The organism is Nocardia sp. NPDC059236, assembly GCF_042754085.1.
GTDB lineage: Bacteria > Actinomycetota > Actinomycetes > Mycobacteriales > Mycobacteriaceae > Nocardia.
This window is the reverse complement of the sequence record NZ_JBHZAF010000003.1, coordinates 165,013-276,508: the sequence shown is the minus strand read 5'-3', so window position 1 is coordinate 276,508 and position 111,496 is coordinate 165,013. Positions and strand designations below refer to the sequence as shown.

The 111,496-nt window shown below is 67.9% G+C and carries 109 protein-coding genes, 1 tRNA gene and 1 pseudogene (2 of these 111 running past the window's edge); 60 read left to right on the top strand and 51 right to left on the bottom strand.

Features of this window, described 5'->3' with window-relative positions; genetic code table 11:
* Positions 1-1,151: the 3' portion of a carboxylesterase/lipase family protein gene (locus ACFXIV_RS10505; protein ID WP_379397295.1), read on the top strand. Its footprint begins 463 nt before the window's first position; the window shows 1,151 of its 1,614 coding nt (coding positions 464-1,614); its start codon lies off the left edge, out of view; the stop codon is at positions 1,149-1,151.
* A gap of 7 nt (positions 1,152-1,158) precedes the next feature.
* Here the strand turns inward: ACFXIV_RS10505 and ACFXIV_RS10500 are convergent, their stop codons facing one another.
* Both ACFXIV_RS10500 and ACFXIV_RS10495 read right to left on the bottom strand, forming a co-directional pair.
* On the bottom strand, positions 1,159-2,418 hold the full coding sequence (locus ACFXIV_RS10500) for a hypothetical protein (protein WP_379397297.1): 1,260 nt from the start codon (positions 2,416-2,418) through the stop codon (positions 1,159-1,161).
* A gap of 86 nt (positions 2,419-2,504) precedes the next feature.
* Positions 2,505-3,266, bottom strand: a complete 762-nt coding sequence (locus ACFXIV_RS10495) for a crotonase/enoyl-CoA hydratase family protein (RefSeq protein ID WP_379397299.1) — start codon at positions 3,264-3,266, stop codon at positions 2,505-2,507.
* A 65-nt stretch (positions 3,267-3,331) separates the two neighbouring features.
* Here ACFXIV_RS10495 and ACFXIV_RS10490 point away from each other — a divergent pair, with 65 nt between their 5' ends.
* The 6 genes from ACFXIV_RS10490 to ACFXIV_RS10465 all read left to right on the top strand — a co-directional run bounded on the left by ACFXIV_RS10490 (position 3,332) and on the right by ACFXIV_RS10465 (position 9,732).
* Positions 3,332-3,982: a TetR/AcrR family transcriptional regulator gene (locus ACFXIV_RS10490; protein ID WP_379397301.1), complete on the top strand. Its 651-nt coding sequence runs from the start codon at positions 3,332-3,334 to the stop codon at positions 3,980-3,982.
* A 12-nt stretch (positions 3,983-3,994) separates the two neighbouring features.
* Positions 3,995-5,617, top strand: coding sequence for an acyl-CoA dehydrogenase family protein (locus tag ACFXIV_RS10485; RefSeq protein ID WP_379397303.1), 1,623 nt, complete (start codon positions 3,995-3,997; stop codon positions 5,615-5,617).
* Positions 5,618-5,870: 253 nt separating this feature from the next.
* The gene (locus tag ACFXIV_RS10480; RefSeq protein ID WP_364614348.1) at positions 5,871-6,347 is read left to right on the top strand and encodes a hypothetical protein; all 477 of its coding nucleotides are present in this window, start codon (positions 5,871-5,873) and stop codon (positions 6,345-6,347) included.
* Positions 6,348-6,427: 80 nt separating this feature from the next.
* Entirely contained in the window at positions 6,428-7,810 is a 1,383-nt protein-coding gene (locus tag ACFXIV_RS10475; protein WP_379397305.1) for a DUF1731 domain-containing protein, read from the top strand.
* Positions 7,811-7,891: 81 nt separating this feature from the next.
* Positions 7,892-9,496 (top strand): cytochrome bc complex cytochrome b subunit, encoded by a 1,605-nt coding sequence (locus ACFXIV_RS10470; RefSeq protein ID WP_379397728.1) that lies wholly within the window; start codon positions 7,892-7,894, stop codon positions 9,494-9,496.
* Positions 9,493-9,732: a hypothetical protein gene (locus ACFXIV_RS10465; RefSeq protein WP_379397307.1), complete on the top strand. Its 240-nt coding sequence runs from the start codon at positions 9,493-9,495 to the stop codon at positions 9,730-9,732. The genes ACFXIV_RS10470 and ACFXIV_RS10465 overlap by 4 nt, the downstream gene beginning before the upstream one ends.
* On the opposite strand, the gene pcrA is transcribed toward ACFXIV_RS10465, so the two are convergent.
* Positions 9,733-12,177, bottom strand: coding sequence for a DNA helicase PcrA (gene pcrA / locus ACFXIV_RS10460; protein ID WP_379397309.1), 2,445 nt, complete (start codon positions 12,175-12,177; stop codon positions 9,733-9,735).
* A 343-nt stretch (positions 12,178-12,520) separates the two neighbouring features.
* Here pcrA and ACFXIV_RS10455 point away from each other — a divergent pair, with 343 nt between their 5' ends.
* Positions 12,521-12,826 carry a chorismate mutase gene (locus tag ACFXIV_RS10455; RefSeq protein WP_354836317.1) on the top strand — a complete coding sequence of 102 codons (306 nt, stop codon included), beginning with the start codon at positions 12,521-12,523 and terminating at the stop codon, positions 12,824-12,826.
* Between the two features lie 217 nt (positions 12,827-13,043).
* Here the strand turns inward: ACFXIV_RS10455 and ACFXIV_RS10450 are convergent, their stop codons facing one another.
* Positions 13,044-14,495: an NAD-dependent succinate-semialdehyde dehydrogenase gene (locus ACFXIV_RS10450; protein ID WP_379397311.1), complete on the bottom strand. Its 1,452-nt coding sequence runs from the start codon at positions 14,493-14,495 to the stop codon at positions 13,044-13,046.
* Positions 14,496-14,649: 154 nt separating this feature from the next.
* On the opposite strand from ACFXIV_RS10450, the gene pgi reads away from it, so the two are divergent.
* Entirely contained in the window at positions 14,650-16,290 is a 1,641-nt protein-coding gene (gene pgi / locus ACFXIV_RS10445; RefSeq protein ID WP_379397313.1) for a glucose-6-phosphate isomerase, read from the top strand.
* A 382-nt stretch (positions 16,291-16,672) separates the two neighbouring features.
* Here the strand turns inward: pgi and ACFXIV_RS10440 are convergent, their stop codons facing one another.
* On the bottom strand, positions 16,673-17,950 hold the full coding sequence (locus ACFXIV_RS10440; RefSeq protein ID WP_379397315.1) for a M23 family metallopeptidase: 1,278 nt from the start codon (positions 17,948-17,950) through the stop codon (positions 16,673-16,675).
* Positions 17,951-18,460: 510 nt separating this feature from the next.
* On the opposite strand from ACFXIV_RS10440, the gene sucC reads away from it, so the two are divergent.
* From sucC to purH, 6 genes are all read left to right on the top strand, one after another.
* A complete protein-coding gene (sucC, locus tag ACFXIV_RS10435) occupies positions 18,461-19,627 on the top strand; it encodes an ADP-forming succinate--CoA ligase subunit beta (protein WP_379387302.1) in 1,167 nt (388 codons plus the stop codon).
* A 14-nt stretch (positions 19,628-19,641) separates the two neighbouring features.
* Positions 19,642-20,556, top strand: a complete 915-nt coding sequence (sucD, locus tag ACFXIV_RS10430; RefSeq protein ID WP_379387303.1) for a succinate--CoA ligase subunit alpha — start codon at positions 19,642-19,644, stop codon at positions 20,554-20,556.
* Between the two features lie 290 nt (positions 20,557-20,846).
* A complete protein-coding gene (locus ACFXIV_RS10425; RefSeq protein ID WP_379397317.1) occupies positions 20,847-21,842 on the top strand; it encodes a DUF5336 domain-containing protein in 996 nt (331 codons plus the stop codon).
* Positions 21,843-21,965: 123 nt separating this feature from the next.
* Positions 21,966-23,537 carry a DUF6350 family protein gene (locus ACFXIV_RS10420; protein ID WP_379397319.1) on the top strand — a complete coding sequence of 524 codons (1,572 nt, stop codon included), beginning with the start codon at positions 21,966-21,968 and terminating at the stop codon, positions 23,535-23,537.
* A 105-nt stretch (positions 23,538-23,642) separates the two neighbouring features.
* Positions 23,643-24,275, top strand: coding sequence for a phosphoribosylglycinamide formyltransferase (purN, locus tag ACFXIV_RS10415; RefSeq protein WP_379397730.1), 633 nt, complete (start codon positions 23,643-23,645; stop codon positions 24,273-24,275).
* Positions 24,272-25,846, top strand: a complete 1,575-nt coding sequence (gene purH / locus ACFXIV_RS10410) for a bifunctional phosphoribosylaminoimidazolecarboxamide formyltransferase/IMP cyclohydrolase (protein WP_379397321.1) — start codon at positions 24,272-24,274, stop codon at positions 25,844-25,846. The genes purN and purH overlap by 4 nt, the downstream gene beginning before the upstream one ends.
* 122 nt (positions 25,847-25,968) lie before the next feature.
* On the opposite strand, the gene ACFXIV_RS10405 is transcribed toward purH, so the two are convergent.
* Positions 25,969-26,430 carry a hypothetical protein gene (locus ACFXIV_RS10405; protein WP_379397323.1) on the bottom strand — a complete coding sequence of 154 codons (462 nt, stop codon included), beginning with the start codon at positions 26,428-26,430 and terminating at the stop codon, positions 25,969-25,971.
* A 215-nt stretch (positions 26,431-26,645) separates the two neighbouring features.
* On the opposite strand from ACFXIV_RS10405, the gene ACFXIV_RS10400 reads away from it, so the two are divergent.
* Entirely contained in the window at positions 26,646-27,206 is a 561-nt protein-coding gene (locus ACFXIV_RS10400; protein WP_379397325.1) for a LysM peptidoglycan-binding domain-containing protein, read from the top strand.
* A 220-nt stretch (positions 27,207-27,426) separates the two neighbouring features.
* Here ACFXIV_RS10400 and rpsR read toward each other — a convergent pair whose 3' ends face one another.
* From rpsR to rpmB, 4 genes are read right to left on the bottom strand one after another with little or no spacing between them, the layout of a single operon-like run.
* Positions 27,427-27,681 carry a 30S ribosomal protein S18 gene (gene rpsR / locus ACFXIV_RS10395; RefSeq protein WP_011211513.1) on the bottom strand — a complete coding sequence of 85 codons (255 nt, stop codon included), beginning with the start codon at positions 27,679-27,681 and terminating at the stop codon, positions 27,427-27,429.
* 33 nt (positions 27,682-27,714) lie between these two features.
* Positions 27,715-28,020: a 30S ribosomal protein S14 gene (rpsN, locus tag ACFXIV_RS10390; RefSeq protein ID WP_379397327.1), complete on the bottom strand. Its 306-nt coding sequence runs from the start codon at positions 28,018-28,020 to the stop codon at positions 27,715-27,717.
* Position 28,021: 1 nt separating this feature from the next.
* On the bottom strand, positions 28,022-28,192 hold the full coding sequence (gene rpmG, locus ACFXIV_RS10385) for a 50S ribosomal protein L33 (protein ID WP_354836290.1): 171 nt from the start codon (positions 28,190-28,192) through the stop codon (positions 28,022-28,024).
* An 11-nt stretch (positions 28,193-28,203) separates the two neighbouring features.
* Positions 28,204-28,440, bottom strand: coding sequence for a 50S ribosomal protein L28 (gene rpmB / locus ACFXIV_RS10380; RefSeq protein WP_354836567.1), 237 nt, complete (start codon positions 28,438-28,440; stop codon positions 28,204-28,206).
* Positions 28,441-28,551: 111 nt separating this feature from the next.
* Between rpmB and mrf the strand changes: the two genes are divergently transcribed.
* Genes mrf through rpmF form a run of 3 tightly spaced genes read left to right on the top strand, consistent with a single transcriptional unit; the run spans position 28,552 to position 30,306 of the window.
* Positions 28,552-29,841, top strand: a complete 1,290-nt coding sequence (gene mrf, locus ACFXIV_RS10375; RefSeq protein WP_379397329.1) for a ribosome hibernation factor-recruiting GTPase MRF — start codon at positions 28,552-28,554, stop codon at positions 29,839-29,841.
* A gap of 4 nt (positions 29,842-29,845) precedes the next feature.
* Entirely contained in the window at positions 29,846-30,130 is a 285-nt protein-coding gene (locus ACFXIV_RS10370) for a type B 50S ribosomal protein L31 (RefSeq protein WP_379397331.1), read from the top strand.
* A 2-nt stretch (positions 30,131-30,132) separates the two neighbouring features.
* Complete coding sequence (rpmF, locus tag ACFXIV_RS10365; protein ID WP_379397333.1) at positions 30,133-30,306, top strand: 50S ribosomal protein L32; 174 nt, start codon at positions 30,133-30,135, stop codon at positions 30,304-30,306.
* A 326-nt stretch (positions 30,307-30,632) separates the two neighbouring features.
* Here rpmF and ACFXIV_RS10360 read toward each other — a convergent pair whose 3' ends face one another.
* On the bottom strand, positions 30,633-31,652 hold the full coding sequence (locus tag ACFXIV_RS10360) for a DUF1906 domain-containing protein (RefSeq protein ID WP_379387312.1): 1,020 nt from the start codon (positions 31,650-31,652) through the stop codon (positions 30,633-30,635).
* Positions 31,653-31,869: 217 nt separating this feature from the next.
* Here ACFXIV_RS10360 and ACFXIV_RS10355 point away from each other — a divergent pair, with 217 nt between their 5' ends.
* Positions 31,870-32,670, top strand: coding sequence for a VOC family protein (locus ACFXIV_RS10355; protein WP_379397335.1), 801 nt, complete (start codon positions 31,870-31,872; stop codon positions 32,668-32,670).
* A 103-nt stretch (positions 32,671-32,773) separates the two neighbouring features.
* Here ACFXIV_RS10355 and ACFXIV_RS10350 read toward each other — a convergent pair whose 3' ends face one another.
* From ACFXIV_RS10350 to ACFXIV_RS10330, 5 genes are all read right to left on the bottom strand, one after another.
* Positions 32,774-33,607, bottom strand: coding sequence for a hypothetical protein (locus ACFXIV_RS10350; RefSeq protein WP_379397337.1), 834 nt, complete (start codon positions 33,605-33,607; stop codon positions 32,774-32,776).
* A gap of 47 nt (positions 33,608-33,654) precedes the next feature.
* Positions 33,655-34,266: an ATP/GTP-binding protein gene (locus ACFXIV_RS10345; RefSeq protein WP_379397732.1), complete on the bottom strand. Its 612-nt coding sequence runs from the start codon at positions 34,264-34,266 to the stop codon at positions 33,655-33,657.
* 64 nt (positions 34,267-34,330) lie between these two features.
* Complete coding sequence (locus ACFXIV_RS10340; RefSeq protein ID WP_040812792.1) at positions 34,331-34,708, bottom strand: DUF742 domain-containing protein; 378 nt, start codon at positions 34,706-34,708, stop codon at positions 34,331-34,333.
* A gap of 11 nt (positions 34,709-34,719) precedes the next feature.
* Positions 34,720-35,127 carry a roadblock/LC7 domain-containing protein gene (locus ACFXIV_RS10335; RefSeq protein WP_154789962.1) on the bottom strand — a complete coding sequence of 136 codons (408 nt, stop codon included), beginning with the start codon at positions 35,125-35,127 and terminating at the stop codon, positions 34,720-34,722.
* Positions 35,124-38,093, bottom strand: coding sequence for an ATP-binding protein (locus ACFXIV_RS10330; RefSeq protein ID WP_379397339.1), 2,970 nt, complete (start codon positions 38,091-38,093; stop codon positions 35,124-35,126). Before ACFXIV_RS10330 ends, ACFXIV_RS10335 begins: the two co-directional genes overlap by 4 nt.
* Before the next feature lie 330 nt (positions 38,094-38,423).
* Here ACFXIV_RS10330 and ACFXIV_RS10325 point away from each other — a divergent pair, with 330 nt between their 5' ends.
* The 8 genes from ACFXIV_RS10325 to ACFXIV_RS10290 all read left to right on the top strand — a co-directional run bounded on the left by ACFXIV_RS10325 (position 38,424) and on the right by ACFXIV_RS10290 (position 45,934).
* Entirely contained in the window at positions 38,424-39,113 is a 690-nt protein-coding gene (locus tag ACFXIV_RS10325) for a response regulator transcription factor (protein WP_379397341.1), read from the top strand.
* Between the two features lie 89 nt (positions 39,114-39,202).
* Positions 39,203-40,588, top strand: a complete 1,386-nt coding sequence (locus ACFXIV_RS10320; protein ID WP_379387503.1) for an ATP-binding protein — start codon at positions 39,203-39,205, stop codon at positions 40,586-40,588.
* 461 nt (positions 40,589-41,049) lie between these two features.
* Positions 41,050-42,504, top strand: coding sequence for a S1C family serine protease (locus tag ACFXIV_RS10315; RefSeq protein WP_379397734.1), 1,455 nt, complete (start codon positions 41,050-41,052; stop codon positions 42,502-42,504).
* Between the two features lie 98 nt (positions 42,505-42,602).
* The gene (locus ACFXIV_RS10310; RefSeq protein ID WP_354836561.1) at positions 42,603-43,097 is read left to right on the top strand and encodes a MogA/MoaB family molybdenum cofactor biosynthesis protein; all 495 of its coding nucleotides are present in this window, start codon (positions 42,603-42,605) and stop codon (positions 43,095-43,097) included.
* A gap of 98 nt (positions 43,098-43,195) precedes the next feature.
* Positions 43,196-43,342: a hypothetical protein gene (locus tag ACFXIV_RS10305; protein WP_379397343.1), complete on the top strand. Its 147-nt coding sequence runs from the start codon at positions 43,196-43,198 to the stop codon at positions 43,340-43,342.
* A 395-nt stretch (positions 43,343-43,737) separates the two neighbouring features.
* Positions 43,738-44,211 carry an MspA family porin gene (locus ACFXIV_RS10300; RefSeq protein ID WP_379397345.1) on the top strand — a complete coding sequence of 158 codons (474 nt, stop codon included), beginning with the start codon at positions 43,738-43,740 and terminating at the stop codon, positions 44,209-44,211.
* 300 nt (positions 44,212-44,511) lie between these two features.
* Positions 44,512-45,189 (top strand): MspA family porin, encoded by a 678-nt coding sequence (locus tag ACFXIV_RS10295; protein WP_379397347.1) that lies wholly within the window; start codon positions 44,512-44,514, stop codon positions 45,187-45,189.
* 64 nt (positions 45,190-45,253) lie between these two features.
* A complete protein-coding gene (locus ACFXIV_RS10290; protein ID WP_379397349.1) occupies positions 45,254-45,934 on the top strand; it encodes an MspA family porin in 681 nt (226 codons plus the stop codon).
* Between the two features lie 89 nt (positions 45,935-46,023).
* On the opposite strand, the gene mscL is transcribed toward ACFXIV_RS10290, so the two are convergent.
* The 5 genes from mscL to ACFXIV_RS10265 form a co-directional block, all read right to left on the bottom strand.
* Positions 46,024-46,422 carry a large conductance mechanosensitive channel protein MscL gene (mscL, locus tag ACFXIV_RS10285; protein ID WP_379397351.1) on the bottom strand — a complete coding sequence of 133 codons (399 nt, stop codon included), beginning with the start codon at positions 46,420-46,422 and terminating at the stop codon, positions 46,024-46,026.
* A gap of 78 nt (positions 46,423-46,500) precedes the next feature.
* Positions 46,501-47,148 carry an SAF domain-containing protein gene (locus ACFXIV_RS10280; protein WP_379397353.1) on the bottom strand — a complete coding sequence of 216 codons (648 nt, stop codon included), beginning with the start codon at positions 47,146-47,148 and terminating at the stop codon, positions 46,501-46,503.
* A gap of 87 nt (positions 47,149-47,235) precedes the next feature.
* Positions 47,236-47,535 (bottom strand): FmdB family zinc ribbon protein, encoded by a 300-nt coding sequence (locus tag ACFXIV_RS10275; protein ID WP_354836259.1) that lies wholly within the window; start codon positions 47,533-47,535, stop codon positions 47,236-47,238.
* A gap of 70 nt (positions 47,536-47,605) precedes the next feature.
* Positions 47,606-48,190 carry a 5-formyltetrahydrofolate cyclo-ligase gene (locus tag ACFXIV_RS10270; protein WP_379397355.1) on the bottom strand — a complete coding sequence of 195 codons (585 nt, stop codon included), beginning with the start codon at positions 48,188-48,190 and terminating at the stop codon, positions 47,606-47,608.
* Between the two features lie 23 nt (positions 48,191-48,213).
* Positions 48,214-49,869 (bottom strand): fibronectin type III domain-containing protein, encoded by a 1,656-nt coding sequence (locus ACFXIV_RS10265; RefSeq protein WP_379397357.1) that lies wholly within the window; start codon positions 49,867-49,869, stop codon positions 48,214-48,216.
* Positions 49,870-50,068: 199 nt separating this feature from the next.
* Between ACFXIV_RS10265 and ACFXIV_RS10260 the strand changes: the two genes are divergently transcribed.
* The 4 genes from ACFXIV_RS10260 (at position 50,069) to glpR (ending at position 54,492) form a co-directional block, all read left to right on the top strand.
* Positions 50,069-51,031 (top strand): UTP--glucose-1-phosphate uridylyltransferase, encoded by a 963-nt coding sequence (locus ACFXIV_RS10260; RefSeq protein WP_364614446.1) that lies wholly within the window; start codon positions 50,069-50,071, stop codon positions 51,029-51,031.
* A 97-nt stretch (positions 51,032-51,128) separates the two neighbouring features.
* The gene (glp, locus tag ACFXIV_RS10255; RefSeq protein ID WP_364614449.1) at positions 51,129-52,388 is read left to right on the top strand and encodes a gephyrin-like molybdotransferase Glp; all 1,260 of its coding nucleotides are present in this window, start codon (positions 51,129-51,131) and stop codon (positions 52,386-52,388) included.
* 64 nt (positions 52,389-52,452) lie between these two features.
* Positions 52,453-53,121: a GNAT family N-acetyltransferase gene (locus tag ACFXIV_RS10250; protein ID WP_379397358.1), complete on the top strand. Its 669-nt coding sequence runs from the start codon at positions 52,453-52,455 to the stop codon at positions 53,119-53,121.
* Between the two features lie 273 nt (positions 53,122-53,394).
* On the top strand, positions 53,395-54,492 hold the full coding sequence (gene glpR, locus ACFXIV_RS10245) for a gephyrin-like molybdotransferase receptor GlpR (protein ID WP_379397360.1): 1,098 nt from the start codon (positions 53,395-53,397) through the stop codon (positions 54,490-54,492).
* Positions 54,493-54,719: 227 nt separating this feature from the next.
* Here glpR and ACFXIV_RS10240 read toward each other — a convergent pair whose 3' ends face one another.
* A complete protein-coding gene (locus tag ACFXIV_RS10240; protein ID WP_379397362.1) occupies positions 54,720-55,772 on the bottom strand; it encodes a hypothetical protein in 1,053 nt (350 codons plus the stop codon).
* Positions 55,772-56,518 carry a ParA family protein gene (locus ACFXIV_RS10235; protein ID WP_379397364.1) on the bottom strand — a complete coding sequence of 249 codons (747 nt, stop codon included), beginning with the start codon at positions 56,516-56,518 and terminating at the stop codon, positions 55,772-55,774. Before ACFXIV_RS10235 ends, ACFXIV_RS10240 begins: the two co-directional genes overlap by 1 nt.
* 299 nt (positions 56,519-56,817) lie before the next feature.
* Between ACFXIV_RS10235 and ACFXIV_RS10230 the strand changes: the two genes are divergently transcribed.
* Positions 56,818-57,729, top strand: coding sequence for an NlpC/P60 family protein (locus tag ACFXIV_RS10230; RefSeq protein ID WP_379397366.1), 912 nt, complete (start codon positions 56,818-56,820; stop codon positions 57,727-57,729).
* Here ACFXIV_RS10230 and ACFXIV_RS10225 read toward each other — a convergent pair whose 3' ends face one another.
* Complete coding sequence (locus ACFXIV_RS10225; protein ID WP_379397368.1) at positions 57,730-59,316, bottom strand: family 20 glycosylhydrolase; 1,587 nt, start codon at positions 59,314-59,316, stop codon at positions 57,730-57,732. It abuts the gene before it with no gap.
* 78 nt (positions 59,317-59,394) lie between these two features.
* Here ACFXIV_RS10225 and ACFXIV_RS10220 point away from each other — a divergent pair, with 78 nt between their 5' ends.
* On the top strand, positions 59,395-60,345 hold the full coding sequence (locus ACFXIV_RS10220) for an SMP-30/gluconolactonase/LRE family protein (RefSeq protein ID WP_379397370.1): 951 nt from the start codon (positions 59,395-59,397) through the stop codon (positions 60,343-60,345).
* Here the strand turns inward: ACFXIV_RS10220 and ACFXIV_RS10215 are convergent.
* On the bottom strand, positions 60,294-60,947 hold the full coding sequence (locus ACFXIV_RS10215; protein ID WP_379397372.1) for a TetR family transcriptional regulator: 654 nt from the start codon (positions 60,945-60,947) through the stop codon (positions 60,294-60,296). The two genes, ACFXIV_RS10220 and ACFXIV_RS10215, sit on opposite strands and share 52 nt — an antisense overlap.
* A 132-nt stretch (positions 60,948-61,079) precedes the next feature.
* Between ACFXIV_RS10215 and ACFXIV_RS10210 the strand changes: the two genes are divergently transcribed.
* Positions 61,080-62,162 (top strand): substrate-binding domain-containing protein, encoded by a 1,083-nt coding sequence (locus tag ACFXIV_RS10210; RefSeq protein ID WP_379397374.1) that lies wholly within the window; start codon positions 61,080-61,082, stop codon positions 62,160-62,162.
* A gap of 236 nt (positions 62,163-62,398) precedes the next feature.
* A complete protein-coding gene (locus tag ACFXIV_RS10205) occupies positions 62,399-63,109 on the top strand; it encodes a helix-turn-helix domain-containing protein (RefSeq protein ID WP_379397376.1) in 711 nt (236 codons plus the stop codon).
* 55 nt (positions 63,110-63,164) lie between these two features.
* Here ACFXIV_RS10205 and ACFXIV_RS10200 read toward each other — a convergent pair whose 3' ends face one another.
* Positions 63,165-63,428 carry a hypothetical protein gene (locus ACFXIV_RS10200; RefSeq protein WP_379397378.1) on the bottom strand — a complete coding sequence of 88 codons (264 nt, stop codon included), beginning with the start codon at positions 63,426-63,428 and terminating at the stop codon, positions 63,165-63,167.
* 53 nt (positions 63,429-63,481) lie between these two features.
* Positions 63,482-64,357, bottom strand: a complete 876-nt coding sequence (locus tag ACFXIV_RS10195; protein WP_379397380.1) for an alpha/beta fold hydrolase — start codon at positions 64,355-64,357, stop codon at positions 63,482-63,484.
* Positions 64,358-64,544: 187 nt separating this feature from the next.
* Between ACFXIV_RS10195 and ACFXIV_RS10190 the strand changes: the two genes are divergently transcribed.
* A complete protein-coding gene (locus ACFXIV_RS10190) occupies positions 64,545-65,501 on the top strand; it encodes an undecaprenyl-diphosphate phosphatase (RefSeq protein ID WP_379421245.1) in 957 nt (318 codons plus the stop codon).
* Positions 65,502-65,589: 88 nt separating this feature from the next.
* Here ACFXIV_RS10190 and ACFXIV_RS10185 read toward each other — a convergent pair whose 3' ends face one another.
* The 3 genes from ACFXIV_RS10185 to ACFXIV_RS10175 form a co-directional block, all read right to left on the bottom strand.
* The gene (locus ACFXIV_RS10185; protein WP_379397382.1) at positions 65,590-67,245 is read right to left on the bottom strand and encodes a cutinase family protein; all 1,656 of its coding nucleotides are present in this window, start codon (positions 67,243-67,245) and stop codon (positions 65,590-65,592) included.
* 246 nt (positions 67,246-67,491) lie between these two features.
* Positions 67,492-68,592: a hypothetical protein gene (locus tag ACFXIV_RS10180; RefSeq protein WP_379397384.1), complete on the bottom strand. Its 1,101-nt coding sequence runs from the start codon at positions 68,590-68,592 to the stop codon at positions 67,492-67,494.
* Positions 68,593-68,707: 115 nt separating this feature from the next.
* Positions 68,708-70,111, bottom strand: a complete 1,404-nt coding sequence (locus ACFXIV_RS10175; RefSeq protein ID WP_379397386.1) for a lipase family protein — start codon at positions 70,109-70,111, stop codon at positions 68,708-68,710.
* Between the two features lie 184 nt (positions 70,112-70,295).
* Between ACFXIV_RS10175 and ACFXIV_RS10170 the strand changes: the two genes are divergently transcribed.
* The gene (locus tag ACFXIV_RS10170; protein WP_379397388.1) at positions 70,296-71,114 is read left to right on the top strand and encodes an SDR family oxidoreductase; all 819 of its coding nucleotides are present in this window, start codon (positions 70,296-70,298) and stop codon (positions 71,112-71,114) included.
* Positions 71,115-71,280: 166 nt separating this feature from the next.
* Positions 71,281-71,820 carry a DUF4822 domain-containing protein gene (locus ACFXIV_RS10165; RefSeq protein ID WP_379397390.1) on the top strand — a complete coding sequence of 180 codons (540 nt, stop codon included), beginning with the start codon at positions 71,281-71,283 and terminating at the stop codon, positions 71,818-71,820.
* Positions 71,821-71,990: 170 nt separating this feature from the next.
* On the opposite strand, the pseudogene ACFXIV_RS10160 reads toward ACFXIV_RS10165, so the two are convergent.
* The 4 genes and pseudogenes from ACFXIV_RS10160 to ACFXIV_RS10145 form a co-directional block, all read right to left on the bottom strand.
* A pseudogene (locus ACFXIV_RS10160) lies at positions 71,991-72,355 on the bottom strand (alpha/beta fold hydrolase); the annotation flags it as partial.
* Positions 72,356-72,363: 8 nt separating this feature from the next.
* A complete protein-coding gene (locus ACFXIV_RS10155; protein WP_379397392.1) occupies positions 72,364-72,816 on the bottom strand; it encodes a MaoC family dehydratase in 453 nt (150 codons plus the stop codon).
* A 10-nt stretch (positions 72,817-72,826) separates the two neighbouring features.
* The gene (locus tag ACFXIV_RS10150) at positions 72,827-74,536 is read right to left on the bottom strand and encodes a PHA/PHB synthase family protein (RefSeq protein ID WP_379397394.1); all 1,710 of its coding nucleotides are present in this window, start codon (positions 74,534-74,536) and stop codon (positions 72,827-72,829) included.
* Positions 74,537-74,667: 131 nt separating this feature from the next.
* A complete protein-coding gene (locus ACFXIV_RS10145) occupies positions 74,668-75,942 on the bottom strand; it encodes a PucR family transcriptional regulator (RefSeq protein ID WP_379397396.1) in 1,275 nt (424 codons plus the stop codon).
* 167 nt (positions 75,943-76,109) lie between these two features.
* On the opposite strand from ACFXIV_RS10145, the gene ACFXIV_RS10140 reads away from it, so the two are divergent.
* From ACFXIV_RS10140 to ACFXIV_RS10130, 3 genes are read left to right on the top strand one after another with little or no spacing between them, the layout of a single operon-like run.
* Entirely contained in the window at positions 76,110-77,567 is a 1,458-nt protein-coding gene (locus tag ACFXIV_RS10140; RefSeq protein WP_379397398.1) for a class I adenylate-forming enzyme family protein, read from the top strand.
* A 31-nt stretch (positions 77,568-77,598) separates the two neighbouring features.
* Complete coding sequence (locus tag ACFXIV_RS10135; protein WP_379397400.1) at positions 77,599-79,419, top strand: DUF3556 domain-containing protein; 1,821 nt, start codon at positions 77,599-77,601, stop codon at positions 79,417-79,419.
* Positions 79,416-80,834 (top strand): phytoene desaturase family protein, encoded by a 1,419-nt coding sequence (locus ACFXIV_RS10130; RefSeq protein WP_379397402.1) that lies wholly within the window; start codon positions 79,416-79,418, stop codon positions 80,832-80,834. The genes ACFXIV_RS10135 and ACFXIV_RS10130 overlap by 4 nt, the downstream gene beginning before the upstream one ends.
* Before the next feature lie 18 nt (positions 80,835-80,852).
* Here ACFXIV_RS10130 and ACFXIV_RS10125 read toward each other — a convergent pair whose 3' ends face one another.
* Positions 80,853-81,548 carry a TetR/AcrR family transcriptional regulator gene (locus tag ACFXIV_RS10125; RefSeq protein ID WP_379397404.1) on the bottom strand — a complete coding sequence of 232 codons (696 nt, stop codon included), beginning with the start codon at positions 81,546-81,548 and terminating at the stop codon, positions 80,853-80,855.
* Positions 81,549-81,642: 94 nt separating this feature from the next.
* Between ACFXIV_RS10125 and ACFXIV_RS10120 the strand changes: the two genes are divergently transcribed.
* Complete coding sequence (locus ACFXIV_RS10120; protein WP_379397406.1) at positions 81,643-82,122, top strand: hypothetical protein; 480 nt, start codon at positions 81,643-81,645, stop codon at positions 82,120-82,122.
* Positions 82,123-82,290: 168 nt separating this feature from the next.
* Positions 82,291-83,484, top strand: coding sequence for an MFS transporter (locus ACFXIV_RS10115; protein WP_379397408.1), 1,194 nt, complete (start codon positions 82,291-82,293; stop codon positions 83,482-83,484).
* Here the strand turns inward: ACFXIV_RS10115 and ACFXIV_RS10110 are convergent.
* The 4 genes from ACFXIV_RS10110 to ACFXIV_RS10095 all read right to left on the bottom strand — a co-directional run bounded on the left by ACFXIV_RS10110 (position 83,453) and on the right by ACFXIV_RS10095 (position 85,514).
* Entirely contained in the window at positions 83,453-83,764 is a 312-nt protein-coding gene (locus tag ACFXIV_RS10110) for a hypothetical protein (RefSeq protein WP_379397410.1), read from the bottom strand. The two genes, ACFXIV_RS10115 and ACFXIV_RS10110, sit on opposite strands and share 32 nt — an antisense overlap.
* Positions 83,761-84,318 (bottom strand): RNA polymerase sigma factor, encoded by a 558-nt coding sequence (locus ACFXIV_RS10105; protein WP_379397412.1) that lies wholly within the window; start codon positions 84,316-84,318, stop codon positions 83,761-83,763. Before ACFXIV_RS10105 ends, ACFXIV_RS10110 begins: the two co-directional genes overlap by 4 nt.
* A 525-nt stretch (positions 84,319-84,843) precedes the next feature.
* A complete protein-coding gene (locus ACFXIV_RS10100; RefSeq protein WP_379397414.1) occupies positions 84,844-85,287 on the bottom strand; it encodes a PIN domain-containing protein in 444 nt (147 codons plus the stop codon).
* Entirely contained in the window at positions 85,284-85,514 is a 231-nt protein-coding gene (locus ACFXIV_RS10095; protein WP_379397416.1) for a ribbon-helix-helix domain-containing protein, read from the bottom strand. The genes ACFXIV_RS10100 and ACFXIV_RS10095 overlap by 4 nt, the downstream gene beginning before the upstream one ends.
* A 431-nt stretch (positions 85,515-85,945) precedes the next feature.
* Between ACFXIV_RS10095 and ACFXIV_RS10090 the strand changes: the two genes are divergently transcribed.
* The 3 genes from ACFXIV_RS10090 to ACFXIV_RS10080 all read left to right on the top strand — a co-directional run bounded on the left by ACFXIV_RS10090 (position 85,946) and on the right by ACFXIV_RS10080 (position 89,645).
* Positions 85,946-86,764, top strand: a complete 819-nt coding sequence (locus ACFXIV_RS10090) for an SDR family NAD(P)-dependent oxidoreductase (RefSeq protein WP_379397418.1) — start codon at positions 85,946-85,948, stop codon at positions 86,762-86,764.
* Positions 86,765-87,099: 335 nt separating this feature from the next.
* Positions 87,100-87,516: a hypothetical protein gene (locus tag ACFXIV_RS10085; RefSeq protein WP_379397420.1), complete on the top strand. Its 417-nt coding sequence runs from the start codon at positions 87,100-87,102 to the stop codon at positions 87,514-87,516.
* Positions 87,517-87,740: 224 nt separating this feature from the next.
* Positions 87,741-89,645: a potassium transporter Kup gene (locus tag ACFXIV_RS10080; protein ID WP_379397737.1), complete on the top strand. Its 1,905-nt coding sequence runs from the start codon at positions 87,741-87,743 to the stop codon at positions 89,643-89,645.
* A gap of 15 nt (positions 89,646-89,660) precedes the next feature.
* On the opposite strand, the gene ACFXIV_RS10075 is transcribed toward ACFXIV_RS10080, so the two are convergent.
* The 7 genes from ACFXIV_RS10075 to ACFXIV_RS10045 form a co-directional block, all read right to left on the bottom strand.
* Entirely contained in the window at positions 89,661-89,867 is a 207-nt protein-coding gene (locus ACFXIV_RS10075; RefSeq protein ID WP_379397422.1) for a hypothetical protein, read from the bottom strand.
* A gap of 141 nt (positions 89,868-90,008) precedes the next feature.
* Positions 90,009-90,572: a dihydrofolate reductase family protein gene (locus ACFXIV_RS10070; protein ID WP_379397424.1), complete on the bottom strand. Its 564-nt coding sequence runs from the start codon at positions 90,570-90,572 to the stop codon at positions 90,009-90,011.
* Positions 90,573-90,601: 29 nt separating this feature from the next.
* A complete protein-coding gene (locus ACFXIV_RS10065; protein WP_379397426.1) occupies positions 90,602-90,964 on the bottom strand; it encodes a DUF1048 domain-containing protein in 363 nt (120 codons plus the stop codon).
* A gap of 2 nt (positions 90,965-90,966) precedes the next feature.
* Positions 90,967-91,296 carry a PadR family transcriptional regulator gene (locus ACFXIV_RS10060; protein ID WP_379387362.1) on the bottom strand — a complete coding sequence of 110 codons (330 nt, stop codon included), beginning with the start codon at positions 91,294-91,296 and terminating at the stop codon, positions 90,967-90,969.
* Positions 91,297-91,615: 319 nt separating this feature from the next.
* Positions 91,616-92,503, bottom strand: a complete 888-nt coding sequence (locus ACFXIV_RS10055) for an LLM class flavin-dependent oxidoreductase (RefSeq protein WP_379397428.1) — start codon at positions 92,501-92,503, stop codon at positions 91,616-91,618.
* Positions 92,504-92,664: 161 nt separating this feature from the next.
* Positions 92,665-92,973, bottom strand: coding sequence for a hypothetical protein (locus ACFXIV_RS10050; protein WP_379397430.1), 309 nt, complete (start codon positions 92,971-92,973; stop codon positions 92,665-92,667).
* A 269-nt stretch (positions 92,974-93,242) separates the two neighbouring features.
* On the bottom strand, positions 93,243-94,139 hold the full coding sequence (locus ACFXIV_RS10045; protein ID WP_379397432.1) for a LysR family transcriptional regulator: 897 nt from the start codon (positions 94,137-94,139) through the stop codon (positions 93,243-93,245).
* 48 nt (positions 94,140-94,187) lie between these two features.
* Between ACFXIV_RS10045 and ACFXIV_RS10040 the strand changes: the two genes are divergently transcribed.
* From ACFXIV_RS10040 to ACFXIV_RS10020, 5 genes are all read left to right on the top strand, one after another.
* On the top strand, positions 94,188-94,913 hold the full coding sequence (locus ACFXIV_RS10040) for an SDR family oxidoreductase (protein WP_379397434.1): 726 nt from the start codon (positions 94,188-94,190) through the stop codon (positions 94,911-94,913).
* 72 nt (positions 94,914-94,985) lie between these two features.
* On the top strand, positions 94,986-95,909 hold the full coding sequence (locus ACFXIV_RS10035; RefSeq protein WP_379397436.1) for an NADP-dependent oxidoreductase: 924 nt from the start codon (positions 94,986-94,988) through the stop codon (positions 95,907-95,909).
* 57 nt (positions 95,910-95,966) lie between these two features.
* On the top strand, positions 95,967-96,293 hold the full coding sequence (locus ACFXIV_RS10030; protein ID WP_379397438.1) for a hypothetical protein: 327 nt from the start codon (positions 95,967-95,969) through the stop codon (positions 96,291-96,293).
* A gap of 321 nt (positions 96,294-96,614) precedes the next feature.
* Positions 96,615-97,949 carry a hypothetical protein gene (locus ACFXIV_RS10025; protein WP_379397440.1) on the top strand — a complete coding sequence of 445 codons (1,335 nt, stop codon included), beginning with the start codon at positions 96,615-96,617 and terminating at the stop codon, positions 97,947-97,949.
* Positions 97,950-100,110: 2,161 nt separating this feature from the next.
* Positions 100,111-100,647, top strand: coding sequence for an FG-GAP repeat domain-containing protein (locus ACFXIV_RS10020; protein ID WP_379421238.1), 537 nt, complete (start codon positions 100,111-100,113; stop codon positions 100,645-100,647).
* Positions 100,648-101,500: 853 nt separating this feature from the next.
* On the opposite strand, the gene ACFXIV_RS10015 is transcribed toward ACFXIV_RS10020, so the two are convergent.
* Entirely contained in the window at positions 101,501-102,331 is an 831-nt protein-coding gene (locus ACFXIV_RS10015) for a hypothetical protein (RefSeq protein WP_379397444.1), read from the bottom strand.
* Complete coding sequence (locus ACFXIV_RS10010) at positions 102,328-103,164, bottom strand: sigma-70 family RNA polymerase sigma factor (RefSeq protein WP_379397738.1); 837 nt, start codon at positions 103,162-103,164, stop codon at positions 102,328-102,330. The genes ACFXIV_RS10015 and ACFXIV_RS10010 overlap by 4 nt, the downstream gene beginning before the upstream one ends.
* Before the next feature lie 325 nt (positions 103,165-103,489).
* Between ACFXIV_RS10010 and ACFXIV_RS10005 the strand changes: the two genes are divergently transcribed.
* From ACFXIV_RS10005 to ACFXIV_RS09980, 6 genes are all read left to right on the top strand, one after another.
* Complete coding sequence (locus tag ACFXIV_RS10005; RefSeq protein ID WP_379397446.1) at positions 103,490-104,173, top strand: hypothetical protein; 684 nt, start codon at positions 103,490-103,492, stop codon at positions 104,171-104,173.
* On the top strand, positions 104,170-104,808 hold the full coding sequence (locus tag ACFXIV_RS10000) for a hypothetical protein (protein ID WP_379397447.1): 639 nt from the start codon (positions 104,170-104,172) through the stop codon (positions 104,806-104,808). Before ACFXIV_RS10005 ends, ACFXIV_RS10000 begins: the two co-directional genes overlap by 4 nt.
* Before the next feature lie 167 nt (positions 104,809-104,975).
* Positions 104,976-106,022: a hypothetical protein gene (locus tag ACFXIV_RS09995; RefSeq protein WP_379397449.1), complete on the top strand. Its 1,047-nt coding sequence runs from the start codon at positions 104,976-104,978 to the stop codon at positions 106,020-106,022.
* Positions 106,019-106,753 carry a hypothetical protein gene (locus ACFXIV_RS09990; protein WP_379397451.1) on the top strand — a complete coding sequence of 245 codons (735 nt, stop codon included), beginning with the start codon at positions 106,019-106,021 and terminating at the stop codon, positions 106,751-106,753. Before ACFXIV_RS09995 ends, ACFXIV_RS09990 begins: the two co-directional genes overlap by 4 nt.
* Before the next feature lie 167 nt (positions 106,754-106,920).
* Positions 106,921-107,121 (top strand): helix-turn-helix transcriptional regulator, encoded by a 201-nt coding sequence (locus ACFXIV_RS09985; protein WP_379397453.1) that lies wholly within the window; start codon positions 106,921-106,923, stop codon positions 107,119-107,121.
* 1 nt (position 107,122) lies between these two features.
* Complete coding sequence (locus ACFXIV_RS09980) at positions 107,123-108,460, top strand: tyrosine-type recombinase/integrase (protein ID WP_379397455.1); 1,338 nt, start codon at positions 107,123-107,125, stop codon at positions 108,458-108,460.
* 59 nt (positions 108,461-108,519) lie between these two features.
* Here ACFXIV_RS09980 and ACFXIV_RS09975 read toward each other — a convergent pair.
* The 3 genes from ACFXIV_RS09975 to ACFXIV_RS09965 all read right to left on the bottom strand — a co-directional run bounded on the left by ACFXIV_RS09975 (position 108,520) and on the right by ACFXIV_RS09965 (position 110,391).
* Positions 108,520-108,592, bottom strand: a tRNA-Ala gene (locus ACFXIV_RS09975).
* Between the two features lie 163 nt (positions 108,593-108,755).
* On the bottom strand, positions 108,756-109,349 hold the full coding sequence (locus ACFXIV_RS09970) for a TetR/AcrR family transcriptional regulator (protein WP_379397739.1): 594 nt from the start codon (positions 109,347-109,349) through the stop codon (positions 108,756-108,758).
* A 319-nt stretch (positions 109,350-109,668) separates the two neighbouring features.
* On the bottom strand, positions 109,669-110,391 hold the full coding sequence (locus tag ACFXIV_RS09965; protein WP_379397457.1) for a uracil-DNA glycosylase: 723 nt from the start codon (positions 110,389-110,391) through the stop codon (positions 109,669-109,671).
* A 116-nt stretch (positions 110,392-110,507) separates the two neighbouring features.
* Between ACFXIV_RS09965 and ACFXIV_RS09960 the strand changes: the two genes are divergently transcribed.
* Both ACFXIV_RS09960 and ACFXIV_RS09955 read left to right on the top strand, forming a co-directional pair.
* Positions 110,508-111,167, top strand: coding sequence for a trimeric intracellular cation channel family protein (locus ACFXIV_RS09960; protein WP_379397459.1), 660 nt, complete (start codon positions 110,508-110,510; stop codon positions 111,165-111,167).
* 129 nt (positions 111,168-111,296) lie between these two features.
* Positions 111,297-111,496 carry the 5' portion of a GyrI-like domain-containing protein gene (locus tag ACFXIV_RS09955; protein WP_379387401.1) on the top strand. It continues 244 nt past the right edge of the window, so only the first 200 of its 444 coding nucleotides appear in the window; the start codon lies at positions 111,297-111,299; its stop codon lies off the right edge, out of view.

The following is a 111,496-nucleotide window of genomic DNA, read 5'->3' as shown; positions in this document are numbered from 1 at the left end:
AAAGCCGATTCGACTCCAACCTGGGCCTGCGCGATCAGGTCGCGGCACTGGAATGGGTGCAGCGCAATATCGCCGCGTTCGGCGGCGACCCGAACAATGTCACCATCTTCGGCGAATCGGCCGGGGCGCACGCGGTGCTGGCCCTCATGGCCACCCCCGCCGCGGCCGGGCTGTTCCACCGCGGCATCGCCCAGAGCGCGCCCGCGGACTGGGCCCCGAGTCAGGCCGAAGCCCGGCTCTTCGCCCGCCGCTGCCTCGACGACCTCGGCATCGCCCCCGGAGACGCCGCCAAGGCGCTGCGCACCGCCGGTGCGAACGACATCCGCAAGGCCGTCGATCACGCGGTCGCCCGGATCATGCACCAGCAGCCGGGCCTGTTCCCGCTGGCCCCGGTGGTGGACGGCGAATTCCTGCCCGCCGCACCGCTGGCCGCGTTCGCCGATGGCACCGCGCACCGGGTGCCGCTCATCATCGGGACCAACCGGGACGAGGCCACCCTGTTCGTGCGCTTCGACGACACCCTGCCCACCACCCCCGATCGCATGCGCTGGCTGCTGCGCCATGTGGACCAGGCCCTGGGCGAGGGCGGCGACAGCCCCATCTTCACCAAACTCGGCCAGTCCATGCCGACCTCGCAGGAGCGCCTGCACGAGACGCTGTCCGAGTTCGGCGCGGCCGTCGAATCCCGGGTCACCGCGGCCTATCCCGGTTTTCCGGGCAAGCGGGCCTCCGTCCGCATGGGCGGCGACTTCACCTTCTGGCGGCCCTCCGTCCGCGTCATGGAGGCGCACAGCCGATACGCGCCGACCTACGCGTACCGCTACGACTTCGCCCCGCGCGCAATCCATTTGAGCGGTTTCGGCGCCACGCACGCCCTGGATCTGATCCCCGTCTTCGGCGCGGTCGATTCGTCCTTCGGCCGTGCCATGACCGCGCTCGGCGGCCACCGCCGCTTCCGTGAGGTGTCGAGCCAGTTCCAGGACAACTGGCTGGCCTTCGCCCGCACCGGAACTCCGCTGCCGGCCTGGCCCGCCTACACCGAGGAGCAGCGCGCGACGCTGATCATCGATTCGCCCGGCCGCGTCGAACTCGACCCGGACCGCACCAAACGCCTGGCGTGGCAGGGGGTTCGGATCCCCGCCCTCACCTGAGCGGCGGTCACCAGGCCGTGCAGGACAGGCCGAGCGCGGACAGTTCCGTCTCGGCCAGCGCGGTGAGCGCGGCGGAGGTCGGGATGGCGTTCGGATCCAGGCCTATCAGCGACAGCGTGTAGGTGTCGGCGATCCGGGTCAGGTACCCCGAGAGCCGGGTCCGCGGCAGGGCGTCGGGCCGGAGCCCGGGGTGGATGGCGCGGGCCGCCACCCCGGTGCACGAGTGCGGGCCCAGCGCCAGCAGCGACTCGGGCAGGTTGCCGATATTGGAGCACAGGACATCTCGCTCGCCCGCGCCCCGCGCCAGCCGATACGCCCACCGGTCGGGCATGACCTGGAGGATCTCCTCTGGGATGCCGCCCGGGCTGGTCATGCGGTGCTCGTAGGCCGCACGGGCCTTGCGGCGCAGGGTCGCCGGGGTGTCGTCGCGGGTGATGGCGACCTCGGTCATGGACATGTCGTTGTCCACGCGCGGCTCGTCGCGGGTGTCGACCGGGAGACTGGCGGCAATGGTGTCGGCGGGAAAACCGCTGGACCACAGCATCTTCGCGATCAGATGGACGAACAGGCTGTTGGCGGTGCCCGCGTGCGCGACCGCGACGCGGTTCCAGTCCCGGGCCGGGATCTCGAGCACAGTCCCGCAGGTGGTGGCGGGTCCGGTGAGTGCCAGGGCATTCGCGGTGCCCGGCATCGCCTTTCGCGCCTCGGGTGCGGCCGGGCGTGCGGGAATGCCGCGCCGCAGCGCGCGAGCGGTCCCTCCCAGGACCGTGGCCCACATGCGCCGGGCGTCGGCCCAATCCGAATGTCCCGCAAGGGGTGCCGCGAGGGGGATGCCGGACAGCGCGTTGTCGATGGCCAGGGTCAGCGCGCGGCCGTCGGCCAGCGCGTGCGAACAGGTCAGCGCGACCAGGCAGCCGCCGTCGTCGAGGCGTGCCGCCGACAGCCGCCAGCCCGGCCCAGCCTCGGGATCGAGGTCCGCGCCCTGGCGGTCGGCCCAATCCAGGACGGCCGCACGCGGAATCGGCTCCGGCGTCATGGTGAACGGGTGCGCGGTCTCGTTCGGTTGCCAGCGTGGCCGTGCCCCGGGCACCCGCGAGCGCACCACCCGGCGGCCGAGCGGCCCGGTGCGCAGATCGCGGTGCACCCGCCAGAGCAGGGCCGGATGAACCGGTTCGGCGGTACGCCAGAGTCCCTGCAGGACGATCGGGGTGCCCATGCCCCGATGCGACCGCAGGAAGATCTCGTCCAGCACGCTCAGCCGATCCATCGAACGGCTAGCGTACCGATCGGTTCCATGGCGTGCTGCCGCGCGTATTCGGGGCTTTCGCGCGACCGGTCGAACCGGAGCCCGAATCAGGCCGGGCGGCCGTGGCGGCCCTCGCCCGAGGCGAAGCGCTGCGCCCCGTCCAGCGCGCCGTCCGTCAGGGCCTTCATGCCGTGGCGCAGCTCGTTGGCGATGGCCTCGGACTCCTCCAGGCCGTTCTGCTCCAGCACCGACATGCGGTCCGAGCGCAGGCAGGTCTGCGGCAGCGTGGCGAGCTCGAGCGCGAGTTCCTCGGCGGCGCGGCGGGATTCGCCGTTCGGCACCACCCGGTTGACCAGTCCGATCTGCAGCGCCTCGGTGGCGCCGACGGCCCGGCCGGTGAGAATCAGGTCCATGGCGCGGCCCTCGCCGATGATGCGGGGCAGCCGCACGGTGCCGCCGTCGATGAGCGGCACGCCCCAGCGGCGGCAGAACACGCCGAAGGTGCTGTCCTGCTCCGCGATTCGCAGATCGCACCAGAGCGCCAGCTCGATGCCGCCCGCGACCGCGTACCCGGAGACCGCGGCGATGACGGGCTTGGACAGCTTCATGCGGGTCGGGCCCATGGGTCCGTCGCCGTTCTCGGTGACCTGGTTGGAGCGTTCGGTGCCGAGGGCCTTGAGGTCGGCGCCGGCGCAGAAGGTGCCGCCGTCGCCCCACAGCACGGCGACCGCGGCGGTGGGGTCGGCGTCGAAGTCACGGAAGGCGTCGGCCAGGGCTTTCGCGGTGGGGCCGTCGACCGCGTTGCGGGCTTCGGGGCGGTGCAGGATCACGGTGTAGACGGGTCCGTTGCGCTCCACTCGTACTGTCACGACGCCGACAGTACGCCGTAAACCGGGGCTTGCGTCAAGAAATGAATCAGTGGTTCACTTCTTGTATGGCCTATCGCAGAACCCCCGCTGTCCAGGCCCGGCTGGATGCTCAGGCGGGGTCGATCGTGCGGGCCGCCATGACCGTGCTGTCCCGGGACGGGTTCGCCGGACTGTCCATGGCGGCGGTCGCTGCCGAGGCCGGAGTCGCCACCGGGACGGTGTACAAGAACTTCAGCGGCAAGGCCGAACTCGTCACCGCCGTCTTCCGCGAGGTCGTCACCCGCGAGGTCGACGCGGTCGCCGCGGCCGGAGCTGCGGGGGAGGGGCGCACCGCCCCGGAGCGGGTCACCGCCGCCGTCGAGACCTTCGCCGGCCGCGCCCTCAAGAACCCCAAACTCGCCTACGTGCTGCTCGCCGAACCGGTGGACGCCGCCGTCGACGCCGAACGCCTGCGCTTCCGCCGGGCCTTCGCCGAGACCTACGTGTCCGCCATCTCCGACGGCATCGCCACCGGTCAACTGCCGCCGCAGGATCCGCGCACCTCCGCGACCGCGCTGGTCGGGGCCATCGGCGAGGTGCTCGTCGGCCCGCTCTCCGAACAACTCCAGAGCGAATCGGTGCTGCCGGAACTGGTCGCCTTCGCCCTGCGCGCCCTCGGTGTCCAGCCGGACGCCCCCGGCGACCACCTCGAATCACGCGGCGTCCCACACGAATAGGAGTCACCCGCAATGCACACGCACGACGTCTTCAACCAGGTGCCGCCCATCGTCCCCTTCGACAATTCGCGCAATCCCGCGCTGCTCGAGGGCCTGCACCGGGAAGGCGCGGGCTGGGCCGAGGCCGAGGTGCGGGAGCTGGGCGTGCTCGCGGGCGGCGCGGCCGCGCAGGAGTGGGGCCGGCTGGCCAACGAGAACCCGCCGATCCTGCACACCCACGACCGCTACGGCAACCGCATCGACGAGGTGGAGTTCCACCCGTACTGGCACAACCTCATGGACACCGCGGTGTCGCACGGCCTGCACGGTTCGCCCTGGCAGGATGACCGGTCCGGCGCGCACGTGGCCCGCGCCGCCAAGTTCTTCACCTGGGGCCTGGCCGACGCCGGGCACATGTGCCCGATCTCCATGACCTACGCCGTGGTGCCCGCGCTGCGTCACAATCCCGAACTGGCCGCGAAGTTCGAGCCGCTGCTGGCCTCCCGCGTCTACGACTTCGGCCTGCGCGAGCCGTCCGGCAAGGCCGGTCTCATCGCGGGCATGTCCATGACCGAGAAGCAGGGCGGCTCCGACGTCCGCGCCAACACCACCACCGCCACCCCGCTCGCCGACGGCACCTACCGCATCGTCGGCCACAAGTGGTTCACCTCGCACCCCATGGGCGACCTGTTCCTGACCCTGGCCCAGGCGCCGGGCGGCCTGTCCTGCTTCCTGCTGCCCCGGGTGCTGCCCGACGGCACCCGCAACGCGCTGCGCATCCAGCGGCTCAAGGACAAGCTGGGCAACAAGTCCAACGCCTCCTCGGAACTGGAGTACGAGAACGCCATCGGCTGGCTGGTCGGCGAGGAGGGCGCGGGCGTGAAGACCATTATCGAAATGGTCAATATGACCCGGCTGGACTGCGTGATCGGCTCGGCCACCGGCATGCGGGCCGGGGCCGTCTACGCCACCCACCACGCCCGGCATCGCCAGGTGTTCGGCAAGTACCTGGTCGACCAGCCCGCCATGCGGAATGTGCTGGCGGACCTGGTGATCGAATCCGATGCCGCGACCACCGTCATGATGCGCCTGGCCGGGGCCACCGACCGCGCCGGCACCGATCCCGCCGAGGCGGCGCTGCGCCGCATCGCGCTGGCGGTCACCAAGTACTGGGTGTGCAAGCGCGCCCCAGCGCACGCGGCCGAGGCGCTGGAATGCTTCGGCGGCAACGGTTATGCCGAGGAGTCCGGCATGCCGCGGCTGTACCGCGAGGCCCCGCTCATGTCCATCTGGGAGGGCTCGGGCAATGTGGCCGCGCTGGACGCGCTGCGCGCCATGGGCCGGCAGCCGGAGACGGTCGAGGCGTTCTTCACCGAGCTGAACCTGTCCCGCGGCGCCAACCGCCACCTGGACGGGGCCATCGACCGAATCGGCAAGGAGCTCACCGACTTCGCCGATATCGAGTACCGCGCGCGCCGCGTGGTGGAGCTGATGGCGCTGGTGCTGCAGGGCGCGCAGCTGGTGCGGCACGGCCACCAGGCCGTCGCGGACGCCTTCTGCAGCACCAGGTTCGGCGGCGACTGGGGCATCGCCTTCGGCACGCTGCCGACCGGCGTGGACACCGAGGCGATCATCCAGCGCGCCTACGTCGACTGAGCTGGCACGAGGTCATGGCCGTGGGCGGCGATCGATAGCCGCCCACGGCATCAGCCGAACCAGATCTGTGCCTCTGTTGTTCGGAATGCGTCTGCGGCGCACGACTATTGTGCTCCACCTTCGGGAGGTGCGGGGACATTCATCAATTAGTGAATCGGGTGGATCGAGAAGCCTCGTTAATCGATGCCCGAATTGCGAAATACGCGAATTCGCGCTGGTGCCAAGGGGTTCCGGTGGTCTAGGGTCGATGATCATGAACGTGCGTAGTGTTATCGGCAGTGCGATGGCAGCGGTCGCGCTCACAATTCTCGGCACCGGCGCCGCCTCGGCGGACTCGGGTGTCATCGAGGCGGACAACTCGGATTTCCTGGTGGGCGACACCCTGTATTTCAATGATTTCGCCACCCAGTGCGCCATTCACGCGAATGGCGATGTCGCCTGCGATCTCGGTCAGGGAAACAAATTGTGGGGCCTGATTCCCATCTCCGACATCGTGATCGACGGCTCCTTCCTGCCCGCCCACCCGACCTTCGGCCTCGGCGGCCAGCACGGCAATCCGAATGCCCGTCAGCTCTGGGACGTGCCGCGCCCGCCCGGAAACGTGTACGCCGGCACCCAGTTCGACTACGCGGGCGCGACCTGCCTCGGTGGGCGTCCGCACGGCGGCGGCATGACCTGCACCTCGCACGGCCACACCTTCACCCTCGGCACCCAGACCAGCATCGGCTGACACCCGCCCCGACGACACCGCGCGGGCTGCGACCAAGACCACGCTTCCCGCCGCAGCCCGCCGGTAATAGCGTCGGAATCATGCCTCGTACAACGACGTACACCCAGTGGATCGCCCTCCCGCCGCAGCAGCTGTGGGCCGTCCTCGGCGATCCCGGCCGCTGGCCCGAGTGGAATCCCGCCGTCACGGCGGTGGCACTGCACGGCACACCCGCGGCGGGCGTCACCGGCGACTACCTGCCGCGCGGGCGCGTCACCGAGGCAGTGCACGGGCGGCTGGCGAAACCGTTCGTCGTCTCCACCTTCGTGCCCGACCGCGAAATAACCTTGGAGCAGCAGGAACCCGCGGGCACCATGCGACTGCGCTGGGTGCTCACCCCGCGTGACGGCGGCACCGAACTCCGCCAGCAGCTCACTTTCACCGGCGCCTCTGCCGCGGTCATGCGCAAGGTCGTCGGGGACCTGCTGCAGACCGACACCCACACCTGCTTCACCCGCCTGGCCCAGCTGGCCGGGCTGCGGCCCGCCGCGGACGCGCTCACCGTCGTGATCGCCGGCGGCACCGGCGCCCTGGGGCGCACCCTGGCCGCCGACCTCACCTGCCGGGGCCAGCGGGTCGTCATCCTCACCCGGCGCATCGCGCTGGAACTGCTCTACCCGCAATACGAATGGGACGGCCGCACCGTCGGCACGTGGGCCGACGCCCTGCGCAATCCGGGCCGCACCGCGGTGATCAACCTCGCCGGCAAGCTCGTCGACTGCCGGCCCACCGCCCGCAATATCGCCGAATTGCGCCGCAGCCGCGTCGATTCCACCCGCGCGCTGGTGGGAGCGTCCAAGACACTGGATCGGCCCGTCGACTACTGGATCCAGGCGAGCACCACCGCCATCTGGGCCGATGCCGGGGAACTCCGCTGCACCGAGGGCACACCCCTGCCCGAGCCCGGCCTGCCACAGATGACCGGCGTGGCCGCACCCTGGGAGGCGGCCTTCGCGGGGGCGAATGCCACGCACTGGACCATCCTGCGCACCTCCATCGTGCTGGACCCGGACGCTCCCGCGCTGCGGCGACTGGTGGGCCTGACCAAGGCGGGCCTGGGCGGCAGTGTCGGCAGCGGCCGGCAGTGGTTCAGCTGGATCCACGTCGAGGACTGGCTGGCCATCGTGCGCGCCGGGCTGGGCCTGGACCCGCGGGTCGGGCTGCCCACCGGCGTGGTGGTCGCGGCCACCGACTTCCCGGTGCGCAACAAGGAGCTCATGACCACCCTGCGCAGGCAGCTGCGCCGCCCGTGGTCGCCGCCCACCCCCGCAGCCGCCCTCACCGTGGGCGCGGTCCTCCTGCGCACCGATCCGGCGCTCGGGCTGACCGGCCGGCACGCCACCTCGGAGGTGCTGCGGCACAGCGGGTTCCGCTTCCGCTACCCGACCCTCGACGAGGCGCTGTCGGACCTGCTGCCGCGCTGACCCGGCCATGCGCGGGGTGTGATCCAGGACAACCCCTCGATCCAGGTGTCACGTTTCGGCCCGCTCCGGCGTCTCATGCTCATGAACGCCACCGCGAACCGCGCCGATGCCGCCGACCAGCGGTATCACCTGGCCGCGGGCCTGAAACGCTCCATCAACAAGGTCTTCCCGACCCACTGGTCGTTCCTGCTCGGGGAGATCGCGCTCTACAGCTTCATCATCCTGCTGCTGTCCGGGGTCTACCTGACGCTCTACTTCGAGCCGTCCATGACCGAGGTGACCTACAACGGCAGCTACCAGCCGCTGCGCGGCGTCCAGATGTCGGCCGCCTACCGCAGCGTCCTGGACATCTCCTTCGACGTGCGCGGCGGGCTGTTCGTGCGGCAGGTCCACCACTGGGCCGCCCTGCTGTTCGCGGCGTCGATCATCATCCACATGTTCCGGGTGTTCTTCACCGGCGCCTTCCGCAAACCCCGCGAGGCCACCTGGGTGATCGGCGCGGTCCTGCTGATCCTGGCCATGTTCGAGGGCTACTTCGGCTACTCGCTGCCCGACGACCTGCTCTCCGGCACCGGCCTGCGGTCACCGCTGGGCGGCATCACCATGGCGGTCCCGGTGGTGGGCACCTGGCTCCACTTCTTCCTCTTCGGCGGGGAATTCCCCGGCACCGTCCTGATCCCGCGGCTCTACATCACCCACGTGCTGCTGTTCCCGGGAATCATGCTGGCGCTCATCGGCGCTCACATCGCACTCGTCTGGTACCAGAAGCACACCCAGTTCCCCGGGCCCGCCCGCACCGAGCGAAATGTGGTGGGCGCGCGCATCGTTCCGGTGTTCTCCCTGGACCAGGGCGCGTTCTTCGCCTTCACCCTGGCCACCGTCGCGCTCATGGGCGGGCTCTTCCAGATCAACCCGATCTGGAATCTGGGGCCCTACAACCCCGCCCAGGTGTCGGCCGGATCCCAGCCCGACTTCTACATGATGTGGACCGACGGCCTGGCCCGGCTCATGCCGCCCTGGGAGATCTACCTGGGCCGCTACACCATTCCCGCGCCCTTCTGGGTGGCGGTGGTGATGGGTATCGTGCTGGCGGTGATCCCGCTGTACCCGTGGATCGAGAAGCGGCTGACCAAGGACACCGCGCACCACAATCTGCTGCAACGGCCGCGAGATGTGCCGGTGCGCACCGCGATCGGAGCCATGGCCATCGCCTTCTACCTGGTGCTCACCTTCGCCTGCGTGAACGACATCATCGCGCTGAAGTTCGACGTCTCCCTCAACGCGACCACCTGGTTCTTCCGGATCGCGCTGCTGACCCTGCCGCCGCTGGCCTACGCCGTGGCCTACCGGTTCTGCCTGGGCCTGCAACGCAGCGATCGGGCGGTGCTCGAGCACGGCATCGAGACCGGCATCATCAAACGGCTGCCGCACGGTGAGTACATCGAGGTGCACCAGTCGCTCGGGCCGGTGGACCGGCACGGTCATCCGATTCCACTGGAGTACCAGGGCGCGGCTGTCCCGAAGAAGATGAGCAAGCTCGGCTCCGCGGGCAGACCCGGACCCGGCGGGTTCCTCACCGCCGACCCACCCGAGGAGCGCGCGCTCCTCGCCGCCCAGCATCATGATGAGGAGCACGCACAGCTCACCATGCTGAAAGCCAAGCAGGACAACGGGAGTCGAGGATGAAACTCCGGACACGCACCGACGACGAGGAATACGGGCTGCTGGTGCCCGCCGCCACCGTCTACGACATGCAGTCCGCGCGCGCCGTCCGGCAGTTGCTGCACTCCCACGGGGTACGCGCCACCATGGGCCGGGCGCGCATCCACCGCTGGCGAAATATCAAGGACCGCTTCCGGATCCTGGTCTTTCCCGAGGACGCCGTGCGCGCCTACGACGTCCTCAGCCTCCACACCAGCTGATCAAAGTTTGGTCAGGGTCCGGCTGTACTGCGGGATCAGCCGGATCTTGCCGGCCGTGCCGAAGTCGATGGTGACCGTCGCCAGCGAGCCGAAGCCCTCGGCGGCGATCACCCGGCCCAGGCCGTATTTGTCGTCGTTGACCCGGTCGCCGACGGCGAGCACCAGACCGGTGTTGTTGCGCTTGACCCCCGCGGCGGCCGGCGCGGGCCGTCGCTCGCCGCGATCGCGCAGACCGGGGCGCGGCTCCGACCAGCCGTCACCGCGGGTCCAATCCCGTTCCAGCCCTTCGTCTTCGCCGCGCCGGCGGAAACCGCGCGAGGTCTGCGACGGGGCCGGCTCCAGCCGCCGCCAATCCATCAGATGGCCCGGAATCTCCTGCAGGAAGCGGGATTCCGGATTGGAGACCGGCTGCCCCCAACCCGAACGGACCACGGCGCGGGTCAGATACAGGCGCTTGCGGGCGCGCGTGATGCCCACATACGCCAGCCGGCGCTCCTCCTGCAGCTCCGTCGGATCGCCCAGGGCGCGCATGTGCGGGAACTGGCCGTCCTCCCAGCCGGTCACGAACACGACCGGGAACTCCAGGCCCTTGGCGGTGTGCAGGGTCATCAACGTGACCACGCCGGAACCCTCTTCGGGAATCTGGTCCGCGTCGGCCACCAGCGAGACCCGCTCCAGGAACGCCGCCAGCGAACCCGGTTCCGGTTCGCCCTCGGCCTGCTCGGGCAGCATGCCCTCGGCCCGCGCGGCCTCCACATTGTTGCGCGCCTCGGAACTGAATTCGCGTGCGACGCTGACCAGTTCGTTGAGGTTGTCCAGGCGCGCGCCGTCCTGCGGATCGTCGGAGGCCTCCAGCTCGGCGCGATAGCCGGTGCGGTCCAGCACCGCCTCCACCACCGAACCCACATCCGGGAAGTCCATGTCGGCCTGCGCGCCCGCCGCCCGGATCTCCTCCAGCAGCTCCAGGAAGCCGGCGATGGCCCGCTGCGAGCGGCTGTTGAGCAGAGCCACCTTGCCCGCGGCCGCGTCCCGGAGCGCCTGCGCGAAGCCGATATTCCGCTGCTCGGCGTGCACGGCCACGCAGGCCTCCGCACGGTCGCCGATGCCGCGGCGCGGGGTGTTGAGCACCCGTCGCAGGCTCACCGCGTCATCCGGGTTCTCCAGGACGCGCAGGTAGGCCACGATGTCGCGAACCTCCTTGCGCTCGTAGAAGCGCACCCCGCCGACCACCTTGTAGGGCAGTCCCATGCGGATGAAGATCTCCTCCAGCGCCCGCGAATTGTTGTTGGTGCGGTAGAAGACCGCCACATCCGCGTAGTTGGCGTCGCCCTGGTCCACCAGCCGGTCGATCTCGCGGGCCACGAACGAGGCCTCGTCGTGCTCGTTGTCGGCCACATAGCCGACGATCAGATCGCCGTCGCCCTGATCGGTCCACAGCTTCTTCTCGCGCCGGCCCTCGTTGCGCGCGATCACCGCGTTGGCGGCGGTCAGAATGTACTGGGTGGAGCGGTAGTTCTGTTCCAGCAGAATGGTTTCCGCATCCGGGAAGTCGCGCTCGAACTCCTCGATATTGCGGATGGTGGCGCCGCGGAAGGCATAGATGGACTGGTCCGCGTCACCCACCACGCACAGCTCCGAGGGCGGCACCCGATCGGCAGCGGCATCGTCACCCCGCCCGTCCCGATGGTGGCCCACCAGTTCACGCACCAGCACGTACTGCGCGTGGTTGGTGTCCTGGTACTCGTCGACCAGCACGTGCCGGAAGCGCCGCCGGTAGTACTCGGCCACCTGCGGATGCCGCTGCAGCAGCGACACCGTCTCACCGATCAGATCGTCGAAGTCGAGGGCATTGGCCGCGCGCAGCCGCCGCTGGTACTCGTCGTAGACCCGGGCCACGATGCGCGGCAGCTCGCTGTCCTCGGTCTCGGCGTCGGCCGCGGCCTGCGGCGGGTCGATGAGCTCGTTCTTGAGATTCGAGATGGCGGTGGCCAGCAGGCGCGGCGAGTACTTCTTCGCGTCGATCTCGAAGTCGCGAATGATCATGCCCAGCAGCCGCCGGGAATCGTCCGCGTCGTAGATGGAGAAGTTGGAGTTCAGCCCCGCCAGCAGCGACGCCTGGGTACGCAGGATGCGCACGCAGCTGGAGTGGAAGGTGGACACCCACATGCCGGCCGCGCGCGGGCCGACCAGCCCGGCCACCCGTTCGCGCATCTCGGCGGCGGCCTTGTTGGTGAAGGTGATGGCCAGCACCTCGCCGGGCCGCACCCCGCGAGCGTCGAGCAGATAGGCGATGCGACGGGTGAGGACAGCGGTCTTTCCGGACCCGGCCCCGGCCACGATCAGCAGCGGGGTGCCGGTGTGCATCACCGCGGCGCGCTGTTGCGGATTCAATCCCTCGAGCAACCGCTCGGTCTTCTGCTCGTCCTGTGCCACCGTCGTATTCATCGCCCATCCACGCTACCGGCGCGCACCGACAGGCGGCGGGGCGGACCGCGCAGGTGTCCGATAAGTGCCGGTCCGGCGAACATCCGGTGAACCGCGCCCGGTCGGGAAACTCAGGAGATTCACAAACGTACCTGTTTTGCATAGGTCCCTATGCATGGCACACTCGTCGCATGACCGGCTCCAAGGCGACGCATTGCACCTGAGCCCGATCCCGGGGGGACAATGTGGTGCGGTCCCAGGGGGACAATGTATGGCCAACAGGTCTGATTCTTGGTGAAGAACCGATCGGTAACAGGTTGGGTCCACCCGCCGATCGACGTTCTGGACCATGAGGAGTTGAAGAATGAGCATCTCGACGACGGGACATTCCGAGTCTGCCACCGGCTCGGACTCCGCCCTGCCCTCCGAGGCTGAGATCGACAAGCTGCGCTTGGAAATCGACAAGCTGGACGCCGAAATCCTCGCCGCTATCAAGCGCCGCACCGAGGTCTCGCGCATCATCGGGCGAACGCGTATGGCGAACGGCGGGCCCAAGCTCGTCCACTCCCGCGAGATGAAGGTGCTCGAGCGATTCAGCGAGCTGGGCCAGGAGGGCCACACCCTGGCGATGTTGCTGCTGCGCCTGGGCCGCGGCCGCCTCGGACACTGACAACTCTCGTAAGGCCCTCGGAGGCCGGCTGCGCCCCCGAAACTCTCGGACCTGCCGCCTTCGGCAGGGCCCGTTAACGCCGGGCATCGCATGCTCGATACAACATGCGGTGCGTCGCGAAGTGCGGCCCCACACAGACCGCGCTGCATGCGTGCCACGGATGCAGCCTCCCCAAGGCCGCCCCGGGTGTCTCGACCCCGGGGCGGTTCTTTCCTGTCTAGGGCAGGGCGATGTACTTGGTGTCGAGGTATTCCTCGATGCCCTCGAAGCCGCCCTCCCGGCCGAAACCGGATTCCTTCACGCCGCCGAAGGGCGCGGCCGGGTCGGAGATGACGCCCCGATTGACCCCGACCATGCCGCTCTCCAGGCCCTCGGCCACCCGCAGCGCCCGGTCCAGACTGCGCGTGTACACGTATGCGACCAGGCCGAATTCGGTGTTGTTGGCCGCGGCCAGACCCTGCTCCTCGGTGTCGAAGCCGACGATCGGGGCGACCGGGCCGAACACCTCCTCGCGCAGGATGCGGGCCTGCGCCGGGATATCGGTGAGCACCGTGGCCGGATAGAACCAGCCCGGGCCGCCGGGGGCCTTGCCGCCCAGCTTCACCTGCGCGCCCGCCGACACCGCGTCGTCGACCAGCTCGCTCACGGTGTCGAGCTGGTTCTCGTTGACGAGCGGGCCCAGCGTGGTGTCCGGGTCCACGCCATTGCCGAGCCGGTACTCCGCCATGGCCGCCACCAGCTTGTCGGTGAATTCCTGGCGAACCGAATTCTGGACGTGGAAGCGGTTGGCCGCGGTGCACGCCTCACCGCCATTGCGCAGTTTGGCCAGCAGCGCGCCCTGCACGGCGGCATCCACGTCGGCATCGTCGAAGACCACGAACGGGGCATTGCCGCCGAGCTCCATCGAGGTGCGCAGCAGGCCGTGCGCGGACTGCTCGACCAGCTTCTTGCCGACCGGCGTGGAACCGGTGAAGGTCAGCTTGCGCAGCCGCGGGTCGTTCAGCAGCGGCGCGGTGACCGCACCCGAGTGCGAGGTGGTGATGACCGACAGCACGCCGTCGGGCAGGCCGGCCTCGCTGCAGAGCTGGGCCAGCAGCAGCATGGTCAACGGGGTCTCACCCGCGGGCTTCACGATCATGGTGCAGCCCGCCGCCAGCGCCGGGCCGATCTTGCGGGTGCCCATGGCCAGCGGGAAGTTCCAGGGCGTGATGGCCAGGCACGGGCCGACGGGCTGCTTGTGCACCAGGATTCGCCCGGTCCCGGCCGGGGCGGGCTGGTAGCGGCCGTGGATGCGGACCGCCTCCTCGCTGAACCAGCGGAAGAACTCCGCGCCGTAGCGAACCTCATTGCGGCTCTCCGGCAGGGCCTTACCCATTTCGAGGGTCATGAGGAGGGCGAATTCCTCGACCCGCGCCGTGATCGCCTCGAACACCGCGCGCAGGATCTCCCCGCGCTGCCGGGCCGGGGTCGCGGCCCATTCGGCCTGCACGGCCGCGGCCGCGTCGAGGGCGCGCACCGCGTCCTCGGGTGTCGCGTCGGCGACCTGGGCGATGACCTCACCCGTCGCCGGATTGTGCACCGGGAAGGTCGCGCCACCGGTGGCATCCACCGGTCCGCCGATCCAAAGTCGCGTGGGAATGGACGAGAGTAGGGCGCTTTCGGTCACCATGAGACGAGCCTAGGCGCGTGTGCGTCCGAGCCGCCGGAGTCCGTGGAATCCGCACCCCCGCTGCCGGCCGAAAATCGCTCTGCGCTGGGAGAATCCCGCGAACGACCTCTTGTTACCTGCGCGTCGCAAGGTGAAGGTTGTAACCTCGGCGATCGTGAGCAGCGACATCACCGCATCGGCGGTCTGGCGGAAACTGCACGATCACCACGCCTCTCTCGCCGGGCGGCATCTGCGTGAGTTCTTCGCCGAGGATCCCGAGCGTGGTCGTGAGCTGACCGTGCAGGTCGCCGACCTGCACATCGACTACTCCAAGCATCGGGTGACACGCGAAACCCTGGATCTGCTGGCCGAATTGGCGCAGACCGCCGGGGTCGAGCAGCGCCGCGACGCCATGTTCGCGGGCGAGCGCATCAACACCTCCGAGGACCGCTCGGTCGGGCACGTGTGGTTGCGCCGGCCCGTCGGCGAGCCGCTCACGGTGGACGGCCAGGACGTCGAGACCGACGTGCGCGAAGTGCTGCGGCGCATGGGCGAATTCACCGACCAGGTGCGCTCCGGGCAGTGGCGCGGCGCCACCGGCGAGCGCATCGCCACGGTCGTGAACATCGGCATCGGCGGCTCGGATCTGGGCCCGGCCATGGTGACGCTGGGCCTGCGGCACTACGCGGACGCGGGCATCTCGGCGCGGTTCGTCTCGAATGTCGATCCGTCGGATCTGGTGGCGAAGCTGGACGGCCTGAACCCGGCCACCACGCTGTTCATCGTCGCCTCCAAGACCTTCTCCACCCTGGAGACGCTCACCAATGCCACCGCGGCCCGCCGCTGGCTGGTGGCCGCGCTCGGCGAGGACGCTGTCGCAAAGCATTTCGTCGCGGTGTCCACCCACGCGCAGCGGGTGGCGGACTTCGGTATCGACACCGCCAACATGTTCGGCTTCTGGGACTGGGTCGGCGGCCGCTACTCGGTGGACTCGGCCATCGGCCTGTCGGTCATGGCGGTCATCGGCAAGGAGCGCTTCGCCGAGTTCCTGGCCGGAATGCATGCCGTGGACGAGCATTTCGCGAATGCGCCGCTGGCGGAGAACGGCCCGATCCTGCTCGGGCTGCTGGGCGTCTGGTACTCGAACTTCTTCGGCGCGCAGTCCCGCGCGGTGCTGCCGTACTCCAACGACCTGGCCCGTTTCCCGGCCTACCTGCAGCAGCTGACCATGGAGTCCAACGGCAAGTCCGTGCACGCCGACGGCACCCCGGTCACCACCTCCACGGGCGAGATCTTCTGGGGCGAGCACGGCACCAACGGCCAGCACGCCTTCTACCAGCTGCTGCACCAGGGCACCCGGCTGGTGCCCGCCGACTTCATCGGATTCGCCCGTCCTGTCAGCGATCTGCCCACCATGGACGGCTCGGGCAGCATGCACGACATCCTGATGAGCAACCTCTTCGCCCAGACCAAGGTGCTGGCCTTCGGCAAGACCGCCGAGGAGATCGCGGCCGAGGGCACAGCCCCGAATCTGGTGCCGCACAAGGTGATGCCCGGTAACCGGCCCTCCACGGCCATCCTGGCGCCGCAGCTGACCCCGTCGGTGCTGGGCCAGCTGATCGCCCTCTACGAGCACCAGGTGTTCACCGAGGGCGCGATCTGGGGCATCGACAGCTTCGACCAGTGGGGCGTGGAACTGGGCAAGCAGCAGGCGCTGGCCCTGGAGCCGCTACTGACCGCGGCGGAAGAGCCCGCGCCGCAATCGGATTCGTCCACCGACGCGCTGATCCGCTGGTACCGCTCCAACCGCAGTTGATCGGGCCCGGACCGCGCTGATCGGGCGTCACTCGTCGGCGCGGCCCGAGCAGAGCAGGTCGAGGGTATCGATCCGTCGCCGCCACCCGGTTTGACGCGGCGTGGCGGACGATGCCCCGCCGGCGTCCAGAATCGCCCGTACCGCAACGGGATCCAACCACCCCGACGTGACCTCGGCGCGCAGCGGCCGGACCCGCTCCGGGGCCGTCAGGGCCGCGCGATGGGGCCGGTCCGCCCGACGCCTCCGCGTCGTCGGCGATCTGCACGGTCCGCATGACGGGTTCGATCCGGTCGCCGGTCAGCCCGATTCCGCCGGGAGCCGCCCGGAACGCCGAAAGGCGCGCCCTGCCGGGCGCGCCTTTCGGATCGGGTTCGGTTGCGGGTCAGTCCCGTTCGGGGCCGAGCGAGATGCCGCGCGAGGCCAGCCAGGGCAGCGGGTCGATCTTGTCGACGCCGTTCAGCCAGACCTCGAAGTGGCAGTGCGGGCCGGTCGAGAAGCCGCGGTTACCGACGGTCGCGATCTGGTCGCCCGCCAGTACGCGCTGGCCCTGCGAGACGGTCGCGGTGTCGATGTGGCCGTAGATGGTGACGGTGCCGTCGTCGTGGAGCAGCCGGACCCACATGCCGAAACCGGAAGCGGGACCGGCCTCGAGCACGGTGGCGTCGGCCACCGCGTAGATCGGGGTGCCGATCGGGGCGGCGATGTCCACGCCCTGGTGGGCGACGCCCCAGCGGATGCCGAAGCCGGAGGTGAAGGTGCCGGCGGCGAACTTCGTCCACAGCGGCCGGTTCTTCGACGCCTCCTGGTTGGCCATGTCGGCGGCGAACTGCTTGCCCTTGGCCAGAATGTCGTTGAACTGGTCCAGGCTCGCGGGCGCGTTCGGGCTCACCACCTGGGGCGATCCGGGGGCGCCGTCGCCGACCACCGAGGTCGCAGCGACCTCCTTGACCTGGTTGGCGGCCTGGTAGTCGACATTGCTGTTGTCATGGCCCGTGGACTCGATGGTGGCCTGGCCCGCGGCCACGACCGCACCGGCGGCGACCGCGACGACCGCGGCGCGGCCCTTGAGCGCGGTGGGCGGGGCGGGTAGGCGGTGGGTGCCGCCGGAGCGGCGCTTGCCGCCGGAGCGGGTCGGGCGCGGCTCGTCGTAGTCGGCGTCGTGCTCGGCATCGGCTTCCCGCGCACTGCGATTCAGGCGGGCGCCGTCGCCGGAGAACTGGAGCTTCTCGCCGGACGCGGTCTTGAACGTGTAGACCGGCCGGTACTCGTCGGAGGGGGTCGGGTCCGCGGTCGGATCCCAGTTGGTCCGCGACTGCGGGGCCCAATCACTCGGATTCGGTGCGGCCCAGCCGTTCACGGTGGTCTGGGCGTTGTAGTCCCAGCTCGGTTCGGGCTGCCAGTCGGCGGATTCGTCCCACTGCGGGGACTCACCCCACTGCTGACCGCCGTTCCAGTCCGCATCGGAATTCCACTCGGAGCCGGAATCCCACTGCGTGTCGCCGTTCCAGGCCTGGGTGGCATCCCAGTCGCCGTGGGCGACCCCGCTGTGCGTCGGGGCGGGGGCATCGAAGGTGGTCGCGCCGCCGTAATTCTCTGCGTCCTCGCGATAGCGGTGTCCGCGGCTGGCGCGGGGCTGCGAGGGGAAGGGGCCGTCGCTCATTTGCGCCGGTCCGGAGAGTGCTGCGGGGCCGACAAGTCGCCTGCGGAGCGGCTCATTTCCTTGGGAGCGCTGTGCTGCGTCAAGCCTGCCGTCCTCCTGTCCGTGACCGGGTTGTGACATCGACCGCAACGACGGTAACGAAACGATTGCGGCTCAGCAAGCGATGGACTTGGTTCGACACGCTGCTGTGATATTGATCACGTTCCCAGCGGGAATGCGCTCACTGTGCTTCGGGTAACCGGGTGAGGTTTTTCAACGACACAACGTCGTAGCCAGTAGCACTGTCCGGGATTCGTGTGTCCCACCTGGCGCGGGGTCAACAAGCTACCGATGAGTAGCATTGACGAGGGCTTTTAGGACCGCGGAGACAGTACCGTGACCTGCGCCACTTAGGCTGTATGCGGCTGATTTCCGCTCCATGTGACTGATTAGAGTCCGAGCCAACCCGCCTCCGACGACGGGCCGCCAACCAAGACGTTGTCACAACAACGCAGACGAGACGGTGAGTACATGGATCTCTTCGAATATCAGGCGAAGGAACTCTTCGTGAAGCACGGAGTGCCTTCGTCGGAGGGCCGCGTCACGGACTCGGCCGAGGACGCCCGTGCGATCGCGGAAGAAATCGGCAAGCCGGTGATGATCAAGTCGCAGGTCAAAGTCGGTGGCCGCGGCAAGGCCGGTGGCGTGAAGTACGCCGCCACCCCCGACGACGCCTTCACCCACGCGAACAACATCCTGGGCCTGGACATCAAGGGCCACATCACCAAGAAGATCCTGGTTGCCGAGGCCAAGGACATCGCCTCGGAGTACTACATCTCCTTCCTGCTCGATCGCTCCAACCGCACCTACCTGGCCATGTGCTCGGTCGAGGGCGGCATGGAGATCGAGGAGGTGGCCGCCACCAAGCCGGACCGCCTGGCCAAGGTGCCGGTCGACGCCGTCAAGGGCGTGGACCTGGCCTTCGCCCGTTCCATCGCCGAGCAGGGCCACCTGCCCGCCGACATCCTCGACGCCGCCGCGGTGACCATCCAGAAGCTGTGGGAGGTGTTCATCAAGGAGGACGCGACCCTGGTCGAGGTCAACCCGCTGGTGCGTACCCCCAACGACGAGATCCTCGCCCTCGACGGCAAGGTGACCCTGGACGAGAACGCCGAGTTCCGCCACCCCGACCACGCCGAGTTCGCGGACATCGACGCCACCGACCCGCTCGAGCTCAAGGCCAAGCAGAACGACCTCAACTACGTGAAGCTCGACGGCGAGGTCGGCATCATCGGCAACGGCGCCGGCCTGGTCATGTCGACCCTGGACGTCGTGGCCTACGCCGGTGAGAACCACGGCGGCGTCAAGCCCGCCAACTTCCTCGACATCGGCGGTGGCGCTTCGGCCGCCGTCATGGCCGCGGGCCTGGACGTCATCCTCAACGACGAGCAGGTCAAGTCGGTGTTCGTGAACGTCTTCGGTGGCATCACCGCCTGTGACGCGGTCGCGAACGGCATCGTGCAGGCCCTGGAGATCCTGGGCGCCGAGGCCAACAAGCCGCTGGTCGTCCGCCTCGACGGCAACAAGGTCGAGGAGGGTCGCAAGATCCTCGTCGACGCCAACCACCCCCTGGTGACCCTCGCTCAGACCATGGACGAAGGCGCCGACAAGGCCGCCGAGCTGGCTGCGGCCAAGTAAGGACACGAACCAACATGTCTATCTTCCTGAACAAGGACAACAAGGTCATCGTCCAGGGCATCACCGGCGGCGAGGGCACCAAGCACACCGCCCTGATGCTGAAGGCGGGCACCAACGTGGTCGGCGGTGTGAACGCGCGCAAGGCGGGCACCACCGTCAAGCACGTCGACGCCCAGGGCAACGAGGTCGAGCTGCCGGTCTTCGCGACCGTCGCCGAGGCGATGGAGAAGACCGGCGCGGACACCTCCATCGCGTTCGTTCCCCCGGCCTTCTCGAAGGACGCCATCATCGAGGCCATCGACGCGGAGATCCCGCTGCTCGTGGTCATCACCGAGGGCATCCCGGTGCAGGACACCGCCTACGCGTGGGCCTACAACGTGGACAAGGGCAACAAGACCCGCATCATCGGCCCGAACTGCCCCGGCATCATCACCCCGGGTGAGTCGCTGGTCGGCATCACCCCGGCCAACATCACCGGCAAGGGCCCGATCGGCCTGGTCTCCAAGTCCGGCACCCTGACCTACCAGATGATGTACGAGCTGCGGGACTTCGGTTTCTCCACCGCCATCGGCATCGGCGGCGACCCGGTCATCGGCACCACCCACATCGACGCCATCGAGGCGTTCGAGAAGGACCCGGAGACCAAGCTCATCGTCATGATCGGCGAGATCGGCGGCGACGCCGAGGAGCGGGCCGCGGCCTACATCCAGGCCAACGTCAGCAAGCCGGTCGTCGGCTACGTCGCGGGCTTCACCGCGCCGGAGGGCAAGACCATGGGCCACGCCGGCGCCATCGTCTCCGGCTCCGCCGGTACCGCCCAGGCCAAGAAGGACGCCCTCGAGGCCGCGGGCGTGAAGGTCGGCAAGACCCCGTCCGAGACCGCCGCCCTGGCGCGCGAGATCCTCGAGAAGGCCAGCATCAGCGCCTGATGAGTTCTCGTGCCCCGCTTCCTGGCGGAAGCGGGGCACAGGGCGAGATCTGATTGGCTGAATACGAAGGCCGCCTGTCGAATTCGACAGGCGGCCTTCGTGATTCGCGGGACTGTGACGAACCTGGCCGGGGTGGGGTTTTCGGGTGCGACGGGCCGGGTAGGGCGGTCGTGTGCTGCGCCGATTCGGGTATTGCGGTCGGGCCACGGCTGGTGGTAGATGGTGCCCGCTGCCGTCGAGTGCAGTAGCGTCGGTGGAGGTTCGTGAACGACTCGATAGGAGACGACGACATGTCATACCCGACCGGGGGCTCGGGATACAACGCGCCCCAGCCGACGCCCTCCTCCGTACCCGGCTACGGCTCGCAGCCCACGGGCGCTCCTGCTGCCGGGTCGGGCACGTCGCCCGTTGGGGGCAAGGGCCTGCCGTTCTTCCTCGCCGTGGGCGTGGCCGCGCTCGGCGTCATCAACTTCCTGCTCGGCTTCGCGCCCTATATCGGCACCAAGGCCGTCGAGATCGGCAACACCCGGGTCGGCGGTGACACCAGCTTCAGCCTGTTCGAGAGCACCGGTTCCGCGGCGTTGGTGACGATCCTGCTGATCGCGGGTCTGCTGGCCGGCCTGTCGCTGCTGCCCAAGCAGAGCGGCAACACCGGCATCGTGGCGGCCGCCTCGTTCGGCGCGTTCCTGGGCATCCTGTTCGGCTCCTTCGACCTCGGCGACAGCGTGACGCTGAAGTGGGGCGGCTGGGTGATCCTGTTCCTGTCGTTCGTGCAGGCCGTGGTGGCCGTGCTGGCGCTGCTGTTCGAGCTCGGCATCGTGAAGGCGCCGGAGCCGAAACCGGCTGCGCCGCAGGGTGGTTACGGTCAGCAGCCGCAGCAGCCGTTCAGCTCCACCGGGCCGCAGTACCAGCAGCAGGCGTTCGGTCAGCAGCCCGGCTACGGTCAGCAGCCGTCGTTCGGTCAGCCGGCGGGGTACGGGCAGCAGCCGCAGCAGCAGTCCTACGGTCAGCCGGCCGGTTACGGTCAGCAGCCCGCGGGCTACGGCACCGGTTCCCAGCCGACCTACGGTCAGCAGCCGCCGTCCTACGGCCAGCAGCCCGCCCAGCCCGGTTACGGCCAGCAGTCGCCGTACGGCGCGCCGCAGCAGCCGGCCGGGAGTGCGGACGCGACCCAGCATTTCGGCGCTCAGCCGCAGCGCCCGGCGCAGCCCTTCGGCGGCGAGCAGGCGGCGGATCCGTCGGCGGACGCCACCCGGGCCTTCCGGCCGGGCCAGGACGACAAGTAGTTTCGCCTCCCGTCAGGAGCGGCCTCCGGTATGTCACCGGGGGCCGTTCTCTTTTGCCAGCGCGCCGGTCGTTCCGGCGCGCCTGACCCCACGGTTTCCGAGATGCTGCCACGCTGGATGTCCATGAATGCCCCCAGAACCGCCCTGGCTCGCCTGAGCGACCCCGATCGCCGGGAGCCGCCGCGGCCCGCGGTCCGGCGGCGCGGCGGGGGCGGCGGGGGTTTCGGATCGCTGACCCCGGAACGCGCCCGGGTGCTGATGCTGGTCGCCGCGCGCGCCTCGGCCATCACGCTGCTGGTGATCTTCGTGCTGGTGTACGCCACCCTGTTCGCGGCGGGCAGCGGGATGAGCGGTTCGTCGGGCGCCATCGCCGCGAGCTGGCTTGCGGTGCACCAGGTTCCGCTGGTGATCGGCAAGACCGGGATCGGGCTGTGGCCGCTGCTGCCGACCCTGCTGATGCTGTGGCTGGTGGCGCGGGACAGCGCGCAGGCGGCCGGGCCCGAGTGCGAGACCGCCGAGCTGGGCTGGGTGCTGGGCGCCGCGGTGGGCGGCCCGCTGCTGATCACCGCGGTGTGCCTCGCGGTGGCCGAGGACGCGGCGGCGGTGGTGTCGTTGCAGCCGCCGGACACCCTGGCCGCCTTCGCCTGGGTGCTCGGGCTGAATCTGCTGGCGGCGCTCGTGGGCATCGGTGCGCGGCGCTGGCGCGACTTCGCCGATCTGCTGCCGATTCCCTTGCCGGACTGGGTGGTTCCCGGTTTCCGGGCGGGGCTGCGGGCGGTGGGCCGCCTGCTGCTGGCGGCGACCGCGGTGACCGTGGTGTCGTTCCTGCTGCACTGGTCCCGCCTCGGCGAGACCTACCATGCGGCCGGAAACGCGGTCGGCGCACTGGGTTTGACGCTGCTGTCGCTGGCCTACCTGCCGAATGTCGCAGTCGACGCGGTGAGCGTGCTGGCCGGCGGGCAGGTACAGATCGGCCCGGGATCGTTGAGCCTGTTCGCGATTCAGGGCGCGCCGGTGCCCGCGGTGCCGGTGGCGGCCGCGGTGCCGTCGGGTCCGGTGGCGGTGTGGTGGCTGGTGCTGCTCCTGGCGCCCGCGGCGATCGGGGTGCTGTCGGGCCTGGACTGTGGTCGCACCTCGCATGATCGGGCGACCGCGCCCTGGGCGACGCTGACCGCCGCCGGGGTGGCGGCCGTCGTGGTGGCGCTGCTGGGCGTGGTGGCCGGGGGCGAGCTGGGCACCTTCGGCCGGATCGCGCCGAATGCGGTGGGCGCGGCGCTGGTGTTCGTCTGGCTGGCCGTCGCCGGATACGTGGGCATGCTGGGTGCCCGGTTCTTCGGCGGCCCGGCCGTGGTGGCCCCCGCAGCCTTCGACGATGCCTATGACGACGAGTACGAGTACGAGGACGACTACTACTACGCGGACGACGACGCCGAGTACGTGGACGACGACTACGACGATGACGAGTACGACGACTACGACGAGGATTTCGACGACGAGGCCGCCGCTCACGCCCGGCCCGGCGCCGGCCACGACGACGAGAGCCGCTGGTACGAGGAGCAGGATCTCGACGGCGCCCTCGACGCCGAACTGGTCGACGACCAGGACGAGCACGCCGCCGATGCCGCTGTGAAATCCACCGACAACACCGACATCGTCGACGCGGAAGTGGTAGAGGGAGACCTGCCGGACAAGTAGCAAGTGGACGGTCGTTAGGCTTGAGGCGGCGGGTTCGTTTCCGCCGTCCCCATCCCGCTCCGATCGACAGGGAGTAGTGCGCTGACGTCCACGCCCGCCCCGCAGCTGCCGCCGACCGCGCCCGCGAGCGTCGTGGTGCTGGCTTCCGGCACCGGATCCCTGTTGCGTTCGCTGCTGGAAGCGACGCAGCAGCCGGGTTATCCGGCCACCGTGGTCGCCGTCGGGGTGGATCGCGATTGCGCCGCCACCGAGCACGCCGAGGCCTTCGATGTCTCGTCGTTCAAGGTCGCGCTGCGCGATTTCCCGGACCGCGCCGCATGGGATGTCGCGCTCACCGAGGTGGTCGCCGCCTTCGAACCCGATCTGGTGGTGTCCGCGGGCTTCATGAAGATTCTCGGCCCCGCTTTCATGGACCGTTTCGGCGGTCGCATCATCAATACCCATCCCGCGCTGTTGCCCGCCTTCCCGGGCGCGCACGGGGTACGGGACGCGCTCGCCTACGGCGTGCGGGTGACCGGTTCCACCGTGCATCTGGTCGACACGGGTGTCGACACCGGGCCGATCCTGGCGCAGGAGGCGGTCACGGTGCTGCCCGATGACGACGAGGACACCCTGCACGAGCGCATCAAGGTCGTGGAGCGCCGGCTGCTGGCGGAGGTCGTCGCCGCTGTCGCTACCCGAGGCATTGTCTCCGATGGACGAAAGGCAGTTATCCCAGATGAGCGAGTTCTCCGGTGAGTGAACGCAAGCCGATCAAGCGGGCCCTCGTAAGCGTCTACGACAAGACCGGTCTGATCGAACTGGCCACCGGTCTGCACCGTGCGGGGGTGGAGCTGGTGTCGACCGGCTCGACCGCCGGCAAGATCGCCGACGCCGGCATTCCGGTCACCAAGGTCGAAGACCTGACCGGTTTCCCGGAGACCCTGGACGGCCGGGTCAAGACGCTGCACCCGCGGGTGCACGCCGGCATCCTGGCCGACACCCGCAAGGAGGAGCACGTCGACCAGCTCGTCGAGCTGGGTGTCGAGGCCTTCCAGCTCGTCGTGGTGAACCTGTACCCGTTCACCCAGACGGTCGCGTCCGGCGCGAGCGTCGACGAGTGCGTCGAGCAGATCGACATCGGCGGGCCGTCCATGGTGCGCGCCGCCGCCAAGAACCACCCGTCGGTCGCGGTCGTGGTGAACACCGGTGACTACGCCGATGTGATCGCCGCCGTGCAGCAGGGCGGTTTCACCCTGGCCGAGCGGACCGCGTTGGCCGCCAAGGCTTTCCAGCACACCGCCACCTACGATGTGGCCGTCGCCAGCTGGATGACCAGTGTGGCGGTCCCGGCCGTCGCGCCGGAACCCGAAGACGCGCAGCAGTTCCCGGAGTGGATCGGCGGCACCTGGCAGCGCGCGGACGTGCTGCGCTACGGCGAGAACCCGCATCAGGCGGCCGCGCTGTACACCAACCAGGGTGGCCCGGTCGGGCTGGCGCAGGCGCAGCAGTTGCACGGCAAGGAGATGTCGTACAACAACTACACCGACGCGGACGCCGCCTGGCGCGCCGCCTACGACTTCGACGAGCCGGCCGTGGCGGTCATCAAGCACGCGAACCCGTGCGGCATCGCGGTCGGCGCGGACATCGCCGAGGCGCACCGCAAGGCGCACGCCACCGACCCGGTCTCCGCGTACGGCGGCGTGATCGCGGCCAATCGTGAGGTCTCCGTGGAGATGGCCGAGCAGGTCGCCGACATCTTCACCGAGGTCATCGTGGCCCCGTCCTACGCCAATGGCGCGGTCGAGGTGTTGCAGCGCAAGAAGAACGTGCGCGTGCTGGTGGCCGAGCCGGCCCGGCGCAAGGGTGCGGAGCTGCGTCCGGTCAGTGGCGGTGTGCTGCTGCAGGAGCGCGACATCCTCGACGCCGCGGGTGACAGCGCCGCCAACTGGACGCTGGCCGCGGGTGAGGCTGCCGACGAGGCCACCCTGCGCGATCTCGAATTCGCCTGGCGCGCGTGCCGTGCCGTGAAGTCCAACGCCATCCTGCTGGCCGATGACGGCGCGGCCGTCGGTGTCGGCATGGGTCAGGTCAACCGGGTCGATTCCTGCAAGCTGGCGGTGGAGCGGGCCGGTGACCGCGCCAAGGGTTCGGTGGCGGCCTCGGACGCGTTCTTCCCGTTCTCGGACGGCCCGCAGATCCTGGTGGCCGCCGGCGTGCGCGCCATCGTGCACCCGGGCGGTTCGATCCGTGACAAGGACACCATCGAGCTGTGCCGTGAGGCCGGAGTGACCTTGTACCTGACCGGTTCCCGGCACTTCGCGCACTGAGCGTGAGCCCCCGCTGACGCGAGTCGTGCAGCGGGACAACAACATCGGGGCAGGGGCCCGGATCGTCCATCGATCCGGGCCCCTGTCGCGTGCGCGGACCGCCTCCGCCGCAGTGCCGGGAACTAGTTGGCGCTGAGGACTTTTCGATCACCCAGCGGGGACTTCAGCTGGATTTCGAGGGTGCCGAAGACGGCGATCATGGTGCACATCTTGCCGACCGCGTCGGGCAGGGTGCCGGACTTCAGGTCGACGGTGACGGTCGAGGAGGTTTCGGTGACGGTGGCGTTCACGCCGTAGCACTCGGGGGAGCCGATCTGGAAGTTGACCGCGATCCGGTCGGGTGCGACCCGGGTCCAGCTGTCGAACGAAATGCCGTGTGGGCTCACGATACTCGGATCCGCCGTGAAAGCCCGTCCGATCTGCCCGCTGGGCGCCTCGGTCGGCGTGGTCTTGGTGCTGGTCGCGGCGGCGCTGGTCTTCGATTGGTCGCCAGTGCTTTCCGTGCTTCCGCACGCCGTGATGGTGAGCCCGATCAGCGTGGCTGCGGCGGCAGCGATCAGGCGGCGTCCCCGTGTCCCGTACATGGCTGACACCCTAGTGTCCGCGACCGCACGGCAGGCGCACGCGCCGGATTCGGCCCCCTGGCGAATTTCTGGCGAAGACACGCCGAAATCTTCGCAGAACCGGCGCGTAACCGTGCGGTGACCGGCGCGGGATCGGTAGTGTCGTGACAGATGTGCGAATGCAGTTCCGCGCCATCGGCTTATCTCATGATCACCCCCTCCCGAAAGGACGCACCGTGGGCGACTCGTTGAAGGTCGGCGAAGAACTCGGTCGTGGAGAGGCGCTGCAAGGCGGTGCCTACACCCTGACTCTGCAAGATGATGGCAACCTGGTGCTGTCCGAACCGAGCGGCACTGTCGTGTGGGCCACCGGCACCAACGGCCAGGGCGTCGTCCGGGCCACCCTGCAAGACGACGGCAACTTCGTTCTCTACAAGGAGGACGGCGCCGCCTGGTCCACCGAGACCAATGGCAAGAACGTGGACCGTCTGGTCGTCCAGCCCGACCGCAATGTGGTGCTGTACGGCTCCGAAGGCGCCGTCTGGTCGTCGGGCACCAACACCGACAACCCGCTCCCCGCACCGGAGCCGGTCCAGGCCCAGGCCGCCGCGGTCGTCGAGGACGTGCCCCCGCCGCCGCCCGCCGCCCAGACCTACACCGTCGAGCCGGGTGACACCCTGTGGGCCATCGCCGAGCGCTTCTACGGCGACGGCAACCGCTACCAGGAGATCGCCAACGCCAGCGGCATCGACAACCCCGACCTCATCCAGCCCGGCCAGGTGCTGACCATCCCGTAAGGCGCGGCCCTGCCGACGTTTACGAGAAATGATGCCCCCGAGTGCTAATGCACTCGGGGGCATCGTATTTGGGTGGGTGGGGATCCCGCGCTGACAAACAGGAAAGCCCCGACCGAGGCGGCGCGGGGCTTTCCTGTTGTAGTTGGGGTTTCAGGGGCGAAGCCCCTGGGAGTCCGAGAGTTGTTTCAACTCTTGGGTTTTCGTCCGGGGATGTGGCGAGCTATCGGCTCGTGAAGGGCAGCAGAGCCATCTCGCGGGCGTTCTTGACGGCCACGGCGACCTGGCGCTGCTGCTGCGGGGTCAGCCCCGTCACGCGGCGGCTGCGGATCTTGCCGCGGTCGGAAATGAACGTGCGGAGCAGGTTCACATCCTTGTAGTCGACGGTCTCGATGCCGGCGGCGATCAGGGGATTCTTCTTCGGGCGACGGGCCTGCTCGGCACGGACCTTCTTCGACGGTGCTCGCTTCACTGCCATGTCAGCGGTTCCTCACTCACGAATCGTGGATGCTTACCAGCTCGATTTGTGCACACCGGGCAGCTCTCCTCGATGGGCCATCGCGCGAACGCGCACGCGCGAGAGACCGAACTTGCGGAGATGACCACGCGGGCGTCCGTCCGCGGCGTCCCGATTGCGCAATCGTACCGGACTGGCATCCCGCGGCAGCTGCTGCAGGGCGGCCTGCGCGGCCGCCCGTTCGCTGTCGCTGCTCGCCGGTTTGCGGATGATCTCCTTCAATTCCGCGCGCCGCTGCGCCCACCGTGCCACGACGAGTTTGCGTGCTTCGTTCTTGGCGATCTTCGATTTCTTGGCCACGTCACCGGTCCTCGCGGAAGTCGACGTGCCTGCGGGCGACCGGGTCGTACTTCTTCAGGATCATCCGGTCGGGATCGTTGCGCCGGTTCTTGCGGGTGACGTAGGTGTAGCCGGTCCCGGCCGTGGACTTCAGCTTGACGACGGGCCGGATGTCGGTCGATTTCGATGCCATTGTTCTCCCTTTCAGATCTTCTCGCCGCGGGCGCGCAGCCGGGCTACCACTGCCTCGATGCCGTCGCGGTCGATGGTCTTGATGCCCTTGGTGGAGACGGTCAGCGTGATGCGCCGGTCCTCGCTGGGCAGGTAGTAGGTCTTGCGCTGGATATTGGGGTCCCAGCGCCGGTTGGTCCGCTTGTGCGAGTGCGAAACGGACTTGCCGAAGCCCGGCTTGCGGCCGGTGACCTGGCAGATGGCCGACATGGGCACTCCCTTCCGGTGGTAGATGTACATGACAATCGTTTTCGACAACGAATCTATTCCACGGTACCCTCGGTCCTCGGTAATTGAAAATCATTGTCGAAAGGGGGACCGGTGCCGTCCCAACGCAAGCCAGTGCTCGTCCTCGCGGGACTCCCCGGACGCGCCGCCGAGGGTGTCGAGCAGGCCGCCCGCCTGCTGGGCGGGAAGCCCGGAACGGTCGTGGTCCGGCACGACCTGAGCGAGCTACACCAGGGCGTGGTGCGGCGCATCGTCCGCATCGACGGCCGGGAGACCACGACCGTGCTGGAACTCGCGCACGGCTGCGTCTCCTGCACCCTGCGCGCCGACCTGCTGCCCTACCTGTGCCTGCTGGCCGAGCGGGATTCGGTGCGGCGCATCGTGCTCGCGCTGGACCCGGCCTTCGAGGCGGAGGCGGTGTGCCAGGCCATCGCCGACGTGACGGTGACCGGCGTGGTCGGCCGGGTCGACGGCCCGGCCGGGCGCAGCGTGCGCATCGACACCGTCCTCACCTGTGTCGACGCCCGCGACTGGCTGGCCGACGCCACCGGCGACGAGACGCTGTCCGAACGCGGCCACGCCACCGCGGAGGACGAGCGCACGGTGGCGCAGCTGGCCGTCGGCCAGGTCGAATTCGCCGATGCCCTGGTGGTTTTCGACGGCGAAGCCGATCCGCTGGACCGCGAGCGCGTCGCCGCCGTGCTGGCCCGGCTGGCCCCGCGTGCCCCCGTCGCCTGGGTGGCCGGGCCGCCCGGGCTCGGCGTGGATGACCTGACCTGGCTGCTGCGCCGGGTACCCACGGACGCGCGCCGCGGCGCACCCTTCGATCCGCACGCCCCGTTGCTGGCCGGCGGTCCGCCGCTGGAGCCGGATTGCGGTGTGGCACTGGTGGAATTCGCCACCGACCGCCCCTTTCACCCCGATCGGCTGCACTCGGCCATCGACATGCTGCTGGACGGCGTGGTGAGCGCCCGGGGCCGGGTGTGGCTGGCCACCCAGCCGGACGAGGTGGTGTGGCTGGAGTCGGCGGGCGGCGGGCTGCGGGTCGGCGGCGCGGGAAAGTGGCTGGCGGCCATGGCATCCGGGGAACTGGACGAGGTGGATCCGGAGCGGCGCGCGCTGGCCTCGCTGCGCTGGCACGAGCACTTCGGCGACCGCCACACCTCGCTGGTGATCCTGGTCGCCGACGCCGATCCCGAGGAGGTCCGCCACGCGCTGCACTGGGCGCTGGTGGACGAGGACGAACTGCGGCAGGTGCGCTTCGCGCCCGAACGGGTCGCGCTGTGGCCGGACCCGTTCGGCGATCAGCACGAAGAGCCGTGTGACACAACCCGATCCGCGCCCGTCACCGGGGACGGCGCCACTCGCAACAACGAAAGGTGAAGTGATGAAACAGGGAATTCACCCCGACTACCATCCGGTGGTCTTCCAGGACGTGAGCACCGGAAAGTGCTTCCTGACCCGTTCCACCGCGGTGTCCACTCGCACCATCGAGTGGGAGGACGGCAATACCTACCCGCTGCTGGTGGTCGATGTGACCTCGGATTCGCATCCGTTCTGGACCGGGAATCAGCGTGTGCTCGACACCGCGGGCCGCGTGGAGAAGTTCGAGCGCCGCTACGGCAAACGCGTTCGCGGCAATCGCAATTCGATCACGGATGAGGAGAACTGACCATGGCCGTTCCGAAGCGCAGAATGTCGCGGGCCAATACCCACAGCCGGCGCTCGCAGTGGAAGGCGACCCCGCCGGATCTGATTCCGGTCAAGGTCGGGGGAGCGGTGTACCAGGTGCCGCGCCGACTCGCACGGGCCGTGGAGCGCGGCCTGATCGATCCGGCGAAGCTCTGATCGATCAGAAGATCGGACGATCCAGACAATAGCCCCGAAGTTGCTGTCCCATCAGGCATCTGCTCGAGTGTTGCCCGTACCGGACTCGGTCGTCCGAATGTGGCGTGGGTGCTAAAAAGTTTCCCCGAAGTTGTGAACTCGTGGCCTGGCGACGGTATTCTCGTGCCTTGAGGGCGGGTTCTTCTGATCACAGAAGAACCCGCTCATCGCCACTTCAGAGCCGGTTCAGGCTCGCTTTCACGCCAGTTCACGCACTGTTCCGCAATAACATGCGGTCAGGTCGGTCGCCGGCCGTGTGCTGGAACAAATCCGACAAATCGGCCAAATCAACTGTCGGATACCACTTTCGGCTGCTGCTCCGCCGGAGCTTGTCCCGCGGCGGCCGGATGGCCGTTCGGGCCGGTGCCCCAGCCGGGCAGCGGCACTCCGGGCAGCAACTGCTCGAGCTTTGCCAGCTGATCGGCGATCGCCGTGGCCGGACCCTCCACCAGCGAGAAGGGAAACGGCCAGCGATGCTGACCCGACAGCCGCGCCACCTCGTCCTTGAGCTCGGCCGTCGTGGTCTCCAGATCGCTGATCTCGGTACGCAGTTCGTCGATCTGGGCGAGTGCCGCCGCCAGCCCGTCCACCACCGTCCGGTCGCGGCCCTGGGCATCGGTGCCCAGCTGCGGCCAGCCCTGCAGACCGGGACCGCGCAGCTGAGTCTGGATGTCGCGCAACACCTCGTCCTGTTCGGGAGTCAAGTCGGGTTCCTCCGTTTCCACATCCCACTGGCCGAAGTCGGCTCGGTCGGTTTGGTTCACATCGCATTGCACGCCGTCGACCGTGACCTGCTCGCCGGTCTGATAGAGGGCGATACGCGGATCGATATTCCCGCCGGACCAGGCCACCGTCTGCCACGCCCAGGTCGCGGTCCCGCTGTCCAGCGCCCGGCTCACCGGCCAATATCCGCCGTAGATCCCGACATTCGCGCGTCCGATGACGCTCGCCGCGCCGTCCAGGTAGGCGTCGATGGGCACTTGCTGCTGCGGGGTGGCGTCGAAATCGGCGGAGAAGTAGATGGGGCGGTCGGCCCGGCCCCCGCAGCGCAGCACCTGGGCCAGCGCGGCGCGCGCATCGGTGACGCCCGCGCCGTAGCCGTCGAGCATGCGGGCGGCGGTGGTCTCCCAGTTGGAGACGATGGAAATGCCCTGTGCGCGCAGTCCGTCCGCCTCGGCGGGAGTGAGGAGCTTGCCCGGCAGGGTGGGCCCGCCGTCGGACAGGTAGCGGATGACGAAGTCGTATCCGGCCGCCCTGATGGCACTCGGCGCGGGACGACCTGCGGCGTAGTCCAGCCCGAAACGCATGGTTCCCACTGTAATTCGGCGGACACGCCGACTGTGCCGGATTGCGGTGGTTGACTGGTCGGCTATGAGCGAACGCGACAACTGATTTCGCACGATCGGGGTAACTCGCCGGGGACGTCCAGAGTCGGGTTGGCTCTCAACTTCACTCCGCATGCATGCCTGTCAACGGCTCTCAGCCGGGCGCTGAAGTCGCGGAGAGGCGGAAAGGTGATGACCGATGCCGATACGCAATGAGGCCTGGCCCCCGGGAACACCGTGCTGGGTCGACTGCCAGGTCGACGATCCGGCGAAGGCCGGTGAGTTCTACGCCGCGCTCTTCGGCTGGGACATGCAAGGCGGCGGCGAGGACGCCGGGGGATACCTCATGGCCCTGCGCAACGGACAGGCGGTGGCGGGCATCGGGCCCAAGCCGGAGGCCGGGGTGCCATCGGTGTGGACCACGTACCTCGCGGTCGCCGACGCCGACAAGGCCGCCGAGCAGGTGACCGCGGCGGGTGGCAGCCTGCTGGTGCCGGCCTTCGACGTGATGGAGTCCGGCCGCATGTTCGTGGCCGCCGACGCCTCCGGCGCGCCCTTCGCGGTCTGGGAGGCCCGCGCGCACGACGGCGCGGCGGTGTACAACGAACACGGCGCCTATGTCTGGAACGACCTGCACACCGGCGATTTCGCGGCCGCCAAGGCCTTCTACGGCGAGGTCTTCGGCTTCACCTTCACCGAATTCGACGACGAGGCCATGCGCTACGCCACCTTCACCCCGCCCGGCGGGACCGAGTCGGTCGGCGGCATCAACGACGACAGCGTCAACGGCGTGGCCGCCGCCCAGCCCTACTGGCTGACCTGGTTCCAGTTCGAGGGCATCGACTCCGGTCTCACCCGGGCCGTGGAGCTGGGCGCGACCGTGCTCATGTCCGCCACCGACGGACCCTTCGGCCGGATGGCCATCATGGCCGCGCCGCAGGGTGAGCTGTTCGGCCTGCTCGATCCCACCACCGCCGGGACGCCCGCGGCCGCAGGCTGATCCGGAGACGAGTCGAGCCGGGTCGATCGGCATCGACCCGGCCCGGGACCCACTGACGCGTCACGCGCTCCGAGAAGGAACGGTCGCGCCGCGACAAGAACGTTCAGCGCACCGATTCCGGCCGCCGCGGACCCTGCTGCGCCGCGGCCTGCTGCGAGGCCGCCTGCAGCGAAGTGCCGTGCGCCGCCTGCGGATCCGCGGTCCTCATCGGGGTCCGCGCCGCGCGCCGGTCCGGCGCGACCAGAATGGCCGTGATCGGAATCGCCAGCGACAGCGTGCCGATGATGAAGGTCGGTACGAAGAAGTTGAACAGCACATTGCCGTGCGGAGTGGCCGCGGCCGGGTCCAGGTGCACCTCGAGCCCGGTCAGCCCGGCGTAGTGCATGCCGATCACCAGGATCGCGTACAGCACCGCGCCGGCCAGCACCATCGGCACCGAGCCGACCCACAGGCTGAACCACAGCATCAGCGCCGAGAGCACGAAGGCGATCACGTACACCGCCACCGAGGACACCAGGCTGCGATCGACACTGCCCTGAATCCGGATGGCGCCCAGCAGCAACTGATGGACGTCACCGAAACCGAAGGCCATCACGGCCGCCGCCACCAGCAGCCGCCACCAGACCAGCCGCCGGCCGTTGATGAGCAGCGCCGCGAACACGGTGGCCGCCGACAGTACCGAGAACAGGGTGATGGACACGTTGTCGTAGCGCAGCTGGCTGCCCCGCACGTCGAAGCCGAGCATCGACACGAAGACCGGCATGGCGACGCCGACGCCGCCGATGGACACCGCCGCCACGAACAGCCACACGATCCGGAACCGCTGGGTCACCGACTTGGTGGACTGGCGAATGCAGGCCAGACCGCACGCCGCGCCCGCGAACGACACGATCAAGGCCAGCGCCAGCACCCAGTAGCCCATGGAGAAGTAGATCATCCCGACACCTCTGTCTTCGTCTGCTGCGACCCTGGACGCGCGAACCGCTAACCGTGCTGCGCGGTTTCGCGCTGTGCGGTCGTCAGCCGTTCGATCGCGTACTCGGTGACGGCGGCCAGCGCCCGGCGCACCTCGGCCGGGTCGCGCGCGTCGATGTCCACGATCGGCACGCCCTCGCGCACGCTGAGCGCCTCACGAAGCTCGGTGACCGGGAAGCGCGGCGCGTCCGGGAAGCGGTTGACCGCGATCAGGAACGGCAGCGACTTGGCCTCGAAGAAGTCCACGGCCGCGAAGCTGTCCTCGATGCGGCGGGTGTCGACCAGCACCACCGCGCCGATGGCGCCGCGGATCAGGTCGTCCCACATGAACCAGAACCGCCGCTGCCCGGGCGTGCCGAACAGGTACAGCACCAGGTTGCCGGGCAGGATGATGCGGCCGAAATCCATGGCCACCGTGGTGGTTTCCTTGCCCGGCGTGGCGGCGAGGTCGTCGACCCCGTCGGAGTAGCCGGTCACCATGGCCTCGGTGCGCAGCGGCACGATCTCCGAGACCGCGCCCACGAAGGTCGTCTTGCCGGCGCCGAAACCGCCGGCTACGACGATCTTGGTCGAGGCCGTGCGCGATTCCTCACCCGGTCGCGGCGGGTACTGCAGCGCCAGGTTCGGGAACTGCCCGGTTGTGTACCCGGGGCCCCCGTGCGGGCCACCGGGGTAGCCTCCGCCGTCATAGGGCGCGGAGTCCATGCAGTGTCCTCTCCATTAGTGACCGGCGCTCGTCGAAGGTCGCCTGATCGCTCAAAGTCGAATGCACACGCAGGGTTCCGGCGACGACGAGATCGCCGATCACGACCCGCACCATACCCAGTGGCCGGCCCAGATGGGCCGCGATCTCGGCGACCGAGAGCCGCGCCGTACCGAGCCGCAGGATCTCGGTGCGCACGTCACCGGCCGGCCAGTCGAAATGGGCGGTATAGGACAGGGTTTCGACGACCGCCTCGAGCGGTAGCTCCACCGCCGGCTCGGTGCGGCCGGAGGTCAGTGCGTAGGGACGAACACGTGTGGTCGGTGGCCGGTTACCGCCGCCGCCAAGGGGATTGGTCATGCGCAGCTCATCTAGGCAGTGCGGGCGGTGGCCGAGACCACGGACCCGACCCGGTCGACCAGTAGGGCCATTTCGTAGCCGATGCGGCCGATGTCGTGCTGCTTGTTGGCCAGCACCGCCAGGTGCGAGCCATTGCCGACACTCATGACCAGCAGGTAGCCGCGCTGCATCTCGACGATGGACTGCATCACCTTGCCGCCCTCGAAAAGCTGTGCGGCCCCGGCGGACAGGCTGGCCAGACCGGCGGTCACCGCGGCCAGCTGCTCACCGCGGTCGGCCGGCAGGTGCGGGCTGGTGGCCTGCAACAGACCGTCCGCGGAGACCAGGACGGCGTGCGAGACGCCCGGTACCTCCCGGGTGAAGCGGGTGACCAGCCAGTTCAGATTCTCATCGGTGGTGGTGCGCTGGGTGTCGGTCATGCATGCCCTCCGTCGTTGTACTGGGAGTCGGCCCGCCCGGAGCGGACACCGCTGAGATGCCTGGAGAGGCTGTCGCGGATCTCGTCCGGATTGCGGCCGCTGCCGTCGTCCTCCTGGGCGACGGCACCGGGCACCAGCTGGGCGCCGGGTCGCCGAATCGGCAGGCCGCCCTCGGTGCGACTGGTTGTGGTCGGATTGGCCGCCTCTTCGGCCGCGGCCCAGCCGCTGTCCGAACTCGACGACCAGGCAGCGCCGTCCTCGTTCCCGTCGGCCGGTTCCACCAGCCACTCGGAGACCATGCGCTGATAGATCGGGGTCGGGGCCGCGCCGACCGGACGCAGGCCGGGCGGGGGAGCGACCGGGCGCGCGGCGGCGGGTGCGGCCTCGTCGCCGCGAACAATGGTGTCGGCGTTGCCGTTCGCGCTGCCGTTGCCGTTCGTGCTGCCGTTGGTGTCGGCGGCCGGGATCGTGGGCCGATCGTTGTCGCCGAAGGCGCTGTACCCGTTGCCGAAGTAGCTGCCGGTGTCGGGCCCGTTCGGATTCCAGCCCCGCGCCGGCTCCGCGATCTGCGGCTCGGGGGCGGGCGCGACGGTCTCGGGCATCCAGACGGACTCGGGAGCCGGCTCCGGCTCGGGCGTGCGCGCCTCGCCCCAGTAGTGCATCGGCGCGGGACTCTGCTGCGGCGCAGCCGGTTCCGGCCGCAGCGCGGACACGCTGTAGGCACGCGCGTCCTCGGGTTCGCTGAAGGCGTCGGTGAAGCCGTCCGAGAACCGGTCCTGCACCTGCGCCACCGGCGGCGGCTCGCTGAACGTGGGAACGATCGGCTGCTCACCGGTGTCGGGGCCCGGCTTGCGCTGCGGCAGGCCGGAACTGGTGAAACGCGCGGTGGTAGTGGCCGCGGCGGGCTCGGGCAGGTTCGGCACCGGGGTCAGCCGCGGCGGGGCGAGCACGGGCTGCGGGCCCGTGATCGGGCCCGAGGGCGCCGGAATCGGGCCGGACGGTACCGGAATCGGCCCGGACGGCATCGCGATCGGGCCGGAGGCCAGGGCCGCCGGGGGCACCGGCAGCGGGGAGGCGACGGGGTACTGACCGGTGGGGTCGCCGACGCGCTCCGGTGCGGGCGAGACCAGGCTGCCCGGCAGGTGCACGCTGCCGGTGATGCCCGGCTGCTGCACCATGGCGGAGGTGCGGCGCAGGCTGACGGTGATGTTGTGCCGCTTGGCCAGGCGGCCGACGACGAAAAGACCCATGCGGCGGGCGGTCTCGACATTGACCTCGCCACCGGAGGCCAGGCGGTCGTTGATGCCCTGCAGGTCCTCGGCGTTCATGCCGAGGCCGCGGTCGGTGATCTCGATCAGGTAGCCGCCGTCCACGGCGCGCGCCACCGACACCGCCACCGGGGTGGTGGGCGGGGAGTAGCGCAGCGCGTTGTCGATCAGCTCGGCCAGCAGGTGCTCGATGTCGACGGCGGGCTCCCCGGCGACGATGCCGTCGGGCACGGTGCCGATCTCCACGCGCTGGTAGTCCTCCACCTGGGAGACCGAGGACCACAGCATGTCCGACAGCGGCACCGGCGCGAGATGGCCACGGCGCAGCGCGGTGCCGGCCAGCACCAGCAGGTTGTCGCCGTTGCGGCGCATGCGGGTGGCGAGGTGGTCGAGGCGGAACAGCGACTGCAGGCGCTCGGAGTCGTCCTCGTCGCGCTCGAGCTCCTCGATCAGCGACAGCTGCTGCTCCACGAGGGATTGGCTGCGGCGCGAGAGGGTTTCGAACATGTTGCCGATCTGCAGGCGCAGTCGCGCCTGTTCGGCGGCCAGGTGGAGGGCCTGGGAGTGGATGTCGTCGACGGCTCGGGCCAGCTGCCCGATCTCCTCGGTGGTGTGCACGTCGACCGGCGAGATCTCCGGGGTCGCGCCGCCGGCGCGCACCACCTCGAGTTCCTGCGGCAGGTCGATGTGGGCCACCTGCAAGGCGTCTCGCCGCAGGCGGCGGACCGGGACGACCAGCGAGCGGGCCACCACCAGCGCCAGCGCGAGACCGGCCAGCAGCATGCCGATCACGATGGAGGTGTCGCGCAGCACGTTGTTGCGCGCCTCGGTGGTGAGCGCGGCCAGCTTGGAGTCCATCGAGTTCGCGACCGTGGACACTTCCTTCTCGTAGGCGTCGGCACTGCCGCGCAACGAGTCCTGCATGGCCGGCAGGCTGCCCGGATCGGGCACGTTCTGCATCAGGATGCCGACACGCGCGCCGGCATTGTCCTTCAGCGTGTTCGCGTTCTGCGCCGCGTCCGGCGCCATGCCGCGATACACCTCGATCATGGTGATCTCGGCGCCGATGGCGGTGAGCAGCTTGGTCCGCAGCGCCGGATTGGAACCCGCCCCGGGCGCGGCGAGCATGATCCGCTCCTGGGTGAGCAGGCGGGAGGCGGTCTCGGCGGCACCGAACTGCAGGAAGGACTGCTGCACCCGGAGGTCGCCGACGGTGGGCGCGCCCGCGAGCGCGTTCTGCGCCCGGGTCTGCACCTCGTCGACCTGATCGCCGATGGTCTGGGGGGAGCTGGTGCGCAGGCTGTTGCGCATGGTCTTGGCGACGGCGATGGAGGCGCCGAGTTCCTTGGTGACACCCGGATCGGCGTTGGAGGACTTGAGGACTGTTTCGAGTTCGGCCTCGGCCTGATCGAACTTGGCCGTGGCGGCGTCGAGGTCGGGGTCGACGTCCTGATTGCCGCCGGTGATCGCGGCGACCGCGAGTTCGTTGCTGCTGACGAGGAATTTGATGGTGGGGCGGAGCACGTCCATCTGCTCGCTCGCCGCGCTCAGTTTCGAAATGGTCTGCAATTCGCTGTTGATGCGCAGTACCGCGAACGTCGCGGCGAGGAGCACCGGGAGCACCAGCACGATCCCGACCTTGCGGGTAACGGGCCAGTTGGACAGGCTGAATTGCCAGGACCGGGGTGCTGCTTCCATCCCGCTTCCGTCGCCTCCGCTTCACGATTGACCCTCGGGTACGTATGCGGTTGTGCGGCTTTGGGGTCGAACCCGCGCGGAACCAACTAAGGGTCTTCTTTTACGGCCTGCAACATACCGCGTGAGCTGTCCAACGGCAATTCGTAGGACTTTGAGGTTTAGTTTCCGAATGCGGCCTTCCCGCAACGGGTTTCGCGCGAATTTGGGTGACACCGCAACCACTTGGCGTCGGCCCTCCGTGAAACGCGCAGGTCATCTGCCTCACTCGTCCGGCGTGTCGAAGGGGACCTTCTCAGTCACCTCTCAGTCGCTGTGGGCAGACTGGTTGCCATGCGCATTCTGGTAGTCGACGACGATCGCGCGGTCCGGGAATCGCTGCGTCGCTCGCTGACCTTCAACGGGTACACCGTCGACCTCGCGGTCGACGGTCTGGACGCCTTGGAGAAGACCACCAGTCAGCGACCCGACGCCCTCGTCCTGGACGTCATGATGCCCCGGCTCGACGGGCTCGAGGTGTGCCGCCGGCTCCGCAGCACCGGCGACGATCTGCCGATTCTGGTACTCACGGCACGGGATTCGGTCTCCGAACGCGTCGCCGGACTGGACGCCGGCGCCGACGACTACCTACCCAAACCCTTCGCCCTGGAGGAACTGCTGGCCCGGCTGCGCGCGCTGCTGCGCCGCACCGCCGGCGATCCGGCCGACGCCTTCTCGGAGGCCATGGCCTTCGCCGACCTGTCGCTGGATCCGGTCACCCGCGAGGTCACCCGCGGTGAACGCCAGATCAGCCTGACCCGCACCGAGTTCTCGCTGCTGGAAATGCTGATGGCCAACCCCCGTCGTGTGCTCACCCGCAGCCGCATTCTCGAGGAGGTGTGGGGCTACGACTTCCCCACCTCCGGCAATGCGCTCGAGGTGTACATCGGCTATCTGCGCCGCAAGACCGAGGCCGACGGTGAACCGCGTCTCATCCATACCGTGCGCGGCGTCGGCTACGTGCTGCGCGAGACCCCGCCGTAGGAGCCGTGCTCGTGGGAAGAACCGTTCCCCGGCGGCCGGTGGTCGCCGGACTCGGGTCGCGTCCGGAGTCGGCCGAGCTGCGGCCGCCCATGCCGCTGACCCGGTCGGTCTCGCTGCGCTGGCGGGTCACGCTGCTGGCCGCCTCCGTGGTGGCCGTCGCGGTCGCCTTCACCTCCATCGCCGCCTACGCCATGGTGGCACGCTCGCTGTACGCGGACGTGGATTCGCAACTGCGGGCGCGGGCTTCGGTGATGATCGACAACAACCTCGACAGCCTCGGCTTCCAGTCGCTGGTGTTCGCCGGGCTGTACTCCAGCGATGTCGGCGTCGCCCTGGTCTTCCCGGATCAGTCGCAATACGTGCCCCCGCAGACCACGCTTCCGCCGATCGGCAATCAGGAGCGCGCGGTGGCCCGCGGCGAGATCAGCTTCTCGCTGCGCACTGTCGAGGATCAGCGAGTGCTGGCGCGGCGCACGCACTCCGGATCCACCCTGGTCGTCTCGCAGCGACTGCAGCCCACCAAGGAGGTGCTGGACCGGCTGGCCTGGCTGCTGTTCGTGGTCGGCGGCTGCGGGGTCATCGTGGCCGCGGCGGCCGGAACCACCGTGGGCCGCACCGGCTTGCGGCCCATCGCCCGGCTCACCGCGGCCACCGAGCGCATCGCCCGCACCGACGACCTGACCCCCATCCCGGTCACCGGCGACGACGAACTCGCCCGGCTCACCGAGAGTTTCAACGCCATGCTGCGGGCCCTGGGCGAATCCCGGGAACGGCAACGCCGATTGGTCGCCGACGCCGGCCATGAGCTGAAGACGCCACTGACCTCTTTGCGCACCAATATGGAACTGCTCATCGCCTCCTCCCGGCCGGGCGCGCCCCGCATCCCGGACGAGGACATGGCCGAACTGCGCTCCGACGTGATGGCCCAGATCGAGGAGTTGTCCACGCTGGTCGGCGATCTGGTCGACCTGGCCCGCGAGGATGCGCCCGAGACCGTCTACGAGCAGATCGACCTCGGCGACGTGGCCGAGCGGGCGCTGGAACGAGTCCGGCGGCGGCGCACCGGAATCGAATTCGATGCCCAGCTGCGCCCCTGGTTCATCTACGGCGACGAACCGGGACTGGAACGCGCACTGCTCAATGTGCTCGACAATGCGGCCAAATGGAGCCCCGAGGGCGCCAAGGTCTTCGTCGCCATGCGCGAGAGCGGACGCGGGCTGCTGGAGTTCGCCGTCGACGACGCCGGGCCCGGCATTCCGCCCGCCGAGCGGGAACTGGTGTTCGAACGCTTCTACCGGACCACCGCCTCGCGCTCCATGCCCGGCTCCGGACTCGGGCTGGCCATCGTCAAGCAGGTGGTGACCAAACACGGTGGCACCATCAACATCGATACTTCCGACCGCGGCGGCGCTTTGATCCGTATCGTGCTGCCTGGAGAAGGCGCACCGCCGCTGCCCGACTCGGCGCCGGACTGAGCGCCGGAAAGCTCGGCGAAAAGCCAGCACGGTCTCAGTCCACTCTCAGTCGTTACCGCCAGGCTTGGCGACGAGACTCGAGGAGAAAACGAGAAATGACCGAGGATTCGACAGTATCCCCCTCAAGCGGGCAGGGCCCCGAGCCCGAAGGCGATGCCCCGGATACCACCGCCTCCGGCCTGCCCAAGCGCGACCCCGCAGGCTCTGCCACCCCCGAGGCCGGATCCCAGCCCTTCGACGGCTTCGCCGCCTCCGCGGCTCCGCAGCCGGGCGCACCCGCCCCGGGCGGAATGACGCCACCGGCGCAGCCGGGCCAGCCCGCCCCCGCCGGACCGGCCGCGGCCCCCGGATCGGCCGGCCCCGCACCCGCGGCTTCCGCCGGATTCGGTGCGGCGCAGTCCTTTTCCACCGGCACCCCTCAGGGGCCGGGCCCCGGAGTCCCGGCCGGACCCGGTTCCGGCATTGCTGGACAACCGGTTCCGGGTCCCGCAGCGCCGGGCCATCCGGGTGCCGGCGGCCCGGCCTACGGCGCGGACCCGGCGACCCAGATCCTGCCCGGCGCGGGTTACGGTGCGCCGCAGGGCGCCCCGGCCTACGGCGCGGCTTTCGGTGGGGCACAGCCCTATTCGGCGCAGTACGGGGCCGGGCAGCATCCGACCGAGGAGATTCCGGCCGGCCTCTACGGTCAGGCGTACGTGGCGTCGGGGGCCGGGTACGCCACCGGACAACATCCGACACAGGTGATTCCGGGTGCACCGGGCGGCCCGGGCATGCCGGGGATGCCCTACGCGGGCGCGCCCGCGCCCAAGCGGTCCGGGCGCACCGGTCTGGTCGCGGGTGCGGTGGTGCTGGCGCTGCTCAGCGGCGGTATCGGCGGCGCGGTCGGCGCGCTGGCCACCCACCACAACGACACCCGGTCCACGGTGACCAATGCGCTCGATCAGCCGGTCGGCAATGGCAAGACCGCGCCCGCGCCGGAAGGTTCGGTGCAGGCGGTGGCGCAGAAGGTGCTGCCCAGCGTGGTCATGATCCGGGTCGCCGGCGCGCGGGCCGAGGGCGAGGGGTCGGGCGTGATCCTGTCCTCGGACGGCCTGATCCTCACCAACAACCACGTGGTCAGCGGCGCGGGCCAGAACGCCAAGATGGATGTGGCCTTCAGTGACGGCACGACCGCCCCGGCCACCGTGGTGGGCGCGGATTCGGTGTCGGACATCGCGGTCATCCGGGTCACCGGTAAGACCGGTCTCCAGCCGATCGACCTGGGCCAGTCGGCGAACCTGCAGGTCGGCCAGGGCGTGGTGGCGATCGGTTCGCCGCTGGGCCTGGCGGGTACCGTGACCAGCGGCATCGTGTCCTCGCTCAACCGACCGGTCTCCACCAGCGGTGAGCCGGGCTCGCAGGGCACCGTCATCGACGCCATTCAGACCGACGCGGCCATCAACCCGGGCAACTCCGGCGGCGCGCTGGTCGATATGAGCGGCAAGCTGATCGGCATCAATACCGCCATCGCGACCATGGGCACCGCCGAGTCGGCGGGCGCGCAGAGCGGCTCCATCGGCCTCGGCTTCGCCATTCCGGTGGACACCGCGCGCCGGGTGGCCGACGAGCTGATCAAGAACGGCAAGGCCACCTACGCCCAGATCGGGGTGACCGTGCGGGCGCAGGACGACGTCAACGGCGCGCGCGTGATGGACGTGTCGCCCGACGGCCCGGCCGCCAAGGCCGGCATTCCGAAGAACGCGATCATCACGAAAATCGATGATCAGATTGTGGATTCGGGTAATTCGCTGATCGCCGGGGTGCGCTCGCACCGGCCCGGCGACAAGGTCAAGGTGACCTACACCGACGACCAGGGCAAGAACCCCAAGACCGTCGAGGTGACCCTCGGCGAGGCAGCTGCGGAGGGCGGCCGATGATGATTCACGAGAGCGGTAGAGAACCGACCCCGGCGATTCGTGTCACCGGTGACGGGGGCTGGGAGCTGTTGTCGGACAAGGGCGCTACGGTGAGCACCATGGAAATCGATACCGCTGTCGCGGGCCGTGCTCTTGTCGTGGTCGTCGACGATCGAACCGCCCATGGCGGGGTGGACTCGCTGGGTCCGCTGGTCACCGAACTACTCACCGAGGCCGGGTTCCTGGTGGACGCCTCGGTGTCGGTGCAGGCCGATGAGGTGGAGATCCGCAATGCGCTCAATACCGCGGTGATCGGCGGTGTCGACCTCGTCATCTCGGTCGGCGGCACCGGCATGTCGCCGCGTGACGTGACCCCGGAGGCCACCGAGGAGGTGCTGGACCGGGTGCTGCCCGGCATCAGCGAGGCGCTGCGTTCGTCCGGGCTGGCCTCGGGTTCGCTGGACGCGGGGCTGTCCCGCGGTCTGGCCGGGGTCTCCGGCAGCACGCTGGTGGTGAACCTGCCGGGTTCGCGCGCCGCGATCCGGGACGGCATGGCCACCCTGGGCCCGCTGGCCAGCCGGGTCATCGACGAACTGTCCGGTCTGTCGGAATGATCGACGCCGAGCAGCCTTCCGAGTCATCCGAGACCTCAGGGTCATCCGAGACCTCGGAACCACCCCGTCCGGCCGAGAGCCGGGCGGGGTCTCGTCGTTTGACACCCGCCGAGCGCGCCCGGCTGGCGCGCATCTTCGGTGACGAGCTGCCGTCCACGACCACGGACGAGCGCACTCCCGAGCCCGAATCCGGCCGATCCTCCGATGATTGGCTGCGCTCCCAAGTTCCGCCACATCACGGCTGAGCCTGCTGCCGTATCGCGGTCGAGTCGCGTTCGCGACGTATTCATATCCGGCTATACGCCGTAGATCCCGCATGCCTGGTCACGGTCCGACGGTTCCATTCGCCAGATAATTGCCACGTCCCCTGTTATCTGACTTGATACGTCCGTTATAAGATTGTTGCTAACGGGTAGCTGTCATGGCTAAAATCTCTCGCTGGTCGCTGAAGCTACAGCTCGAACGAGTTTGAGTTGCGCGCTCGATCATTGCTTCTATCGGAGTCCTGTGTCGCATTAGCCTCTTCAGCCCCGGTGGTCGGGGTTGTCCGCAAGAAAACTGATGAGGGAACTATGAGCGGCAACCGGAACGCCGGTTGCGTCGCGCCGCCCGTGTCGCGGGCGTTGCCGCGGCGGCCTCCGTGGCTTCCGGCCTCCTGTCGACCGGCGCTGCCAATGCCGATACCTTCGTGCCGCTGCCCGGCGGCTCCATCACCGAGACCATGGATGACGGCACCGTCGTGACCATCACCATGACCGGCGAGTCCGCCAACATCAACCCGTCCATGGGCGCCACCCCGCTGCACCGCAATGCCTGGGTCTCGGGCAGCGCGCAGGTGCAGCTGTCCGGCACCAACAGCAGTGTCGGCCGCAAAATCGTGCCCGGTTGCGTGGTCGGCTGCCAGGTCGACATCGCCGGTGGCGGCGCCAACGGCGGCCCCAGCATGGGCGCCAACTACGACGGTTCCAGCCCGACCGCCGGCGCCAATGTCGGCGGCAACCTGAGCGGCTGCGGCGGCTACGTCCAGGCGCGCTCGTTCGTCGCGGTCCAGGTCGAGACCGACAACGTCATCACCGCCTACACGCTGTGGGGTCAGCCCTTCGGTCTCGGCTGATCAGTTTCCGCCCAGCGGATTCCGAAGGGGTCCGGTGCGATTAGCGCCGGGCCCCTTTTGCTATCCGCGACTTTCTCGACATACCTGCGGGTTTGTGTTGGCCAGTGGTCAACTCTGTTCGCTCACGTCTCAGAGCCCACTCCTGTGATGTAAAGTGCCCTCCGTCGCTACGCCAAAAGAATTTGTGACCAGTAACACGGTGGCAACAATGTGGCGACAAACTCAACCGGGGATTCGGAAGGGTCCCATTTCAACCTCGGTGGTCGAGGTTGAACTGCTTGAAACCTGATGAGGGGAAGTATGAGCGAGAACCGCACCCACGGTGTGCGTACCGCGGCCCGCTTTGCGGGCATCGGCGCGGCTGCAGCCGTGGCCATCGGCCTTTTTTCCACTGGTGCCGCTAACGCCGACACCTTCGTGCCGTTGCCGGACGGCCAGAAGGTGAACCCGGCGGGCACCGTCACCATTACCCGGACGGGCGAGCACGCCATCGTGTCGCCGTCGCTCTCTGCCAACGGTGCCGGCCGTGTGGTGTGGGTGAGCGGCGCTGCCACCGCGGTGATCGATACGCCGGACGGCACCGTCGGCCCGAACAACGGCCCGGTCGGCGGCCCCGGCTCGAACAATTCGTCCACGCACGGTACTTCGCAGATCAACACCGGCTACATCGTCGGCTGCCAGATCTCCATCGGCGAGGACGCGATCTCGGCGGGTATCTCCGGCAACGTGAGCCTCAACAGCGCGGGTGTCGGCGGATCGATCGGTGTCAACCTCGGCCCCGGCCAGGTGGCATTCGTGCAGATCGACTCCAAAGATGTGCCGAAGTCGGGCACCTACTCCGTGGAGTACCGGGATGCCGAGATCCAGATCCAGGGTTGCGCGGGTTACGCCCAGGCGCGTGCGTACACGGTCGTCGAGGTCATCGGCGACAACTACTCCAAGACCACGCTGTACGGCCAGCCGTTCAGCATCGGCTGAGTGGTCTCGCCCCGCCAAATCCTTTCTCGCGTAAGCGAATTCAAACCCTGAGGGACAACCAGAAATGAACATCCGTAAGACCGTGGCGCGGGTGGCCGGTGTAGGCGCCGTCGCTACCGCCGCTCTTGGCCTGTTCTCCACCGGTGCGGCCAACGCCGACACCTTCGTGCCGCTGCCGGGCGGCGAAATCACCCAGACTCTGTCCGACGGCACCGTTGTCACGGTGAAGCTGGTCGGTGAGTCCGCCAACATCAGCCCGTCGATGGGTGCCACCCCCGTGCACCGCAACGCCTGGGTCTCGGCCTCGGCGCAGGTCCACATCGACGGTGACACCACCGCCACCGGCGGCAAGATCTACCCGGGTTACGTCGTGGGTTGCCAGGTCACCATCGACGGCGGCAACGTCAACGGTGGTGCGACCGGCGGTGCCAGCTGGGACAACTCCGGCAATGTCACCCCGCAGGCCGGTGTCAACTCCGGCGCCAACCTGACCCTGGGTCCGGGCCAGGCCAAGTCGTTCTACATCCTCGACGAGGAAATGCCGGACGACTACGGCAAGGAAATCCACAAGACCCGCAACAAGTTCAATGGCAACGATGGTTCGGTGACCTGGTCGGACGAGACCATCGGCCTGAACGGCTGTGCCGGTTACGCCCAGGCGCGCTCCTTCGTGAGCGTCGAGGTCGAGACCGACAACGTCATCAGCTGGGTCACCCTGTGGGGCCAGCCCTTCAGCCTGGGGTAAAACCCGCTAGCTGGTAATGGCAACGGGCCCGGCGCTTTTCGCGCCGGGCCCGTTCGCTGTATCCCGCTCCGATATTGCTATGCCCCCGTTCACATCTCGTGCTTGCCACCCGCGCTGCGCGTGGCCAGCAGGTCCCGGATCTCGGTCAGCAGTTCGGTGTCGGTGACCGGGTCCTCCGCGGTGCCCCACAGCTTCTTGGCTCTGCTGTACGGCAGCACCAGGACGAAGTAGAGCAGTGCCGCGATGATCACGAAGTTGATGGCCGCGGTGATGATCGGGCCGACGGCCACATAGGTCGCCGGTTTGTCGGCCACCAGCTGGAAGCCCAGGCCGAGCTGGCTGGTGCCGCCGAATGCGGCGAGCAGCGGGGTGATGATGCCGTCGCTGAACGCGGTGACGATGGCGACGAAGGCGGTACCCATGACCACGGCCACCGCCAGGTCGATGACATTGCCGCGCATCAGGAAATCCTTGAAACCCTTGAGCATTGCGGAAGCTCCTCTACCTGAGGGATCGAACGCAGAGTAATGGGGGTATACGGGATGCTAGTTCACCCGCGGGCCGGTTCAGTGGAACACGACGGTGAGTGCCGTCCGCAGCGAGGCCGCGGCCACCGCGGCGGCCCGCCGGGAATCCAATGCCACCAGCACGATCCGGTCGGTGCGCCCGCGCGAGTTCTCCGTCCCCGACACCAGCACCACGGCCGCGTCGGCCGCGAGCAGCCGCGCGGGACGCCCGCCCCCGCCCGAGTCCTCACCGGCCACCACGTCCACCCGGTCCCCGGCCCGCAGGATTTCGGCAACGGCATTGTCCGCCAAGCGAATCGGGACGATGCGCGCATCGGCGGACTGCGCCGCCACCGCCGCCAGCCGCGGCCCCACCACCCGGACCTCGGTGACGATCTCACCCGCCGCCAGCGCGCCCGCGAGCGTGGCTCCGCGCAGCCGTGCGGCCTCCCGCACGGCGCCGGCGGGCAGGGTCGCCGTCTCCCGCGCCGCGACCCGCACATCGCCGTCGCCCAGCACCTGTCCGGGTGGCAGATCCCGGGTGGCGACCAGGACCGGGGTGTGTCCGGCGGCGGGGTCGGCGCGCACGGCCAGAAACCCCGCCAGTACGAGCAGCGCGACCGCCCCGGCCCGCCGCAGTAGCACCGCGTCCGCCCAGATCAGGCGGCTACGGAACTCCTGCAGGATGGCTCGATACGGTCGCGTCATGCGGGGCAGCGTACGGTCGCCCCGGTACCGACAGGCCCGGGCGGAACCCGGGCTGTGGATAACGAAAAGCCTGTGGAGAAACTCGGATCAGGCGGCGGAGGTGCTGGAGCCGCTGGTCGACGCGGCCGAGGTCGAGGAGCTCGAGGCCGTGGAGCTGGAGCTCTCCGAGGAGGTGGACGAGGACTTGGCCGGCTCGGAGGAGGTCGATCCGTTGCGGCTGTCGGTGCGGTAGAACCCGCTGCCCTTGAAGACGATGCCGACCGAGTTGAACAGCTTGCGGAGCTTGCCGTTGCACTGGTCGCAGGTGGTCAGCGCGTCATCGGAGAAGGACTGCACGATGTCGAACTTGTTGTCGCACTCGGTGCATGCATACGAGTAAGTAGGCATCGGGAAACCTCCACGCTCTTCGTCGAATTAGCACTCTACAGCTGGCAGTGCCAACGCTGCCAATCGGGTGTCAATTCCCGACCCGATCTTCGAGCCGTCGCAGGCCCCCGAGCGGGGTCAGTGCCCACCCCATTCGGTGGTCGTGCGACTCTTCCGGCAAACGCTCCACCAGTTCGTCGTCGCGCACCACCGCGATCAATCGCGCGTCGGCGCGGCAGGCGCTCAGACTTCGATCGTAATAACCGGCCCCGCGCCCCAATCGAACCCCGCGGCGGTCCACCGCCAATGCCGGAACCAGAATCGCCGCGGCCTTCGCGATCCCATTCGTGACCGGCGCGCCTTCCGGTTCCCGGAGTCCGAACCGCCCGCGCCGCAGCCCCGCCGGACCGGTGTACTCGGCCCATTCCAGCGGACCGGGTTCACCGGTGACCGGCAGCAGCACCCGCGCCCCGGCGGCCCGCAGCGCGTCGAGCATGGCGAGCGAGCCGGGCTCACCGCCGACGGGCACATAGGCGCACACCCACTCCGCGTCGGCGAGCGCCCCGGCCGCCGCGGCCAGTGCCGCCGCCTCGCGCTCCCGGTCGGCGGCGGGCAGCGCCTTGCGCCGCGCGAGGATCTCCTCGCGCCAGGCGCGCTTGTCCCGCTCGTCGGTCATGCTTCCACCCTAGGGCGGGCGGGTCAGCGGTCCGAGCGCGGCCGGGTGAGGGTGAAGGTGTCGATGGCCTTCAGGTCGCTGGTCGGCCCGGTGAGGGCGTAGTAGGTGCCGGTGATGGTGGTGTTGCCGCCCGGCTGACCCGGGTCCACGTCGAAAGCGCAGAAGCCGTAAGGGTGTTCGGCGTCCTTGAAGGCCGACCAGGGCGCGTCCTCGAGGACGTACACCGGCGCCTTCTTGCCGGTGGCCGGATCCACCTCGCCGACCGCGGTGATGACCCGGCACTTGTCGCCGGGGAAGAACAGCTGATTCGACGGCGAGGAGGTGCCGCCGCCGCCGATCACCAGGTGCACGGTGCCCTTGCTGGTGTCCACGACGTCCTTACGCGTGTCGGCGGGCCTGGGGGTCAGCGTCTCGGACCCGGTCACCCCGCGCACCGGATGCGAACGCTCGTAATGGTGTTCGTGCCCGCACAGCACCAGATCGACCTGGTATCTGTCGAACAGCGGCAGCCAGTCCTGCCGGATGCCCAGGTCCGCGCCGTTGAACTTGTCGGCCGAGGAGATGGCGACCTGGTGCATGAACACCACCACCCAGTCGATGCCCCGGTCGGCCCGCGCCCGGGCCAGTTCGCCCTCCAGCCAGCGTTTCTGGGCGCCGCCCGAGTAGCCCCTGACGTAGGAGTTGCCGCCGTCCTGCAGGCAGATGTCGTCATTGGCGACCGCGATCACCCGCACGCCGCCGACGGTGAACGAGTACCACAGGCCCTTGGCGTGGTCCTCGCTACCGGAGTCCGGGACGGTGAAATAGGTCTGGAACGCCTGGTATCCGATGGGCCCGTTGCCGAGTTCGTTCTCGTGGTTGCCGGGCGCGGGCATCCAGGGCCGGTAGCGGGCGGAGCGAGAGTTGTTGGCCCACCAGTCGTTCCAGGTGCGGATGCGGTCGGTGGCGATATTGGCGTAGCAGAGGTCGCCGTTGACCAGGTTGAACAGCGGGGCCAGCGATTCCACCGCCGAGGTGACGTCGCCGGCGTACTGGGAGCCGAGGTTGTCGTTGAGGGCCTTGCCGTCGACGATCTTGCCGACGGTGGGCGTGCCCTGGTCGCCGAAGCTGGTGAACCGGAACTTGGCGCGGCCCGCGGGCGCGGTGCGGATGGTGCCGAGTTCGGGCGGCGCGCCGTCGTGCCCGGCGGCGTACACGTAGTCGGTGCCGGGGGACAGGCCGGTGATCCGGGCGTGGTGGGCCTGAATCTCGATGCCGGACTTGGCATCCCGGTAGGTCCGGGTCTCGGCCTGCACGCTCTTGCCGAAGCCGGCGTCGGCGGTGCCGTAGCGCACGGTGGGTTTGGTGACCGATCCGGTGGTGTGCCAGCTGACCACCACCTCGCGGGTGGTGTCGGATCCGAATTGCAGGTGCAGGCCCGCGACCCGGGGCGCGGCCGCGCGGTCGGGGGTGGTCACCAGTTCGGCCGAGCGCGGCCACGCCTCGGAGTTCGATGCGCCGCCGCGCAGCGCGACCGCTCCGCCGGTGCCGACCGCGAGCCCGGCCAGACCGGCCACCGCGGACGCGCCGAAGAGCCGGCGGCGGCTCAGCCCGCGCGCGGCGTCGGGCGAGTTCGCAGCGGATGCGGCCGGGTTGTCCGAGGTGGAATCGGGGCTGTGGGAATCCTCACGATCGGTCATAGGTGTCAGCTAACAACCGTTGGGTACGTCAGAGGTCACAGTGCGGCGAACTTGAAATGAAATGAACAGGTCGGTCTGCCAGTTCCGCTCCGGTCCGGCGTTCGGTGGGCTCCCGACGCTCCCGCCCCTTAGGCTCTCGGGGATATCGAGGCGGCCCTGAGCCGGTCTCGGGCGTGTGACGGATGGATAGGGTGAATTCATGACAGCTAATGGCGGCGGAGCCGAGTCGTCGAACGGCGGCGCAGCCGAGTCGTGCTTCCGTACCGCGGTGGTTCCCGCGGCGGGGCTCGGCACGAGGTTCCTGCCCGCGACCAAGACGGTGCCCAAGGAGCTGCTGCCGGTGGTCGACACCCCGGGCATCGAATTGGTCGCCGCCGAGGCCGCGGAGTCCGGCGCCAATCGGCTGGTGATCGTGACCTCGCCCGGAAAAGACGGTGTGGTCGCACATTTCGTCGAGGACCTGGTGCTGGAGAGCACCCTGGCCGAGCGCGGCAAGTTCCATCTGCTGGAGAAGGTGCGCAAGGCGCCCGCGCTGCTGGACGTGACGTCGGTGGTGCAGGAGGAGCCGCTGGGCCTGGGTCACGCGGTGGCACAGGCGGAATCGGTGCTCGACGCGGACGAGTCCGCCATCGCGGTGCTGCTGCCCGACGACCTGGTGCTGCCCGGCGGCGTGCTCGAGCTGATGGCCAAGGTACGCAGCACCTACGGCGGCTCGGTGCTGTGCGCCATCGACGTGCCGAAGGAAGAGGTCAGTGCCTACGGCGTTTTCGACGTCGAGGAGCTGCCCGGCGGCCCGCAGGACGTGCTCAAGGTCAACGGCATGGTGGAGAAGCCCGCCATCGCCGACGCCCCGTCCACCTTCACCGCGGCCGGGCGATACCTGTTGGACCGCGCCATCTTCGACGCGCTGCGCCGCATCACCCCCGGCGCGGGCGGTGAGCTGCAACTGACCGACGCCATCGCGCTGCTGATCGCCGAGGGCCACCCCGTACACGTCGTGGTGCATCGTGGGTCGCGACACGATCTGGGGAACCCGGGCGGTTATCTTCGAGCAGCGGTCGATTTCGCTCTGGAACGCGAGGAATACGGTCCCGCCCTGCGGGAGTGGCTCGAGCAGCGGCTCGGGTCCGGCTGGAATCCCCAGCTGACCTCGTACGAATAGCCGCAACGGGCAGAAGTGAAGGACAGGCGCCGGGGTCGCGTGGGCGGCTCGGCGGGCGACACGTCGACGGCGGCGGGCGAGACAACGGAAGGGCGGCATGCGCTCGGTTGAGGATCAGCAGATCAAGGTGACCGCTGCGGCCGTGGCCCCGCGGCCGGTCCGGGTCGCGATCAGCGAGGCCCAGGGACTGCTGTGTGCCGAGGACGTGGTGACCGAGCGTCCACTGCCGGGCTTCGACCAGGCCGCCATCGACGGATACGCCGTGCGCAGTGTGGATGTGGCCGGCGCGGGCGCGAATATCCGTGACGAGGACGGTAATTCGGTGCACCTGAGCCTGCCGGTGGTAGGTGAGGTGGCCGCGGGCTCGCGGCAGCCGATCCGGCTGCAGCCGCGCCAGACCGTGCGCGTGGACACCGGCGCGCCGCTGCCCACCCTCGCCGATGCCGTGCTGCCGCTGGAGAACACCGACGGCGGCCGGGCCCGGGTGAAGGTCTACGAGTCGGTGCGCTCCGGTGATTACGTGCGCCGCATCGGCGACGATGTGCAGCCCGGCGATCTGGCCGTGCGCGCGGGCACCATCATCGGCCCGGCCCAGGTGGGTCTGCTGGCCGCGGTGGGCAAGGACAAGGTGCTGGTGCATCCGCGGCCGCGGCTGTCGGTGCTGTCGGTCGGCGGCGAGCTGGTCGACATCGACCGCACCCCCGGACCGGGCCAGGTCTACGACGTGAACTCCTACGCGCTGGCCGCCGCCGCGCGCGACGCGGGCGCGGACGTGAACCGGGTCGGCATCGTCAGCTCCGATCCCAAGCGGCTGCGAGATGTGGTGGAGGGCCAGCTGGTTCGCTCCGAGGTGGTCGTGATCGCGGGCGCGGTCGGCGGCTGGGCGTCGGAGCAGGTGCGCGAGGCCCTCGAGGGCCTGGGCGAGCTGGAGATCACCCGGGTGGGCATGCATCCGGGCTCGGTGCAGGGTTTCGGCCTGCTCGGCCGCGACGAGGTGCCGACCTTCCTGTTGCCGTCGAATCCGGTTGGCGCGCTGGTGGTTTTCGAGGTCATGGTGCGTCCGTTGATCCGGATCGCGCTGGGCCGCCGCCATCCCATGCGGCGCATGGTGCGGGCGCGCACCATCCTGCCGATCGCCTCGATTCCGGGCCGTCGCGGGTATCTGCGCGCGCAGCTCATGCGCGACGAGCAGACGGGCGACTACCTGGTGCAGCCGCTGGGCGGCCCGAACGGCGCGTCCTCGCATCTGCTGGCGACCATGGCGGAGGCCAACAGCCTCATCGTGATCGATCCCGAGGTCACCGAGGTGCGCACCGGTGACGAGGTGCAGGTCGCGTTCCTTGCGCAGCGAGGGTGAGGCCCGACATGATCGGTCAGGGCCCGGAGGCGGCAGCGAGCGTAACCATGGAGGGCCTCCGAGCATGTCGAACGGGCACAGCGTGAATGTCTTCCGGACCGCCCAGCATCCGGGCTGGCCGGCGCATCTGGGGCCGGTGCGGGTCGCCGCGGGCATCGTCACGCTGCGCCCGATCCGTTTGCGTGATGCCTCCACCTGGAGCCGGATTCGCATCCGGGACAGAGACTATCTGGAGAAGTGGGAGCCGACCGGCCGCGGCCCGTGGGAGGCGCGCAACCACTCGAGCAACTGGCCCGCGCTATGGTCGGCGCTGAAGGCCGAGGCCCGGCGCGGCGCCATGATCCCGTTGGTCATCGAGGTCGACGGCGTGTTCAGCGGGCAGCTCACGGTGGGCAATATCGTGCGCGGCGCATTGCGTTCGGCGTGGATCGGCTACTGGGTGTCGAGCGAGCTGAGCGGGCAGGGCGTGGCCACCGCGGCGCTGGCGCTGGGCCTGGACCACTGCTTCGGTGAGGTGGGCCTGCATCGGATGGAGGCCACGGTGCGGCCGGAAAACCTTGCGAGCCAGGCGGTTCTGCGCAATGTCGGCTTCCGCGAGGAGGGCCTGCTGGAGCGCTACCTGGATGTCGACGGGGCCTGGCGCGATCACCTGCTGGTCGGCATGACGGTCGAAGAGGTCTCAGGAACGGTGGTGGACAGGCTGATTCGCGCCGGACGCGCCACCAGAGCCTGATAACTCGCTGTGTATTTCGGCGGCCCGATTACCGCCTCTGCCTGCGCCTCACCGGAATTGCCCCGCGAAATCGGGCTTCCGGGGCCCGACCCGGAGAACAACCGAAGGGTCGGCTGTTACTAGTGTTACTTGTGTGGTCGGCGCGCCTGTGGGGAATTACCCCGGTGTGGAATTAACCTACGGACGCCGGTGGTGCGTCTGTGTGCCCACCGGTAGGCGCTGCGGTGCACGTCGAAGGGACTATGAGCTGGGCGGGACGGAGGTGTGACGGCAATGCCGAATTCGATCTTGTGGATCGGTTTGGTGGTGCTCTGGGTCTTCGTCCTGTTTCCGATGCTGGCCAACCGTCATCCCCGTATCCGGCAGCACACCGACGCCGCGCTCTCCACGCGGATCCTGCATCGCGGTGGTGCCGCACAGCGCACCAGGAAAGGTCCGGCGACCGGACATGACACCGACCCGGACTACGTGCCGGTTCGCAGAAAGCTTCAGCACCCGAGCGAGGATCCGGAGGATCGGATGACCAGATCGGACGACGCCGCTGCATCGGACGAGAAGGAAGTCGACACCGAGGCTGCGCCCATCGCCGAAGCGCAGACGCCGACCGCCGAAGTGCCCGGGCCCGAGGGGGATTCGGCCGACGGTGTCGAGGCGGCGGATATCGCGGCCGAATCCGAGTCCGAGCCGGCCGAGTCCGAGACGCTCCCCGAAACCGCCACGGCCGAGGGTGAATCCGAGAACGATGGGGCGGTGGCAGACGACGCCGACCGCGAGGCCGAGCGCGAAGAACGGCAGGAGGCGCCCCAGCGCGCCCGCACCCCCGCGCTGCGCGAGCCCGATCCGGCACCGGAACCGGAGCCCGAATCCGACGACGAGGATGCGGATTTCGTGCCGTCCCGCCGTGGCCGCGGCGGTTTCGACCCCGAGGCCGACGCCGCCGCCCGGGCGGCCCGCTACACCTTCCGTCAGCGCGCCGTGCTGGGCCTGGTGCTGTCCACCCTGGTCCTGGCCGCCGCCGGTGTCGCCGTCTCGGCGGTGCTGTGGTGGCTGTGCGCCCTGTCCGGCACGGTCCTGGTGGCGTACCTGGGTTACCTACGCAGACAGGTCCGCATCGAGGAGGACATCCGCCGCCGCCGCGCCGCCCGCCTGGCCCGCAAGCGCGCCGAGGACGACGAGGAGGAGTCGCGCCGCGCCGAACGCCCGCGCCCGGATCGCGAGCAGACCCGTACCCAGCTGCGCCGGGCGGTCCTGGTCGAATCCGATGACGAGGACCCGCTGTTCGAGCACCTGGAGCTGTTCGACGCCGCGGCCGCCCGTGCCACCCGCCAGCGCGCCGCCGGCGCCCGCGAACGCCACGCGGTGGGCGAGTAAGACCTACCGGACACAGTGCGAGGGCTCCCCGAGCAATCGGGGAGCCTTTTGCTGTGCGGGCAAAGTCTTGCTGTGCGGGCAAAGTCCACGTTAATAGGTTTTTGCTATTTCAGAAAGACTCTGTTCCTATCGAATTCGCGGTGGCGGGCGCGGACATCGAAAAGGCCCGGCACTCGGCCGGGCCCTTTCGACGATGCGGAGCAGCGCTGTGACGATGCGGAGTAACGCTATTCGGTGTCGGGCATTCGCCCGGCAAGCGGAATCTGGCGCTCGATGAGTTCGGCCAGTGTCCGCAGTTTGGCCGCGAATTCGCGGGCCGCGACCGGATGGTCGGTGGAGCCCTTGACCACCTTCTGGGTGAGCGCGGTGAGGCGCGACTCCACCGAGCTGAACAGATCGGGTGTCTGCGTCTGCTCCTCGATGAGCTCGCCGCGCAGCCACGCCCGCAGCCGCTGGACCACCGTGCCCTCGTCGTAGTCGTCGGGCAGTACCGCGACCGCTTCGCGCAGCTTGCCCGCGGTGACCTTCACGTCGGCGGCCAGCGTGGTGTAGACCGTGACCGCCGCGTCCTCGCCGTGGGCCGCGGCCACCGGCAGCAGTTCGCGGATCTGTCCCTCGTTGATGGCGGGCGCGAGCGGGTGCAGGCGGGAGGCCAGCGGCCAGGCCCGGATCAGCTTGTGCGCGTACGACCGCTGCATGTCCCACCGCTTCTCGACGTACTCGTCGAAGGTGGCGTGATCGGCGCGGTAGAGCCGCCCGTCGCGCACGATCTGCAGGGCGCGCCCGGCGGTCCAGAAGGCCACCCGCAGCGCGTCGATGGAGGACTCGCAGAGCTCGAGCTGATCGGATTCGGTCCGGCTGAGCGGTCCCTCGCCACCCGCACTGGGCAGCGGCAGGTCGAGCACGCTCGGCGCGGGCTCGACCTCCGGCGGGGCGACCGCCCGGACCGGCGCGGATTCGGACGGTGCCGAAGCGACCGGGGCGGCAACCGGTTCGGGTGCGGTCGCCACCGGTTCGGGCTTTGCCGGGGCGGGTGCGGCCGGCTCTGGAGCCGGTGTCGACTGCGCTGGTTCCGGTGCGGATATCGCCGAGTCCGCCTCCGGCTGTGCGGGTTTGGCGGGCGCCATGAGCACCGTGGTCGCGGCCTGGGACAGTTTGGGGGTCCGCGGCCATTTCGCGTCGCGCAGCGGCGAGACCGGGGGAGTGTGCTCGGCCTCGTCGGAGAGCGGGTTGCGGCCCAGACCCCCGCCGATGGAACTCTTGCGGCGCTGGGGCGGCATCAGGCCGACACCTCCGCCGGCATGCGAGCGGACTGCGCGGCCTCCAGATAGGGCCGTATCAATTCGTCACCGACGGCGCGGTATTCGCCGAGATCCTCGATCGGATTCTCGGCACCGTCGCCGACTTCACCGTCGGCAGCTTCGCGGTACCACTTCCAGGCGCTCACATAGGATTCGAATACGTCGTATTCGGCGCCCTCCAGATTGGCGCGCTGCGTGCGGTATTCGGTGGAGACATTGACGCCGTTCTTCATGGTGACCGGCACCTTGGTCATGAGCACCCGCACCCGGATGGCCTTTTCGTGTTCGGCGGCCGCCTCTTCCGCGGCGCGATAGGTACTGGGCACGCGTTTGACCTCCGACGGGCTGACGCTGGTGACGAGAACGAGCTCATCGCTCACCGGGACGGCGGCCTTGAAGATGTCGGCCGATTCACCGCCGGCGTCGACGATGATCACGTCGTAGTTCGCGGAATTGTCGGTGATGCAGTCGTTCACGTGCCGGGACGGGAAGGCGAGCAATTCGAAGGGAATGCCGACCTCGGCCCGCTGTAGCCGCCGATACCAGGAGTAACCGGTCTGGCTGAGCGGGTCGGCGTCGATCACGAGCACCCGAAGTTCGTGCACCGTGGCGAAATACGAGGCGAGAAAGAAGGCGGAGGTCGTTTTACCCACGCCGCCTTTGAGATTCCCCAGTGTGACAACCAGGGGCTCGGGAAGATTCGGTAGCGCACCGGATTTGGTCATCGATCATCCTCCTGATGATGGGGAGGGCTGTTTTTCCGTCGATCAGTCTCACACGGGCGCGCGTCCAGGCGCGCGAAGGCTCGCGCGATGTCGTCGAAATCGATGAAAATCGGCTGTGTCCAATTGGACACAGCCGTCAATGTTTACTGTTTCGTTATCGATAACACGCATGTCACTCATTGCACCCTGTGCAATTCCGGCGAAATATGCACTCTCGGATCTGCTGCAGTACCGAAGAGTTCGATTGTGATGGACGGAAACCGAATAGCTTTCACGGCTTGATCGGAGGACGACCGCTCATGGAAACCAACGGTGATAGACAGAAGGTTCGAGTTCTACCGCGGCTGAGCCTGCGGGCCCTGGCGACAGGAGTCCTCGGCGCGGCAGCCGTCGGAGCAGCCCTGCTGTTCACAGCGGGCCAGGCGCACGCGGCGCCGGTCTCGGTCCCCGGTATCGGGGAAATCGAGATTCCCACCGAGATCGCGACCCAGTTCGGCCTCGCTTCCGTGCCGAGTGTGGATATCACGCTGCCGAATGTGGATATCGCTCCGCCGAGTGTGGATATCGCGCCACAGCCCGCGGTCGGCGAGACCTCCGCCGTCGGCGCGGCGGATGCCTCGCGCATGGTCGGGATTCCGGGACATATCACTATCGCCCCGGCCGACCCCGTACCGGATCAGATTCCGGTCCAGGCGCTTTCGCCCGTGCCGCTGTACCCCGTGATCCCGGCTCCGGAATCCCGCTCGGTGGTGGTGGCCGGTCTCGGCACCTTCGCGGTGCCCAGCAGCCTGCCCCCGCTGGTCGGAATACCCGGCGTGACCGATCCCGCGGCGCCCCGTGCGCCGGTACCCGCAGCCATGCCGAAGAAGACCGTCGGCGAACGCGCCGTGGATGCCGCCCGCACCAAGCTCGGCGCAACCTACAGCATGGGCGGTGATGGCCCGGACACCTTCGACTGCTCGGGTTTGGTGCAGTGGTCGTATCGTGAGGCCGGAGTCGAAGTGCCGCGCACCAGTTATTCACAGTTGGCCGCCGGAACGCCGGTGTCGGTGGACGATCTGCAACCGGGTGATCTGGTCTCCTATTACGGCGGCGGCCATTCCGCGCTGTATCTCGGTGACGGAAAGGTCATCCACGCCAGCGATTACGGTTCCGGCGTGAAGGTCTCACCGCTGACCGCCATGCCGATGGCCGGCGCCAGACGCTTCTGATCAGGGCCATCCGACCGCGGACGCGCGGCCGAGGAAGTCCGGATACCCGATCCCGCCGGTGCCCGCCCACAACTGCTGGGCCATGACCGGCAGCCGGGCCCGCAGCGGAGCGACGATCTGCTCCGGAGTCAGGGCGGCAGGATCATCGCACCAGAGGAAGAGCATGGAGCCACGCAACAGCGGGCGATCGGAATCGGGCAGCCGCTGCCCGTTCACGAAAAGCCCCGGGTCCCAGGCCCACAGCAGTTCCGGTGGAGCGTTGAGCGCCGCGGCCGGCCCGCCGGTCGTGAAGTACGTGGGCGTGAAGGCCGCATTGAGGACGGGATGCCCGTCCCGGGTGAAGTCGGCGGGTGTGCGACCGCCGGGCAGCCACGGCAGCCCACCGGCGCCGGCCGACCAGTACTGCACCACCAGTTCGGGTTTCGGTGCCAGGACACCCGGATGGTCGAAGCCGTCGTTCCAGACCCTCGGCGTCTTGCCGAGCGATTCGACGAGATCCGCGGCCCAGTTGGCGAAGTCGATGATGATATCGCCGGGTGCGGCTCCCGGGCCGAAAGTCCGTGTGGCGTAGTTACCCAGCTGGGGATAGCGCGTGTAGTCGGAAATGTACTCGTCACAGCCCAGGTGCCAGTAGCGCCCGGGGAACAGAGGTACGAACTCGTGCAGAATGTCGCTGATCAACTGGTGGGCACCGGGATTGGTGAGATCGATCTTGCCGCCGGCCCCGCCGCCGATCGCACTGTCCAGCACCGCGTCCTGCGGTGTGGTGCGGGCCGGGCGCAGAACCAGGTCCTGATGCTGGGCCAGGATGGCGTTCATGTGGCTGGGCATGTCGATTTCGGGCACGATCTCGATGCCGAAAGATCTTGCATAGGAGAGGATTTCGCGAATGCCGTCGGCGCTGTAGTGCTCGGGCGAGGTGATCTCCGGGTGCATGGCGCTCGCCAGCCGGAAGCCCTGTGAGTCCGACAGGTGCAGCTGCACCAGGTTCATCCGGAGGTACGCGGCGTCGCGGATGCGGGCCTTCACCCAGTCGACGGGAAAGAACTCGCGCCCGGTGTCGAGCATGAGCCCGCGCTCGCTGTAGTCCGGCCGGTCCTCGGCGACGCCGCCGGGCAGGGTGCTGGTCTGCCGCAGCCATTGCAGGGCGGTCTGGGTGCCGTGCACGATGCCGGTCGGGCTGTCGGCGGTAATGGTGAGCCGGTCGCTGACGGCGATGCGATACGACTCCGCGGCCGGGTCGTCGATATCGCCTGTGCGCAGTACGATATCGCCCGGCCGGTCGCTACCGGTGGCCAGGGAAATCGGCTTTCCGGCCCGGATCAGGTCCTCGGCAAGGTGTTCCGCGATTTCGGTGGAGCCGCCGTCGGCGATAATTCGGGGTTCGGAGCCGAGAACGAATCCGGGCTTATCCGATCCGATCGGGGCCCAATGCTGAATACTCGGGACAGTTGCTGGAAGTGGTTGTGCTGCAACCGCATCCGCGTGAATCACGGACATATGGACGAAAGTCCAGGAGGTTGCCAGCGCGAGACCGGCGGCGAGGCGGCGGAAATCGCGACTGGGGCGAATCGAAATCCCGGGCACGGCCACAATTGAACCCTCCGAACCCCTGATACGTCATACGATGCAGGGATTTACCGGCCGACATGGACGAGGTGCGACATGGGGATCAGGAAACCCGCTGCGCTCGCCTGCGCGATGCTCGCCTGCGCGGCGCTGTCGTCTTTCGCCGCGGCGCCGGCCTCGGCCGCGCCGGTCTGTCCCGGTGCGGGACAGCCGACCGCGGTGGTGGCCTCGCTGCCGGGCGCCGCGCTCGAGGGGCTGAGCATCGACCCCGCCGGGCGGGCGTTCGTCACCGATCTGGTCAGCGGGCAGGTCTTCCGCATCGACGCGCCGGGTGCGCCCGCGGTGCCGATCGCCAAGGTGCCCAGTGGCGGCGCGGGCGCGCTGGCCTGGCTGCCGGACGGCCGGCTGCTGGTCGGCTACGGCGCGGATCCCCGGGTGTTCGTGGGTGATGCGTTGCGGCAGGCCGGGATCGTCACCGTCGACCCGGACACCGGGGCCGTGGCTCCCTTCGCGACGGGCCTCTCGGCGGCCGACGGCATGGACGTGACGCACGACGGAACCGTCTATGCCACCAATGATTTCGGTTCCCTGGTGGGCCGGGTGCACCCGAATGGCGTGGTGCAGTCGAACTGGGCGAGCTTCCCCAGCGCCAACGGCGCGGTGCTCGATCAGGACGACTCGTACCTCTACGTGTCGCGCACCTTCGTGAACCCGGGCGTGAGCCGGATCCCCACCAATGCCCCGTGGGCCCCGCAGTCGCTACTGGACCTGTCCGGCGGTGACTTGCTCGCCGCGCCCGACGGGCTGACGCTGGATTCGCTGGAACGCCCGGTGCTGCCGTTCAATTCGTCCGGCCAGGTGGTCCGTATCGACGCCCCGGGGCAGTACTGCGTGCTCGGCTCCGGGCCGCAGCTGACCAGTGAGGTGCAGTACGGCCGTGGCGGCCAGGGCTTCTCGGCCGGGCGGCTGTTCGGCATCACCTTCAGCGGGATGGTCTACGAGATCCCCGGCGGCTTCGACCCGGATGCCCGGACCGCGGCGTCCTGACCGACCGGTTCGGTCAGTAGCCCGACGATCATGGCGATGATGCTGTCCCGGGCATCGGCGCGCTCGGCCGCGGTGGGCAGGTCCTGGCGTTCGTAGTCGGCGAGCAGGGCGAACATGACGGTGGTCATGGCCTGCAGCCGGTACCGGCGCTGCGCCGGGGTGCTGTCGGGCATGGCGCGGTAGAGCCGCGCCACCAGGACTCGTGTTGCGGCCCAGCGCTTCTCGTGCAGGTTCGGTCCGGTCACAGCGGGATGCGCGCGCGCCTGCTCGAGGAATCGCGCGTAGTGCGTCGACCCCTCGGCGTAGGGCACGTCGAACATGGGCCCCACCAGAATCGCGACCAGCGCGGCCACGCTGTCCGGCGCACCCGCGGCCTCGTGCTCGGCCAGCAGTTCGGTGCGCCGGGATTCCAGTGCCGGTTGATGCCGTTCGATGATGGCCGCGATGAGCCCGTCCCGGGAACCGAAGTGGTAGTGCACCGCGGAGTTGTTGCGCTGTCCCGCCGCCACCGCGATATCGCGCAGGGCCGCGTCCGGTCCGCGTTCGGCGATGGTGCGCTCACCGGCGAGCAGGATCAGCTCGCGCGCGTCAGGACTGTTCACCGGGGTCACTATAGGGCGGGGCCGGGCTGTAGCGATTTCCCGGTTCGCGGCGAAACGGTACTATCGTGCCCCTTCGGCATGTACCGCCCCGTACCGGGCGGACGCAGGCAGCGATGACGGTGGTGATATTCGATGACGCGACGGGATTTCCGGTCGCGCCGGGCCACGGTGGACCTCGCGCTGGTGGTGCCGCTGAGCGGTCCCGCGGGCATCTTCGGGCCGTCCTGTGAGGCCTGTGCGACGCTCGCCGTGGAGGACATCAATGCCGTCGGCGGCATTCTGGGCCGGCCGGTCCGGCTGCACCCGGTGGACGCCGGCGCGCCGCTGCCGGTGCTGGCCGCGCAGATCGACCGGATGGTGAGCCGGGGCATGATCGACGGGGTGGTCGGCTGGCACCTGTCCAATGCCCGCAAGGTGATCACGCCGCACACCGCGGGCCGGGTGCCCTACGTCTACACCACCTTCTACGAGGGCGGCGAGGATTCCGACGGCGTCTACATGGTGGGGGAGACGCCCGACCAGCAGTTGTTCCCCGCGCTGCGCTGGTTCCGCTCCGAGCTGGGGGTGCGGCGCTGGTGCGTCGTCGGCAACGACTACGTGTGGCCGCGTGAAACATCCAGGGCCACTTGGGAATTCGTGCGCAGCACCGATATCGACGTGGTCGGCGAGGTGTTCGTCCCGCTGGGCGGCCGCGATTTCACCGCCGCCCTGAACCTGATCCGGCGCTCGCCCGCGCAGGGGGTGCTGGTGTTCATGGTCGGCGCGGACTGCGCGGCCTTCAATCAGGCCTTCGCGGCGGCCGGGCTGGACGACGGGCGGCTGCGGCTGAGCATGATGATCGGCGAGGACGTGCTGTACGCGGGCGGTCCGGACAGCGCGCGCGGATTGTTCACGGCCTGTGGCTATTTCGAGAGTCTGGTGTCGCGCGAGGGCATGGCGTTCGGCGGCCGTTACACGGCCCGCTTCGGGCAGCTGGCCCCGGCGCTGAACAATATCGGCGAATCCTGCTACGAGGGCCTGCTGCTGTTCGCCTCGCTGGCGGAAGCTGCGCGCAGCCTGGATGTGCGGGTCATCGAGCGCGAAGCGGCGCGGGTGAGTTACGGGGGTCCGCGCGGCGAAGTGCGGGTGCGCGGGGCGCACACGACCCAGCCGGTGTACCTGGCGGGGACGGATGTCATGGACTTCAGCGTGATCGCTGATCTGACCGGGCTCTGAATCGGCTGTCCTCGTCCGCCGTTCGCCCCCGGGCGGCTCGTTCGAATGAGGGCGAACGCTACGTTGCGTTCACAACGATGGCAATGCGGAGATGCCATCATGGACAGGATAACGACTGTGTTACAAGGCAATTCGTGTCTCTCCGCGACCATATCCCAGGCCGATTCTGCACGTGGTGTGTTGCAATAGGGTGAGCCGCGCCGCCTCGGCGGCATCTGACGAAGGAGCCGCTTCCGATGCCCGGAGGAAGACTCAGCCAGGAGGATCGCCGTCTCATCGCCGCGGGGCTGGCCCATGGGCTCGGCTATGCCGAGATCGCCCGCCGCCTCGAACGGCCGACGTCCACCGTGAGCCGCGAGGTGACCCGCAATGGCGGGCCCGGTCGCTATCGCGCCGATCTGGCGCAGGCCGCCACCGTGGTGCGCTCACGCCGGCGCGTGTCCCGGCCCAGACCCGTCGAAAAGCCCGCTGCCGTCGATGAATACGGCCGCAACCCGGTGTTGCTGGCCGATTTCAGCGCCCAGTTCGCGGCGTTGTTCGCGCAGTCCGGCATGCCGCGCATGGCGTCGGCGGTGCTGGCCCGCCTGTACGCCGCGGACTCGGGCAGCCTCACCGCCGCCGAGCTGGTGGCCCGGCTGCGGGTGAGTCCCGCGACGGTGTCCGCGGCCGTGGGCTACCTGCAGGAGCAGGCGCTGATCCGGCGGGACCGGGATCCGGGCAGTCGTCGCGATCGCTATGTGATCGACGAATCCGCCTGGTACCGAGCCACTCTCGCGGGTGCGCGCACCAATGAGCGGCTGGCCGCCACGGCGCGCGACGGCGCCGGCGCACTGGGCTCGGCCACGCCCGCCGGGGTGCGGCTGCTGGGCATGAGCGAGTATCTCGAGCGGGTGGGCCTGGATATGGTCCGCTCCGCCGAACGCTGGCGCGCACACCTGGCCCGGTGAGCCGCAATCGAGGCCTACCGGTTGAGCCGCAATCGAATCCGGCCCGGTAGCCGGCCTAGAGCGCGGATGCTCCGGGTGGTGAGCCGCGAAATGGATTCGCGACGGCAATTCCCGGGAATCTGCGGTGAATGCGATCCACATACCGGCGCACCGTGGAGAGTTCGGCACTGATCGACTGCCGGGCTTCGAGGGTGGGTGCGGTCTGCAATCGCCGGGTCAGTTTGACTACATGCCTTTCCAATTCGTCCAGGAAGATGCGGGCCTGAGCTAACTCGGGATCCTCGCCGGCGTCGGGATTGTCGAATCCCCTGTACTGCATATCGCGGAAGTATTCCACGCAGCCGGGCTCCGCGTCGCGCAAATGGATTGCGTCTAGGCCGAATTCGCGGCGCGGAGGAATGCGTGCGCCGCATCGAATACCCCGGCGGGGTCTTCGAGCTGCGGCCAGTGCCCGATCCGGTCCAGGCTCACCACATCCGGGTCGGCGACCAGTTCGCGGTAGCGGGCCACCATGTGCGCACCGGAGTTCGGGTCGAGCGGGCCGTTGATCAGCCGCATCGGAATCTCCTTGCGCAGCAGCGGTTCGACCCAGCGGTCGCGGTAGGTGGTGCGCTCGGCCACGAAGCGGCCGACCAGATGATTGACGAAGCGGCCGTTGCCATAGAACAGCACCTCCTGCAGTGTCCGCATCTCGTCGTCGGTGGGCTTGGTGTCCGGGCCGAACACCTCGCGCACCGCGGGCGCGATGACCCCGCCGGTCATGAGCGGGCCCACCAGATGACCGAGGGGTGTGCCCAGCAGCTTCTGCACCAGGCGCGGGCGATACGCCTCCACGAACAGCCCGCCGTTGAGGAACATCACGGCCCGGATGTCGGCCGCCGCGGTGCCGTCGAGGCGGCGGGCCAGCAGCTCCTGCGCCACGCTCACGCCGAGATCGTGTGCCAGCAGCAGGGTTTCGCCGATGCCGAGCTGCCGCAGCAGGGCCTCGTGCATATCGGCGTGCTCGAGCACGCTGTAGTGGTGGCGAATGGGCTTGTCGGAGAAGCCCATCCCGAGCATGTCGGGCGCGATGACGTCGTAGTGGGCGGTCAGGTCCGGCCAGATGCGATGCCAGTCGTAGGAGTTGAAGGGATAGCCGTGGATCAATAGCAGCGTCGGTCCCTTCCCCTCCCGGATGTAGAAGATCCGATGCCCGTCGAAGTCGAAGTAGCTCCCCCGCGACATCCACTCCGTGAGTTCCGCTCGCATTTCCGTCTCCCGCCCATCGCCGGTATACCGATCGTTCTCATCCTGCCGCATCCTCCGCCGATCCACCACGTGTGCGCACGCCGACACGGCATCGAGTAGCCTCGCCAAGCGAGCTGCCCCGGCGCGATCACACAATGCCCGTGTATCGGCCCGGGGTGTTCGGATCCCCGCACCGCCCCCGACAGGAATTCGAATGGCCATCAGTTACCTGGAATCGATCATCGTCGGCGCGCTCCAGGGGGTGAGTGAGCTCTTCCCGGTATCCAGCCTGGGCCACAGCATCCTGCTGCCCGCCTGGGTCGGCGGTAAATGGGCCGACGATCTGAGCATGTCCGCCAAGGACTCCCCGTATCTGGCGCTGCTGGTGGCCATGCACGTCGCCACCGCGCTCGCCCTGGTGATCTTCTTCTGGCGGGACTGGGTACGCATCGTTCAGGGGCTGTGGGATGTGGTGCTGACACGCCAAATACGCACGCCCGAAGCGAGATTGGGCGTACTGCTGGTGATCGCCACGATTCCGGTCGGCCTGGCCGGACTGCTGCTGGAGAAGGCGGTCCGCAACTATCTCGGCACGCCCGTTCCGACATCGATCTTCCTGGCGATCAACGGCTTCGTACTGCTGTCGGCCGAGCTCATGCGCAAGCGTGAACACGAACCCGAGTTCCAGCTCGCCAGCCCCACCGGTCGCACCGGCGACCTCTCCATGGAGGACACCGTCGTGCTCCCCATGACCGATCCGGCCCGCGCCTCCGATGTCCGGCTGTCCCGCCTCGGCATACGCGACGCCACCCTGATCGGCGCCGCGCAGATCGCCGCCCTCTTCCCCGGCATCAGCCGCTCCGGCAGCACCATCGTCGCGGGCCTGTTCAAGGGCATGCGTCACGAGGATGCCGCCCGCTTCGCGTTCCTGCTGGCCACGCCGGTGATCCTGGCGGCGGGCGTGCTGAAGATGCCGGAGCTCTTCAAGCACGAGAACCACGCCATCCTCGGCCCGGCCTTCGCGGGCAGTGTGGTCGCGGGCGTCCTCTCCTATATCTCGGTCAAGTTCCTCACGGCCTATTTCGAGACCAAGACCCTGACCCCGTTCGCCATCTACTGCCTGGTCGCGGGCCTGGGCAGCCTGGTCTGGTTCACCATCCGCTGAGCCGGAACCGGCGAGCTTCGGAAACGAGCATGCGCTGGGGCGCCACCCTTCCGGGTGCGCCCCAGCGCATGCTCGTTTCGCCGGTGGCTCAGTGCGTGGGAGTGGTGGTCGGCGGTGTCGTGGTGGTCACCGGGGGAGTGGTGGTGACCGGAACCGTCGTGGTGGTCACCGGCGGGGTGGTCGTGACCGGCGGCGTGGTGGTCGCCGGGGTGGCCGCGTCCGGGGTGACCGTGGTGGTCGGCGGCGGCGTCGTCGTCGTGGTGGCGGGCGTCGTCGTGGCCGGGGTGGTGGTTCCGGCGGCCGGTGTCGTGGAACCGGTTGCGGGAGTGGTGGTTCCGGACGTGGCGCTCGTCGGCGCCGCGGCCAGCACGTTGGGGGCCGTGGTGGCGGTCGGGGTCAGCGTCTTCGGGTTCAGCTGGCCGGCCTGGGCCTCTTTGGCGAGCTCGGTGAGCCACGCTGCGGCGTACTCCGCGGAGGTCAGGGGCTTGCCGTTGTCCGGGTTGGAATCCCGCCAGTAGTCGAAGTGGTGACCGGTGCCGTTGGGGCCGAGGGTCAGGTTGTACGGGTCGCTCAGGAGCACCGGGATGGTGTTCTGGTTGGTGGTGATCAGGCCGACGACCTCGTTGAAGACCTTCTGCGGCAGGTACGCCAGCGGCGACATGGTCTCGGCCTGAATCGAATCCGCGGCCACCGGGGTCGGGTTGTCCTGATTCGGCTTGTAGCCCGGCTGCGAGACCTTGAGCAGGACGTCGAGGAAGGTCTCCTTGCTCGTCCACCAGCCCGGGTCGTGCGCGATGTCGGCGAAGGCGTCACCGGCGATCTTGCCCAGCACCACCGCCACATCCATGCCCGTGGTGGGGGTGAGGCCGTCGCTCTGCATCTGGTCGGCATTGATCTGGCGGCCGACATTGATGGCCAGCTGGAGCAGCGAGATGTTCTTCGGCGCGGCGCAGGTGAGGTCGCCGTCGGAGCAGAAGGAGGCGATCCGGCCGTTCAGCGCGCCGAAGTCACCGGACTGGTCCGGCAGTGCGCCCTGGCCGCCGGCGACGTCCTTGCCGGTCTGATAGCTCTGGTTGAAGTTGTCGGGGTGGCTGGGGTCCTTCGCGCCCGGGAACGGACCCTCACCCGCTGTCCGGCCCGAGTCGGCGAGAATGACGACACCGGCCACATTGCCCGGATCGACGATCCCGTACTTGCCGTCCGCCCCGGCGCTCTGGTGCCCGACATCCATGGCGACCCGGCGCGCGACATCCGCGCCCTCGCTGTAGCCCACGATGGCGTACTTGGTGTTGGGGCAGGCCGCGGAGATGTCGCGCATCACCTGCTCGGTATTGGCGACACCCGTGTTCACGGCGTCCTCGTAGCTGTTCAGGTTCGCCGGATAGGAGACGTACACGGCCCAGTACGAGTTGGAGTCGACCGATCCGCCGGGCGCGTTCACCACCGGATCCACCCAGTGGCTCTGGTAGTCGTCCGACAGGGCCGCGGGCAGCTCGTTGCCATTGGCGTCGACCAGCATCTTCGTGGTGCCCTGCTGCGGCGAGTCGTTGCGCCCGGCCACCGAGATGGTCACCATGTCGTGACATTCCGTGACCGAGGCCTTCAGCGCCGGATCGGCCTGCTTCGAGTCCGGCGACGACGTGATCGCGAACGTGGCCGCGACCGCTACCGCCACGCCCAGCGTCGCCGGCGCCGCCACCGCCGACGCGATCTTATGTCGTTTCATGAAGCCACGAATATCCATGCCCGAATCCCCATCTCACCCCGACAAGTGAACTGTCAGGCCCTGCGCGCACCCGGGCCGTCTACCACCGGAGACGTCGTCACAGGAGATTCGAACGTTACTTGATCGAATGAGTCGTTACCGCACCAGGACCTGGGCCGGGCCCGGCGCAGGGGCTGGACCAGCGAAAACGCGGTTACCCGCACCCGGTTCCGGTGGACCGGTCGGGTGCGGTAACGGGTGTGATCCCGGCGTAATCGGGCGGGACTAGGGCGCGTAGCGGAGGATGGCCGCCGCGTGTGCGCCGTCGGGAATGTCGTCGCCGCGGACGGCCAGCACGCGGCCATTGGAAAGGAGCACGCGCCTGGAGATTTCGTCGAGGACGCCCGGGGCCTCGCCGTCGCCGGTGGCGGCGGCGAGCGCGCCGTCCTGGGTCACGGCGCCGGGAACCGACGCGTCGATATCGACGAAGAGGGTGTGCACGATGCCGTAGGTGGCGGCGCGGGCGATGTCGGAGAGATCGATGACGCCGCGGCCGTCGCTGCGGCGCTTCTCGAATTCGCTTCGGACATCGGCCAATTCGGCGGCGTAGTGCTGATCGAGCAGCTGCCGGGCGCGGGCCGCGAGGTCGCCGTCGGAGAGGTGCTCGGGATTGCCGGGAATGCCCTCGGCCAGCAGCAGCGGGTAGCTGTCGACCGAGCGGTACAGCGAATCCGTCGGTTCGGCGGCAGCCAGGATGAGCGGGATGTCGTGACCGGCCAGCACCGGCCGCAGCGCCTGGTCGACGGCCCGGCAGAACTGCCGCACCCGCACCTTGCGGCCCTCGCTGCCCTGCAGGCGGCCGTGCGGGCTGCGGCCCAGCGGCGGCAGATCCAGGTACTTGTTCAGATCGGTCGGGAGTCCGGCGACCGCCACCTCCTGGGCCGGGCCTTCGGCCGCGACCTCCACCAGCCGCACCGCGTTCTCGGACAGGGCCAGCACGAAGGCGGTTTGCGGGAAGGTCACCGCCCGCAGCAGCGGTTTGATGTAGAAGCGGTCGCCGAGGGTGGCGCTGGGTTCGAGCCGGTTCGGCAGGCGGTAGGTGCGCATGCCCTCGGGCGTGGCGTGCACGGCCAGGGTCCGGGACTGGAAGCGCCAGTAGTCCTCGTCGTCGACGAGGTCCGCGAAGGCGTCGGTCAGCGCGATCCGGGCCTGCTTGTCGGTGACCCGGTCGAGCACCTCTTTCACCTGGTTCTCGAAGGCCAACCGGTTCTTGTCCGGGGTCGGGGTATCCGCCTCGGTCGGGGTGTAGACGGATACGCACCACGGTCCGGTGGTCGACGCCAGCGCCAGTATCTCGCCGCGCGTGGGGATATCTGTATGCAGCATGCTCACCCTCCACGGAGTCGATTTCCTCTGCCCAGTCCAAGGTAGCTGACACGTTGCTACACCTGGACTGGGCCCGCATCGCCGGCGTCGGCCGGGGCCCGATGGGCCGGGTCGGTCAGGCCCCGATGGGCTTGCCGAAGAAGGAGGCGAAGGTCTCGCCCAGGGTGTCGCCGAGGGTCTGCAGCTCGCCCGGGGTGCCGAGCATGGACGGCATGTCGGTGCTGGAGCAACCCGGTTGCGCCGCAACGCCGTTCAGCCGATCGAAGAGCCACATGAGAGCTGCGGGGCCGCCGGTGACCTCGGCCAGGATGTGCTCGCTGGCCCAGTCCCGGGTGTAGGTCACCTGCGCGTCGGGCTGCTGGCAGTAGGTGTCGACCAGCTGGTTGGTCGAGGGCAGCGGGAGGATCTCGTCCCAGTGCGAGTGCCAGATGAACAGCGGCATATCGGGCAGGCTCTTGCCCAGGCGGGTGTCCTCGAGCATGGCCTGCACCGCCGGTTCCTGCAGCGGGTCGGGCGAATTGATCATGCCGGTGATGTTCAGGAACGGCAGCAACGCCGTCTGGTACTGCACGCAGAACGGGGCCTTCACCGTCCGCAGCAACTGCCCGAGCGGATTGAGCTTCTGATCGAGCAGGGCGTTGAAATCCGGATACTCGCGCGACAGGCCCAGCACCGCGCCGAGCACCAGGCCCGCGGTCGCCTGGTTGTTGGCCATGAGCAGGGTCGCGCCCAGGTCCGCGCCGGTGCCGCCGGACGCCGCGCCGACGATATTCAGTTCCGGCGCATAGGTTTTGCGCAGTTCGGCGGCGTGCATGGTGGGCATGGATCCGCCCGAGTAGCCGTAGAGGGCCACCGGCGCGCCCGCGCCGACCTCGAGCGGCGCGAAGGAGGTGGCGGCGCGAATGCCGTCGAGGGTGATGCGGCCGCCCAGCGGGCCCGCCGCATAGGCCGAATTCGGGCCCTCGTGATCGGGGATCACCACCGCGAAGCCCTGCTGCAGCGCGGCCTGCGCGAACAGGAACTCGGCGGGCGCGACGATCTGCCCGACGAACGGCGCGGCCGAAAGATGTTGCAGCGCATAGGAGGGGCTGCAGTATCCCTGGGTCGAGTCCTCGGCGATCTGCACCGAGAGCAGCTTGCGCGGCGCCGGCGCGACCCCGCGCGGCTTGATGAGGGTGGCCACCGCCGGGATCGCCTCGTCGCGACCGTTGTTGGAGCGGTAGGAGACCTGCCAGGCATCCACATTGAGCGGGATCAGGCCGAAGTTGGCGAGGTTGACCTGCCGGGCGGCGATGATCTCACCGGGCGCGGCGGCCGCCACCACGTCGGCGGGCGGCTGGTAGAAGCCCGGATCGAGTTCCGGTGGCAGCGGCAGGATCTGCGCCGGCTGAATCGAGGGCAGGACGGGCGCGGCGGGATCGGCCGGCGCCGGTCCCACGGTCAGTCCCGTCACCACCAGTGCACTGATGGACACCGTCCCGAGCCGCAGTAACCGCCCGGTCAGTCGCCTGGTCTTCATCGACCCACTTCCTCACCCTGATCCCCATTGTGAGACCACATAGTCTCAATATTGTCGAGCTCACTTTGTCACAGTTGTGACCCGGCTCGCAATATGCGCGCGTGGCGGAATCGGCATATATATCCGGGCGCGACCATCTCGACCCTTGCTTGGAGTGCACTCCAGCTGTTTAGGGTCGGAGAACATGAGCAAAGTGTGGTTCATCACCGGTGTATCAAGGGGTTTCGGGCGGGAATGGGCGCTCGCCGCACTGGAGCGGGGGGACCGGGTCGCGGGTACCGCGCGCGATCTGAGCGCCCTCGACGAGCTGGTCGCCAAGTATCCGGAGACCTTCCTGTCGCTGCGGCTCGACGTGACCGACCGCGCGGCCGACTTCGCCGCCGTGCAGCAGGCGGCCGACCATTTCGGACGCCTCGACATCGTCGTGAACAATGCCGGCTACGGCCAGTTCGGCATGATCGAGGAACTCACCGAACAGGAGCTCCGGGATCAGCTGGAGACCAATGTGTTCGGCGCGGTGTGGGTGACCCAGGCCGCGCTGCCCATCCTGCGCGCGCAGGGTAGCGGCCACATTCTGCAGGTCTCCAGCATCGGCGGCATCTCCGCCTTCCAGAATCTGGGCGCCTACCACGCCTCGAAGTGGGCACTCGAGGGCCTGTCCCAGTCGCTGGCACAGGAGGTCGCGCCCTTCGGCATTCATGTGACCCTCATCGAGCCGGGCGGCTTCGACACCGACTGGGCCGGTCCGTCCTCGCGGCACGCCACCCCGAATCCTGCCTATGACGGTTCCCGTGCGGCCCGCGCCGCCCAGCGTTCGTCGGTGCGCCGCGGTGACCCTGGGGCCACCGGCCAGGCCATTCTCGCCGTGGTCGACGCCGACGAGCCCCCGCTGCGCATTTTCCTCGGCGAGATTCCGCTGGCCATCGCCACCGCGGACTACGAATCGCGCTTGGAGACCTGGCGTAAGTGGCAGCCGATTTCGGTTGCCGCCCAGGGCAACTGAGTCGACGAACCCGACCCGGCCGGTCAGGCGGCCGGGCCCATCCTCCGGAGAGGCATCTCCGGCGGGGCCCGGCCGCTGACCGGCCGGCCTTGTCCAGTATGGCCCGAGCCTTCGCGGTGCGATTCGTTGAACGGAGTCTCGCCGCCGGATAACTACAGTGAGTCCGATGACAGGTAAAGGGATGACGAGAAAGATCGCGACTCTTGCCGTGGCCCTCGCAGCGGTCGGCCTGCTCGGCGCTTGCAGTAGCAACAGTAGCGAGCCGATCCCGGCCACCACCTCCGGTGCGGCGCCCACCTCGGCATCCGCGGCGGTCACGCCGGGCTCGCCCGCCGCCATGCTGGCCGCCACACCCTGGGAGACCACCTCCGCGACCGACGCCCACGGCGCCGCGGTCCCCCTCACCGACGACAATGTCAAGAACTACGTCGGCTTCGCCTACTTCAAGTCCGACGGCACCTTCACGATGTTCAACCTCGACGACACCCCGAAAATGCACGGCGACTGGTCCGTCTCCCCGGACGGCAGAACTCGCACCATCGTCGCGAAAAATGATGCGGGCCAAGAACAATTCACCCGCGTGGTCGACATCGTCACCTTGAACGACAAAGACTTCACCTACCGCGTCTATCCCACGGCCGACGACAAGACCGTCTACTTCGACATCATCCACACCCCGACGACCCACCCCGAACCCGCCAGGTAATCCGCGGTCCGGCCGACGAATGCCGCCCGCGTCGTCTCTTGATGCCGCGGGCGGTGCGGTCGATTCGCACCGCTGTGTGCCCTATCGGGACGTCGTTGCCGCCCAGCAATTCCCGTGCCCGGTCCGCCGGTTCAGGTCGGCGCGGAAGGACTCGATGACCGGCGCCAGCTGAGGGCGCGGCACCGGCGTGGATGCTGGAAGGCGAACTGCTGGGCCAGCGCGCCACCCCAGGAGAGGCCGAGGACATCGACCTGCCCGTGGATGCCGAGTTTGCGCAGCAGCTCGCCCAGTACCGGGCGAGATACGAAAATCCGTACGGCAGCGGCGAATCGGGCGAGCCGCCGGTGCCCGGCACATCGAACCGCACCACGGTGGTCCGGGGGTCGAGGGCGGCGACCAGCGGATCGAGCACCTCGAACGCGGCCCCGATCCCGTTGCACAGCACCAGCGGAACACCCTCGCCCCAGTGCACCCGGACCCGAATCTGCTGTCCCAGTACGGGAATGAGCCGCTGCTCGACGTCGTCGGCGGGCATCGGCGTGCTCACGGGTAGAGCACCACGACATCGGCGACGCAGGCGGGGCGGTTGCTGCCGTCGATCTCATAGGTGAGGCCGAACACCGCCTCCACGCCGGAGGTCTTCCGCTGGGCCGTGTTCAGCGTCACCACCGCCCGAATCTTGGACCCCACCGGCACCGGCGCGGGGAAGCGGACCTTGTTCAGGCCGTAGTTCAGCGCCGCGGTGAGGTCGCGGATCTCGAGGACGTCGGCGATCATCACCGGCGCCAGCGAGAGCGTGAGATAGCCGTGCGCGATGGTGCCGTGGAAGGGCCCGTCGGCGGCCCGCCGCGGATCGGTGTGGATCCATTGGTGATCGCCGGTGGCGTCGGCGAACAGCTGCACCTGTGGCTGGGTGATCTCGATCCATTCGGTGGTGCCGAGCTGCTGTCCGGTCAGGCCGATCAGGTCGGCGGGTGAGCCGAGTCGTGTTGTCACGGTATGCCTTTCAGTGAGTGAGCACGTAGGTGCCGGGGGCCGGGTCCTGCGCCGGCAGATCAGGGGCGCCGAGTGTCGCCGGCGCGTCCCTGTCCGGTCCGCTGCGTTCGGCGAGCCATTCTGTGAAGTCGGGCCACCACGAATCGGCTTGCTGCGCAGCGCTGTCCACCCAGGCGGCCGGATCGGCGTCGTCGGGCGCGCCGACGCGGTAGGCGGCCTTCGGATTTCCGGGCGGATTCACCAGCGCGGCGATATGGCCACTGGTGGACAACACGAATCGGCAATCCTTGCTGCCCAGCAGCCGGGCGCTGCGATAGCAGGCCTGCCACGGCGAGATGTGGTCGGCGAGCCCGGCCACCACGTAGGTGTCCACGGTCACCCGCGACAGGTCCACGGGCGTACCGAGCATGTGCACCCCTCCGGGAACGGTGAGCGAGTTGTGCACACCCATCAGCACCATGTCGCGGTGCAGGGCGGCGGTCATGCGGGTGGTGTCGGCATTCCAGAACAGCACATCGAAGGGCGCGGGCGCGCGGCCCTGCAGATAGTTGTTGACCCAGTACCGCCAGACCAGATCGGTGGGCCGCAGCCAGGCGAACACCTCGGCCAGCGCGCGGCCGTCCAGGTAGCCCCTGCGCTGCGAGACCGCGATGGCCGTCTTGGCGGTCTCCTCGTCGATGGCGGCCGCGGCGAATCCGGCGCGGGCCTGGTCGAGGACGGTCACCATCAGGGTCAGCCCGGCCAGCCGGTGATCCTGCCCGATCTCGGTGAGGTGGGCCGCGGTCATGGCCGCCAGAATGCCGCCGGAGCACGACGCCTGCAGGTGGGTGCGCTCGGAACCGGTGATCGTCTCGACGGCGCCGAGCGCGTCGATGATGGCCTGGCCGTAGGTGTCGAAGCCCCAATCCCGTTGCGCAGCCGAGGGATTACGCCACGATATGGCGAACACCTGCTGGCCCTGCGACAGGAAGTACTCGATCATGCTGCGGTGCGGCGCGATATCCATGATGTAGTACTTGTTGATCACCGGCGGCACCAGGAGCAAGGGGACCGTGTGCACTCGCGGGGTCTGCGGTGCGTACTGGATCAGCTCGAAGACGTCGGTGCGCAGCACCACCGAACCCGGCGTGACCGCGACGTTCTCGCCCACCGTGAAGGCGTTCGGCTCCACCATGGCGGGAACCCGGGGCGCCCGGGCCATATCGCCGACGAAGCGCCGCAGTCCGCGCACCGCGCTCGCCCCGCCGGTGTCGACCAGTGCCTTCCAGCCCAGCGGATTGAGCAGCGGATTGTTGCTCGGCGACACCCCTTCGAGGACATTGTCGATCACGAAGCGCATCCACTGCTCGTCCTTCCAATCCAGGTGCGCATCGGTGAGCAGTTCCTCGGCGGTGTCGCTGGCGGCCAGATACGCCTGCATGCTGCGCTTCAGGATCGGATTGCTCTGCCAGGCCGGATCGGCGAAGCGCTTGTCGGCCTTGGCCGGAGCCCGTTCGGACCGTCCGCGCGCGATATCCGTCAGCTCGTGCCGCAGCGCCGACACCCGCCCGCCCACCGCACGGGGCCGCCGGGCCAGGTGCACGGCCAGCCGGCTCCAGGAATTGTTGGGCAGCATCCGGCGGCCGATGCCGACTGCCGAGCCGGTCAGCAGTAGATCCAGCGGCGCGGCCAGTTCGTCGGCCTGTGCGGGTTCGGCGGCGTAGTCGGAATTGGTCACCATGAGTCACTCCTCGTGGAATCGGGGGAATTCATGGCAAGAAAGGTAGGCCGCCGGCGCGCCGCTGCCATTGTGTCGCGGAGACGAAGATGAGTCGCGGTCTTGTCCTCCGCGTGCGGCGGCCGCTCGCGATCTCAGCCCTGCGGGTGCAGCACCGCCGGGCCGTACCAGTGGCAGGCCAGCAGGGCGAGTTCGACATCGAGCCGATCGCCGGTGATCGGCCGGCCGCGGCGCTCGATGGCCCGGCCGACGCGGTACTTCACGGAATTGAAATGCAGATCCAGTTCACCGGCCGCGGCCTTGAAACTCGAACCGCTGCGCAGGAATACGCGCAGGGTCTCGCGCAGGCGTTCGTCATTGCCGGTGTCGCAGGCCAGATTTCCCAGCACCTCGCCCACCCACTCGCGGGTTTCGCCGAGATCGCCGCCCAGCAGCGCCGCCGCCGCGAGACCCGGGTCCCACGCGGCCAGCAGCGGATTCGGCAGTCCGCGGGCGAGCGCTACGCCGTGGGCTCGCTCGGCCTGCCGGTGGGACGCCCGGAAGCCGTCGAGGCCCGGCTGGGCCGGGCCGATGGCGATACCGGGCGGGCCGGACTCGGCGGAGACCCGGGCCCGAATGCGCGCGACGGGATCGCCGGGATCCGCGCGATAGGGCAGCCAAGCCCACGCGCCGGCCGGATCGGTGGCGACGAACAGGGGATTCGCCTCCACGGTCAGCTCCTGCCCGAGCTCGCGGACGAACTGCTGCAGGCGGGGGATCTCGTCGTCCTCGGAGTCCGAATACCAGAGCACCAGCGCCACGTGATGCCAGCGCAGCGGATACCGGAGGGCGGTGGAGACGGCGTCCACGTCGACGGTCTTGCGGCTGGTCAGCAATTCGCGGACGCGTAGCGCGCGCAGGCTGTTCCGGCTCTCCAGCCAGCGCTCGCGCTCGTCGTCGTAGATCAGCACGACCTGCTCGGTGATGCGGTCGATGTATTCGAACAGGATCGCCGTGATGCGCTCGATGGCGGCGACACGCTCGGCCGCCGGAATGTCCATGGTGTGCAGCTCGGTGAACACCATCTCGGTCATCCGGCGCTGCCCGAGCCGATAGGCACGCACCAGCGCATTGGCCGGAACACCTTGCTGCGCAAGACGTCTGGCGTACTCGACGGCCGCGCCGGGGGCCTGGATGCGGTCCACCGGAATGTCGTGGCGCATGGCGTGCAGCACGGTGTCCACATTGGCTTCGACGCTCGCGCCGAGCAGGTCCACCGTGCGGATATCGCCACGCAGCACGACGATGTCGTCCTCCAGCGCGTCGCGAATGGCGGCGCTCACCTGCGTCACCCTGGCGTTCAACCGGGCGGCGATCGCTTCCACATAGCGGCCCACCGCGACATCGCCGTCGCGCCGCGCAACCGTCACCCCTCCACGGTAGATCCGGGACCGCGCGGTGGCGGCGGATTCGCCGAGCGGGTTTGTCTCCCGGCGACAAATACGGTCCGGAACTTCGTTCACACACGACGGTGGCGCGGGGGCCGGCGATTTCTACCGTGGTCGCCATCACTTTTCCTCCCGCAAGGACATAACTCATGAACCTCTCGGCACTACCCGATCGCAGGGCCGCTGCCCGTCCGACCGCCCCCGCCCTCGCCGACGACTGGGCCGATCTCGACAACACCCGGTTCCTCGCGGCGGTGCAGCGGGCCGCCGCGACCCTGCGCGGCCACGGTGTCGGCGCCGGCGACGTGGTCGCGGTGCGGCTGCCCAATACCGCGGACCTGGTGGTGACGCTGTTCGCCGCGTGGCGGCTGGGCGCGGCGGTCACACCGGTGAATCCGGCGCTGGTCGCCGACGAGATCGCCTTCCAGGTGGCCGACGCCGGCGCGAAGGCGATGGTCACCGATGCGCCGTTCGATGGCCCCGGGTGCGCGGTCGTCCCGCTGGGCGAGCTGCTCGCGGGCCCTGGCATCGACGTCGAGCCGATCGACGCGGACCCCGGCGCGCCGGCCCTGCTCATCTACACCAGCGGCACCACCGGGCGGCCCAAAGGGGTCATGCTCGACCACGCCAACCTGCTCGCCATGTGCGGCATGGTCATCGACGCGCTGGATCTCGACGAGAGCGACCACAGCCTGCTCGTCCTGCCGCTGTTCCACGTCAACGGGATCGTGGTGAGCGTGCTGTCCCCGCTACTGGCGGGCGGGCGCACCACCGTCGCGGGCCGGTTCGACGCGGGCAGCTTCTTCGACCGGATCGAAAAGGCCCGGCCCACATACTTTTCCGCCGTGCCGACCATCTACGCCATGCTGGCCGATCGGCCAGTGGGCGTACGCCCGGACACCTCGTCGGTGCGCTTCGGCATCTGCGGGGCCGCCCCGGCGAGCATCGGGGTGCTGGCGAAATTCGAGGCCCGCTACGGCATCCCGGTCGTGGAGGGCTACGGCCTGTCCGAGGGCACGTGTGCCAGCACGATCAATCCGATCGCCGGACTACGTAAGCCGGGCACGGTCGGTCTGCCGCTGCCGGGCCAGCGCATCCGCATCCTCGGTCTGGACGGTGACGACGCGCCGGTAGGGGAGGCCGGCGAGGTCCTGATCTCCGGCCCGAATGTCATGCGCGGCTATCTGAATCGGCCCGAGGTCACCGCCGCCACCATCGTGGACGGCTGGCTGCACACCGGCGATATCGGGCGCCTGGACGAGGACGGCTATCTGGTCCTGGTGGACCGGGCCAAGGACATGATCATCCGCGGCGGCGAGAACATCTACCCCAAGGAGATCGAGACCGTCGTCTACCAGCTGCCCGAGATCGCCGAGGCGGCTGTCGTGGGCCGGCCCGACCCGGTCTACGGCGAACAGCCGATCCTGTTCGCCGCCCTCACCACCGGCGCTGCCCTGGACGCCGACGGCATTCGAGAGCACGCCCGCCGGGGATTGGCGAAATACAAACTGCCGGTATCCATCTCGATTCTCGACCAGCTGCCCAAGAACGCGGTCGGCAAGATCGACAAACCCGCGCTGCGCCGACTCGACGCGCAAACGTTCTGATTCCCACCACTTTTCAGCAAGGAGCATCGTCATGGGATTCATCGAACCCGATCTGCCGGCCGTGGAGCCCGAGTACTTCCTGCGGCTGCCGCTCATGGAGCGCATGCGGATCCTGGCCGTCAACTGGGCCGAACACGGCTTCGGCTCACCGCGCATGGTGCACACGATCTACATCCTGAAGCTGATCGTGCTGTACGCCCTCGGCGGCATCGTCGTCGCCACCACCACCTCGCACCTGCCCGCGTTCTGGCACGTGAGCGAGTGGTGGAACCAGCCGATCGTCTACCAGAAGGTCATCCTGTGGACCGTCCTGCTGGAGAGTATCGGCATCGCCGGCTCGTGGGGGCCCTTGGCGGGCAAGGTGAAACCAATGACCGGCGGCATACGGTTCTGGGCGCGGCCGCGCACCATCCGGCTGCGGCCGTGGACGTGGGTGCCGTTCACCGCGGGCGACCGGCGCGGCTGGTTCGACATCACGCTGTACATCGCGCTGCTGGTGAGCGTCGCAGTCGCGCTGTTCTCGCCTGGCGTGCACAGTGATTCGCTGTCGGCGGCGGTACCGGGCAACACCTCCGGCCTGGTGAATCCGGCGCTGCTCATCGCGCCGATCGTGCTGCTCGTCCTGAACGGGTTGCGGGACAAGACCATTTTCCTGGCCGCCCGTGGCGAACAGTACCTGCCCGCACTGTTCTTCTTCGCGGTGCTGCCCTTCGTCGACATGATCATCGCGCTGAAACTGCTCATCGTCGTCGTGTGGGTGGGCGCGGGTGTCTCCAAGTTCGGCAAACACTTCTCGCAGGTGGTGCCGCCCATGGTGAGCAACAGCCCGTCGGTACCGTTCACCTGGTTCAAACGAGCGCACTACCGGGACTTCCCGCGCGATCTGCGCCCGTCCCGCATCGCCGATGTGATGGCGCACGTCGGCGGCACCACGGTCGAGGTGATCACGCCGCTGGTGCTGCTGTTCTCCACCAACCGCTGGCTCACCCTGGCGGCCGTCGCGGTGATGGTGATCTTCCACCTGTTCATCGTGTCGACCTTCCCGCTGGCGGTGCCGCTGGAATGGAACGTGCTCTTCGCCTACGCGACGGTGTTACTGTTCCTGGGCTTCCCGAACTGGAACGGCTACGGCGTCTTCGACCTCTCCTCGCCGTGGCTGGCACTCGGGTTGATCGCCGGGCTGCTGGTCTTCCCGATCCTCGGCAATTTCCGGCCCGACAAGGTGTCGTTTCTGCCGTCCATGCGGCAGTACGCCGGTAACTGGGCCTCGGCGGTGTGGGCCTTCGCCCCCGGCGCGGAGGGCAAACTGGATAGGGTGACGCGCTCCGCCAAGAACCAGGTCGACCAGTTCGTCGAATTCGGCTACGAGCCCGCGTGGGCCGAGGTGACCATGCAGCAGGTCGTCGCCTGGCGCACCATGCACAGCCAGGGCCGCGGCCTGTTCTCGGTGCTGCTGAAGAACCTGCCCGACATCGATGCCCGCACCGTGCGCGAGGGCGAATTCCTCTGCAACTCGGTGATCGGCTTCAACTTCGGCGACGGACACCTGCACAATGCGGACTTCATCGCCGCCGTACAGCGCGAAGCCCGCTTCGAACCGGGCGAGGCGATCGTCGTTTGGGTGGAATCGCAGGCGTGGGGCAGCAAGGTGCAGCACTACCAGGTCATCGACGCCGCACTCGGGGTGATAGAGCGGGGCGCCTGGAGGGTCGCCGACGCCGTGGCGGAGCAGCCGTGGCTGCCCAACGGCCCGATCCCGCTGGCGGTCACCTGGACCCGGCCGCAGCCGGAAGTGCCCGGCCCGGCGGAGATTCGCGACCAGCAGCAGCACGGTTACGGAGCGCTGGCATGACCACCGCGACCGTTGTCGGCGGCGGGCCCAATGGACTCGCCGCCGCCGTGGCCCTCGCCCGGGCGGGCGTGCGGGTCACCGTCCTGGAGGCCGACCAGGAGATCGGGGGCGGCACCCGCACCGTCGAGGCCATCGTTCCCGGACTGCTGCACGACCACTGCTCGGCGGTCCACCCGATGGCCGCGGGCTCGCCGTTCCTGCGTGAACTCGGACTCGACCGATACGGATTGTCCTGGCGCACACCGGAGATCGACTGCGTACACCCCCTCGACGGCGGCCGGGCCGGCGTCCTGCACCGGTCGGTCGAGCGCACCGCCGCCGGACTCGGCCGCGACGGGCAGCGGTGGACGTCGTTGTTCGGCAGGCCCGCCGCCCGCTACGACGCCCTGGCAGAGGACATCCTGCAACCCCTGCTGCGGGTGCCCCGGCACCCGCTGACCCTGGCCCGCTTCGGCGCACCGACCCCGCTGCCCGCCTCAGCGCTGGCCCGGATCTTCCGGACCGAGGAGGCGCGGGCGCTGTTCGGAGGTATTGCGGCGCATGCCTTCCGGCCGTTGCACCTGCCGATGACCTCGGCCATCGGCCTGGGCATCCTGACCGCGGGGCACCGCTACGGGTGGCCCGTGGCGGCCGGCGGCTCGCAGGCCATCGCCGACGCGCTGGCGGCCCTGCTCGCCGACCTCGGCGGCAAGATCGAGACCGGCGTCCGGATCGAGACGGCCACCCAACTGCCGCAGGCCGACCTCACCATGTTCGATCTCGCCCCGGAATCGGTGGCCGAGATCCTCGGCGACCGGCTGCCGTCGCGAATCTCCCACGCGTACCGGCGATTCCGGCGCGGACCTGGCGCGTTCAAGGTCGACTTCGCGGTTGCCGAGGGCGTGCCCTGGGCCAGTCCGGACGCCCGCCGCGCCGGGACCGTTCATCTGGGCGGTCCGTTCGCCGAGGTCGCCGCCGCGGAGCGCGATATCCATGCCGGTCGGCTGCCCGAGCGACCGTTCGTCCTGGTGGGCCAGCAATATCTGGCCGACCCGCAACGCTCGGTGGGCGATGTCCACCCCGTGTGGGCCTACGCGCATGTCCCGTACGGCTACACCGGCGACGCCACCGAGGCGATCATCGGGCGCATCGAGCAGTTCGCTCCCGGCTTCCGTGACCGTGTGATCGGCTACACCGTCAGCCCGACCGCCGAATTCGCCACCCACAACCCGAACTTCACCGGCGGCGACATCATGACCGGCTCCAAGGACATTCGCCAGCTCGTCTTCGGCCCACGAATCACCTTGTCCCCGTATGCGATCGGGATTCCCGGCATGTACATCTGCTCCGCCGCGACCCCACCCGGCCCGGGTGCCCACGGCATGTGCGGCGCCAACGCCGCCGAGGCTGCCCTGGCTCATCTCGGATCCGTGTGAGGACTGCGACTGCGCCGACTACCGGGAGTTCCGCGTCGAACCGTCGATTCGGGCGATGACCGCGTCGAGCGCCAGCTCGATCGTGTAGTCGAATTCCTCCCGCTTGTCGAATCGCGCCAGGTAGGGAGCGACTTCCGCGACGGCGGGCAGTCCCGACTGTTCGAGCGTTGCCCGGCGCGCGGCGATCCCGGCGATGTCGCTGGTTCCGTAGGTGGGGCCGGCATTGACTTCGCGCAGCAGGGTGCCGATGAGGGCGGCCACCATCGTCCGCATCAGATGGACCGCTTCCTGCGGATCGCAGCCGGCGGCGAGCAGCACTTCCAGGACGGCCTGGATCGGTGCGAGGCCCTCCACCGATGCCAATTGCCGTGTGAGCACCAGCGCCGCTGCCGCGGGATGCAGCAGGGCCCGATCGCGGAACGCCTCCGCGATGGCCCGCAGGTCACCACGGAGATCACCGCGACGGGCGGGCAGCTCGATCGAGCCCAGCAGATGCTCGGTCACCGCATCGAGCAGCCCGTCCTTGCCGTCCACGTGGTTGTACAGGCTCTTCGGGTCGACACCGAGCTCGCGTGCGACCGCGCGCATCCCGACAGCGTCGATTCCGTCGCCGTCGATCACCGTGAGGGTCGCAGCGACGATCCCCGCCCGGGTGAGCTGGCCGGACCCTTTCGGGGGCCGTCCCCGGCGCGTCGAGGGGGCTGGGCTGGTCATGCGGCCATTCTGCCTCACACCCTTGATTAAATCCACACTGTGGGTATATCGTCGAGACTGCATAAAACCCACGATGTGGATATTGGAGTCCGGCATGCGTTTCCACTGGGGCACTTCCGATGTGGTCGATCTACCGGCCGTTGGAACCCGTATCGACACTTTCACCGATCTCGCGCATGTCGAGGGCGGTCCGGGCGCACGGCTGCGGGTCGCGCGTGAACAGGCGCAGGCGTTCCGTCGCGAATTCCCGGGCACCGGCACCCCCGACAGCATCACCACCTGCGATCTGGTGACCCTGCCGTACCCGACGCGGTTCGGTCTGTTCCGCGCCTCGCGGGCGATCGCGCCGTTCCTGTCGATCACCAACCGGATGCTCGTGATCCGCTGGCACGACACCGACGGACGCCCCCGCACCCTGCTGTTCGAGCCCTCCGACGTCGAACTCGGCCGCTACACACCGTATTTCGACAATCTCTCCCAGCGAACCCCGGCGATGATCGAGCGGCGCATGGTCGTCGAACACGGCACGGTGCTGGGCCACGCCCAGCAGATCGCCACCGACGCCGGACGATGACGTGCCGTCACCGACCACCTGGGCGACACCCCCGTCGTCGCGAAACAGACACCCCCGCACCGGAGTAAAAGGAATGCGCTGACGCACCGCCGTCACGCCGCTGCCGGCCTGACGGTGCTGTCTGATTCTCGCCAGCCGCACGGGTGGGGTGTTCGTAGCGTCGGGAGTATGGAAACGGAACTGATTGCGGTTGAACGGGTTACGGGCCTGCGGACGCCGGTGGTGTGGTTCATGGCCGTCGCGGCCGCGTTGGGGACTGCCGGCATCTATCCGCTGCAACCGGCCATCGCGGCGGTGGCCCGGTCGTTCGGGGCGTCGCTCGCCGAGGTCGGGGGAGCGTTGGCGTGCGGGCCGGTGGGGTACATGGTGGGGCTCGCGCTGCTGGTGCCGCTGGTGGATCGGGTGGCGCCGCGGACGGTGGTGGCGGTGCAGTTCTGGGCGCTGGGGGTCGCGCTGGCCGGGGCGGCGGCGGTGGGGTCACCATGGCTGCTCGGCCTCGCCATCGGCGTGATCGGGGCCGGCTCCACGGTCGGGGCCCAATTGAGTTCGGTGGCAGGCCGATTCGCGGAACCGGCGCGGCGGGCGACCGTGCTGGGCGCGGTCACGGCGGGGATCTCGGCGGGAATTCTATTGGGGCGCATCGTGGGCGGGTGGCTGGCCGATGCCATCGGGTGGCGCGGCATGCTGCTTCTGCTGGCGGCGGCCTGCGCGGTGGTGGCGGTCGCGGCGCGCGCGGTGCTGCCCGCCGAAACCGGGAACGCCGGCACCAGCTACCTGGGGCTGCTGCGTGGACTGCCGGCGCTGTACGCGCGGTTCCCGGTGTTGCGGCTGGCGGCTGGGCGAGGTGCGTTGTGGTTCTTCGCCTTCTGTGCGGTGTGGGCCGGAGTGGCGGTGGCCCTGTCGGAACCGCCGTTCTCGTATTCCGCCGAGCGCATCGGGCTTTACGCCTGCGCCGGACTGCTCGGCATCGTGGCGACACGGGTCGCTGGGGCCTGGACCGATCGGGTCGGGGCACGCCGGGTGATCCTGGCCGGGCTCGGGCTCGCGGCCGCCGCGACCGTGATTCTCGCGACGAGCCTGTCGAATACCGTTGTCACGGTGGCGTGCCTGGGCCTGTTCGATGCCGGATTGTTCGCCGCGCAGGTCGCCAACCAGAGCACCGTGCTCGCCATCGATCCGGCCGCGACAGCTCGCTTCAACAGCGCGTACATGCTGGTGTACTTCGTCGGCGGCAGTGCGGGGACCGCGTTCGGCGCGGCAGCGGTGAGCTGGTTAGGCTGGGCCGCAACGGCTCTCATCGCCGCCGGCGCGATCGTGGGCGCGGCCGCGATCACCGTGTCGGTGCGCGCGGCCCGCGCCTGACGCTCCCTTCGACGCGGGTCAGGTGGCAGGCGTCGTCGGTGCAGGAGCGTTGCAGGCGGCCTCGTGAGATCGTCTGCATCAGGCCGATCGCCCAGCACATGGGACAGCCGCGCAGGGCCAGGACACCGATCGGCAGCAGTAGCAGACTCAGTATGCCGAAAACCGGTGCCAGGGCGACCGATCCGGCGAGCAGCCCGAATCCGATGACTCCACGCGCCAGATGGGCAGGAACGGACTTGCTGGCGAAAGACTTCTCACCGGAGGTGAGACGACTGGTCATTCCGCTGCCGCCTCCTTCCAGGCATCCAGTTCGGAGCGCACGGTGGTGCGGGCACGGTGCAGCCGAGACTTCATCGCCGCCGTGCTCAGCCCGACCGATTCGGCCACCACACTTCCCGGCAGGCCCTGAACGTCACGCATGATCAGTACCCGGCGCTGATCGGCGGGCAAGGCCGCGATGGCCGCGGCCACCCGCTCGATCTCCAGCCGGGCCAGCACGTCGTCCTCGGCCGAAGCGGTGCACGCCTCGGCACTCGTTTCGGAGCGCCGGGCCATGTCCGCGACTCGCCGCAAGCATTCGTTGCGCACGATCCGAAACATCCAGGAGGCCAGCGCACCCGTGGCCCGCAGGGTTCCGATCTTGCGATACAGCACGATCATCGCCTCCTGCGCCGCATCCTCGGCATCCTGGCTACTCGCGCACAGCGAATACGCGAACCGCCGCACATGCGGATGCGCACCGGAAACCAACGCCGCAATCGACGCCTCATCCCCGCCCTGGGCCGCCACCACAATGTCCGCCGCAGGCCACGAGGCCGGCGTGCCCCTACCCACGCGACCGCTTCCGATTACGCAGGAACAGCACACAACTACAAACCGACACAGCCGCAACAACCACGGCAACGACCACTACGGTCATGAGAACCCTTCCTCTACGTGCCGACCCGGATGCCCGCACCCCCATAAGAGCAACCAACCGCGAAAAGGATTCACCACCCACCCGATTCGACCGATCCATGCCGAGGGGCCAGGAGGTTCAACGTCGCCGCCGCTCCCGCCGCTCCCGCTGGCTGTCCAGTCGTTGCTGGATCCGTGGCCATACTCTCGGGGTTACGAAGCGTTGGAACCCTGCAACCACTAGACCGGCCAGTCCGCCCCACTCATGGGCGGGGTCATTGTCACTGTCGGCGGCGTCGGCGCTCAGTCCTCGATTGCGGGCGGGCCACAACCGCCGCGACACAGTAATCACCGCAATGCCCAGCAGCGCGATGAGAACCAGCTGCAACCACATTCAGCGCTCTTCTCAGCGATATCGGTACAAGGCGACGCTGTCCATTTTCACCGATGGCTATCGGCGGTTCAATCGCCCTGAAGCAGGAGTCGGAACGATGGATGAGCGGGCGTCAAGGGCCGGACGGCGCGAAAGTCCTTCTCATCCAACGTCAGTATGTCGTTGGTGAGGTAGCGCTCGGCGAGCACGACATTGACCGCATCGGCCAAATCGAGCCGGAGGCCGCGGTACTGTTCGATGATCTTCTGGGCGACCCGGAGGTCATCCCGGTCGACGGCCGGAACGAGCACCGCACCCTCCTCTGCCGAGGTGAGCAGGTCGTCGAGTACGAGATCGGCTGTCCGACGATCTTTTCCGAATCGTGCGATCAGCAAATGATCGATCTCGTCGAGGACGAGCGGCGAGACGACGGCCACGGAGGTGGCGAGGTATTCACGGGCCCGCTCGTGCAGTTCCGCGGCGCGGTCGTAGGCGGCGATGATGGCCGAGGTGTCAGCGATGAAGAAGCTCACTCGCCGTATGCCTCCCCGAGCATTTCCTCGCTGTTGGCAGCGAACCGAGGATCACCGGAATCGAACCAGGGCCACGGACGGGTGCGGCGGACCCTATGCGCCCGCAGCAGTACCAGGTCGATACCCTCCCGGATGAGGTCGGCCTCCGACCGCCCCGAGGCCTCGGCGGCCTCCTTCAGGCGGGCAGCCTGCTCGGGATCGAGGTACACGCTCGTCTTGGCCTTCATAAACGTAGGGTACCGCGTAGGGTACTTGGCCGTAGCCGTCTCGAGGAATGGGCAAGCAACGAGCACGATGGTGGTGTCAAAGATTCGTCAAACCGGGCGCGGACGTATTGCCTGGGGTTGCTTGATGGGGTGATATCCCACGTGTGACTGCAATCGTCGGCCTTCGTCGCGCCCTGCGCGTTGCTGTCGACGTTGCCCGGTACCGAGTCGAGCGCGTGCCGTCCGCTTTGGAGCTCTTCGGCTTCCAGAGTGAGGACGAGCCGCCGAGTCCGGCCTAGCTGGTTCGCCATATTCCTTGCGGCGCAGCGTATCTGCGCCGCGGTGTCGCCAGTGTCAGTGCGACGTTCCACACCTTTCCGCGAGTGTCATCGCGAACTTCTCGTGTGCTTCCGCGCCTCGGCGCGGGCCACCCCTTCATTGATCGGAGAGCTATGTCCGCAACCCTGTCCAGTGCCCGTACCGTCCTCGTGACCGGGGCCGATACGCGCCTTGGTTTCGCGACGGCGCAGCGGGTGATCGCCGACGGCGATACCGTCATCGCGCACATTCTGGACAAGAACCACGCCGACGAGACGATGCAGCGGTTGCAGGCCACGGCCGAGCCCGGCCAGGTTCGCATGGTGCAGGCCGATTTCACCCGCCTGGCCGAGGTCGACGAACTCGGCCGCACACTGGCTGCGGAGTTCACTCGTCTGGACGCGCTGATCAATGTCGCGTCCATCGCGGCTCCCGATGCGCGCACTCACACCGAGGACGGGCATGAAATGACGTTCCAGGTCAACTATCTCGCGCCGCACCGCCTGACCATGGCGCTGATTCCCGCGCTCGGAGCGGCCCGGGGGCGGGTCGTCGCTGTCACGTCGAGGCTGCATGCCGCCGGGAATATCGACTACTCCGATCTGGACCGCAATCGCGGTATCTACACCCCATTCGCGATCTACGCGCAGTCGAAGCTGGCGCTGACCATGTTCAGCCGCTCCCTGGCCGAAACCGGGCCGGACGGACTGACCTCGGTCAGCGTGCATCCGGCCGACTTCGAGATCGACCTGCCGCGCCTGCGCAGCCACCGCACCGCGCCGCTCGACAGCGCCGCAGCCCTACTGGTGCAGCTGGCCACACCCAGCACGCCGGTCATGAACGGCGGCTACTACGAGGGCACGGAGCCTACGAAAGCTGCAGCGCTGGTGCGTAATTCGCGTGCCCGCACCCGGCTCGCCGCATGGAGCAACCAGCTCACCCACACCGCCTGACCCGGTCAGGGATCCTCCGGGAGGAATACGTGTCCAAACGAGCCGGTAAGAAGCGCGCCCGCCGCAAGAAGAAGGCGAACCACGGCCACAAGCCCGGCCAGCGCTGACCGACCTCCGGCGCAGCCCGTCACCGGCATGTCACGGGTGCGCCGAGGACAGGAGCCGCCGCGATCCCGAAAGGGCCGCGGCGGCTTCGTCATCAGGTCGTATAGATCCTGCAAAGAACCAGGTCGACAGCGCCAAGGGTGCGTCAAAGCAGCTGTTGCCACCGCCCGAACGCGCCTAACTTCCATCTTCCGTCCGGAGTATTTCCGGGCAACGAGGAGATGGTTCGAGTGGTCGGCGATCATGATGACCCGATGCTGCTCGACGAGCTGGCAACCCATTGCCACGTCGTCGAGATCCTCGACATGCTTTCCGAATCCGGTTGCAATACAGCGCTGCTGCAGAGATTCGTGCCGGCGCAGGGCGTGGATCTGGCATCGGCTCTCCGCCTGATCGCGGCGCATGGACTCCTCGCCACAGATGACCACGGCAGTTGGGACGAGCCCCTGACGATTCCCGGGCCGCTGCGGCTGACCGACCGGGGCGAGGCGGTCGCACGAGCACTGTCGAACACCGCCGCAAGCAGGACTCCTCACAATGGTGGCCGACCTGCAGAGCATCGCTCGGTCCTGGGAAGAGCCGCCGGCCGAGTGCGGAGCTTGCGCCGCATCAGGGCGGGAGGGCTTGCCGCGACGTCTCGAGCTTGACCGTGGCACCACGGTCGCGTTGGCCGACATCCGTTTCGGCCGTTGCAGTGGTCACCGCCGCGCTGGAATAAGGGCGTGTCGGACGTCGTGCCCGCGAGCCGGTAACGTCCGGCACGATTCGCGGGCATCCGCACGGCCGCCCGCTCGGAGGAGGTACCACTGTGACCGAGCAGCGACCTACGGGGACAACGGGTGACACCCCCGCGCCGCAGTCGACACCGGGCATGTCCGCCGCGCACGACACGGCCCGGCTGGCGGTCGTGGTCGGTGCGCTCGGTGTGGTGTTCGGCGATATCGGCACCAGCCCGATCTACACCCTGCAAACGGTGTTCGATCCCGGTGACCCGCATCCGGTTCCGGTGAGCCGGGACAACGTGTTCGGTGTCGTGTCGCTGGTGTTCTGGTCGGTCATGATCATCGTCACCGTCACCTACGTCCTGCTGGCGATGCGCGCCGACAACGAGGGTGAGGGCGGCATCATGGCGCTCATCACGCTGCTGCGGCGCTGGGTCGCGCCGGGCGGGCGGCGCACGGCGCTCGCGCTGTCGGCGCTCGGAATCTTCGGTGCGTCACTGTTCTTCGGCGACAGCATGATCACCCCGGCGATCTCGGTGCTGTCGGCCGTCGAGGGTCTGAAGGTGGTACAGCCCTCGCTCGCGGAGCTGGTCGTGCCGATCACGGCGGTGATCATCATCGGGCTGTTCCTCGTACAGCGGCGCGGCACCGCGGCGGTGGGCCGCATGTTCGGACCCGTGATGATCGTGTGGTTCGTGACCATCGGCGCACTGGGCGTCACCGGCATCTCCGCGCATCCGGAAATCCTGAAGGCGCTCTCACCGACCTATGCGCTCGGATTCCTGTTCGGCCACTTCGGAATCGCGTTCTTCGCACTCGCCGCGATCGTGCTCGCGGTCACCGGCGCCGAGGCGCTCTACGCGGATATGGGGCATTTCGGCCGGCGCTCCATCACCCGTGGCTGGCTGTTCCTCGTCTTCCCGGCGTGCGCGCTCAGCTACCTGGGACAGGGGGCGCTGATCCTCGACGACCCGGCCAATGCCGGCGCACCGTTCTTCCTGCTCGTCCCCGGCTGGGGCCGACTGCCGATGGTCGTGCTGGCCACCGCGGCCACCGTCATCGCCTCACAGGCGGTGATCACCGGCGCGTATTCCGTTGCCGCCCAAGCCGCCCAGCTCGGCTACCTACCGCGGCTGCGGATCGCGCACACCTCCGAATCGACCATCGGGCAGATCTACGTGCCGTGGATCAACTGGCTGCTGATGGTGTCTGTCCTGACGCTGGTATTCGCCTTCCGCAGCTCGGCCGCATTGGCCTTCGCCTTCGGTATGGCGGTGACCGGCACCATCACCATCACCACCCTGCTGTTCTTCTATGTCGCACGGGCACGATGGCATACACCGATGTGGCTCATTGCCCTCGGCGCGATCCCGCTGCTGATCGTCGACCTGCTGTTCGTCGCCGCGAACCTCACCAAGCTCGTGCACGGAGCCTGGCTGCCGCTGCTGATCGGCATTACCGCGTTCACCATCATGACCACCTGGCAGCGCGGCCGCGAAATCGTCACCACAGACCGTGAACAGCGCGAAGGATCACTGCGCGTGTTCATCGACCAGTTACAGGACGGCGTACCGGCAACGGTCACCGTCCCCGGCACCGCGGTATTCCTCAACCGCGGCAAGGAAACCGCTCCCCTGGCCATGCGCGCCAACGTCGAGCACAACCACGTACGGCACCAGCAGGTCGTATTCCTGTCCATCAAAACCGAACCGGTCCCGCGAGTTCCGGTCGACCAGCGCATCATCATCGACCACCTGGACTACCGCGAAGACGGCATCATCCACGTCACCGCCCGCTACGGCTACATGGAAACCCCCGACGTTCCAGCCGCACTCGCATTGCTCGACCCCGCCGAAACCGAAGGCCCGCTGGACTTGGCCCAGGCTTCCTATTTCCTGTCCACCATCGAACTCCGCCCCGGCCCCGAACCCACCATGGCCCGTTGGCGCAAACGCCTGTTCATCGCCACCAGCCACATCACCGCCGACGCCGCCGAATACTTCGGCCTTCCCCGGAACCGCACGGTCATCATGGGCTCACAGATCGAGGTGTAGGCGGGCCCGCGTGTGTCACGCGGCCGGCCGCCCCGACCAATCATCATGCTGCCCTTGATGTTCGATCAGATCCATCAGGGTGTCGACGGCGGCCAGGGAGGACCACTCATCGCGAGCGGCGAGACCGGGATGCCGATCGGACCGCGCGATGTACACCTCCTCCGTCGGCGACCACTGCACATGGAACGACGACAGGCAGACTTCCCCGCCGATGATGCCCATAACCTCGCCTCCAGCTTCGACATGGCCTGAGCTCCCATTGGATATCCAACCGATAGGCGCCCCCCGGTCCTTGACGCTTCCATCACTGGCGCGCGCACGAAATTGTCGAGTTCTTAGCAGCGGCAGCGCAGTCGAGGCGAATCACGATGCCCCGAGCCGTTCGTGGCGCAACAGGGTGACTTGTTCGTCCAGCACCCGCGATCCGGTCAATCGCAGGGCCGCACCGACATTCACATCGGTGAAAACGGGCTTGCCGCCGCCGAACAGGACCGGGTGCACGAAAATGTGGTACTCGTCGATCAATCCGTCGCGAGTCAACGACGACGCGAGTTCGGACCCACCACACAGGAGGAAGTTCCCCTGCTCACGAGCCGCCGCATCGGCCAGGGACCCGGAGTCGGCGAACACGCGGGTATTCCACGGCGCAGTGTCGAGCGTGCGTGATACGACGGCCTTCGGCTTGGCCAGCCAGACCGGCGCGAAGTCGGCATCGCCGGGATGGAAGGCGCATTGCTCGGCGCGGGGCCAGTACTCGGACATGAAGTCCCAGGTGACCCGGCCGTAGAGGAAGGTCCCCGCCGTGTCGGCGAGTCCGCGCCAATACGCGTCGACGTCGGAATCCATGGTGGGCCAGTAGAATTCACCGTTCGGCCCTTCTATGTAGCCGTCCAGGGACTGGTGGACGACATGAACGATCTTCCCCATGGGGTTGCTCTCCCTTCAGACTGCGATGGTCAGCTGCCGGTGTCGTCGCCCATGGCGCGTTCGATGGCGTCGACCAGCCGCTTCCGTTCGCGGTTGACCCACGCGTCCTCCTGGTAGTTCCGTGCGAACGTCTCGATGAATTCCACCGGGTCGTCGCCGACGACCTCGCGGATCGGGGTGCGATCCGCCGCACTCTGCTCGAAAAGATCGGCGAGGTCCTCGAACATGGCGACGCTGCCGCCCGGCCCGTACACCATCAGGTACCGCTCGAACGCGTCGATCGCCGTGCGGTAGTTCGCCGGAAGCCGTCGTGCGCGCTCCTTGTACTGCCGCCACCGTCGCTTGTCGCCGAGGTCGCCGATCACCTTCGCGGTGAGTTTCGAGATACCCATGACTATTTGCCGCCTTCGTGGAGTTGTTCGAGCCGTTCGGAAAGGAAGTTCCAGCTCCTGCGGAACTCGTCGAGATAGTCCTGCCCCTGCGCATTGAGGGTGAACACCTTGCGCGGCGGCCCCTTCTCCGAGGCGACCTTCTCGACGTCGACCAGACCCTTCTTCTCGATCCTGATCAGCAGGGCGTAAATGGTGCCCTCGGCGATATCGGAGAACCCCTGGTCCCGCAGCCACGCCGTGATCTCGTACCCGTATGCCGACCGCACGGACAGGATCGCCAGCACAATGCCTTCCAACGTGCCCTTGAGCAGCTCCGTCATCTGCTTGCCCACGGATCACCTCCTCGCGCTACTCAGTGTCGCTGACTACTAGTAGATAGTAACACTGAGTAGTGAACCTGCAACCGCGAAGCCGCGCTGCCCGTTTGTGAAAAAGCTTCTCGCTTGAATCTGTTGTGATGGACCATTGATGTTGGGTCGGGGCACAGCCCGGCTCGCAGCACGACAATCACGCTCGGACGACCTCGAGTCGGCAACCGCGATCCCCAACAGCCCTGAAACGACGATCGCCCGGGACCTCTGCCGAGGTCACGGGCGGTCGTTCGGGAGTGGAGCTGATGCGAACCTACTCGAATCGGCGCACCTTGGATGGTCAGGCGCACAGGGCTTGGGTGGAAGGAACGACGTCACCGATCCAGCGGTGGAGTTGGGTATCGTCGGTGGATTCCGGCCAGTACACGAAGGTGTCGAAGCCGGTTTCCGTGGCGAGATCGGCCAGAATGCGGGCCCAGCCCGCAGCGTCGGTGCGAATCGGTTCCTCGCCGCGGAGTGTGACCGGCCCCGGAGTGTCGGTAATCGTTCCGACGAGTTGTGCCATCCGGGTGATGTCGGCCGGTTTACGTCCCGCGTCGATGGCGGCGGCAGATATGATGTCCTGTGTCGCTTGCCATTTCTCGTACGGTAGGTAGTGCGGGATGGGTGCCGCCCAGCCGTCGGCGATGCGCCCGGTGAGCGCATTGGCCTTGGGGCCGACGCTGCCGAACCAGATCCCGACCGGATGCGCGGGCGCGGGTCCGGACTGCACGCCCTTCACGGTGTATTGCGTGCCTTCGACTTTCGCCTTCGTTCCCGGATGCCACATGGCCCGAATGATCGCGGTGGCCTCCTCGAGCGCCTGCAGCGCTTCGGGATTCGATCGCATCGGGCCGCCCATGGCGCCGATCGCCGGCCAGAAAGCGCCCGCGCCCAAGGCGAGTTCGAATCGTCCGCCGCTGAGGAGATCCAAGGTCGCAGCCTGCTTCCCGAGCATCGCGGGCCCGCGCAGTGGCAGGCTCGCCACATCCGGAAACACCCGCAGCCGTTCGGTTTCCGCCAACACGGTGGCGATCACCGCGAAGGTGTCGGCCAGCCCGCCGGAGTACGGGTGGTCCTGGATGCCGAGCAGATCCAGGCCTTCCCGGTCCGCCACCTTGGCCATCGCGCGCAGCTGAGGCAGCTCGGTCACCGTCGGCGCCAACTGAATACCGAATCGTAGGTCCACTCCGCGATCATGCCAGCCGTGTCAGTGGACGGTGACCCTCGTTGTGCGTGGACGTGTCGTTCGATCTGGTCGCGGATGGGGCCGGACGGAGTTGAGGTTCTGGCCCGCAGGGTCGTCGAGTTTCCAGTCTCGGCAGGAGATGCCGGGGAAGTAGGGGCAGGCTATTGGTTGCCGGGGCGGACGGGCAGGAGACGATGGCGCTCGGATATCAGGTGGTCGTAGGAGTCTCGAACGTGACGGACGAAACGGTCGCCGGGGTGACGGACCAGCGGCGGTGCGGTGATGCCGTCCGATTCGGCCGCCAGGGCTACTTCCAGCGATGCGACGTGGGCACAGAAGTCACGGAGATCGGGAAAAGCAAGAGGCCGGTCCTCTGCGAGGAACCGGCCTTCACCTGCGGTGATTGTGGAGCTGAGGGGAATCGAACCCCTGACCTTCTCGGTACCGCCGAGTGTGACCACCGCGAGCAACCGCCGACCGTCAATAGCATGCGAGAAAGGCGCTCTGAGCAGGCGTTAGGTCAACTATCAACGATCTTCGACAACCGAACATGTCTTCGATGGCCCTGTGTGCTCAGATGATTTGTTGGGACTTAGTTGGACCCCCGAGTCTTCTTCGTCCGGCGTGTCGGTCGCTGGATACACCGGACAGCGAAATCCGCCAGTGATCGTGTGGCCGAATCCGGATGTTTTCCGAAAGATTGGTGATGCTCGATACGGCCGGCGAACAGTGGTGTCGGTTAGAGGCGTGTTGCGGTGTGGACGAGGTCGGCAACGGCTTTGGATCTGCTGTGTGGTGGCCAAGCGATGACGGTCGTGACGGCCGGTGCGTCTGGCACCGGCACGACGGCATGATCGTCGCGTAGCTGGGTTCGCAGCGACTCGGGCACGACCGCGCAGGCCAGTCCGAGCGCGATCAGTTGGAATAGTTGGGTATGGTCGCGCACCTGCGGGCCGCGGCCGTCCGGATAGCTGCCATCCCGTCCAGGCCAGCGCGGCAGGGGCAGGTCCGTCAGGGCGTTGACCTCGGCCAACGGCACATGCGTCCGGTTGGCGAGGGGATGACCCGCAGGCAGGACCACGACCTGCTGTTCGGTGTGCAGATCCTCGGTGTCGAATCCGGCTGTCGTGTCGTAAGGCCGGTGGAGCAGAGCAACGTCGGCGCGCCCGTTGCGCAGCAGACTTTCCGGCTGGCCTGGCCCGCACAGCATCACCTCGACTGCCACGGCGCCCGGTTCGGCGGCGTAGGCGTGCAGCAGCTTCGACAACAGTTCGCTGGCCGCTCCGGCCTTGGTGGCCAGCACCACACCGGGCTGGTCGGCCGCGGCACGGCGGGTTCGCCGCTCGGCGGCTTCGACCGCGTCGAGCGCGGTCCGGGCCTCCCGCAGCAGCACCGCCCCGGCCTCGGTCAAAATGATTGCGCGAGCGGTGCGGTGCAACAGGACGACTCCGAGCCGCCGTTCGAGCTGCTGGATGGCTCGCGATAGTGGTGGTTGCGCGATCGCGAGCCGTTGTGCCGCCCGCCCGAAGTGCAACTCCTCGGCGACGGCGACGAAGTATCGCATCTCCCGCGTCTCCACCAGGTCATGGTATCCGGCGATGACCACGACCAATACCCGTGCGGTATCGCCGCCCACCCGATCGGTCTTGGACGCTGCACCCGGAGCCGCAGCAGGATCGGAGGTGTGAGTGAACAGACGATTGCGCTGGTGACCGGCGCGAACAAGGGAATCGGATACGAGATCGCCGCTGGCTTGGGCGCGCTCGGCTGGCGAATCGGTGTGGGTGCGCGCGATCGGCAACTCCGTGACACTGCGGTGGAGAAGCTGCGCGCGGCCGGGACCGATGCGTTCGGTGTGCCGCTCGACGTGACCGACGACGCAAGTGTGGCCGCGGCGGCCGAATTGATCGCCGACCATGCCGGAGGGCTCGATGTTCTGGTCAACAACGCCGCGATCACCGGCGGTATGCCGCAGACACCGACCACGGTCGATCCCGCGACCGTGCGAGCTGTCGTGGAAACCAACGTGATCGGGGTCATCCGGGTCACCAACGCGATGCTGCCGATGCTGCGCGCCTCGGCCTCACCGCGGATCGTCAACATGTCCAGCAGCGTCGGCTCGCTCGCCCTGCAAACCACGCCCGGCATCGACATGGGCCCGGTTCCCGCCGCCTACTTGGCCTCGAAGACCTTCCTCAACGCCCTCACTATCCAATACGTCAAGGAACTGGGTGATACCAACATCCTGATCAACTCCGGCTGTCCCGGTTTCACCGCCACCGACCTCAACGGCTTTCGCGGCGTCCGTACACCGCAACAGGGTGCGGCCATCGCGATTCGCCTCGCGACCCTGCCCGACGACGGACCGACCGGCGGATTCTTCGACGACGCCGGAACGGTGCCCTGGTGACGGGCACACCGGCGCCACCATTCCCGTTCTCGAGATCAGCCGCGCGTCACACATCGGAGGACAAGAAAGACCATGGCAAAGGCAGTCAGATACGACGAGTTCGGCGGAATCGAGGTCTTGCGGGTCGACGATGTCGACCGCCCCGTACCTGACGACGGGCAGGTCCTGGTTCGGGTAAAGGCGGCCGGCATCAATCCCGGTGAGGCGGCCATTCGAACCGGCGCGATGGCCGACATCTTTCCCTCGACGTTTCCGTCCGGGCAAGGCAGCGATCTCGCCGGGGTTGTCGCCGAGGTCGGCGTCGGAGTCGACCGATTCTCGGTCGGCGACGAGGTGATCGGGTTCTCCGAGAAGCGGGCCGCCCAGGCCGAGTTGGTCCTGGTCGACGTCGACAACCTCACACCCAAACCGAACGGCGTCCCTTGGGAGGTGGCTGGCGGCCTGTACGTCGCCGGGGTGACCGCTTGGGGGGCAGTACATTCCGTGCAACTCGACAAGGGGGAGACCGTTGTCGTCTCCGCAGCAGCCGGAGGAGTCGGCTCGCTCGCCGTTCAGCTCGCTCGCCGTGCCGGAGCCACGGTCATCGGCCTGGCGAGCCATCACAACCACGAGTGGCTGCAAAGCCACGGCGTGATCCCGGTCGCATACGGTGACCGTGCCATCGACCGGATCAAGGCCGCCGCACCGGGCGGCATCGACGCCTTCATCGACACCCACGGCGGCGGGTACGTCGAACTGGCCCTTGCCCTTGGTGTCACGGTCGAGCGGATCGACACCATTGCCGATTTCGCAGCGGCCGCGAAGTACGGAGTCAAGACCGAACCCGGAACCAACGCCAGGCCGGGCGCCGAGGTACTCGCCGAATTGGCCGCCCTGATCGCCGAGGGACACCTCGAAGTTCCTATCGCGAACGTCTACCCGTTGACACAGGTCCGCCGGGCCTACACCGAACTCGAACGCCGACACACCCACGGCAAAATCGTGCTCGAGCCCTAACCTGTACCAGCACAATGCAGCCCGCTCCAAGAACCGCAGGATGAATCCCGTCGGGGGGTGCTGGCGGCTGCGTCGGCGATCCGGGTGGACCTCGGTGGCGAGTTGTCCGAGTCCACGACTGTTCGGCAACTGTGGCAGCTGTACCGCGCGTACCTGGAGGAGCAGGGAAGGGCCTCCAGCACGCTGGAGCGGTACGACGTGGTGGCGGAACTGTTCAACACCGCGTTCGGTGAACGCCGACTTCTGGAGGTCACCACCTCGTCGGTTGAGGCGTTTCTGAAAGACCTTGGTGTGGCGAAAGGTCCGTCGTCAATGCGGACGGGCCGCAATGTGCTGTCGGGAATGTTCCGGTACGCGGTGAACCATGATGGCCAGCGGAATTAGTTGGGAGTTAGTTGGAAGATCCGGAAAAGCAAGAGGCCGGTCCCTGACGAGGAACCGGCCTGCACCTGCGGTGATTGTGGAGCTAAGGGGAATCGAACCCCTGACCTTCTCGATGCGAACGATGATCTCGTCTGTATTGTCTGATTTGGGTAACCGTTGAGATCATGGGTCCGGCTGAGTGGCCTGCACATTTCTCTTTGATCCCGTTGGGCAGGGCGGGTCGTTTTCGGCGCTGCTGCGGACGAACTGCGGACGGTTGTGGAGCGGTGGCCTCGCGAAACATCGTGGTGCCAACCGAGTGTCTGCTGTAGCTTCTCGCTGGTGGCAATCTATGGCGCGAGCGAAACACCGCGAGTCTTGCTGCAAGGCATCAGTGTCGACACTCCGGTTGTCGAGGCTATCCGGCGTTACACGGGGTGCGTCGAGGAGCACGGCGAGGCTGGCGTCCGGTGGTCCAGTTGGGATGTCGTGATCTGTCAAGGCCGACCTCAGATCCCCGATGATGGGCAGCTGCGCGTAATTCAGATCGGGGGAGTTCCGGTCGGTTCAGTCACTCAGAACCAGGATGCGTTCGTGGGCGGGGGCGGTCCGAGCCTTCCTCTTCCGATGCATTTTAAGGCCTTTCATCCCGTGCCGATACGCGGCATTGAGCTGGTGATTCCTGATGAGCTGGATGACGGTTGGCGAGATCTAGTGAAGAGCGTTCTCCTTCCGGTCGTGCGGGAAACTCCTTTGCCCCGTGCAGGTTTCGTTCCCTGGGCGGTGGAGAATTTCGGAAGCTTCACGGCCCTGATCACTGACCTTGATGGTGCTGCGTTGGCCATGCGGTACGCACCGCCGGAGGGGCCTAAGGAGTGTCTGTACCTTCCGCCCTCGATCAATGACCTTGAGCCTTGGCTGGCGATGGCGTTTCGTGAATGGTCGAAACAGGATCCGAAGACATTTCCCGCGGAGCCTGATTGGCTGACCGACCCGCACTGGATGACTGTCGAAGAAGTTGCCGCTCGCTCGGAGGTCGACGCATCTCGAGCGGAGTTGGAACAGGCGCTGGAGTGGATGCAGCGGCGAGTGGCTGATGCTGAAGCAGCGCTGGCACACGCTCGGACCGCCGCCGACAACGGGCAGCGCGTCCTTGTGACGGGCACAGGCGAGCCACTTGTCGCGGCCGTGCGAGCAGCCCTGGAGCGGCTGGGGTTCGTTGTTCGCGACATGGATGCCGAGGGGGAACGGGAAAAGAGAGAAGATCTCCGAGTCATCGATGGTGACTGGATCGCCATCTGCGAGATCAAAGGGTACGGAAAGGGAGCATCGACCACGGATCTGCTGAAGATCGGTCGCTTCGAGACGTTGTTCGTCCAAGAGACCGGTAAGCTTCCAGACGCAAAGTGGTACGTAGTCAACCAGTTTCGAGAACGTCCACCGAGTGCAAGGCAGCCGATGCTGAAGGGGCAGGACGGCTCGGTTGAAGAGTTTGCCAGCGGAAACGGACTCGCAATTGACTCCCGGGAGTTGTTCCAGCTCGACAAGGCCGTAGCGGCAGGGCTTCTCTTCAAGGAAGCGGCCAGAGAACTTCTACGCTCGGCCTTTGGTCGGTTCGAGTTTCATCTGCCGACTGATTCTGAAGGCACACAAGCGACGCCGTCTTTCAGAGAATGATCTGGGTACACGCGGTTTGCCGACCAGTGACGAGCCCGCCGGCGGCCCTGCCGTGCTCAGTCCGCTGAATCTTTCGACGCCCCGCGCTGGCCGGTCCCTGCACCCCCGTGCTGTCCACTGTCTCCTCGGGTGTCTCCTCCGCCGTGGTTCAGCGTCTCCTTGCGGGTGCAGGGAGACGCTCGGCCAGTTGCCGGAGACACCCGGGAGGCAAACGCTTTCTCCGGGAGACACTTCGGAGGGAAACGCACTGCCTCCCCCTAAGTTTTGATCGTGAATGTTGTTGTGCTGCAACACTTCTTCTCGCCGCGTAAGAGGGTATTTCGATAGAATTGGGTATCTTCTCGGCCGGTTCTAGGTCACCTCTTACGCAGTGAATTCGAGGGCTTGGGCGGTGAACCGTGCTGCATACTGCCTGCGTATCCGTCGCTCACGACCTCTTCGTCCCGAACGCTGTTAGTGGGGTCCGATGGAAGTCGGACAGTGTTGCTGAGCTGGGGTGCAGTGGCCTTGGGTGCTGTCTCGTTCCGACTGGTGTCGATGGGAGTGCTGCCTTCTCGCTGCCCACGGGTGGCCGGGCGGCGCCCCCGCATGACAGTTAGCTCGGCAACCCGGTTGGTGTCTCCGCGGACAGTGCCCGCTGCGGCCAGTCGAGTGAATTTGCAGCCCACCGAGCGAATAGCCCTGCGGCCGTATTGGTATCGACTAGTCTTGTCGCGGTCCCCTTCCTGGGATCCAGCGGTGCAGTTCGTCAATGGGACGGCCTGACGCTGGATCCTGAGGAGGTGGGCCACTGTGCCGAAAGGACGGCGCAAGGGTAAAAGAGGCTGGACCTCGACAGCGATTGCTGTCAAGGTCCAGGTGACAATTTCAGTTCCTGTTTTGCTGCTTCTGCTCGTGTGGCTGACGCATCGGTCCTGAATGTCATTGGCTGGCTTCGGCGTTGGAGCGCCGGGGCCAGTCTCCTCCGCGGAGCGGAAGTCTACAAAGACTACAAACCGTGGTGGCGTGGATGACTATACATCGGGCGCGCATGGCGTGTTAGTTCATTGTTGTGTCTTTGACTAGCCACAGCCTTAGCGACGGCCTCGCCATCGCGTTAGGCAAGGCTTCGCCTAACCGTGGTGCATAGGCACTGCCTAACCGTTCGCTAAGCCACTGCCTAACCAGTGGCTAGCCAATAGCGAACCGTGGCTAGTCATTGCCTGAGCGAGGCGAGGATGGCGCATCGCTGGTGCCTGGGCGACCGCGGTTGGCCCGGGGGTGGTCGGGCGTGCGTCGCCGGGAGGGCAGGTACCCACCTGCCCGACCACCCCCGGGCCACGCATCCGGAGGATGCGGAATCCCTAAAAGCGATGGCGGGTGGCGCGACGCTCCGACGTTCCCCGTCCGCGAGGGACGAGCGGGCGGGCCGCACGGCGACGTGCGGCGCGTCGCCGGCGCGTCGCCAGCGCGCCCTTGAGTCTGTATAGCCAATTTCGGCAACGGCTCTCGCTCGGGCGGCGGGGCTGTCAGAGCACCCCTCGGGCACGAACTCTTCGTCCCGAACGACGATAGAGACCGTATTGCCCGTTTTGGGCGAGTGCTGGTTCCGTTGGATCCGCCGAACGACCTCGTTGTTTATTTGGTGGCCGCGTTGGTTGTTTTGGGTGCTACTCGGAGGTGCTGCGGACGGACTGCGGACGATGGCACACGGCTGTGGACTGGCGGGCAGCCGGATACGTCGAGCACTTCAGTCACCCCTCAAGTAGCGCATCCGTCCAATCGTCCCGGAGATTGATCATGTCGGCGATCATGCCCATGGTGGTCTGCAGGGCGGCCGGTACTCCGATAATTCGATTACACTTCGGACAGGTACTTCGGCCCTCCACCTCTTGCCCGGGTGGGGAGCTGGGGGATTTCCCTGGTACAGGCCGGTAGGAAACAGCTAAGACCGTGTCTCACTTCGTCGTGATTCGTTTGCCGCGCTGGGTCGGTATTCACGTGCCGTCGAAATAGTGGCCGTGACGTGTATGGTATCGCTTGGCCTCTGTTTGGCGACCGATGGTTGTTCCACACGAATTGCATAGGCGTCCAGTTGGGGAAGATGAGAAATCTGCAGTACTCGTTGAGAGCTCAAATATTCCTATTCCGTCACGCGTAAGTAAGAGAGGAAGGATGAACTATGACGGACTTCTTGGACCCTTCTGCGGCCGCTGATTTCGACGGGGACGGCAAGGCTGAGGTCCTCATTGAAAGCGAGTGGGGTATCGGCGTCCTCAAGCAGAACGGCGCCAACTTGACCGCGACGGTGATGGCTCAGAACGGCACTCGTCTCGGCGGCTGGAACCTCAACACCGCCAACGACGACGTCGCCTTGGTCGGTGATTTCGACGGGGACGGCGTTGCCGAGGTTCTTGTCCGCAGTGGTTGGGGCATTGGCGTCCTCAAGCAGAACGGCGCCAATTTGACCGCGACGGTGATGGCTCAGAACGGCACTCGTCTCGGCGGCTGGAACCTCAACACGACGGAAAGAGGGTTCCATGACCAATTCGTGGCGGCCGCTGATTTCGACGGGGACGGCAAGGCTGAGGTCCTCATTGAAAGCGAATGGGGTATCGGCGTCCTCAAGCAGAACGGCGCCAACTTGACCGCGACAGCGATGGCGAAAAGCGGCACTCGCCTCGGCGGGTGGCTACTGAACACCACTGTGGCGCACTGACATCCGATCGCGGCAAGCGATGGCGGTAGGCCCAGCAGGCGGCTGGGTCTGCCGCTTACAGGGGTTTCTCCCCTCGTCGCGGTCATTATCGACTTCAAGGGGCCGACAAGACTCGGGGGGCTGACCAGGCGTTCAGGCCGCACCCGCGCCCTTTCCTGCGGGAGGTCGTTGCTCCCGTCTGGTGTCGGCGGCGTGGCGTACTGGGGCCGCGTACGAACAATTCTTCTGTCTCGCCTCGTCCGGTTCGCGCCCAGCGCGGCCAGGGGATTCGGGTGGGTGTGCCGAGGTCGTTGATCACTACGCATCAACTCTGCTGACCGGCACGAGCGGCCTCCGACTTGATGCATACGTATCAACGGAGATTGATGCGTACGCCTCAACTCTCGGCCGGGGATTCCTCGGTCGTGCTCCACGTCGACCACTTCCCCGCGTAAGAGGTAATCCCTTCGTTGTGGTCCTTCCGCGTACGAACCCTGCACGTGCCGCTGCATGCGCTCGCAACCCTCCCGGTTGTGGTCCTCTCCCAACGCAACTCACATGCCAACGCAACATCTGCGCGCAACGCGCCCCCTTGTGGTCCTCTCCTTTGTGGTCCTTCCTTCACCACCTGACACTCCCAAAACCCTTGTCCTCCACCACACCCCCGTACCTATCTTTTGACTCTGGTCTGGTCTGGCCGAGACTATGTCCTCCGAAGGCGGATATAGTCTCGGCCAGACCAGACCAGAGTCATGCGCCGAAGGCGCAGCTCAGGGGGTGTGGTGGAGGACAAGTAGGTCGGAATACACCCGGAAAAACTAGTCCAAGCAAAGTCCGAGCAAGGTCCGAGCACAGTCCGAGCAGTTATCGAGCACTAAGCGATCATGAACGTGGCAACGGTCTTGTCGTCGTGCTGTTTGGACCTCGGTCGAATCGACCCGGTCGGGTCCACGGATTGCTCCCAGACATGGCATTGCATGAGTAGGTCTGACAGTCGTTCGCTGTCCGCCGTGGCGATTGTCTCCCAGGCTATTCCGACCGAGTCGAACGCATCGGCTGCTCCGTCGGTGGCCGACACGACCCATCGCAAGTCCTCGATTGGGCGGGCGATAACGATCGCGTGCTCGGCGGCCGACGGGTCTGTAGAAGCGATCCAGTAACCACCTTCGCGGTTTCGGTACCGGGCCTGGTCTTGCTGGAGACTGGATAGCAGGGCCCGGTGTGTCTCGTCGTAGCCTGAGCCTCTGCGCAGTCGGTCACGATAATCACGGCTGGCGGGCAGATCGAGAGCGCCGAGTCGATCGTCGGTCAGGAACTCCTCTGATCCGTCTCGAAACCCGAAGGCGATCGTCGAGTCGCCGAGTACCAGCGCTTCAACGAGTTCGGATTCGTCGATGCGAACCATCGCCACTGTGCAGGACGGTGCCGCCGAGGAGTTCGGAACGAGATCCAGTGAAGTGATGGTCCGGTCGATTGCCCGCCCGAGGATCGTCTTCAGTGATTCTGATGTGGTCGAACGCAATTCGCTGCCGAGAGCTGCCGCAAGCTGTTCCGCGTAGTCTCCACCGGATGGTCCTGGGACCTTGTAATGCGATGTGGCGCCGTCTATTACAGCGAAGCTAGTTGCGGTCACTACCAGCCGGTCTTCGTTCGAACCAGCAGGCAGCTGAGCGGTCCGGATATTGATCTGGGCTGGCACGATCACCACGTATATGGTCCAGCGATCAGGCGAGTATCTGTGATCTCGAAGTTTTCATCGAAGCTGCACTCGACTACTCCACTGATCGAGAGATCCTCCCTGCTGCTGAACAAGTTCGGGAGATTGGTGTCCAGCCATTGGGCGACACCGAGTGAGCCAACGCTGGTTATTCCTGCGATGTGGACGATGACTCGCCCGTCCTGTAGATGCCGGCCGAAATATCCAACATCGATTCGGCTGGGATTTGCGCGACGGTATGGAGAGTCGAACCGCGGCCGGCCCGATCCTTTCTCGGCGATCCACCAACCTTCGTCGGTACGGATGAAATCCAGGTAAGGATCGGACTTGAGCAACTCCCGAGCGATGGGCGCGGACTTGGGTCCGCAGACGATCACAGCATCGCTTAGCGGGATCTCGGCTTGGTTAGGCTCGATCGCGAAGGCTGTTGAGAGAAGTGACAACCGGGCTAGTGAAGCTTCCAGAGCTGCCTGGGTTGTCATGTCGACTGCGTCGAAGAACGGACGTTCGCGTCCTTCCTCAACGCCGTAGCGACGAGGGATTCCGACCACCACCGGCCCAACACCGAAGAACGCGCGCTCGGCCGGCGGGGCGCTGCTCCTGATCTGGGTGATTCGACCTTTCGTAAGCCCCAACTGCGCGGCGATCTCTGTGTAGCTCAGACCGCGTTCGCGGTAGGCCTCGTCGATCGCGGCGCGGCGCACCCTCGCAAGTTCTGTGGCTCGTTGCTGGTAGACCGTCATGAGCTCGCCAGCCCGTCGACCTCTCCGAACTGGGTCGGGGTCGCGGCGCACGGCGTCGAACTCGTCGTAGTCGGCCATCACGAAGCTCAGTTTAGGGGGTATTGACTCCCTTGGTTCGCCCGGCCTACCCTGTGTTTACGCCCACTAAATCAGCTTCGAGCAAGTTGGTCAAAGCAGTTTAGGGGGTATAAATCGCAGTTGCGGAACTCCCCGCCAGTTGGCGCTGTCGGGGAGTCGGTACCGAAGCAGTGTCCGCTGCTTCGGCTTTCACTTCAGGTTTGAAAGGCCACTGAAGCATGTCCAGTGTAGAACGCTGCCTGCTGGTGTCGAACCAGCTTCTATCAGCGGTGATATCGATCCCGTCGCAGGTCGCGCGGCTCGTCCGGGTTCGGTGGTGGGTTCGGTGAGGATCAACGGGAAGCGGGTCGGGCCGCTGTCGAATGTCATTCCGTTTCCTGTCCCCGCGCAACCGCTCCCGGTGCCGGACTACCGACGCGGCGCGGAGGTTGATGCTCAGCCGAAACCACAACGGAGGGAGTTGGTTCCGAACGAGCAGCTGTCGCTGTTGATGGAGTCGCTCGGGATCACCAACAAGGGCCTGGCGCATCGCATGCGTGCGGTGAGCGAGGCTGACGGCGGCCGGCCGGTGCATCTGAAGCACACCAATATCGTTCGGTATCGGGATGGGTTGCATCACCCGAAGCCGCGGACCCTGGATGTGATGCTGACGGCGCTGTCGCTGAAAGCAGGTCGGCAGGTCACTGCCGAGCAGATCGGTTACGCCGCACCCACACCGGTTGAGCTGCGGGCGAACACCTGGAAGCAGCTCGACGAGTTCACGGTAGGCGAACCGCATTTAGAAACACTGCGGACCAGGGCAATGGTTGTCGAGTCCGCGGCGCCGCGTCCGGGGGCGACGGCTGATCGGGAATCGGATGCGGCTAGGGCGGATCGGCTGCGGTTGATGCTTGCGATGGCTGAGGCCAGTGCTCCGCTGAAGGAGCGCGACCTCCACGTCGAGTCCGTTCGCGGTCTTTCGGTTGAGGCGCCGGCGCGTCCGACGGTGGATCGGAGGCGGTCACGATGAACAGCGGAGCACGTGACCGCAAGATCGATGGCGGTACCGAGTTGAAACGGTTACTGCGGGAGAAGCATTGGGATACTCCCAAGACTTTCTCGCGGGAGTACAACAGGGCGGCGCGGAAGATCGACCGCAACAGGGGTGGACTGGATGGTCCCAGCAAGGCGCAGTTCTACAAGTGGCTTGCCGGTGATCTGAAAGGGCTGCCGCAGCCGGATCACTGCGCGGTGTTGGAGGCCATGCTTCCCGGGCACACCGCAGAGGAACTGTTCGCGCCCGCTGCTGCGTCGCTCGGTGTCCAGAAAACTGGACAGAACCTGCCTGTCGCGCCGGTACGCCCGGTGTCGGTCGAATCTGTCGAAACACCCGCTACCGCCCGATCTTTGGATCGCGAGCTGCGGATCGCGGCTCACGTAGGTGATTCAAATGAATCACCTGACTCGGTGGTCGGTTCTGGCCGTGTCCGGGATCAGCGGGAAGTGACGGCCGCGATCGATGAGCGGGTGCGGTCGCTGATGTCCTGGATCGGGGCGGATACCGCGCCTCTGAAGGAACGCGACTTGCACGCAGAGGTCGCGCCCGCGAGGCATCAACAGTCTGAGGTACCGCGCCCGGCTCGGGGCCGCTGGAGGGCCCGATAGGGGACGCAAGGGGCGCATGCCCATGAGGTCCGTCTGCCGCCTGCGCGGCGCATGCGCCCCCTGCGCGTCAAGCGCCCCACATTGCGCACTAGTTCGAGCCTGCGCCTTTGAGTTGTGCTTAACACCAACGCTTTTCACTGATTTGTTTGATTTGAGGAGACATCTGTATGGATCGAAACAACGACGCTCCGCCTAGCTCAGGTGACCGGTATAAGAAGCTGTCTGGCGATGAGCGGGACGCAATGATCCGGAACCTGCGGGAGCTGGGTGAGAGCTATCGGCAGATCGCGAAGCGGCTCGCCGTTACCGCCCGCCAGGTCGAAACCGTGCTCGGTGAAATCGCTGCGCTGCGGTCCGCCGGTCACCCGGATGCCGAGATCGGCCGCCGCGTCGGACTCCCACGCTCAACAGTGCAGCGACTGCGCGGGACTTCCGAGCGCACCGCCCCCCGCTCGGATGTGCGCACTGCCGCAGCATTGACTCTGCTGTCTCAGCATGGAGGTCTGCAACTGGACCTGCTCGGCCGCTTCCTGGGCATGAATACGAACCACACCTACGTCCTGGTCCGGCAGTTGCGTGCTGAGAAGCTCGTGCGGCCGCTGGAGCAGGTGCAGGCGGGGGAGAAGTGGGTTGTGGTGACTCCTGCCACGGCGTCGCGATTCTTGGGCTGGCCGGTGCAAGACTGGCGGCCCTCCCTTGGCCGCGTGGCCCATCATCGGGCGGTCACGCAGGCCCGGCTGATGCTCGTCGGGGCCGACTTGCAGGCATGGGTGTCCGAGCGGGAGTTATGGCATCGGACCCAGCGGGCCTCGTTCGAATCGCGCTCCAAGAGAACCGAATTCGCCACGGGGCGGGCTCATATCCATGATGGCTTGTTTTTCGGTCAGGTGATGGGCCTGCAGGGCTGGTGGGCACTGGAAGTGGAACTCACCCGCAAGTCACCGCGGGCGATGGACCGGGCATTGCACGGGGCGATCCGCGCGGCCAGGGACATCGAGCCTGAGGACCTGGTGGGCCTGCTGTATCTGTGCCGCACGGCGCGCGTCAGCGCCGGCGTGCATGCCGCCGCTGAGCGGCTCCCGCCGGAGATCAGAAACCTTGACCTGGCCCTGGCCGTGCGTGACTTCGACGACGACTGGGGGCGCTACCTCACCAGCGGAGTGAAATCTGCTGCCCCCCAACTCCGTATCGACTCCTTCAAGGACTACTCGTGATCAAGTACTCGAACCTCACTCCTCGCGCATGCGAAGCCCTCGTCGGGCTCACCGAAATGCGCGGCATGCAACTCGATGTTCTCGCCGATTTCATGAACATCGGCCGCACTCAGGTCTACGACCTGGCCAACCGGCTCCTCGCCGCCAACACCGTAAACCTGCTGGCGATGGTGCAGCGTGGCCCGAAGTGGGTGGTGCCCACCCGCGAGGCCGCCGGCTGGGTATTGGGCTGGCGGCCCGGGGAATGGCAACCGAAGCTGAACTTCGCGACACATTGCCGGGCGGTGGCCAAAACCCGTGTCGCACTCGGTGCGTGCGCGACAGACCAATGGATTTCCGACCGCATCATGCGACACGAGCACCCCGGCCCGGGCCGTTACCCCTACGACGGGCTGCTGCTGCGAGCCGATCATCGCCCGGTGGCGGTGAAGGTGGACACCAGTCGGCACCTGACCGGTGCGGAGCTCGCGCGACGGCTCAATACCGTTGTGCGACAAGCGCACCACGACGAATGCACCGAGATCCTCTACGTGTGCGACGGCTACCTCACCCCCGACGATGTTGCGACAGTCGCGCGACACACCCTGCCCGACATCCCTGACCTGGCCTTGCGGGTGACCAGCCTCGACAAACTCACCAGCATCGACCGCCTGCGGACCCGACGCGACGCAGGTGTTCCAACTGGAACACGCGACAAGGTGCGACGGCATGCGACAGGCGGTGCGCACTAATGCGACAGCACACCCACCCCGTACGCACCGTGCGACAGCCCGATGGTGCGCACCGCGACACCTCCAACGCACCGTGCGACAGCACGTGCGCACCCTGCGACAGCGCCTGCGCACCACGCGACGGCGTGCGCACCGATACCCGAACCCGCTCTACCCGAGGAGATTCCATGTCCACCGACCGCTACCTCCAGGCCACCGACTGCGAAGCACTGACCGGCATCCCCGCCGCCACGTGGCGGTACTGGGCCTGGGCGGGCAAAGGCCCGAAGAGCTTCAAGCTCGGGCGCCGGCGCGTCTGGCGCGAGAGCGTCATTCACTCCTGGATCGCCGAGCAGGAAGCCGCGTCCGACCGCGGCGGGGTCTCCTGAAATGGGCGGGCGACGCAACCGCCGCAGTGGGGTAGAAGACCGCTGGTACAAGACCATCACCACCACCGCCGAGGACGGCACGAAGACCAGCGAGAGAGTCCCCTCGGCCAACCATGGCTGCGCCAAACGCTGGCGGGCCCGCTACGTCGACGACAACAGCCAAGAACACGCAAAGTCCTTCACCCGCAAGGCTGACGCCCAAGCCTGGCTCGATGATGCGACCAGCGCGCTCGTCACCGGCACCCATGTCGCTCCTTCGGCTGGTCGCGAAACCATCGGCGATCTAGGGCGCCGGTGGCTCAAAACCCAAGCCCATCTGAAGGACACCACGGCATTCAATCGGAGCCACACCTGGGGGCTCTACGTCGAGCCACGATGGGGCAGCATCGAAATTCGCAATGTCCGAACAAGCGAAGTCCGTGTATGGGTCTCGGAGATGGTGGCTGCCCGGATGGGCGTGCCGACCATTGAGAACGCGGTGGGGGTGCTTCGGATGATCTGCGGGGCCGCCGTCGAGGACCGCCATATCGTCCGTAACCCCTGTGCCGGAGTGAAATTGCCGCGCCGTACGCACCGCGCCCGCGGCTATCTCACTCACGTTCAGGTCGAACAACTTGCGCGCGAGGTCTCCGAGGCACCCACAGCCATACGGCTTTTGGCGTACACCGGTTTGCGATGGGGTGAGATGGCCGCGCTGAAGGTCTCCAGTTTCGACATGCTTCGCCGCCGAGTGAACGTGTTGGAGGCCGTTGCCGAGGTGCAAGGCAGGATCGTTTGGTCAACCACGAAGAACCATGAGCGTCGTTCGGTGCCGTTCCCGAAGTTGTTGGCGGACGAACTTGCCTCGCTCATGAAGGGGAAGGATCGCGACGCACTTGTGTTCACCTCCCCAGAGGGTGCGGTGCTGAGAGTGTCTACCTACCGCAAACGGGTGTTCACGCCTGCGGTTTCTCGCCTACGGAACCCAGGTCGGCATGTGGGTGGTGTCAGCCAGACTCGGGTCCACCGAGGAGACAGCAACCATCGTCTCGCTGTCTCCTTGATTGATGAGGGAGACAGGCAGGGAGACGCCCGGGCGACAGAGCGTTTCCCATACATCAGCCCTCACGACCTCAGGCACACGGCCGCATCTCTGGCGATCAGCGCCGGCGCGAACCCAAAGGCAGTGCAGACCATGCTCGGTCACAAGTCCGCTGCGATGACCCTGGACACCTACGCCGACCTGTTTCCGGACGACCTTGAATCTGTTGCGGATGCTCTCGACACTGCCGCGCGGTCCGCACTTGCGAAAGCTGCGGACGCACTGCGGACGGGAACCGACGATCACCAATCCGAATAGCCCCGAAAACGCAAACCGCCCGTGATCTCTTCCGAGGTCACGGGCGGTTCTTCGCTATGTGGAGCTAAGGGGAATCGAACCCCTGACCTTCTCGATGCGAACGAGACGCGCTACCAACTGCGCTATAGCCCCGCGGGGACGTTTCCGACCCGCGCTGGAGAACTTTAGCAGGTGGGGTGGGGAGTCGACGAATCGGCTGGTTGGAGACGGTTTCTGGGGATGTAGGGGTGGGCAGGGGGCCGGCGATCGGCTCATCGCCGAATTCCGTTCGGGCCTGAGGCGCTGAAGTGAGCCCTCAGATGGGCTCGCTGTAGGAGTCGAGCACTCGCAGGAACAGGTCGAGGCGGTACTCGCGTACTGCTGGGTTGTCCGGTTCCAGCAGGCACTGGCCCAGCGTGCCGTCGTGCACCGCAACCAGTGCCCGGCCCAGTGCCGCTGGATCCGGCACCCGTCGGCCGTTGCGGCGCAGGAGCGCGACCACCACCGGGGTGAGTGCTGCGGCGATCGCCTCCTCCCGTGCCACCATCACCTGACGCAACGCGGGATTGCGCAGGGCGTGCGCGGTGAATTCCGAGGTGATTCGAAACCACTTGTCATCCACCGGAACTGCCCCTAGCACCTGCTCGACCGCTCGCCGTGGATCACCGCCCACTCCGCCGGGCGCATCCAGCACCGCTGCCGCCTCGGCCAGCATCGATGCCGATCGCTGCTCCCACATGGCCAGGAACAATTCCTCCAGTGAGGTGAAATTCGAATAGAACGCACCACGCGTGAATCCGGCCCGCTCACACACCTGCTCGACTGAACACCGGCCGAATCCCTCCTCGGCGAAGGCTTCGAACGCCGCGTCCAGTAGCCGCTGCCGCGTCCCGGCCCGGCTGCGGCGCACCTTCACACCCCCGGCCGCCCCATTGGCAGCCGCCCCCTCCCGCTCGGATTCGTCATCGGCCCTGCTCACGCCCGCATCGTATCCGGTCCGGCGACCTCGCCACCGAGAGTGCGGCGCCCCTGCCCGGTGCACCGTTGCCGGCGACCTTCATGAATGCCGAGTCCGGACAGTCGAATCGTGCCGCCCGGCTCGGTGACGGCGATCTCGTTGGACGCCGAGTCCGGCCAGCCGGGCCGAGTCGCCCGCTCCGAGGCTGGGGACCTCATTGAATGCCAGACGTGGGTAGCCGAATCGAGCTGCCCGCTGCGGTCGGCCGGGTCTAGGGGTGGTGGACGGGGAGGCCGGCGGCTTGGGCGGCGTCGGTGAGGACCTGCTCGAGCATGGCTGAGGTGAGGCGGCCGGTGAAGGTGTTCTGCTGGGAGGGGTGGTAGGTGCCGAACAGGTGGAGGGGGGCGCGGCCGGGGACGGCTGGGGCCAGCTCGATTCGGGCGCCGTGGGAGAAGCGGGGCTTGGGTTTGGGTATGGCCCAGCCGGATTCGGCCAGGGCGGGCAGGAGGGCTTGCCAGCCCCAGCCGCCGAGGACGACGATCGCGCGGAGGGTGGGTGCCAGCAGGGTCAATTCGGTGGTCAGCCAGTGGCGGCAGGTATCGCGCTCGGTGGGGGTGGGTTTGTTGTCGGGTGGGGCGCAGTGGACCGGGGCGGTGACGCGGGTGCCGAGCAGTCGCAGGCCGTCGTCGGCGGAGACGCTGGTGGGCTGGTTGGCGAGACCGGCGGCGTGCATGCAGGCGATGAGGACGTCGCCGCTGCGGTCACCGGTGAACATGCGGCCGGTGCGATTACCGCCGTGCGCGGCCGGCGCCAGGCCCACGATCAGCAGGCGGGCGTCCGCGGGACCGAAGCCGGGAACAGGCTTGCCCCAGTAATTCTCGTCACTGAAGGCGGCCCGTTTTTCGTGTGCGACCTGCTCGCGCCATGCCACCAGCCGGGGGCAGGCGCGACACGCGGTAAGTTCCGCGTCTAGCTGGGCAATTGTGCGGCACACAAGGGCGACTCAACCATAAAGCCGCTCCGACCGTGCGGCGGAGTGCCGGTGTGGCGGGCCGGGCATACTGTGCGCCGGTAGCCGAAAGTTAGCGATAGGAACGGAAGTGGCCACACGTGAGTGATCTCGTCGAACTCGGCACCCCTGTCGACGCGGTACAGAGTGTGGGAAACCTGCTGGGCGTGTTCGCATTCGCAGTGTCGGGTGCGCTGCTCGCAGTGCGTCGCCGCTTCGATGTGGTGGGTATCGCGGTGCTCGCGGTCGCCACCGCCACCGGCGGCGGTGTGATCCGCGACCTCGTCATCGGCCGCACCCCGCCGCTGGCTTTCGTCCAGGTGTCCTATGCCGGCGTCGCCCTGCTGGCCGCGGCCGTCATCTTCTTCTGGCATCCGCCGGTGCGGCTGGTCCGCACGCCGCTGAATATCGCTGACGCCATCGGCCTCGGCCTCTTCTGTGTGACCGGCACCGTGACCGCCTTCCAGCACGGCATGTCGGCGACCTCGGCGGCGGCGCTGGGCCTGGTGACCGCGGTGGGCGGCGGTGTGATCCGCGATGTCCTGGCCGGTGTCACCCCCAGCGTGCTCAGCGACGGCGAGTTGTACGCCGTGCCGGCCCTGCTCGGTTCCGTGGCGACGGCGCTGCTGCTGCACTACGGCCAATACACATACTGGACAGGCGGATTGGCTGGGGCGGGCGCGGTCGGCCTGCGCCTGATCGCGCTGTTCCGGCACTGGCACGCCCCGATGGCCCGCCCGCACCGCCGCCGCGACGGGTGAGCGACGCGCCCGCGCGCGGGGCAGGCGAGCGCCTCAGCCGTGTCGCCGGGTCCGGTCCGGGCTGATTGATAGCATGGCGAAGGCTTGGCCGACAGGCTGTGAATCACACCTCGAGAGAGTTTCCATCCAATGCAGTTCGAGATCGTCGAGCGGGACGAGACGTGGGTTGCCGGGTTGCCGGTGCGCAGTCCCAAACGTGCGCTCGGTGAACTGCGCGACCACGATCTGGAAGTGGCCTGGGCCGCGGTCCTGCACCAGGAACTCGGTGGTCCGCTGGCCTCGGCCTACACCGACTACGCGGCCGAGCTCGGCACCTTCAACACCCAGAT

What these genes read in the sequence shown, in the direction of transcription:
- ACFXIV_RS10500 (WP_379397297.1), bottom strand. Translation starts at nt 2,418, where the DNA reads ATGGATCGGCTGAGCGTGCTGGACGAGATCTTCCTGCGGTCGCATCGG.
- ACFXIV_RS10490 (WP_379397301.1), top strand. Translation starts at nt 3,332, where the DNA reads ATGGCCTATCGCAGAACCCCCGCTGTCCAGGCCCGGCTGGATGCTCAG.
- ACFXIV_RS10485 (WP_379397303.1), top strand. Translation starts at nt 3,995, where the DNA reads ATGCACACGCACGACGTCTTCAACCAGGTGCCGCCCATCGTCCCCTTC.
- ACFXIV_RS10480 (WP_364614348.1), top strand. Translation starts at nt 5,871, where the DNA reads ATGAACGTGCGTAGTGTTATCGGCAGTGCGATGGCAGCGGTCGCGCTC.
- ACFXIV_RS10475 (WP_379397305.1), top strand. Translation starts at nt 6,428, where the DNA reads ATGCCTCGTACAACGACGTACACCCAGTGGATCGCCCTCCCGCCGCAG.
- ACFXIV_RS10470 (WP_379397728.1), top strand. Translation starts at nt 7,892, where the DNA reads ATGAACGCCACCGCGAACCGCGCCGATGCCGCCGACCAGCGGTATCAC.
- ACFXIV_RS10465 (WP_379397307.1), top strand. Translation starts at nt 9,493, where the DNA reads ATGAAACTCCGGACACGCACCGACGACGAGGAATACGGGCTGCTGGTG.
- pcrA (WP_379397309.1), bottom strand. Translation starts at nt 12,177, where the DNA reads ATGAATACGACGGTGGCACAGGACGAGCAGAAGACCGAGCGGTTGCTC.
- ACFXIV_RS10455 (WP_354836317.1), top strand. Translation starts at nt 12,521, where the DNA reads ATGAGCATCTCGACGACGGGACATTCCGAGTCTGCCACCGGCTCGGAC.
- ACFXIV_RS10450 (WP_379397311.1), bottom strand. Translation starts at nt 14,495, where the DNA reads ATGGTGACCGAAAGCGCCCTACTCTCGTCCATTCCCACGCGACTTTGG.
- ACFXIV_RS10440 (WP_379397315.1), bottom strand. Translation starts at nt 17,950, where the DNA reads ATGAGCGACGGCCCCTTCCCCTCGCAGCCCCGCGCCAGCCGCGGACAC.
- sucC (WP_379387302.1), top strand. Translation starts at nt 18,461, where the DNA reads ATGGATCTCTTCGAATATCAGGCGAAGGAACTCTTCGTGAAGCACGGA.
- sucD (WP_379387303.1), top strand. Translation starts at nt 19,642, where the DNA reads ATGTCTATCTTCCTGAACAAGGACAACAAGGTCATCGTCCAGGGCATC.
- ACFXIV_RS10425 (WP_379397317.1), top strand. Translation starts at nt 20,847, where the DNA reads ATGTCATACCCGACCGGGGGCTCGGGATACAACGCGCCCCAGCCGACG.
- ACFXIV_RS10420 (WP_379397319.1), top strand. Translation starts at nt 21,966, where the DNA reads ATGAATGCCCCCAGAACCGCCCTGGCTCGCCTGAGCGACCCCGATCGC.
- ACFXIV_RS10405 (WP_379397323.1), bottom strand. Translation starts at nt 26,430, where the DNA reads ATGTACGGGACACGGGGACGCCGCCTGATCGCTGCCGCCGCAGCCACG.
- rpsR (WP_011211513.1), bottom strand. Translation starts at nt 27,681, where the DNA reads ATGGCAGTGAAGCGAGCACCGTCGAAGAAGGTCCGTGCCGAGCAGGCC.
- rpmG (WP_354836290.1), bottom strand. Translation starts at nt 28,192, where the DNA reads ATGGCATCGAAATCGACCGACATCCGGCCCGTCGTCAAGCTGAAGTCC.
- rpmB (WP_354836567.1), bottom strand. Translation starts at nt 28,440, where the DNA reads ATGTCGGCCATCTGCCAGGTCACCGGCCGCAAGCCGGGCTTCGGCAAG.
- ACFXIV_RS10370 (WP_379397331.1), top strand. Translation starts at nt 29,846, where the DNA reads ATGAAACAGGGAATTCACCCCGACTACCATCCGGTGGTCTTCCAGGAC.
- rpmF (WP_379397333.1), top strand. Translation starts at nt 30,133, where the DNA reads ATGGCCGTTCCGAAGCGCAGAATGTCGCGGGCCAATACCCACAGCCGG.
- ACFXIV_RS10360 (WP_379387312.1), bottom strand. Translation starts at nt 31,652, where the DNA reads ATGCGTTTCGGGCTGGACTACGCCGCAGGTCGTCCCGCGCCGAGTGCC.
- ACFXIV_RS10355 (WP_379397335.1), top strand. Translation starts at nt 31,870, where the DNA reads ATGCCGATACGCAATGAGGCCTGGCCCCCGGGAACACCGTGCTGGGTC.
- ACFXIV_RS10350 (WP_379397337.1), bottom strand. Translation starts at nt 33,607, where the DNA reads ATGATCTACTTCTCCATGGGCTACTGGGTGCTGGCGCTGGCCTTGATC.
- ACFXIV_RS10340 (WP_040812792.1), bottom strand. Translation starts at nt 34,708, where the DNA reads ATGACCAATCCCCTTGGCGGCGGCGGTAACCGGCCACCGACCACACGT.
- ACFXIV_RS10335 (WP_154789962.1), bottom strand. Translation starts at nt 35,127, where the DNA reads ATGACCGACACCCAGCGCACCACCACCGATGAGAATCTGAACTGGCTG.
- ACFXIV_RS10330 (WP_379397339.1), bottom strand. Translation starts at nt 38,093, where the DNA reads ATGGAAGCAGCACCCCGGTCCTGGCAATTCAGCCTGTCCAACTGGCCC.
- ACFXIV_RS10325 (WP_379397341.1), top strand. Translation starts at nt 38,424, where the DNA reads ATGCGCATTCTGGTAGTCGACGACGATCGCGCGGTCCGGGAATCGCTG.
- ACFXIV_RS10320 (WP_379387503.1), top strand. Translation starts at nt 39,203, where the DNA reads ATGCCGCTGACCCGGTCGGTCTCGCTGCGCTGGCGGGTCACGCTGCTG.
- ACFXIV_RS10310 (WP_354836561.1), top strand. Translation starts at nt 42,603, where the DNA reads ATGGAAATCGATACCGCTGTCGCGGGCCGTGCTCTTGTCGTGGTCGTC.
- ACFXIV_RS10295 (WP_379397347.1), top strand. Translation starts at nt 44,512, where the DNA reads ATGAGCGAGAACCGCACCCACGGTGTGCGTACCGCGGCCCGCTTTGCG.
- ACFXIV_RS10290 (WP_379397349.1), top strand. Translation starts at nt 45,254, where the DNA reads ATGAACATCCGTAAGACCGTGGCGCGGGTGGCCGGTGTAGGCGCCGTC.
- mscL (WP_379397351.1), bottom strand. Translation starts at nt 46,422, where the DNA reads ATGCTCAAGGGTTTCAAGGATTTCCTGATGCGCGGCAATGTCATCGAC.
- ACFXIV_RS10280 (WP_379397353.1), bottom strand. Translation starts at nt 47,148, where the DNA reads ATGACGCGACCGTATCGAGCCATCCTGCAGGAGTTCCGTAGCCGCCTG.
- ACFXIV_RS10275 (WP_354836259.1), bottom strand. Translation starts at nt 47,535, where the DNA reads ATGCCTACTTACTCGTATGCATGCACCGAGTGCGACAACAAGTTCGAC.
- ACFXIV_RS10270 (WP_379397355.1), bottom strand. Translation starts at nt 48,190, where the DNA reads ATGACCGACGAGCGGGACAAGCGCGCCTGGCGCGAGGAGATCCTCGCG.
- ACFXIV_RS10265 (WP_379397357.1), bottom strand. Translation starts at nt 49,869, where the DNA reads ATGACCGATCGTGAGGATTCCCACAGCCCCGATTCCACCTCGGACAAC.
- ACFXIV_RS10260 (WP_364614446.1), top strand. Translation starts at nt 50,069, where the DNA reads ATGACAGCTAATGGCGGCGGAGCCGAGTCGTCGAACGGCGGCGCAGCC.
- glp (WP_364614449.1), top strand. Translation starts at nt 51,129, where the DNA reads ATGCGCTCGGTTGAGGATCAGCAGATCAAGGTGACCGCTGCGGCCGTG.
- ACFXIV_RS10250 (WP_379397358.1), top strand. Translation starts at nt 52,453, where the DNA reads ATGTCGAACGGGCACAGCGTGAATGTCTTCCGGACCGCCCAGCATCCG.
- glpR (WP_379397360.1), top strand. Translation starts at nt 53,395, where the DNA reads ATGCCGAATTCGATCTTGTGGATCGGTTTGGTGGTGCTCTGGGTCTTC.
- ACFXIV_RS10240 (WP_379397362.1), bottom strand. Translation starts at nt 55,772, where the DNA reads ATGCCGCCCCAGCGCCGCAAGAGTTCCATCGGCGGGGGTCTGGGCCGC.
- ACFXIV_RS10235 (WP_379397364.1), bottom strand. Translation starts at nt 56,518, where the DNA reads ATGACCAAATCCGGTGCGCTACCGAATCTTCCCGAGCCCCTGGTTGTC.
- ACFXIV_RS10230 (WP_379397366.1), top strand. Translation starts at nt 56,818, where the DNA reads ATGGAAACCAACGGTGATAGACAGAAGGTTCGAGTTCTACCGCGGCTG.
- ACFXIV_RS10220 (WP_379397370.1), top strand. Translation starts at nt 59,395, where the DNA reads ATGGGGATCAGGAAACCCGCTGCGCTCGCCTGCGCGATGCTCGCCTGC.
- ACFXIV_RS10210 (WP_379397374.1), top strand. Translation starts at nt 61,080, where the DNA reads ATGACGCGACGGGATTTCCGGTCGCGCCGGGCCACGGTGGACCTCGCG.
- ACFXIV_RS10205 (WP_379397376.1), top strand. Translation starts at nt 62,399, where the DNA reads ATGCCCGGAGGAAGACTCAGCCAGGAGGATCGCCGTCTCATCGCCGCG.
- ACFXIV_RS10200 (WP_379397378.1), bottom strand. Translation starts at nt 63,428, where the DNA reads ATGCAGTACAGGGGATTCGACAATCCCGACGCCGGCGAGGATCCCGAG.
- ACFXIV_RS10195 (WP_379397380.1), bottom strand. Translation starts at nt 64,357, where the DNA reads ATGCGAGCGGAACTCACGGAGTGGATGTCGCGGGGGAGCTACTTCGAC.
- ACFXIV_RS10185 (WP_379397382.1), bottom strand. Translation starts at nt 67,245, where the DNA reads ATGGATATTCGTGGCTTCATGAAACGACATAAGATCGCGTCGGCGGTG.
- ACFXIV_RS10180 (WP_379397384.1), bottom strand. Translation starts at nt 68,592, where the DNA reads ATGCTGCATACAGATATCCCCACGCGCGGCGAGATACTGGCGCTGGCG.
- ACFXIV_RS10175 (WP_379397386.1), bottom strand. Translation starts at nt 70,111, where the DNA reads ATGAAGACCAGGCGACTGACCGGGCGGTTACTGCGGCTCGGGACGGTG.
- ACFXIV_RS10170 (WP_379397388.1), top strand. Translation starts at nt 70,296, where the DNA reads ATGAGCAAAGTGTGGTTCATCACCGGTGTATCAAGGGGTTTCGGGCGG.
- ACFXIV_RS10165 (WP_379397390.1), top strand. Translation starts at nt 71,281, where the DNA reads ATGACAGGTAAAGGGATGACGAGAAAGATCGCGACTCTTGCCGTGGCC.
- ACFXIV_RS10150 (WP_379397394.1), bottom strand. Translation starts at nt 74,536, where the DNA reads ATGGTGACCAATTCCGACTACGCCGCCGAACCCGCACAGGCCGACGAA.
- ACFXIV_RS10140 (WP_379397398.1), top strand. Translation starts at nt 76,110, where the DNA reads ATGAACCTCTCGGCACTACCCGATCGCAGGGCCGCTGCCCGTCCGACC.
- ACFXIV_RS10135 (WP_379397400.1), top strand. Translation starts at nt 77,599, where the DNA reads ATGGGATTCATCGAACCCGATCTGCCGGCCGTGGAGCCCGAGTACTTC.
- ACFXIV_RS10130 (WP_379397402.1), top strand. Translation starts at nt 79,416, where the DNA reads ATGACCACCGCGACCGTTGTCGGCGGCGGGCCCAATGGACTCGCCGCC.
- ACFXIV_RS10125 (WP_379397404.1), bottom strand. Translation starts at nt 81,548, where the DNA reads ATGACCAGCCCAGCCCCCTCGACGCGCCGGGGACGGCCCCCGAAAGGG.
- ACFXIV_RS10120 (WP_379397406.1), top strand. Translation starts at nt 81,643, where the DNA reads ATGCGTTTCCACTGGGGCACTTCCGATGTGGTCGATCTACCGGCCGTT.
- ACFXIV_RS10115 (WP_379397408.1), top strand. Translation starts at nt 82,291, where the DNA reads ATGGAAACGGAACTGATTGCGGTTGAACGGGTTACGGGCCTGCGGACG.
- ACFXIV_RS10110 (WP_379397410.1), bottom strand. Translation starts at nt 83,764, where the DNA reads ATGACCAGTCGTCTCACCTCCGGTGAGAAGTCTTTCGCCAGCAAGTCC.
- ACFXIV_RS10095 (WP_379397416.1), bottom strand. Translation starts at nt 85,514, where the DNA reads ATGAAGGCCAAGACGAGCGTGTACCTCGATCCCGAGCAGGCTGCCCGC.
- ACFXIV_RS10090 (WP_379397418.1), top strand. Translation starts at nt 85,946, where the DNA reads ATGTCCGCAACCCTGTCCAGTGCCCGTACCGTCCTCGTGACCGGGGCC.
- ACFXIV_RS10080 (WP_379397737.1), top strand. Translation starts at nt 87,741, where the DNA reads ATGTCCGCCGCGCACGACACGGCCCGGCTGGCGGTCGTGGTCGGTGCG.
- ACFXIV_RS10075 (WP_379397422.1), bottom strand. Translation starts at nt 89,867, where the DNA reads ATGGGCATCATCGGCGGGGAAGTCTGCCTGTCGTCGTTCCATGTGCAG.
- ACFXIV_RS10070 (WP_379397424.1), bottom strand. Translation starts at nt 90,572, where the DNA reads ATGGGGAAGATCGTTCATGTCGTCCACCAGTCCCTGGACGGCTACATA.
- ACFXIV_RS10065 (WP_379397426.1), bottom strand. Translation starts at nt 90,964, where the DNA reads ATGGGTATCTCGAAACTCACCGCGAAGGTGATCGGCGACCTCGGCGAC.
- ACFXIV_RS10035 (WP_379397436.1), top strand. Translation starts at nt 94,986, where the DNA reads ATGGCAAAGGCAGTCAGATACGACGAGTTCGGCGGAATCGAGGTCTTG.
- ACFXIV_RS10020 (WP_379421238.1), top strand. Translation starts at nt 100,111, where the DNA reads ATGACGGACTTCTTGGACCCTTCTGCGGCCGCTGATTTCGACGGGGAC.
- ACFXIV_RS10010 (WP_379397738.1), bottom strand. Translation starts at nt 103,164, where the DNA reads ATGGCCGACTACGACGAGTTCGACGCCGTGCGCCGCGACCCCGACCCA.
- ACFXIV_RS10000 (WP_379397447.1), top strand. Translation starts at nt 104,170, where the DNA reads ATGAACAGCGGAGCACGTGACCGCAAGATCGATGGCGGTACCGAGTTG.
- ACFXIV_RS09995 (WP_379397449.1), top strand. Translation starts at nt 104,976, where the DNA reads ATGGATCGAAACAACGACGCTCCGCCTAGCTCAGGTGACCGGTATAAG.
- ACFXIV_RS09985 (WP_379397453.1), top strand. Translation starts at nt 106,921, where the DNA reads ATGTCCACCGACCGCTACCTCCAGGCCACCGACTGCGAAGCACTGACC.
- ACFXIV_RS09980 (WP_379397455.1), top strand. Translation starts at nt 107,123, where the DNA reads ATGGGCGGGCGACGCAACCGCCGCAGTGGGGTAGAAGACCGCTGGTAC.